The organism is Acidovorax sp. 99 (assembly GCF_003096455.1).
Lineage (GTDB): Bacteria > Pseudomonadota > Gammaproteobacteria > Burkholderiales > Burkholderiaceae_C > Acidovorax > Acidovorax delafieldii.
This window is the reverse complement of sequence record NZ_QEKU01000001.1, coordinates 3,771,060-3,855,000: the sequence shown is the minus strand read 5'-3', so window position 1 is coordinate 3,855,000 and position 83,941 is coordinate 3,771,060. Positions and strand designations below refer to the sequence as shown.

The 83,941-nt window shown below is 63.9% G+C and carries 72 protein-coding genes (1 of these 72 running past the window's edge); 16 read left to right on the top strand and 56 right to left on the bottom strand.

The genetic code is table 11. From position 1 onward, the window contains the following. From C8C95_RS17860 to surE, 23 genes are all read right to left on the bottom strand, one after another. On the bottom strand, positions 1-365 hold the 5' portion of the coding sequence (locus C8C95_RS17860; RefSeq protein WP_056062011.1) for a phosphoribosyltransferase. 160 nt of this gene lie to the left of the window's left edge; the window shows 365 of its 525 coding nt (coding positions 1-365); the start codon lies at positions 363-365; its stop codon lies off the left edge, out of view. Positions 366-423: 58 nt separating this feature from the next. Beyond that, positions 424-1,800, bottom strand: a complete 1,377-nt coding sequence (locus tag C8C95_RS17855; protein WP_116749456.1) for an adenylosuccinate synthase — start codon at positions 1,798-1,800, stop codon at positions 424-426. A 27-nt stretch (positions 1,801-1,827) separates the two neighbouring features. Continuing rightward, the gene (locus C8C95_RS17850; RefSeq protein ID WP_116749455.1) at positions 1,828-2,976 is read right to left on the bottom strand and encodes an ATP phosphoribosyltransferase regulatory subunit; all 1,149 of its coding nucleotides are present in this window, start codon (positions 2,974-2,976) and stop codon (positions 1,828-1,830) included. Between the two features lie 90 nt (positions 2,977-3,066). Further along, complete coding sequence (locus C8C95_RS17845; RefSeq protein WP_347707488.1) at positions 3,067-3,246, bottom strand: DUF2065 domain-containing protein; 180 nt, start codon at positions 3,244-3,246, stop codon at positions 3,067-3,069. A 30-nt stretch (positions 3,247-3,276) separates the two neighbouring features. Then, positions 3,277-4,185 (bottom strand): protease modulator HflC, encoded by a 909-nt coding sequence (gene hflC / locus C8C95_RS17840; protein ID WP_056061999.1) that lies wholly within the window; start codon positions 4,183-4,185, stop codon positions 3,277-3,279. A gap of 9 nt (positions 4,186-4,194) precedes the next feature. Then, positions 4,195-5,565, bottom strand: coding sequence for an FtsH protease activity modulator HflK (gene hflK / locus C8C95_RS17835; RefSeq protein WP_116749454.1), 1,371 nt, complete (start codon positions 5,563-5,565; stop codon positions 4,195-4,197). Between the two features lie 53 nt (positions 5,566-5,618). Then, positions 5,619-6,764, bottom strand: coding sequence for a GTPase HflX (gene hflX / locus C8C95_RS17830; RefSeq protein WP_207780616.1), 1,146 nt, complete (start codon positions 6,762-6,764; stop codon positions 5,619-5,621). Between the two features lie 93 nt (positions 6,765-6,857). Continuing rightward, on the bottom strand, positions 6,858-7,112 hold the full coding sequence (hfq, locus tag C8C95_RS17825; RefSeq protein WP_056743269.1) for an RNA chaperone Hfq: 255 nt from the start codon (positions 7,110-7,112) through the stop codon (positions 6,858-6,860). 105 nt (positions 7,113-7,217) lie between these two features. Beyond that, positions 7,218-8,561: a ribosome biogenesis GTPase Der gene (gene der, locus C8C95_RS17820; protein WP_056062205.1), complete on the bottom strand. Its 1,344-nt coding sequence runs from the start codon at positions 8,559-8,561 to the stop codon at positions 7,218-7,220. A 13-nt stretch (positions 8,562-8,574) separates the two neighbouring features. After that, positions 8,575-9,738 (bottom strand): outer membrane protein assembly factor BamB, encoded by a 1,164-nt coding sequence (gene bamB, locus C8C95_RS17815; protein WP_082564873.1) that lies wholly within the window; start codon positions 9,736-9,738, stop codon positions 8,575-8,577. A gap of 2 nt (positions 9,739-9,740) precedes the next feature. Next, positions 9,741-10,439, bottom strand: coding sequence for a tetratricopeptide repeat protein (locus tag C8C95_RS17810; protein ID WP_116749452.1), 699 nt, complete (start codon positions 10,437-10,439; stop codon positions 9,741-9,743). A 14-nt stretch (positions 10,440-10,453) separates the two neighbouring features. Beyond that, positions 10,454-11,716, bottom strand: a complete 1,263-nt coding sequence (hisS, locus tag C8C95_RS17805; RefSeq protein WP_243415782.1) for a histidine--tRNA ligase — start codon at positions 11,714-11,716, stop codon at positions 10,454-10,456. 154 nt (positions 11,717-11,870) lie between these two features. Continuing rightward, a complete protein-coding gene (ispG, locus tag C8C95_RS17800) occupies positions 11,871-13,151 on the bottom strand; it encodes a flavodoxin-dependent (E)-4-hydroxy-3-methylbut-2-enyl-diphosphate synthase (protein WP_116749450.1) in 1,281 nt (426 codons plus the stop codon). Further along, positions 13,151-14,110: a RodZ domain-containing protein gene (locus C8C95_RS17795; RefSeq protein ID WP_243415718.1), complete on the bottom strand. Its 960-nt coding sequence runs from the start codon at positions 14,108-14,110 to the stop codon at positions 13,151-13,153. Before C8C95_RS17795 ends, ispG begins: the two co-directional genes overlap by 1 nt. After that, on the bottom strand, positions 14,079-14,912 hold the full coding sequence (gene pilW, locus C8C95_RS17790) for a type IV pilus biogenesis/stability protein PilW (protein ID WP_056061981.1): 834 nt from the start codon (positions 14,910-14,912) through the stop codon (positions 14,079-14,081). Before pilW ends, C8C95_RS17795 begins: the two co-directional genes overlap by 32 nt. 33 nt (positions 14,913-14,945) lie before the next feature. Then, complete coding sequence (rlmN, locus tag C8C95_RS17785) at positions 14,946-16,061, bottom strand: 23S rRNA (adenine(2503)-C(2))-methyltransferase RlmN (protein ID WP_116749448.1); 1,116 nt, start codon at positions 16,059-16,061, stop codon at positions 14,946-14,948. 90 nt (positions 16,062-16,151) lie between these two features. Continuing rightward, entirely contained in the window at positions 16,152-16,577 is a 426-nt protein-coding gene (gene ndk, locus C8C95_RS17780; protein ID WP_015013410.1) for a nucleoside-diphosphate kinase, read from the bottom strand. 83 nt (positions 16,578-16,660) lie between these two features. Next, complete coding sequence (locus tag C8C95_RS17775; protein ID WP_116749447.1) at positions 16,661-18,229, bottom strand: pseudouridine synthase; 1,569 nt, start codon at positions 18,227-18,229, stop codon at positions 16,661-16,663. Beyond that, positions 18,229-18,978, bottom strand: coding sequence for an SMC-Scp complex subunit ScpB (gene scpB, locus C8C95_RS17770; protein WP_116749446.1), 750 nt, complete (start codon positions 18,976-18,978; stop codon positions 18,229-18,231). The genes C8C95_RS17775 and scpB overlap by 1 nt, the downstream gene beginning before the upstream one ends. A gap of 147 nt (positions 18,979-19,125) precedes the next feature. Next, positions 19,126-20,166, bottom strand: coding sequence for an RluA family pseudouridine synthase (locus tag C8C95_RS17765; protein ID WP_116749445.1), 1,041 nt, complete (start codon positions 20,164-20,166; stop codon positions 19,126-19,128). 5 nt (positions 20,167-20,171) lie between these two features. After that, positions 20,172-21,098 (bottom strand): peptidoglycan DD-metalloendopeptidase family protein, encoded by a 927-nt coding sequence (locus tag C8C95_RS17760; protein WP_099729834.1) that lies wholly within the window; start codon positions 21,096-21,098, stop codon positions 20,172-20,174. Positions 21,099-21,110: 12 nt separating this feature from the next. Continuing rightward, complete coding sequence (locus C8C95_RS17755; protein WP_116749444.1) at positions 21,111-21,893, bottom strand: protein-L-isoaspartate(D-aspartate) O-methyltransferase; 783 nt, start codon at positions 21,891-21,893, stop codon at positions 21,111-21,113. Further along, positions 21,893-22,681 (bottom strand): 5'/3'-nucleotidase SurE, encoded by a 789-nt coding sequence (gene surE / locus C8C95_RS17750; RefSeq protein ID WP_116749443.1) that lies wholly within the window; start codon positions 22,679-22,681, stop codon positions 21,893-21,895. Before surE ends, C8C95_RS17755 begins: the two co-directional genes overlap by 1 nt. A 186-nt stretch (positions 22,682-22,867) precedes the next feature. On the opposite strand from surE, the gene C8C95_RS17745 reads away from it, so the two are divergent. The 4 genes from C8C95_RS17745 to C8C95_RS17730 all read left to right on the top strand — a co-directional run bounded on the left by C8C95_RS17745 (position 22,868) and on the right by C8C95_RS17730 (position 29,377). Beyond that, positions 22,868-23,842: an NADPH:quinone oxidoreductase family protein gene (locus C8C95_RS17745; RefSeq protein WP_116749442.1), complete on the top strand. Its 975-nt coding sequence runs from the start codon at positions 22,868-22,870 to the stop codon at positions 23,840-23,842. 160 nt (positions 23,843-24,002) lie between these two features. Continuing rightward, complete coding sequence (locus tag C8C95_RS17740) at positions 24,003-25,538, top strand: GGDEF domain-containing protein (RefSeq protein WP_116749441.1); 1,536 nt, start codon at positions 24,003-24,005, stop codon at positions 25,536-25,538. A 133-nt stretch (positions 25,539-25,671) separates the two neighbouring features. Beyond that, entirely contained in the window at positions 25,672-27,255 is a 1,584-nt protein-coding gene (locus tag C8C95_RS17735) for an alkaline phosphatase D family protein (protein WP_116749440.1), read from the top strand. A gap of 274 nt (positions 27,256-27,529) precedes the next feature. Further along, complete coding sequence (locus tag C8C95_RS17730; RefSeq protein ID WP_116749439.1) at positions 27,530-29,377, top strand: gamma-glutamyltransferase family protein; 1,848 nt, start codon at positions 27,530-27,532, stop codon at positions 29,375-29,377. 672 nt (positions 29,378-30,049) lie between these two features. Here the strand turns inward: C8C95_RS17730 and C8C95_RS17720 are convergent. The 4 genes from C8C95_RS17720 to C8C95_RS17705 all read right to left on the bottom strand — a co-directional run bounded on the left by C8C95_RS17720 (position 30,050) and on the right by C8C95_RS17705 (position 33,023). Beyond that, positions 30,050-30,526, bottom strand: a complete 477-nt coding sequence (locus C8C95_RS17720) for an HNH endonuclease (RefSeq protein ID WP_116749437.1) — start codon at positions 30,524-30,526, stop codon at positions 30,050-30,052. Positions 30,527-30,667: 141 nt separating this feature from the next. Further along, a complete protein-coding gene (locus C8C95_RS17715) occupies positions 30,668-31,423 on the bottom strand; it encodes a sulfite exporter TauE/SafE family protein (RefSeq protein ID WP_116749436.1) in 756 nt (251 codons plus the stop codon). A 183-nt stretch (positions 31,424-31,606) separates the two neighbouring features. Then, entirely contained in the window at positions 31,607-32,236 is a 630-nt protein-coding gene (locus C8C95_RS17710) for a pyridoxamine 5'-phosphate oxidase family protein (RefSeq protein WP_116749435.1), read from the bottom strand. Between the two features lie 220 nt (positions 32,237-32,456). Then, entirely contained in the window at positions 32,457-33,023 is a 567-nt protein-coding gene (locus tag C8C95_RS17705) for a peroxidase-related enzyme (RefSeq protein WP_056640097.1), read from the bottom strand. Positions 33,024-33,154: 131 nt separating this feature from the next. Here C8C95_RS17705 and C8C95_RS17700 point away from each other — a divergent pair, with 131 nt between their 5' ends. After that, a complete protein-coding gene (locus tag C8C95_RS17700; protein WP_116749434.1) occupies positions 33,155-34,048 on the top strand; it encodes an AraC family transcriptional regulator in 894 nt (297 codons plus the stop codon). A 164-nt stretch (positions 34,049-34,212) separates the two neighbouring features. On the opposite strand, the gene C8C95_RS17695 is transcribed toward C8C95_RS17700, so the two are convergent. From C8C95_RS17695 to C8C95_RS17685, 3 genes are all read right to left on the bottom strand, one after another. Continuing rightward, entirely contained in the window at positions 34,213-35,859 is a 1,647-nt protein-coding gene (locus C8C95_RS17695; RefSeq protein WP_116749433.1) for an acyl-CoA synthetase, read from the bottom strand. A gap of 101 nt (positions 35,860-35,960) precedes the next feature. After that, complete coding sequence (locus tag C8C95_RS17690; RefSeq protein WP_243415717.1) at positions 35,961-37,628, bottom strand: GGDEF domain-containing protein; 1,668 nt, start codon at positions 37,626-37,628, stop codon at positions 35,961-35,963. 3 nt (positions 37,629-37,631) lie between these two features. Then, on the bottom strand, positions 37,632-38,735 hold the full coding sequence (locus C8C95_RS17685) for an extracellular solute-binding protein (RefSeq protein WP_347707487.1): 1,104 nt from the start codon (positions 38,733-38,735) through the stop codon (positions 37,632-37,634). Between the two features lie 58 nt (positions 38,736-38,793). Here C8C95_RS17685 and dnaG point away from each other — a divergent pair, with 58 nt between their 5' ends. The 4 genes from dnaG to C8C95_RS17665 all read left to right on the top strand — a co-directional run bounded on the left by dnaG (position 38,794) and on the right by C8C95_RS17665 (position 46,534). Beyond that, positions 38,794-40,866: a DNA primase gene (gene dnaG / locus C8C95_RS17680; RefSeq protein WP_116749432.1), complete on the top strand. Its 2,073-nt coding sequence runs from the start codon at positions 38,794-38,796 to the stop codon at positions 40,864-40,866. 267 nt (positions 40,867-41,133) lie between these two features. Then, positions 41,134-43,509 carry an RNA polymerase sigma factor RpoD gene (gene rpoD / locus C8C95_RS17675; RefSeq protein WP_116749431.1) on the top strand — a complete coding sequence of 792 codons (2,376 nt, stop codon included), beginning with the start codon at positions 41,134-41,136 and terminating at the stop codon, positions 43,507-43,509. A 335-nt stretch (positions 43,510-43,844) separates the two neighbouring features. Continuing rightward, positions 43,845-44,873 carry a tripartite tricarboxylate transporter substrate binding protein gene (locus tag C8C95_RS17670; protein WP_116749430.1) on the top strand — a complete coding sequence of 343 codons (1,029 nt, stop codon included), beginning with the start codon at positions 43,845-43,847 and terminating at the stop codon, positions 44,871-44,873. Positions 44,874-44,950: 77 nt separating this feature from the next. After that, entirely contained in the window at positions 44,951-46,534 is a 1,584-nt protein-coding gene (locus C8C95_RS17665) for a methyl-accepting chemotaxis protein (protein ID WP_116749429.1), read from the top strand. A 203-nt stretch (positions 46,535-46,737) separates the two neighbouring features. Here the strand turns inward: C8C95_RS17665 and C8C95_RS17660 are convergent, their stop codons facing one another. The 3 genes from C8C95_RS17660 to C8C95_RS17650 form a co-directional block, all read right to left on the bottom strand. Continuing rightward, positions 46,738-47,748, bottom strand: a complete 1,011-nt coding sequence (locus C8C95_RS17660) for a tripartite tricarboxylate transporter substrate binding protein (protein WP_116749428.1) — start codon at positions 47,746-47,748, stop codon at positions 46,738-46,740. A 105-nt stretch (positions 47,749-47,853) separates the two neighbouring features. Continuing rightward, positions 47,854-49,068 carry a CaiB/BaiF CoA-transferase family protein gene (locus C8C95_RS17655; protein ID WP_056743319.1) on the bottom strand — a complete coding sequence of 405 codons (1,215 nt, stop codon included), beginning with the start codon at positions 49,066-49,068 and terminating at the stop codon, positions 47,854-47,856. A 23-nt stretch (positions 49,069-49,091) separates the two neighbouring features. Continuing rightward, positions 49,092-50,069 carry a hydroxymethylglutaryl-CoA lyase gene (locus tag C8C95_RS17650; RefSeq protein ID WP_243415716.1) on the bottom strand — a complete coding sequence of 326 codons (978 nt, stop codon included), beginning with the start codon at positions 50,067-50,069 and terminating at the stop codon, positions 49,092-49,094. A 118-nt stretch (positions 50,070-50,187) separates the two neighbouring features. On the opposite strand from C8C95_RS17650, the gene C8C95_RS17645 reads away from it, so the two are divergent. The 3 genes from C8C95_RS17645 (at position 50,188) to C8C95_RS17635 (ending at position 52,119) form a co-directional block, all read left to right on the top strand. Further along, the gene (locus C8C95_RS17645) at positions 50,188-51,090 is read left to right on the top strand and encodes a LysR family transcriptional regulator (RefSeq protein ID WP_116749427.1); all 903 of its coding nucleotides are present in this window, start codon (positions 50,188-50,190) and stop codon (positions 51,088-51,090) included. A gap of 205 nt (positions 51,091-51,295) precedes the next feature. Continuing rightward, positions 51,296-51,604: a winged helix-turn-helix transcriptional regulator gene (locus C8C95_RS17640; RefSeq protein WP_015013381.1), complete on the top strand. Its 309-nt coding sequence runs from the start codon at positions 51,296-51,298 to the stop codon at positions 51,602-51,604. 155 nt (positions 51,605-51,759) lie between these two features. Continuing rightward, entirely contained in the window at positions 51,760-52,119 is a 360-nt protein-coding gene (locus tag C8C95_RS17635) for an FKBP-type peptidyl-prolyl cis-trans isomerase (RefSeq protein WP_056061897.1), read from the top strand. A 143-nt stretch (positions 52,120-52,262) separates the two neighbouring features. Here the strand turns inward: C8C95_RS17635 and C8C95_RS17630 are convergent, their stop codons facing one another. From C8C95_RS17630 to ppsA, 4 genes are all read right to left on the bottom strand, one after another. Continuing rightward, a complete protein-coding gene (locus C8C95_RS17630; protein ID WP_108499832.1) occupies positions 52,263-52,787 on the bottom strand; it encodes a hypothetical protein in 525 nt (174 codons plus the stop codon). 124 nt (positions 52,788-52,911) lie between these two features. After that, on the bottom strand, positions 52,912-55,008 hold the full coding sequence (locus C8C95_RS17625; RefSeq protein WP_116749426.1) for a VC_2705 family sodium/solute symporter: 2,097 nt from the start codon (positions 55,006-55,008) through the stop codon (positions 52,912-52,914). Continuing rightward, a complete protein-coding gene (locus tag C8C95_RS17620; RefSeq protein WP_056061890.1) occupies positions 55,001-55,345 on the bottom strand; it encodes a sodium/substrate symporter small subunit in 345 nt (114 codons plus the stop codon). Before C8C95_RS17620 ends, C8C95_RS17625 begins: the two co-directional genes overlap by 8 nt. 67 nt (positions 55,346-55,412) lie before the next feature. Further along, a complete protein-coding gene (ppsA, locus tag C8C95_RS17615; RefSeq protein WP_116749425.1) occupies positions 55,413-57,803 on the bottom strand; it encodes a phosphoenolpyruvate synthase in 2,391 nt (796 codons plus the stop codon). A 264-nt stretch (positions 57,804-58,067) separates the two neighbouring features. On the opposite strand from ppsA, the gene C8C95_RS17610 reads away from it, so the two are divergent. Then, positions 58,068-58,889, top strand: coding sequence for a pyruvate, water dikinase regulatory protein (locus tag C8C95_RS17610; protein ID WP_116749424.1), 822 nt, complete (start codon positions 58,068-58,070; stop codon positions 58,887-58,889). Positions 58,890-59,073: 184 nt separating this feature from the next. Here C8C95_RS17610 and C8C95_RS17605 read toward each other — a convergent pair whose 3' ends face one another. After that, positions 59,074-60,003, bottom strand: a complete 930-nt coding sequence (locus C8C95_RS17605; protein WP_116749423.1) for a LysR family transcriptional regulator — start codon at positions 60,001-60,003, stop codon at positions 59,074-59,076. 109 nt (positions 60,004-60,112) lie between these two features. On the opposite strand from C8C95_RS17605, the gene C8C95_RS17600 reads away from it, so the two are divergent. Then, complete coding sequence (locus tag C8C95_RS17600) at positions 60,113-61,099, top strand: 2Fe-2S iron-sulfur cluster-binding protein (RefSeq protein WP_116749422.1); 987 nt, start codon at positions 60,113-60,115, stop codon at positions 61,097-61,099. 178 nt (positions 61,100-61,277) lie between these two features. Here the strand turns inward: C8C95_RS17600 and maiA are convergent, their stop codons facing one another. The 18 genes from maiA to ahpC all read right to left on the bottom strand — a co-directional run bounded on the left by maiA (position 61,278) and on the right by ahpC (position 82,438). Continuing rightward, positions 61,278-61,916 (bottom strand): maleylacetoacetate isomerase, encoded by a 639-nt coding sequence (gene maiA / locus C8C95_RS17595; RefSeq protein ID WP_116749421.1) that lies wholly within the window; start codon positions 61,914-61,916, stop codon positions 61,278-61,280. Positions 61,917-61,930: 14 nt separating this feature from the next. Beyond that, a complete protein-coding gene (locus tag C8C95_RS17590; protein WP_116749420.1) occupies positions 61,931-62,932 on the bottom strand; it encodes a tripartite tricarboxylate transporter substrate binding protein in 1,002 nt (333 codons plus the stop codon). A 54-nt stretch (positions 62,933-62,986) separates the two neighbouring features. Next, a complete protein-coding gene (locus tag C8C95_RS17585) occupies positions 62,987-64,111 on the bottom strand; it encodes a cupin domain-containing protein (protein ID WP_116749419.1) in 1,125 nt (374 codons plus the stop codon). Between the two features lie 31 nt (positions 64,112-64,142). Continuing rightward, positions 64,143-64,859 carry a fumarylacetoacetate hydrolase family protein gene (locus C8C95_RS17580; RefSeq protein ID WP_116749418.1) on the bottom strand — a complete coding sequence of 239 codons (717 nt, stop codon included), beginning with the start codon at positions 64,857-64,859 and terminating at the stop codon, positions 64,143-64,145. Between the two features lie 89 nt (positions 64,860-64,948). Further along, positions 64,949-66,235 (bottom strand): FAD-dependent oxidoreductase, encoded by a 1,287-nt coding sequence (locus C8C95_RS17575; RefSeq protein ID WP_116749417.1) that lies wholly within the window; start codon positions 66,233-66,235, stop codon positions 64,949-64,951. Positions 66,236-66,272: 37 nt separating this feature from the next. Continuing rightward, on the bottom strand, positions 66,273-66,596 hold the full coding sequence (locus C8C95_RS17570; RefSeq protein WP_116749416.1) for a non-heme iron oxygenase ferredoxin subunit: 324 nt from the start codon (positions 66,594-66,596) through the stop codon (positions 66,273-66,275). 9 nt (positions 66,597-66,605) lie between these two features. Continuing rightward, positions 66,606-67,079, bottom strand: coding sequence for an aromatic-ring-hydroxylating dioxygenase subunit beta (locus C8C95_RS17565; RefSeq protein ID WP_055398708.1), 474 nt, complete (start codon positions 67,077-67,079; stop codon positions 66,606-66,608). Between the two features lie 2 nt (positions 67,080-67,081). Beyond that, a complete protein-coding gene (locus tag C8C95_RS17560; protein ID WP_116749415.1) occupies positions 67,082-68,407 on the bottom strand; it encodes an aromatic ring-hydroxylating dioxygenase subunit alpha in 1,326 nt (441 codons plus the stop codon). Positions 68,408-68,978: 571 nt separating this feature from the next. Next, positions 68,979-70,010: a hypothetical protein gene (locus tag C8C95_RS23565; RefSeq protein WP_133246248.1), complete on the bottom strand. Its 1,032-nt coding sequence runs from the start codon at positions 70,008-70,010 to the stop codon at positions 68,979-68,981. Positions 70,011-70,468: 458 nt separating this feature from the next. Continuing rightward, complete coding sequence (locus C8C95_RS23560; RefSeq protein ID WP_133246247.1) at positions 70,469-72,223, bottom strand: hypothetical protein; 1,755 nt, start codon at positions 72,221-72,223, stop codon at positions 70,469-70,471. A gap of 550 nt (positions 72,224-72,773) precedes the next feature. Further along, positions 72,774-73,172: a hypothetical protein gene (locus C8C95_RS17550; RefSeq protein WP_116749413.1), complete on the bottom strand. Its 399-nt coding sequence runs from the start codon at positions 73,170-73,172 to the stop codon at positions 72,774-72,776. A gap of 72 nt (positions 73,173-73,244) precedes the next feature. Further along, positions 73,245-76,364 (bottom strand): efflux RND transporter permease subunit, encoded by a 3,120-nt coding sequence (locus C8C95_RS17545; RefSeq protein ID WP_116749412.1) that lies wholly within the window; start codon positions 76,362-76,364, stop codon positions 73,245-73,247. 9 nt (positions 76,365-76,373) lie between these two features. Next, positions 76,374-77,495, bottom strand: coding sequence for an HlyD family efflux transporter periplasmic adaptor subunit (locus C8C95_RS17540; RefSeq protein WP_116749411.1), 1,122 nt, complete (start codon positions 77,493-77,495; stop codon positions 76,374-76,376). Beyond that, entirely contained in the window at positions 77,492-78,064 is a 573-nt protein-coding gene (locus C8C95_RS17535; protein WP_116750338.1) for a hypothetical protein, read from the bottom strand. Before C8C95_RS17535 ends, C8C95_RS17540 begins: the two co-directional genes overlap by 4 nt. A 35-nt stretch (positions 78,065-78,099) precedes the next feature. Next, entirely contained in the window at positions 78,100-79,377 is a 1,278-nt protein-coding gene (locus tag C8C95_RS17530; protein WP_116749410.1) for a TolC family protein, read from the bottom strand. A gap of 176 nt (positions 79,378-79,553) precedes the next feature. Then, positions 79,554-79,907: a hypothetical protein gene (locus C8C95_RS17525; RefSeq protein WP_116749409.1), complete on the bottom strand. Its 354-nt coding sequence runs from the start codon at positions 79,905-79,907 to the stop codon at positions 79,554-79,556. A 187-nt stretch (positions 79,908-80,094) separates the two neighbouring features. Further along, positions 80,095-81,708, bottom strand: coding sequence for an alkyl hydroperoxide reductase subunit F (gene ahpF / locus C8C95_RS17520; protein WP_108499379.1), 1,614 nt, complete (start codon positions 81,706-81,708; stop codon positions 80,095-80,097). A gap of 154 nt (positions 81,709-81,862) precedes the next feature. After that, positions 81,863-82,438 (bottom strand): alkyl hydroperoxide reductase subunit C, encoded by a 576-nt coding sequence (ahpC, locus tag C8C95_RS17515; RefSeq protein WP_099729801.1) that lies wholly within the window; start codon positions 82,436-82,438, stop codon positions 81,863-81,865. A 284-nt stretch (positions 82,439-82,722) separates the two neighbouring features. Between ahpC and bfr the strand changes: the two genes are divergently transcribed. Continuing rightward, complete coding sequence (bfr, locus tag C8C95_RS17510; protein ID WP_099729799.1) at positions 82,723-83,199, top strand: bacterioferritin; 477 nt, start codon at positions 82,723-82,725, stop codon at positions 83,197-83,199. Positions 83,200-83,625: 426 nt separating this feature from the next. Next, positions 83,626-83,934: a hypothetical protein gene (locus C8C95_RS17505; RefSeq protein ID WP_056061811.1), complete on the top strand. Its 309-nt coding sequence runs from the start codon at positions 83,626-83,628 to the stop codon at positions 83,932-83,934. The last annotated feature ends 7 nt before the right edge of the window (positions 83,935-83,941 follow it).

Below are 83,941 nucleotides of genomic sequence, written 5' to 3'. Positions count from 1 at the left end.
ATGGGCGCGTAGTTGGTCTTGAGCATGTTGATCACCGCGTGCAAGGTGTGCCCTGAGTCAGCCAGATCATCGACCAAGAGCACGCGCCCTGCAATTTCACCCTTGGGCGTGGTGATAAAGCGTGCAATATCAAGATGTCCTTGCACCGTTCCTGCCTCGGCACGGTAGGAGCTCGTAGACATGATGGCTAACGGCTTGTCAAAGATACGACTGAGAATGTCACCTGGGCGCAACCCACCGCGCGCGAGACAGAGAATGGTGTCGAATGCCCAACCCGACTGATGAACTTTCAGCGCCAGCTTTTCGATGAGGCTGTGGTACTCGTCATAGCTGACATAGAGGTGTTTTCCGTCTTCGGTCAACATAGTGGATGATTCCTGAATAGTTGGCGTTTACTTGATGGCAGCAAGGCAAAACTGCAGATCAGACGGCGACATAAGGATGGCGCATCATGATCGTATGGTCTCGATCAGGACTGGTTGAGATCATGTCGATCGGAACCCCCGTCACTTCTTCGATACGCTCAAGATAGCGGCGCGCACTTTCGGGCAGTTTGTTGTACTCGGTCACCCCGACGGTGGAATCACTCCAGCCGGGCAGCGTTTCATAAATTGGCGTGCACCGAGCGATGTCCTCAGCGCCCATGGGAAGCAAATCAATACGCTGACCGTCGAGCTCGTAGCCCGTGCACAGCAACAACTCGTTCAACCCGTCCAGCACATCCAGCTTGGTGATGCAAAGGCCAGTAAGACCATTGACTTGGGCGCTGCGCTTCAACAAAGCTGCATCAAACCAGCCACAGCGACGGCTACGCCCCGTTGTCACGCCCTTTTCAGCGCCCACCGTGCTCATGTGATAACCGGGCGTACCAGGCACTTCCCAATCCAACTCTGTAGGGAAAGGCCCGCCACCAACGCGGGTGCAATACGCCTTGGTGATACCGAGGATGTAATGAAGCATGCCCGGCCCCACGCCAGATCCTGCAGCAGCGTTCCCCGCCACGCAGTTACTGGAGGTGACATACGGGTATGTGCCATGGTCTACATCCAGCAGGGTCCCTTGAGCGCCCTCAAAGAGAAGATTGGCACCCGCGCGATTCGCCTCATTGAGCTCTCGCGACACATCAGCCATCATGGGCTTCAGCAACTCTGCATGGCGCATGGCTTCGGCGTACACGACATCAAATTGCACCTTGCCATCCTGGATGTATGGCTTCAGCGCATCGCCAAAAACGAACTTTGCAGAGCCCAGGTACGTGGTCAGTACATGGTTATGCAAATCCAGCAATTCGCGCAGCTTGGAAGCAAATCGCTCAGGGTACTTCAAGTCCTGTACGCGCAAGGCACGGCGGGCAATCTTGTCCTCGTAAGCTGGACCAATGCCACGGCCGGTGGTACCAATCTTCTCAGCCCCCCCCTGCTCTCGGGCCGCCTCACGCGCAACGTCAATTGCCGCGTGGAAAGGCAGGATCAGCGGGCAAGCCTCACTGATGCGCAGGCGCGAACGAACCTCGACACCGGCTTTCTCAAGCCCCTCAATTTCCTCAAACAACTTCGCTGCAGAAAGCACCACGCCATTGCCGATGTAGCACTTGACCCCAGGGCGCATGATGCCGCTCGGGATCAAATGCAGCGCCGTCTTCACGCCATTGATCACCAGCGTGTGGCCAGCGTTGTGCCCCCCTTGGAAACGCACGACCCCTTGAGCACTCTCCGTCAGCCAATCGACCAACTTGCCTTTGCCTTCGTCGCCCCACTGGGTACCGACCACCACTACGTTGCGACCTTTGGTTGCTTTCATCTCAAACCCAATTCAAATGACAATTGCTCAAACAGCCTGCACGACCCAACGGCCCGCAACCTGAACCAGTTCACGATCACAGTGGAACTCATCCACCTCACTCTCGTGCCCTGGCAAAACACACACCACTGTTTCCCCAGCGGACCGAAGCTCTCCAATCGCTGCATTCACATCCGCAGCCTCGCCCCAGGGAGCACGAATGGCAGCCTTCAGCGCACGGGGTGGCACCACGCCAACCACCTGCTTGATGTCCAAACTGAATCCCGCCGCAGGACGATTTCGGCCAAACACTGCCCCCACCTCGTCGTACCGGCCGCCGCGCACCAGGGCATCGCTGGCACCGGGCGCATAGATCGCGAAGCGCGCACCGCTGTAGTAGGCATATCCACGCAAATCAGCCAAGTCGAAAGTGACAGAGGCTCCATCAAGACGCGACGCCAACCACTTCAAATTTGATAGCACTTGAGACACACCAGAAATGCGCTTCAGCGCATTTTCAGCCTCAGCCAGAACAGCAGAGTCTCCATATAGCTGGACAAGAGCGAGAAGGCCTTGCCGAGAATCCTCAGGAAAGCCACGCGTCAAGACTGTCAACTCTCCCGCATCCTTGGCCGCCAAAGCAGAATGAATGCCGCTGAGCAGTTGCGGGCTCACGCTCACACCAGCCAACAGGCTGCGGACGATGCGCACGTCCGCAAGATCAATGGTTGTGTCGCGTACATTGGCAACTCGCAAACACTCGCGAGCTAACTGCAAAGCCTCAAGGTCGGCCTCCAGCCCGGTATGCCCATAGATTTCGGCACCAAACTGAAGAGGCTCGCGGGTGGCATGCGGGCGGTCAGGACGCGTGTGCAACACAGGACCACAGTAGCAAAGACGTGTCACACCTTTGCGATTGAGCAAATGCGCATCAATGCGAGCAACCTGCGGAGTCGTATCAGCTCGCAGCCCCATGGAACGACCAGATAGCTGATCCACCAGTTTGAAGGTTTGCAGATCCAGCGCTTCGCCAGTGCCCGTAAGGAGAGATTCCAGATGCTCCAACAGCGGGGGCATCACTAACTCATAACCATAACAACGGGCTGTATCAAGCAGCCCGCGACGCAATTCTTCGATGTGCCGCGCTTCAGACGGCAAGACATCGGCAATGTGATCCGGAAGGACCCAAGCAGACATGGAGAAAAGGGGAGGCTGTTAAAACCGTGATTCTACCGGGACCGGGCGAGACTCCCCAAGGAATCTCCTAGTCGAGGGGTGTGACAGCGTTCAGAAACAAAGCATCAGAAGACCCGCAGCCAGGGCCAACAATGCGAAAAAGCGTATTTGGCCATCCTGCAATTGAGCGATCTGCGCAACCGTACGTTTCCAGACCTGGGGGGACAAAAAAGGCAAAAAACCCTCAATTACCAGGACCAAGGCAAATGCCGTCCAAAGGCTGTCCCACATCATTCACCTCTCACAACCAGCGCCACTTGTTTACTTGCGTGGAGCAACAGGCGCCGATGCAGACGCTGAGCCGCGAAAGACCTTGAAGAAGTCAGAGGACGATGGGTCCAGCACCATCACATCGCTTTTCTTATTGAAACTGCCCTTGTACGCCTCGAGACTGCGATAAAACTGGGCAAATTGAGGATCTTTGCCAAACGCTTCGGCGTAGATGCGGGCCGCTTCCGCGTCGCCCTCACCTTTCAGCTTTTGAGCATCCCGATAGGCATTGGCGATTGTGATCTCGCGCTGACGATCTGCGTCTGCACGAATCTTTTCGCCTTCTGCAGCACCTGTAGAGCGCAACTCATTGGCCACGCGCTTTCGCTCCGCTTCCATGCGCCGGTACACAGATTCAGTGATGGCTTCCACGTAATCAACACGGGTAATACGCACATCCACCACATCAACCCCCCAGGGCTTGGAACCACGAACTGTCTCCAAGACTTCGCGCTTGACATCAGCCATCAGCGCTTCGCGTTTGAGTGAGAGCAGCTCTTTCACCGTGCGCTTGTTGATTTCCTCCTGGAAAGCATTGCGAACCACCCGATTGAGCTGCATAGCGCCCGCCGTCTCATCCAGCCCAACGTTGCGAATGTACTCAGTGGGCTCGGAAATGCGCCAGCGCACATACCAGTCGATAACGACACGCTGCTTTTCAGCAGTCAACATGGGCTCGGTGTCCGTGCTGTCCAAGGTCAGCAAACGCTTGTCTATGTAAGTGACGTTCTGAAATGGAGGAGGCAGCTTGAAATTGAGGCCAGGCTCCGTGATCACTTCTTTGATCTGACCCAGTGCATACAAGACTCCAAACTGCCGCTGGTCCACAACAAAAAGCATGGAGCTCATGAGAGCAAGCACCACCAGAAGGGTAGATGCAATAAAACCGACTCTGTTCACGAACTACTCCTAGCGGGATTCACGTTCACGGGTGCGGCTGGTGTCGCGCGCGCGAGCGTCATTCGAAAAGGTTGGTGCGGGTGTTGCTGGTGACACCGCTGGAGGCGAGCTGGTGGCCGCAGGGGCATCCAGCGCTCCGGACCCGCTTGCTACGCCTTGCATAATTTTGTCGAGCGGCAGGTACAGCAAATTGGAGCCTTGACGCGACTCCACCAGCACCTTGGTCACGTTGCCATAAATCTGCTGCATCGTGTCCAGATACATACGATCACGGGTTACCTGCGGAGCCTTCTGGTACTCCGCCAAAATAGAAGCAAACCGTTGCGAGTCACCTTGAGCCTGTGCAACGATCCTCGCCTTGTACGCAGCAGCCTCCTCGTTCAGACGAGAGGCAGAGCCCACAGCGCGTGGAATCACATCATTCGCGTAAGCCTGTGCCTCGTTTTTGGCACGCTCGCGCTCCTGTCCAGCTTTGAGGACATCATCAAAGGAGGACTGCACCTGCTCAGGCGGCCGCACACCGCCCTGCTGCAAATTGATGCCAACAACTTCGACGCCAACTTTGTAACGGTCCAATATGGTCTGCATAAGCGCGCGAACGCGAGGCGCAATCTGATCTCGCTCTTCAGCCAATGCCGTGTCCATGCGCATCTTGCCCACCACCTCGCGAACGGCGGTCTCCGCTGCTTGAACCACGGCATCTGAGGGATTCTTGCTTTCGAAAAGCCATGCCCTGGCATCGCTCAGGCGATACTGAACAGCAAACTTGATCTCCACGATGTTTTCGTCTTCGGTCAGCATCGCGGACTCTCTCAAGCCCGTGCTTTTGATGATCGTGTCCCTCCCCACATCAGCGGAGCGAATTTGTGTCACAAAAACCAGCTCATGTCGCTCAATTGGGTAAGGCAAGCGCCAGTTAAAACCTGCACCCACGGTGCTTTTGTACTTGCCGAATTGCGTAATGACGGCTTGCTGGCCTTCTTGCACTATGAAGAAACCTGTGCCCATCCAGATCACGAACGCAATGCCAGCAATCAAGCCAACACCCACACCGGCGCTTTTCATATCAGGTTGAAAGCCACCGCCAGCCCCTCCTCCCGGGCCACGGCCAGAACCATTCTTTCCCCCGAACAGACTGCCAAGCTTGCGATTAAGGTCACGCCAGAGCTCGTCGAGATCAGGCGGCTGCTGGCCATTGCTTGGCCGCTGATCCCCACCCCTCTGACCTGCGGGTGGCGCTGCAGGTCGATCCTCAGGGCGCACACTACCGTCCTCCGACTTATCATCCCCGCGACCCCAGCGTGGATCGTTCAGATTGAACATGCCCCGAATACGGTCCGGCAATGAAGCCCAGCGTAGGGTGCGAGTATGAAAATTCATGCGCAAAATCTCTGGTTCTCTGATGGCGTCATTCGATCATGCATTGTGCCCAATCAGGGCAACATATCCGGCAATTCAAGGGCGTCTGCTGGGGTCATATCCTCACGCGTAGCCATCAACCTATCGGCCAAAGCGCGGCGCAGATCATCAAGACCTTCTCCAGATCGAGCACTGACGAACAGACGGGAAAGCGACTGCCCCCCCACTTCGTATTGGTCTACCAGCAGGGAGGGGCGTCGCTCTTCGGGCAATGCGTCAAGCTTGTTGAACACCAGTATCTGCGGAATATCCGATGCACCAATTTCCAGCAACACTCGCTCCACCTGCGCCATCTGCTCCGGGAAATCCGGGTTGGAAGCATCCACCACATGAAGCAGCAGATCTGCATCGACAGCCTCTTGCAGCGTAGCCTGAAAGGCATCCACCAATCCGTGCGGGAGATCCCGGATAAAGCCCACCGTATCGGACAGAGAAACAGATCGCGCCGCATCTGCCAGATACAACTGGCGTGTTGTAGTGTCTAGCGTGGCAAAAAGCTGATCCGCTGCATACGCTCGCGCTTTCACCAAAGCATTAAAAAGCGTGGACTTACCCGCGTTGGTGTACCCAACAAGCGAAATATTGAAGGTATCGCGCCTCTCGCGCTGGCGCCGCTGCGTGGAGCGCTGACGCTTGACCTTGATCAAGCGCTCTCTGGTGCGCTTGATCGCGTCACCAATCATCCGTCGATCCAGCTCGATCTGCTTTTCACCCGGACCGCCCCGGGCACCGATACCGCCAGTTTGGCGCTCCAGGTGAGACCAGCGCCGCACCAGCCGTGTACTCACATACTGCAGCTTGGCGAGCTCAACCTGAAGCTTGCCTTCGTGGCTTCGCGCACGTTGCGCAAAGATCTCCAGAATCAACAGCGTGCGGTCATTGACTGGAAGCTCGATATGACGTTCCAGATTACGCTGCTGCGCGGGGCTGAGTGATTGGTCAAACAGCACCTCCAATGCCCCATGCATCTGGGCCAAGGTGCGAATTTCATCCGCTTTGCCAGAGCCAATAAAGAGTGCCGCGTCCGGTGCTTTCCGCTTGCACGTAATGCGAGCAACAGGCCGTAAACCCGCCGTCTGGGCGAGCAGTCCCAACTCTTCCAACTCAGCATCGAAGTGGGGGAGACCAAAATCAACGCCCACCAGCAACACCGGCGTCATAGCGGACGAGGATGCGGAAGCCGAACTCAAAGCCAACCACCCTCTCTCTGCTCTACCTCGCTCAGAAAGCGAGCCCCGCTACCAGACAACAACTCAAGAGTTGCTGTTGTCAGCATCAGGGGTTTCTGAGGTAGAGAAATTGACCGCCCGACCTGGAACGATCGTAGAAATCGCGTGTTTGTAAACCATCTGCGTCACCGTATTGCGCAGCAACACCACATACTGGTCGAAAGACTCGATTTGCCCCTGCAGCTTGATCCCGTTGACCAAATAGATGGACACTGGAACATGCTCCCGACGCAATGCGTTAAGGAAGGGGTCTTGCAAAAGCTGGCCTTTATTGCTCACGATATTCTCCGTGTTCAAGTGTTGTTGTAAACCAGCACCTTACCACAGCCAGACGCACGCTCTGGCTTTAACACACATGGCCCCTCGACTGAGGAGCCTTTGTCGTCAGGCCTCGTCTTTGTCCGCAAAAGGATTGTGCGAGGTTTTCATCTCAATGCGCAAAGGGGTCCCCACAAGATCAAACTCCTTGCGGAAGCGCCCTTCCAAGAATCGCTTGTAAGCATCAGTCACGTGCTCCAGCGAGTTACCATGGATCACGATCACGGGCGGATTCATGCCGCCTTGGTGCGCATACCGCATTTTGGGGCGGAACATCCCCGCCCTCTTGGGGCTTTGGAACTGAACGGCCTCCAGCAACAGTCGGGTGAGCACTGGCGTGGACATCTTGCAGGTGGCCGCCCGGTGGGCCTGGGCAATAGATGTCCATAGAGGGCCAAGCCCCTGACGCTTCTTCGCAGAAATGAAGTGCAACGAAGCAAACTTCAGAAACGCTAGCCGCGTCTCAATGGAGCGCTCCAAGAGCTGCCGTTGGTAATCATCCACGGCATCCCATTTGTTCACCGCCAGAACCACAGCGCGGCCACTCTCCAGAATATAGCCCGCGATATGGGCATCCTGGTCCGTTACCCCCTGGGTGGCATCGAGCAATAACAGCACCACATTTGCGGACTCGATGGCTTGGAGCGTTTTCACTACCGAGAATTTTTCGATAGCCTCAAACACCTTCCCTTTGCGGCGCAGTCCTGCAGTATCCACCAGCTCAAAGCGCTGGCCATTGCGCTCAAAAGGCACAGTGATGGCATCGCGGGTCGTGCCGGGCATGTCAAATGCCACCAGTCGCTCCTCGCCAAGCCACGTGTTGATCAGGGTGGACTTACCCACGTTGGGGCGCCCCGCCACGGCAAGCTTGATTACGCCCTTGTCCAACGCCGTATCCGAATCGTCAGGCTCAGGCAGATTGAGCGGCTCCAGCGCAATGTCAACCAAACTGCGTATGCCCTGCCCGTGCGCCGCAGACACAGGATAAACCTCGCCCAGCCCCAGCTCATAGAACTCCGCTAGTTGGACGCCCTGGAGCATGCCCTCCGCTTTGTTGGCGACGAGCACGCAAGGCTTGCCCAAGCGACGCAAGTAATTGGCAATGTCGTGGTCTTGCGCGGAGACACCTGCACGGGCATCCACCACAAAAATCACCACGTCCGCCTCTGCGACGGCCTGCTGCGTTTGTTTGGCCATCTCGCGGTAGATGCCGCTGGAAGCGTCGGGTTCGAAGCCACCGGTATCAATGACGATGTACTCGTGTTTTCCCTGCTTGCCGTTACCGTAGTGCCGGTCACGCGTAAGTCCCGCAAAGTCAGCGACGATAGCGTCACGCGACTTGGTCAGACGGTTGAAGAGCGTGGACTTGCCGACATTCGGACGCCCCACGAGGGCGATAACTGGCTTCATTGAATAAGACCGATCAATCTGGACGGAATCCGTAAATGCCGCCATTGCGGGTAACAACCACCAGGGTATCTGCAGCCACGACTGGGGCAGCAGCGATGGCAGACCCATCTGTCGCCAGCCTGTTCAGGGGCGAACCATCTGTACGAGACAGCAAATGCACCAAACCCGAGTCGTCACCGACGACTACCGAGCGCCCTAGAAGCAACGGCGCCGTGAGTTTGCGGTATTTGAGTCGATCGATACCCCACAAGCGTGAACCATCCGCGCGGCGCCACGCAACAAGAGTGCCATTGCTCTCAGAGCCAAAAATGGCCTCTGCATCGCCGTGAACGCCTTCTGCTCCGCTAGCAGGCTGCGTCCAGACGGTCGTTCCCCTCGCCGTGTTCACACAACCCACAGCAGCTTGAAAGGATCGAGCGCACACTGTTTCGCCCACACGGCTGGTGCGCCCCACCAACTCGACAAGGCGCTCCACGTCATTGGTGCCCCGTGCGCTGGCAATGGGGGTCTCCCATCGCACACTGCCATTGTCAGGATTCAATCCGACCAAACGGCCTGACAACCCCACCACCAGCGTGTCACCCACAGCGGTCAAGACACCAGCCTGGCGCAATATCAAAGGCTCCCCAGGGCGCTGCTGGGCCCAGAGACGACGACCTGTCGACAGATCAAAGGCAGACACGGATCGATCTGCCGACAACACGAAAACACGACCGCCTGCAACCAGAGGTGGTGTGAATACCTGAGCAGCGAGCGTCTCACGCCAACGCTCACGCCCCCCATCAATAACGATCAGTGCATTGTTACGGGAGACCACCGCCGCGAACTTGCCATCGCTACCCACAGCTGCCGACAGAGGCTCAGCCAGCGCTGCTCGCCAGATATCCCCCCCCGTACGCGCGTCCAGGGCTGCCACCGCTCCATCAGCTGACGCGACGGTCACCACATTGCCAGCAACATGGACCTCCAATGGCAATCCAGCCACATTGCCAAGGCGCGCAGTCCATGCTTGCCGCACGCCCAGAACGGCCACATTGGCTCCGAGGTCGGCAGGCACAGGCTTAGACTTGTCGGCGCTCCACAAAGAACAACCGGCCAACGTGGCAGCCACTAGTGCTACCACCAGACCGCGCACAAAAAATTGGTGCCCTGACCTTGCGTTGATAGGCGACGACATGGTTATTTGGACTCCGCAGGTGTTGCGGTTGAAGAGACAGCAGAAGCCACATTCACACCTTGCAGCGAGACACCCAGCGCGTTCAGCTTGATTTCCACCAGACGGCGGTACTCGACACTGTCTTCAAACCCCTTATATGCCTTGGTGTACTCAGCAATCGCGTCCTGACGCTTGTCCTGGAGCATCAGGACATCACCCTTGCGATCCGCCACGACAGCAGAAAACTCCGGAGCGAAACTGCTGGACAGTTGCTTGAGTGCTTCGTCATAGTTCTTTTGATCCATGAGCACACCAGCCAATCGCAACTTGGCCAAGGCCTTGAGGCCCTCGTCTGACGATTGTTCTGCAACCCACAGAAGCGCCTCTTTGGCGCCTTCGACATTACCAGTGCCCTGCATGGCCTTGGCGAGCGTCAAGCCTGCCTGCCCAGCCTGGACAGTCCCTGCATATCTAGACTTCAGATCGGCAAAAGCTTGTTCCATGCGGACGTTATCGGCAGACCGCGCAGCCACATCCACAGCATCAAACAACGCAGCCGCCTGCGTGGCCTGCCGGGTTTGCCAGTACTGGTAACCGTTCCAAGCAGCCGCTGCACCTGCAACGACAATGACCACGGAGCTGATCAACGTGCCCCAGGTGTTCCAAAAATGCTTGAGCTGGTCTAGCTGCTCTTGTTCTTCAAGGTCGAGATGATTTGCCATGGAATGTGATTGGGTTAGCGGGTGGATTGTAGGGTGGCCGACCATTGCGCGACCAAGCCCAGCGGGCGCTCGGTTTGCTCACCTGCGCCATCACGCAAGGCTTTGACAGTCACCATGCCACGAGACAGCTCATCATCGCCAAACACCAGCGCGTGCATTGCACCACTGGCATCAGCCTTCTTGAATTGCGATTTCATACTGCCCATGCCCTCCAGCGAAGGGGCCGCGTGCATCTGGACACGAACACCATGTTGGCGCAATTGCTCGACAGTAGCCACAGCCCGAGGTAACGCGGCCGCCGAAGGGACAATGGCATAGACGTCCGGAACCAGCAAAGGGGTGGCACTTTGCTGCTCCTTGAGCAACTCCAGTACCCTTTCGACCCCCAACGCCCAACCCACCGCCGGTGCGGCCTTGCCACCGATTTGTTCGATCAAGTAGTCGTAGCGCCCCCCACCGCAGATCGTGCCCTGCGAGCCCAACTGATCCGTCACAAACTCGAACACAGTGAGGTTGTAGTAGTCCATGCCACGCACCAGGCGAGGATTGACAGTCCAAGCTATCCCGTTGGCATCAAGAATGGCCTTGACGGCATTGAAATGCGCCAAAGACTCCTGACCCAGAAAGTCAATCAAACGAGGCGCTGCTTCCACCAGCGACTGCATCGCGGGATTCTTGGTGTCGAGGATGCGCAGAGGGTTGCTGTGCAGCCGCCGACGCGCCTCCTCGTCAAGAGCATCGACGTGCTGTTCCAGATACGCGATCAATGCAGCACGGTGAGCCTTGCGCTCGTCCGGCTGCCCCAAACTGTTGAGTTCGAGACGCACATTCTGCAGGCCAAGGTCGCGCCACAGGGCACTCGCCAGAAGAATCAACTCGGCATCGACCTCGGCACCCGGAAACCCCAGTGCCTCGGCGCCGATCTGGTGAAACTGGCGGTAGCGTCCACGCTGGGGGCGCTCATGACGAAACATGGGACCCATGTAATACAGCCGCTTGCCACCGTCGTACAACATGGAGTGCTCCGCCACGGCGCGCACCACACCGGCCGTCGCTTCGGGGCGAAGGGTGAGCTGCTCTCCATTGAGGCGGTCCTCAAACGAGTACATCTCCTTCTCCACAATATCGGTGACCTCGCCCAGTCCACGCACAAACAGGGGCGTGGGCTCGACAATCGGAGTGCGGATATTGCGGTAGGCATAGCGCGCCATCAGGTCGCGCACCTTGGCCTCCAACCATTCCCAGCGGGCGGATTCTGGCGGCAGGATGTCGTTCATGCCCTTCACCGCCACCAGCTTCTCCGGCTTGGGCGAGGGGGTGCTTTTTTCGTTGCTCACAGCGCTTCTTTTCTATGTCTTGCAGGAACTGACCAAAACTGCTCTGGCTCTGTCCCTGAATACATTCCAGGACAGGCCATGGCAGCGCCATCGTTCAAGCAGCAGCGACTCCAGCGCCAAAACGCTTTTCGATGTACTGCTCCACGATGCGATGAAACTCATTGGCAATGTCGTCGCCGCGCAGGGTCATTGCCTTTTCCCCGTCGATAAAGACCGGGGCGGCTGGCGCCTCTCCCGTGCCTGGAAGGCTGATACCGATGTCCGCGTGCTTGCTTTCACCCGGGCCGTTGACGATGCACCCCATGACCGCCACCCGCAACGTCTCCACGCCCGGATATCGCACACGCCACACAGGCATTTGTGCCCGCAGGAAATCGTCAATCTGCTTGGCAAGATCCTGAAAAGTGGTGCTGGTGGTACGGCCACATCCAGGACAAGCGGTGACGCTGGGCACAAAAACCCGCATACCCAACGCCTGCAAGATCTCGGATGCCACGACCACTTCCTGGGTACGCGCCTCGCCGGGCTGGGGTGTCAACGACACACGAATCGTGTCGCCAATGCCCTCTTGCAGCAGCACAGACAAAGCTGCCGCCGAAGCCACCGTTCCCTTGGTACCCATACCGGCTTCGGTGAGGCCCAGGTGCAAAGCGTAGTCGCAACGGCGTGCCAACTCGCGGTACACCGAAATCAGATCCTGCACTCCGCTGACTTTGCACGACAAGATGATCTGGTTGCCGTCCATCCCCATGGCCTCTGCACGACGCGCAGATTCAATGGCCGACGTGATGAGGGCCTCGTACATGACCTGACGAGCCTCCCATGGATTGCTGCGGCGGCTGTTCGTATCCATCAGCTCAGCCAGCAACTCCTGATCGAGACTGCCCCAGTTGACACCGATGCGCACAGCCTTGTTCCACCGCATGGCAGCTTCGATCATCTGCCCAAACTGCTTGTCGCGCTTGTCCCCCTTGCCCACATTGCCAGGGTTGATCCGATACTTGGACAAAGCCTGGGCGCAGTCCGGAAACTCGGTGAGCAGGCGGTGTCCGTTGTAGTGAAAATCGCCCACCAAGGGAACGCTCTCACCCATGCGATCCAGTTGCTCTCGGATGTACGGTACCGCTGCAGCAGCTTCTGGCGTATTCACGGTGATGCGGACAAACTCCGACCCCGCCTGAGCGAGCTCCTTGACCTGAATCGCGGTCCCAATGGCATCGACGGTGTCGGTGTTGGTCATGGACTGCACGCGCACGGGAGCATCCCCCCCCACGGTCACCACACGCGAACCCCAGACAACTTTCGCTTGGCGCGAACGTCTAGGTAAGGGCGAAGCAATCGCCACCGGTCCAAAATCAATCGGGGAGTTTTCCACTATTTCACCTCGAAACGCGCCACGTTTTCACGGGCGACTGCCGTCAGATCAAACGGCTTTCCTCGAACAATCACTTCCGTCGCGTCAGCGCGACCGACAATCACTGCCAGGGGCGTGGGTGCCGACACCGATACCGACTCTCCCGCCGCCAGATTGCGTTGCAACGCCAGTGCACCATTGGCATCGCGAACTTGCACCCATGACGCACCGCGCGCGCGCAGCACCAGGGGACCGGGGGGAGCATCTGCCGCGCCATCAGCGGCCGAAACAGCGCCCGCAGACACGCCACTGCCAGCGGCAGCAGGCGCTGGAGGTGCAGCGGCAGGTGGCGCAGCAGACACAGGCACCGAAGCCGCCGAAGCAGCGGCGGGCGATGCAGAAATAGATGCATCGGCGGGGCGCTCCACCGTTGGTGGCACCACTGCAGGTGCAGGCTCGGAGGCATTGGCCGGCAAAGCATCTGGCACCGCAACGGGCACTGGATCGGAAGAATCCCCTGGCGTGGAATGCCGAGGGACAAAGAACAAAACCACAGCTCCCACCAACAGTGCAAGAACGACCAACACCACCGAACGCGAGCCGGAACCTGAACCCGCGAATGACGCCGAAGAGGACGACGAAGATTTGCCGGCACTACCCTTCACAGGTGCATTGATACCCGCGCTGTCCACAGACAGACGAGGACTTTGACTTTGGGGAAGCAAAGACAAAATGGGCGCTGGGTCAATTTTGAGGGTACGGCAAACACTCGAAGCCAGCGCGCGCACAAATACGGTGTCAGGCAGCACTGTGTAGTTATCTGCCTCCAGGGCTTCCAGCTTGCTGACGGGTACTTTCAACGCAACCGCTAGGGCTGCGATGTGCATGCCCGCCGCCTGCCGGGCCTCCTTGAGCAAGCCGCCCGCCGTCACTCCGCTCTCCACCACCTCACTCATTGAAAGCCCCACGTTCGTATGCACCCAGCTCCCTGGAATCCGGGAAGCGCTTGCGCAACTGAGCAGCCAGTTGCCTCATTGCCACGGTGTCGCCCAAAGCCCGCTCCACCTTGATGCCCAGCCACAACGATTCAGAGTTGGCGAAATCGCTGTTGTTGAGCCGTCGAATGTAAAACTGCGCACGCGACAACTCGTTGCGCCGCAGCAAGAGCGCTGCGAGGTGATAACCGACCACCGGATTCGCAGCATCGAATTCATAGGCCTTCAAGAAAGACTGTTCCGCTTCGGGAAACTGTCCCGCCCCTGACTGGCACAGGCCACGGGCCATCCACGTTTTGCCACGCGCTGTATAGGCGGGGTTGGCAATGGCTCGGACAAAATATTGGTCGGCCTCCACGTACTTTTGCTGCTGGCACATCAGCCAGCCATAGTTGTGCAGTACGTTGGAGTCATTTGCCCTTAGCGACAAGGCACGGCGGAAACTGTCTTCGGCCTGTGCATAGTCACTCAGGCGCATGTAAATCAGGCCACGAAGATTGAAAGCATCGGCATAAGAAGGATCTGCAGCCAGCGACTGCTTGACTTCATCCAGTGCGACCGCCGTTTGCCCCAATTCAAAATAGTTGGAGGCCAACTCCAGCCGGATGCGAGCGCGGCGCCGCGACTCAGGCTCATCGGACGGAGTCACCAAGCCTGCATCGGCGTCACTGACTGCAGACGATGCGTTTGTTGCACACCCCTGGAGCGCCCATATGCAAACCACCGCACTGCATGCCGTGAGTGTCCAGCGGCCAATATGCTGCCAGCGTCCAACCATTCCCGCCATGTAGAGCCTCCTTGAAGTTTGCCAACTGCCTGATCAAGTCACCGGTTTGAGCACGATTGTGCGCTGCTTTGCCATGCGTTCTGCGGCCCGGGTACGATCTTTGACATCCCCAGCCAATTGACCGCACGCCGCGTCAATGTCATCACCGCGCGTCTTGCGCACCGTGGTGATAATGCCCGCGTCACTGAGTATCTTGGCAAAGGCCTGCACCTGATTTTGCGGGGACCGCAACAGCCCTGATGCGGGAAACGGATTAAAAGGAATCAGATTGAACTTGCAGCGAATACCACTGCGCTTGACCAACTCGATCAGTTGGCGCGCATGCTCCGTCTGGTCATTAACACCATCAAGCATGCAGTATTCGAACGTGATGAAGTCACGGGGTGCATGCGCCAAATAGCGGTTGCAAGCGTCCAGCAACTCCTCGATCGGATACTTGCGATTGAGCGGAACCAGGTTGTCGCGCAGTGGGTCATTGGGTGCATGCAGCGACACCGCCAATGCCACGGGACAGTCTTGCGCAAGGCGGTCCATCATGGGCACGACGCCCGATGTAGACACCGTCACGCGGCGGCGCGACAGGCCATACCCGTGATCGTCCAGCATTACTTTGAGCGCAGGGACTAATGCCGAATAGTTTTGCAGCGGCTCCCCCATGCCCATCATGACCACATTCGAGATCACACGGTCTTCAGTCTGCAAGCGCTTGCGCAGGGAGTGCTCTGCAAACCACAGCTGGGCGACGATCTCACCCGTCGTCAGATTGCGACTGAAACCCTGATGGCCTGTAGAACAGAAGCGGCAACCGACAGCGCAGCCCGCCTGCGATGACACACAGAGGGTTCCGCGATCATCCTCCGGGATGAACACGGCTTCCACCGCGTTGCCATCACCCACATCAAACAGCCACTTCACAGTGCCGTCCGAGGACACATGCTCTGAAATAACGGGCAGTGCCTCGACCTGCGCGCAGCCCTTGAGCTTGTCGCGCAAGGCCTTGGCCAAGTCGCTCATGGCGTCGAAATCGCTGGCACCGCGCTGATGAATCCAACGAAACAGCTGGGTGGCGCGGAAGCGCTTTTCCCCCAGCCGCTCGCAAAACGCCGCCAGACCGTCGAGGTCGAATTCCAGCAGATTCGTCGTGCTCATGGTGCCAAACCCACTGGAGACCAAGCATAGCTAACCCCATGACACGGGACTCCCACCAGGGTGGGTGCGGGCATGGGGAGCATCACCATCTCAGCGCGAGTAGATATTCAGGCCGGGGAAGAAGAATGCCACTTCGGCTTGTGCGGTTTCAGCGGCGTCGGAGCCGTGCACTGCGTTGGCATCGATGCTGTCTGCGAAGTCTGCACGGATGGTGCCGGCTTCAGCCTTCTTGGGGTCCGTTGCGCCCATGAGTTCCCGGTTCTTCAGGATGGCGTTCTCGCCTTCCAGGGCCTGGATCATCACGGGGCCGGAGATCATGAAGTCCACCAGGTCCTTGAAGAAAGGACGCTCTTTGTGCACTGCGTAGAACTGTTCGGCTTCCAGGCGCGACAGGTGGGCCATGCGGGCCGCCACGATCTTGAGGCCAGCGGCTTCAAAACGGGCGTAGATCTGGCCGATGACGTTCTTGGCGACTGCGTCAGGCTTGATGATGGAGAGGGTGCGTTCGATTGCCATGTTGATTTCCTTTGTTGCTGTGATTCGTTTGTCCACCGGACAAAGCCCTCGATTCTAACCGGGGAGTGTGACGAGAGTGACGCTCAGCGCCCGCCTCCGCCACGCCGAGGGCCACCACCGCCCGGGCGGCGTTTGTCCTGGCGGTGCCGTGAAAGGCTGTCCATACCGATGTAACCCACTGAGGTCTTCATCGGATCGGGCTGGGCTGCGCCTCCCCGCTGGCGATCTCCGCCTGCCGCATTGTTGCCACGGGCCGGACCTGGACCACCATCACGGCGCGGCTTCTGACCACGGGGGCCGCCGGGGGCCGCCGATTGGGGAATGTCGCGGCGCGAACCATCACCCCGTGGGCCGCCACGACCACGGTTGCGCGACCTGCCATTGCGCGCACCACCAGCCGCACCTTCCGGACGCCCCTCCACCGACTCGGGGCGGCCAGCGCCCGCGGCCTGCACCAAGGCGCGGATATCACTCTCGTCGAGCTCCAGCCAGGCGCCGCGCTTGAGACCGCGCGGAAGCACCATGGCGCCGTAGCGAATGCGGATCAGGCGGCTGACCGCATGACCCACCGATTCCAGCATGCGACGCACTTCTCGGTTGCGGCCTTCGGAGATGGTGACTCGGTACCAGCAGTTGGAACCCTCTCCACCACCGTCCTCGATGGAGCCAAACGATGCCATGCCGTCATCCAGGCGCACGCCGTCCAGCAGTTTTTGTTTTTCCTCGTTGCTCAGAGCACCCAGCACCCGAACGGCGTACTCGCGCTCCAACCCAAAGCGTGGATGCATCAGTTTGTTCGCCAGCTCGCCCGAGCTGGTGAACAGCAAGAGACCCTCCGTGTTCAGGTCCAGGCGTCCTACCGACTGCCACTTGCCCTGCATGAGCCGGGGCAGCTTGCGAAAGACGGTGGGTCGATTCTGGGGATCGTCATGGGTCACGACCTCGCCCACGGGTTTGTGATATGCGATTACGCGCGCCGGAGGGGGGTCGATGCGATAGCGGATCGGCTTGCCGTTGACCTTGACCTGATCGCCAAACTGAATGCGCTGTCCGATGTGAGCAGGTTCGTTGTTGACCGAGATCCGCCCCTCCAGGATCAATTGCTCCATCTCCAGCCGCGATCCCAGCCCTGCCTGGGCCAGCACCTTGTGCAGTTTAGGTGTCTCGACCTGCGGCAGCAGCACCCGCTTCTGCGGCACCGCGTCTGCGGAGGCATCTTCTTCGTCGAAACGACCGGAGACTACATCCTCAAACTGATAGCCCTCCACGACAGGGGCAGCTCTGCGCTTGTCGCGCCCTGCCCCATCAGGACGCTGAGGCCGTTCACGAGATTCGCCACGAGGGGGCCTCCCTGCCTGCCGAGTATTGCCCTCGCCGTAGGCTGCCGATACGACCGCCTCAGGAGATATCGAGTCCATGGCGACCGCCTGCACCTGGGCCACAGGCACCTCTGGCGCTGCAGCTTCCAACACAGACACAGAAGTACCGACCTGCATCGCCACCACGGCTTCAGGCACCGCTTCGTCGGCAAGGACAGCTTCCGCCTTTTTGCGAGGAGCCCGCTTGGCAGCCGGCTTTTTGGTAGCAGGTACCGTATCAGCGGCATTCAACCCAGGCACTTCGGCCGGATTTTCGGAGGTCGAGTCGTTCATCAAGTATTTCCCTGGATACCACCCGGGGTATCAACATGGTCGTCGCGGAGATCAGTCTCCACATTCTGAAAAAAATCATCCACGGGCCGCTTACCACCCGTATCAGTCACAGCCTCCACAGACTCCGCTGGCTCTTGCCCACCGACTTCGGGCGGCAAAACCGCCAGCAGATCAGGCTCACCCTCAATGACTCCCTGGGCGGCGGCTGCCATGGCTTCCAGCACATTCGCATTGCCTGTAGGGTCATCGAGCACCGGCAGTTGGTCCAGAGACTGCAGACCCATATCGTCCAGAAACTGGCGGGTCGTGGCGAACAACGCCGGGCGCCCCACCGTTTCGCGGTGGCCAATGACCTCCACCCAACCCCGGTCTTCCAACTGTTTGATAATCAGGCTGTTGACCGTCACACCCCGAATGTCCTCGATATCCCCGCGCGTGACCGGTTGCCGGTAGGCAATGATGGCCAGGGTTTCCATGGTGGCCCGGGTGTAGCGTGGCGGTTTTTCGGGATGCAGACGGTCCAGGTATTCACGCATTTCAGGACGGCTCTGGAAGCGCCATCCCGTCGCCACCTGTACCAGCTCCACCCCACGCTGCGCCCAATCAAGCTGCAGTTCCTGCAACAGCACCTTGAGGGTGTCGGACCCCAGCGCATCATTGAACAGCACCCGCAGCTCGCGCACAGGCACGGGTTGCTGCGCGCAGATCAGCGCAGTTTCGAGGACCCTCTTGGCATCCACCGTGTTCATGGTTCAGCGATTCCTGGAAAAGTGCCACGCGTTGCAACGGGTGTCACATCAACAGCAGGGGCAATCATTGGTGCACCGCGCAATGGCGCCGGTGCGTTGGTAGAGCCCGGCGGGATTCCGGCGGCGGGCTGGGGCCGTCACGGCCATTCACGGCGCATTGTAGCCGAGACCCCATTCTGACAGCGCCTGGCGCATATCGTCAGGGACGGAGGCACGGAACTCCAGAGGTTCCCCTGTCACAGGATGCGCGAAAGCCAAACGGTAGGCGTGCAGGGCCTGGCGTTGCAAGGCTCCGACGGGCGCACCGCCATACAGGGCATCGCCCACCAATGGATGACGCAAAGACGCCATGTGCACACGGATCTGGTGCGTGCGCCCGGTGTGCAAGGTGCATTGCACCCAGCACCCTCGTTCACCGCCTTCAAGACACAGGAAATCCGTCCGAGCGGTTTTGCCCGGGTGCACCGCCAAGTCCACCACCGCCATGCGCAGACGATTGCGAGGGTCTCGCCCGATGGGTGCGTCTACCGAGCGGGTTGGGGCTCCCGTCCAGGCTCCATGTGCCATGGCCACGTACTGGCGTTTGACCTTGCGCTCGGCAATCAACGCCACCAGGGCGTCCATGCACGCGCGATCCCGGGCCACCACCATGAGGCCGCTGGTGTCCTTGTCCAGACGGTGCACGATGCCCGCACGGGGGACCCGCAAGGCTTTGTCGTCCCGGGCCAGCAGTCCATTGAGCAGGGTGCCACTCCAGTTGCCAGGCGCAGGGTGCACGACCAAACCTGCGGGCTTGTTCACCACCAGCAGGCGCTCGTCTTCGTACACCACATCAATCGCCATGGGCTCGGGCCGGAAGGCCTGGCTCTGGAGCGTGGGCCGCATTTCCAGCACCACTTGGTCGCCGGCCTTGACCCGCGCGGCCGCTTTGAGAGCGGGCCTGCCATTCAGGCTGACCAGCCCCTGGGCCAGCAATTGCTGCAGATAGCTGCGGGAGAACTCGGGAACCAGCTCCACCAGCGCGCGGTCCAGCCGCTCTGCGTGCTGGCCGGGCCCCATCTGCAAGGCACGCAGCTCACTGTCCGCGTCAGCCAGGGCTTCCGATTCATCGACCAGCAGGAGGGAGTCGCCCTCCTGCCCAGTCGTCTCGGGAGCGTCCGGACCACCGCCCGGCGACTGATCCGCCATCGGGCTCAACGGGAGGGCAGATAGCGCGTGGGATCGACCGGCTTGCCCTGCCGGCGGATTTCAAAGTGCAGCTTGACGCGGTCGGCGTCGGTGTTGCCCATCTCAGCGATCTTCTGGCCCTTGCGCACCGCCTGGTCTTCCTTGACCAGCAGTGTTTGGTTGTGCGCGTAGGCGGTCAGGAAGGTGTTGTTGTGCTTCAGGATGACCAGGTTGCCATAGCCGCGCAGACCGGCACCGGCATAGACCACACGGCCATCCGCTGCCGCCAGTACCGGGTCACCCGCCTTGCCGGCAATGTCGAAGCCCTTGTTGCGTGCCTCGTCAAACCCGGCAATCAGCGAACCCGATGCAGGCCAGATGAACGCCAGCTCATCCTCGCCCGCTGGCGCTGCCGCAGGTGCCGGCGTGGCTGGCGCCACCGCCACCACCGTGCCCGACGCAGCAGAGGCAGCAGGCTTGGCGCCGCTGGCGGCCGATGCAGGAGCCGCAGCGGGCGTGCTGGCTGGAGCGACGGAGGATGATGTGACCGGGCGTGTCACCACCCCGCTCTCAGAGGCCACCGCCGCCGGGGCAGCGGACGGAGGAAGTACGCGCAGCACCTGACCGACTTCGATCAGATTGGCGTTTTCCAGATTGTTCCAGCGGGCGATGTCTTTCCAGCTTTGCCCAGACTCCAGGCCGATGCGAATCAGGGTATCCCCAGGCTTGACCGTGTAGTAACCCGGCTTGCCGGCGTTTTCTGCACCAGGCAGAGGCTTGATGGGGGTACCCACCACCACGCCCGGCTGTGCTGCGGGCGCTGGGGCAGAAGACGACGAAGAGGTGCCCCGATCTTCCACAGGAGCCTTGTTCATGCGGGTGCCACAGCCGGAGAGCACCAGACCCGCCATTGCCACGGTAAAACCCACCACAAGACCACGCGATACGAACATAAGCAATTCCCTTTACGCAATCCCCGATTTTAGGGGGACAAAATGCACGGGCTCGAGCACGTTTTGTTTCAATCCGTGCGGGGTTTTGTCGATCACCAGCAACATCTGCTGCCCGCCCGACAGCGCCATGGGCGCTACCAGACGCCCCCCCACGGCCAGCTGGTCGCACCACGCCAGGGGCACGGCATCGCCGCCGGCCGCCGCGATGATGGCCGCGTACGGAGCACCTTTGGCATAGCCAAGCATGCCGTCGCCAAACAGCAGGTGCACGTTGGCCAGGCGGAACGGCCGCAGGTTGTCGCGCGCCTTGTCGTGCAGGCCGCGCAGGCGCTCCAGCGTGTACACCTCGCGGGCCAGCAGGCTCAGCACGGCCGCCTGGTAGCCGCAGCCCGTGCCAATCTCCAGCACACGGCCCAGCCCGCCATGGCGCGCACTCTCGGCACCCAGCAACAGCTCGCACATGCGCGCCACCACGCTGGGCTTGGAGATGGTCTGGCCCAAGCCTATCGGCAGGCTGGTGTCTTCATAGGCCTGGTTGACCAGTGCACTGTCCACAAACCGGTGACGCTCTACGGCGCCCATGGCCTGCAACACGGGGGGCAATGTGATGCCGCCCGCCGCCAGTTTTTGCACCATGCGGGCACGGACAGCCGACGAGTCCAGCCCCACCCCGGCGGGCGCCGGGGCGACGGCCGGCTTGCGCAGAGCAACAGACGGAGGCGCCGTCACCGGCTTGCCCGCGGCGGCGTTGCCCGACACCGGCAGCTTGGCCGGGAACCCTGGGCGGCGCTGCATCACGCCCCAGGGGCGGCAGCCGCCCCTGTCGTCAACCGGGCGGCGGTCTGCGCCCAGTAGCCGAGGTTGTCGTGATCGGTCAGGTCCACCTTGAGGGGCGTGATGGACACATGGCCCTGCGCCGTGGCGTGAAAGTCTGTGCCTTCGGCATCGTCCTTGGCGGCACCGGCACCGCCGATCCAGTACATGGCTTCGCCCCGAGGGCTTTCCTGCACGATGACCCGTTCTGCCGCATGGCGGCGCCCCAGGCGGCACAGCTTGGCAGGGCGCAAGGCCTCCAGCGGCATGTTGGGGATGTTCACGTTGAGCAACCAGGGGGTTTCGTTGACCAGTTGCTGCGCACGCATCTGCGCCACCAGCTCACGCGCCTTGGCCGCAGCGGCCTCCAGCTCAGCCCAGCCCTTGTCCACTTGGGAGAACGCAATGGCCGGAATGCCGAAGAGATACCCCTCCATGGCCGCCCCCACCGTGCCGGAATAGATGGTGTCGTCGCCCATGTTGGCGCCGTTGTTGATGCCCGACACCACCAGATCGGGCCGGTAGCCCAGCAGGCCGGTCAGCGCAATGTGCACGCAATCTGCCGGGGTGCCGTTCACATAGCGAAAGCCATTGGCCGCCTTGTGCACGTACAGCGGCGAATGCAGCGTCAGTGCGTTGGATTTGGCACTGTTGTTGTGTTCTGGCGCAACGACCTCCACCTCGACCCCGTCGAGGGTTTTGAGCGCATCATGCAGCGCCACGATGCCGGGGGCCTGGAAGCCGTCGTCATTGGATATCAGGATCTTCATGGTCTGGGTAGCGGTTGCAACGGATTGTAGGTGGCCGGACTGCTGCATCGCCGACCGACGCCCGTTGACCACATTGCGCCGACGGCCCCCCCCTGGCGCCCGTCGCTCGTGGGACATCCAGCACACCGGCGCCCCACCTATCATGCGGGCCATCATTGACAAGACCGACCGACAGGAGACTTCCCCATGCATGCCTGGCTTTGCACCAACCCCACCGGCGTCGAAGCGCTCACCTGGACGGAGCTGCCCACCCCCACCCCCAAGGCGGGCGAGGTGCTCATCGAGATCAAGGCCGCCAGCCTGAACTTCCCCGACCTGCTCATCGTGCAGAACAAGTACCAGATGAAGCCGCCGCTGCCCTTTGTGCCCGGCTCGGAATACGCGGGCGTGGTGGCCGCTGTGGGCGAAGGCGTCACGCACCTCAAGGTCGGCCAGAACGTGGCCTGCCTGTCGGGCACGGGTGGCTTTGGCACCCACACCATTGCACCCGCAGCCCTGTGCATGCCGTTGCCAGACGGCTTTTCGCATGTCGATGCAGCCGCTTTCATCATGATCTACGCCACGTCGCACCATGCGCTGGTGGACCGTGCACAGCTCAAGGCGGGCGAGACCGTGCTGGTGCTGGGCGCTGCCGGGGGCGTGGGCACGGCCGCCATTCAGATCGCCAAGGCCATGGGCGCACGTGTGATCGCTGCCGCATCCAGCGACGAAAAGTGCGCGCTGTGCACCTCCATCGGGGCCGACGCGGCCATCAACTACAGCAAGGACAACCTGCGCGAGGCCATCAAGACCCTCACGGACGGCAAGGGCCCCGACGTGATCTATGACCCCGTGGGTGGCGACTTTGCCGAGCCCGCTTTCCGCTCCATCGCCTGGCGCGGCCGCTATCTGGTGGTCGGGTTTGCGTCCGGCCCCATCCCGGCCCTGCCGTTCAATCTGGCGCTGCTCAAGGGTGCGTCCATCGTCGGCGTGTTCTGGGGCGACTTTGCCAAGCGCGAACCCAAGGCCAACGCCGCCATGATGGGCGAGCTGGCCCAATGGTACGCCCAGGGCAAGATCAAGCCCGTGATCGACCGCACCATGCCCATGGCCGAACTGCCCGCTGCCTACGCCCACATGGGCTCGCGCGGCGTGATGGGCAAGCTGGTCATGGTGAACTGAGGACTGGCCGCGGCCACCGCGGAACGTACGGCCGCCCTCGCCGCAAGGCCGCCACCACGTTCCGGCTGGCATACCCGTGTGGCACGGTATGCCAGCCCCTTCCAGGCCTTGCCTGTGTCACACTTGCGCATTCCAGCCCCTCTGACACTGGTGCCCCTCCATGGCCGACCGACCACCTTCCGAGATCGCGCGCGAGACGCTCAAACAACTGGCCGCACGCCGACTGGCCCCCACGCCAGACAACTACCTCGCGATCTACGATGAAATAGCGGGCATCCGCAGCCCGCAGCCTTTCCCCGAGGGGCCGCTGAGCAGCATCCAGCGTGTGCTGCCCGGCCAGACACCTGCGCAAAAACGCCTGCTGGGCCAGTTCGAACGCGCCATCATCACCAAGGACTGGACATCGCTGCAAAGCGTGATGGTGGGTTACGCCAACCTGGGGCTGCACCCGGCCACTGCCTCCAAACCCATCGAGGTGGCCGATGCGCCCACCGCACTGGGAGAACTGCCCGCCGAGTTTGCCGAAGCCCTGGCCCGCCTCATCGACAACACCCTGCCCGCCCTGGGTGACGACGATCCCCGCGTCATCGACATGGCGCAGCAGCTCATCACCTTTCTGCGCGAACCCACGCCCCTGGTGACCACCGCGCAACTCATGCTGGGCAACTTCAGCTACCGCCTGTCGTTCGCCACCGAAGAACAAGCCTCCATCCGCGCGAGCCTGCTCGAGCTGCTGCACATGATCTTCGAGAACATCGCCGTGCTCAGCGTGGACGACCGCTGGCTGCAGGGCCAGGCCGAGGCACTGATGAGTGCCTCGACCCCGCCGCTGACGCTGCGGCGGCTGGACGATGTGCAGCGCCGGCTCAAGGACGTGATCTTCAAGCAGACCGAAGCCAAGGCCCGGTCGCTGGAGGCGCAAGAGCAGATGAAGGATATGCTGGCCACCTTCATCGAGCGGCTGGCGCGCATCACCGCATCCAGCACCAGCTACCAGGGCACCATGGAGCGTTGCGCCGACCTGATCGGCAAGGCCAGCACCCTGCAGGAGATCGCCCCGGTGCTGCAGGAAGTGATGAGCGCCACCCGCGCCATGGCGCTGGACAGCCGCGTGACGCACGACGAACTGCAAGACCTGCGCGAGCGCACCGAGGCCAAGCGCGCCGAGGTCGCCAAACTGCAGGAAGAGCTGGACCGCGCCAGCGCGCAGGCGCGCCACGACCCGCTGACCGGCAGCCTCAACCGCAAGGGCCTGGACGAGGCGGTGGAACGCGAGATCGCCCGCGCCCGCCGCCTGGGCTCGTCGCTGTGCCTGGCACTGCTGGACGTGGACAACTTCAAGACCATCAACGACCGGCTGGGCCATGCCGGGGGCGACGCAGCCCTGGTGCACTTGGCACAGGTCACGCGCGAAGTCATGCGGCCGCAGGACCTGTTGGCCCGCTATGGCGGCGAAGAGTTCGTGATCGTGCTGCCCGACACCGCGGTCGAAGCCGGCGTTGCGGCCATGACCCGCCTGCAGCGCGAGCTGACCACGCGCTTCTTCTTGCAAGGCACCGAGAAGGTGCTCATCACCTTCAGCGCGGGCGTGGCCCAGTTGAGTGACAGCGAGAGCGCCACCGACGCCATCGTGCGGGCCGACCAGGCGATGTATCTCGCCAAGCGCTCGGGCAAGAACCGGGTGATGGCGGCTTGAGCAGGAACACCCCCCTGAGGCGCTGCGGGGAGGGGGACGCCGCCAGCGCGGCGGGGCGGCCCTTGCGCGGCGGCTACTGGTCTGGGCTGCGTCAGTTGCTGAGCACGGCTGCCCGACGCAAAGGGCAGCTGATTTGACATCCGAGCAAAGACGGCAGTTCCTGCGCAACGCAGCGCTGGCTGCCTCCGTCGCTGCCCTCCCCCGCTGGGCCTGGAGCACCCCGCCCGCGCTGCAAACCAACCCTTTTGCCCTGGGCATCGCCAGCGGCGACCCGACACCCGATGGCGTGGTGCTGTGGACGCGGCTCGCACTGACCGATCCGGCGCAGATGTTGGTCACACACACCGTGCGGTGGGAGGTGGCACACGACGCAGGCTTTGCCCAGATCGTGCAAAAGGGCGAAGCCCCCGCGCTGCCCGCGCTGGGCCACAGCGTGCATGTGGAGCTGCAAGGCCTGCTACCCGCGCGCTGGTACCACTACCGCTTCATGCTGGGCGACGCAGTGAGCCCTACGGGCCGCACGCGCACCGCGCCTGCGGCGGGCGACCTGCCCGGGGCGCTGCGGGTGGCGTTCGCCTCGTGCCAGCGCTGGGAGCATGGGCACTATGCGGCCTGGCGCCATCTGGCCGCTGACCAGCCGGACCTGGTGCTGTTCCTGGGTGACTACATCTACGAATACGCCACACCCAAAACCACCACCGATCTGGCGCGCACCCACAGCCTGCGCCACGCCACCACGCTGGCCGACTACCGCGACCGGTACGCCCTGCACAAGAGCGACCCGGCCCTGCAGCTGTCCCACGCCACCTGCCCGTGGGCCGTGACCTGGGACGACCACGAGGTGCAAAACGACTATGCCGCCGAGGCAAGCCGTGGCGAGAGCCCGGGCAGCGCCGCCTTTCTGGCCCTGCGCAGCGCGGCCTGGCAGGCGTTTTACGAGAACATGCCGCTGCGCACGACCAGCCTCCGGGGCCCCGCGTCCGCCACCGGCTGGGACACGCTGCAGATCTACCGCCGCCTGCGCTGGGGCCGACTGGCGCACATCCACCTGCTCGACAGCCGCCAGTACCGCAGCTGGCAGGCCTGCCGCACGCCTGAGGCCAGCAGCGCACCCGCCGTGCGCCCCGCCGACTGCGCCGAGCTGGCCCAGCCACAGCGCAGCCTGCTGGGCAGCGCGCAAGAGCGCTGGCTGGACGCGGGCCTGGCCGCCGACACAGCCAGCGCACAGGCCACGCGCTGGAGCGTGATCGCACAGCAGACGCTGTTCTCGCCGCGCCACTACCCCTCTGGCACTGTGCCCACAGACGCCTGGGACGGCTACCCCGCTGCACGCCAGCGCCTGCTGCAATCCGTAGCCCGGCACACGCCGCGCAACACGGTGCTGCTGGGCGGAGACATCCACCAGAACTACGTCTGCCGCGTGCATGCCGATGCCGCTCGCGCCGACTCGGCCGTGGTGGCCAGCGAGTTCTGTGGCACGTCCATCAGTTCGCGGTCGGGCACCACGCAGGCCAAGGTGGACGCCATCGTCCGCCACAACCCGCATGTGCTGCTGGCACGCTGCGACCAGCGCGGCTACGGCCTGGCCGACATCACCCCCACGCGCTGGTCCACCACGCTGCGTGTGGTGGACGACCCGCTGCGCGCTGACAGCGGCGCCTCCACGCTCGCCCGGTTTGTGGTGGAAGACGGCCGCGCAGGGCCCCAGGCGGCCTGAGGCGACCTGGGAAGGCGTGACCCGACCCGCCGGGCAGGCAAGCTCCTGGTCGTTGCGCCCTGCCAGGGCCCCGGGATGGCCTGTGAACCGCCGCTGACGGTCGGTAACAACTATCTTTTTGATAGCTGCTCAGGCATATTGCACTAGCGCTACCGCCGCAAAACACCTTCAATCGGTGCACAAACCCCAGGGGCAGCCTCCTGCGCGCCCTCGCAGGCTGCAGCAAGGCCCCTTACCATGGCCGCTTCGCTGCTTGCACCCACAGGAGACCCGCATGACACCCACTGCCCTGCCTGCCACGTCGCACCTGCGCCGCCCGTTCAGTCGCAACCTGCTGGCCCCTGCGGCCCTCGCCACCCTGATGGCCCTAGCAGGCTGCGCCGGTGCGCCATCCCAGTTCGCCTACATCGTGCCCGCCCAGCCCGAGGGTTCGTCCGGCTACACCGAAAAACCGGGCTGGGCCACGGAGAAGTTTGCCGTGGCCGCTGCCAACCCGCTGGCCACCGATGCGGGTTACCAGATCCTCAAGGCCGGCGGCTCGGCCGTCGATGCGGCCATTGCCGTGCAGATGGTGCTGACGCTGGTGGAGCCCCAGTCCAGCGGCATCGGCGGCGGCGCCTTCCTGCTGCACAGCAACGGCAAGCTGGTGGAGGCCTACGATGGCCGCGAAACCGCGCCCGCTGCCGCCGATGAAAAACTCTTCCTGGGTGCCGACGGCAAGCCCGTGCCGTTCTACGACGGTGTGGTGGGCGGCCGCTCGGTGGGTGTGCCCGGCACCGTTCGCATGCTGGAGATGGCGCACAAGCAGCACGGCAAGCTGCCCTGGGCCACGCTGTTCCAGCCCGCCATCACGCTGGCCGAGGGCGGCTTCAAGGTCAGCGCGCGGCTCAACACCCTGGTCAAGGCCGACGCCCACCTCAAGAAGGACCCCGTGGCCGCCACCTACTTCTACAAGGCCGATGGCGACGCGCGCGATGTGGGCGTGAACCTGCGCAACCCCGAGCTGGCCGCTGTGCTGCGCAAGATTGCCGCTGATGGCAGCAAGGCCCTGCACGAAGGCGAGGTCGCCCAGGCCATCGTGGACAAGGTGCAAAGGCACCCCACCAACCCAGGCAAGCTCAGCCTGGCCGACCTGGCGGGCTACCAGCCCAAAAAGCGCGAGGCGCTGTGCCACGACTACCAGGTGGCCAGCAAGGACTACCGCGTGTGCGGCTTTCCACCGCCCAGCTCCGGGGCCATCGCCATCGGGCAGATCCTGGGCATCCTGAAAAACACCGACGCCGCCGCCAAGCCCCTGCAAGACGGCATCCCATCGGCCGACTGGCTGCACCTGTACACCGAAGCCGCTCGCCTGGCCTTTGCCGACCGCGCGCTGTATGTGGCCGACCCCGACTTTGTGCAGCCGCCCGGCGACAGCTGGGACCGCATGCTGGCCCCCGCCTACCTGGCCGAACGCGCCAAGCTCATCAGCACGCAGAGCATGAAGATCGCAGCGCCCGGAAACCCGGCCGTCATCCGCATTAACCACGGAGCCATGCCCGACCAGCCTGAATACGGCACCAGCCACATCAGCATCGTCGATGCCTTCGGCAACGCGGTCGCCATGACCACCACCATCGAAGACCAGTTCGGTGCGCGGCAGATGGTGAAAGGCTTCCTGCTCAACAACGAACTCACCGACTTCAGCTTCGCCCCCACCGACGCGCAAGGCCAGCCCATTGCCAACCGCGTGCAGCCCGGCAAGCGACCGCGCTCGTCCATGTCGCCCACCCTCGTTTTCGACAAGGCCACTGGCGAGCTGCTGATGAGCGGCGGCAGCCCCGGCGGCGCGGCCATCATCCACTACACCGCCAAGACGCTCTACGGCGTCTTCAACTGGGGCCTGATGCCGCAGCAGGCCATCAACCTGCCCAACTTCGGCTCGATGAACGGACCGACGCTGCTGGAAGAAAAACGCTTCCCACCCGCCACCGTCGAGGCCCTGCGCGCCCGCGGTGCCGAGGTGCGCGAGATGAACATGACGAGCGGCCTGCAAGCCATCACGCGCGGCCAGGCGCATGGCAAGAAGCTGTGGATGGGCGGGGCCGATCCGCGACGTGAAGGGGTGGTGATGGGAGATTGAGGTGGGACAATCCGTTAAATCGCGCTGCCCCTACAACTGATTTAGCCGCGCTCTGGCGCGGCTCAAAGCCTAGGATCAACGACGCCAGCGTGAAAGGGAAGCGCAAAGTCTCGCAGAGCGCGCTGTATTTCTGTAGGCACCCAATTACAAGGAAGAGTACGGAAAGTCCTGATATATCAAAAAACTGCGCGCTTCAGAAAGACCTATCCCTAGCCAAGAACCTGAAATATGAATCGCTAGGAACCGTAAGACACGTCTATTTCCGACAGTTCCTGCACCGTCTGTGAGCTACTTCACGGCACGGCTTTTGGGAGAGATCGGTGAAGTTGCGCCGCATTCTTCCATCCGCTGGGCCCTGTATTTCAGGTAGCGTGCTCGAAGGCCCGCATCATCAAAGTGCTTGGACGTTAGTCCCATCGCCATGTAACGATCCATCTCCTGCTCAGGCGTAGGCCAATCGCCCACATAGCTTTCGTCAGGCCCCGGTCCTACGCCCTGGGTCGGATCGTTCTCCCACCGCCCATTTTCGAACGCCAACCACGCGAGGAGCACCCTAGGAGCTATCCCATTGGCCCGGGCGACGTCGAAAAAATTCAGGTCCATCTGGACAAGGATCGACGCATGTCTACGTCGTATTGCCGAAGTAGGCGCATTTTTTAGAGGTGGGTACATTCACTTCGCTCCCGTGCGTGTGGCGTGCGCTTTTTTCGCGGCGGCTGAGCGCTTTGCTGCAAGGCTAGTAGCCTTCCTCGTCGCCGCAGCCTTCTTCCCTGCATCTTTAACGCGAAGTGCCCAATTCTCGCTGCGGTGCACATCTCTCAGGGATCGAACAACGTCTGTTGGAAGAAGACCTATATCGTGCATTTTGTGGCAATTGGGGCACAGCAACGCCAGATTCTCAAGAGCATCGTTCTTTCGATTCTGGTCGAGATGCGCAACCTCTAGGACCGCTGCGACGCCAAAACCACAGACCACGCATAGATGCATAACACCACCATCTGCTGGTCGCCCATACCGCTCAAACGCCAGCCTCCGATACGAACCTTTTGCCAGGCCGGACTTTTTGATTTCCAGATCATCACCAGAAGAAGCGGTCGTGTCGATGTGGTGTTTGATGGCAGGGACTTCTCCAATTTTCGCCTTCTTCATTGCTTTTTCTCTCTTCGGTTTATTGTTAGATGCTGGCTTCTACATGCGGGGTTTCACCTCAAAGATGACGACCTCTCACAGTCCAGAAATTTCATAAATTACCTGGCGGAATAGCGCATTTATCCCGCGACCGCTGCGATCTCACCCCACCCGCGCCAGCACCTTGGGCAGGCTGGCCACCAGCATCGCCACGCCCGACAGGGTCAACATGCCCAGCACGATCTGCCGGAACCGCGCGTCGCTGATACCGTGGTACAGCCGCGCTCCCAGCAGCACGGGCACCAGCATGGCGGGCACCACGATGGCCAGCAGCGGCAGCGCCTCGCGGGTGACCAGACCGGTGGCCAGGTAGGTGATGAAGGTCACCAGCAGCATGGCCAGGTTGAAGTTCTGGATGATGGCGCGCTGCACGTCTTTGTCCAGACCGCGCAAGGTGCACCACAGGGTGGGCAGCACGCCGGTGAAGCCGCCCAGGCCGCCCATCACGCCGCCGGCCATGCCCACCAGCGCGTCGGCCACGCGCCCGCCGCGCGTGATGCGGGGCAACTGCTTGGCCATCAGCATCGCCGGGCACCACAGCACCAGCAGCGTGCCCAGGATGACCTTGAACGCGTCCATGTCCAGACGGGGCAACACAGCCACGCCGATGGGGATGCCCACCAGACCACCCAGCACAAAGGGCAGCAGGCGCACCCGGTCAAACCCCCGGCGCACCGTGGCCGCCGCCACCAGCTGGCCGGTGAGCGCGCCGCACACCGCCAGCAGCGCGGCCAGGCGGGGCTCCAGCGTCCAGGCCCAGAACGACATGGCGACCATGCCAAAACCAAAACCCGACAGCCCCTGCACAAACCCGGCGGCCACTGCGCCCAGGGCCACGATCAACAGCACGGAATCCATGTCTCCCCCTCACTTGGTGTGAACGCGCGCGTGAGTGGGCTTCACGCCCCACGGAGCTCCACGCTCCTCACGCATCTGCGCGTTCAGCCGGTGAGCCCATGAAGCGCAAGCCCTGCGCACCCAGCCGCCATTGTGTGCGCTGGCGGCAGGGGCAACGCTGTGGCGACGGATCGCGGTGCCGGTTCAATACAGCGTGGCCTGCTGGCGCGCAGGCAGTTCGCGGTCGTAGGCAGCGCCGTCAAATGCGCCCTGTGTGATGGACGCGAGGATGGCGCCCGGGGTGGGCACGGGGCGCGGGGTGCCGGGCGGCACGGCATGCCACAGGCGCGAGCGCTGGATGGCGCGCGCGCACTGGAAGTACACCGCCTGCACATCCACCACGATCACGCACTTTGGCGGCTGGCCGTTGACCACGAAACGCGCCAGCAGGTCGGGCGCCACGCTGATGCGCGCGTGGCCGTTGACGCGCAGGGTTTCGCCCACGCCGGGGATGAGAAACAGCAGCGCCACGCGCGGGTCTGCCACGATGTTGCGCAGGCTGTCGGCGCGGTTGTTGCCACGGCGCTCGGGCAGGAGCAGGGTCTTATCGTCCTGCAGCTGCACAAAGCCTGCCGGGTCACCACGCGGCGAGGCGTCCAGCCCGCCAGGGCCGGTGGTGGCCAGCACGGCAAAGGGCGACGCCGCGATCATGGCGCGGTAGGCGGGGTGCACATACGGCAGCTCTTTGTGGACGGAGGCATCGCTCAGCGTGCCCAGCAGGGCCTCCAGGCGTGGCAGGGTGTCGATGGCGTGCTCGTCGCGGGCGGGTGTCATGGGGGCGGCTTCCTTCGGGTGGGTGGGCAAGGGAGTGGCCATGGTGCAGCAGGCCTGCCGCGCTGACAAACGACTTTGCCGCCGGTGATGCGTGCGGAAAACGCACGCATCGTCGTCGCGCATAACTGACTGCGATTGCTCCGCCGCAGGACCGAGCGAGCAGCGGCACTAGAAGCGGCGCGCATCCGGCCTGCGGGCCAGACACGCGCCGCTACGCCCTTTAACGCGCCGGGCGCAGCTTGACGCCGGGGAAATCCACCGGCACGGCCAGCGCCACGTTCACATAGTTGGTGAACAGGTTGAGCGCCACATGCGCCACGATCTCTACGATCTGCTCGTCGTTCACGCCCTGGTCGCGCAGGGCCTGCACATCGGCCGCATCGACCTGGCCGCGTTCGTTGACCAGTTGCAGCACGAAGCGCAGCACGGCGGCCGTGCGCGGGTCGGCCGATTCGCCCGCTTGCGCAGCGGCCAGGGCCTCGCCACTCACGCCCGCCTTGCGGCCCAGTGCGGTGTGGGCGGCCAGGCAGTAGTCGCAGGCATTGCGGTTGGCCACGGCCACGGCGATCTGCTCGCCCAAAGCTGCGCCGATCACGCCGCCGCCCAACGCGCCAAAAGCGCCCCACATGCTTTGCAGCGCAGCGGGCGAGTTGGCCACGGCGCGGAACATGTTGGGCGTGGCGCCAAAGGCTCCGTGGACCTGGTCGAGCACGGCGCGCACAGTGCCGGTGGCGGCAGTGCGGTCAACGAGGGGGACGCGGGCGACGGAAGAAGAAGTAGCGGACATGGTGTGTTCCTTGAAGGTCATGAAGGGTGGGTGAGAACTTGTGCCTGTTCTCGGCACCCCTGCAGTGTCCGGCGCCAGCGCGTACCATTCGGCACATAAAATCCACAATTCATACCCAATCATCCAAAACCATGCCACCAAGCGTTCCTACACCCGCGCAGGCCTCCACCCCCCTCGACCGGTTGTCGCCGCTGCTGGAGCGGTTTCGGGTGCGGGCGCACCTGTTCCACAACGGGCCGCTGTGTGGCGTGACGCACTTTGCGGCGGCGCCGGGCCGGGGCTTTTTGCATGTGCTGCGCCAGGGCGAGATGGTGGTCACGCACCAGCCCCAAGCCGGCCCGCCCGAGCGGCTTCAGGTGTGCGAGCCCAGCCTGCTGTTCTATGCCCGACCGCTGGAGCACTTCTTTCACAACGCGCCCACCGAGGGCTCGGACTTCACCTGCGCCGCGCTGGACTTTGACGGCGGCGCCAGCCACCCGCTGGCCCGCGCCCTGCCGCCGCTGGTGGTGCTGCCGCTGGGCGCGGTGGACGGGCTGCAGCAGTCGCTGGACCTGCTGTTTGCCGAAACCGACCGCCTGCGCTGCGGCCACCGCGTGCTGGCCGACCGCCTGTTTGAAGTGGTGCTGCTGCAGTTGCTGCGCTGGCTGCTGGACCACCCGCAGCAGGCGCAGATGCCCCCCGGCCTGCTGACGGGCCTGGTCGACCCGCAACTGTCGCGCACGCTCACGGCCCTGCACGAGGCACCCGGCGAGCCGTGGAGCCTGGCGCAGATGGCGCAGCAGGCGGGCATGTCGCGCAGCGCGTTCGCCGCCCGCTTCAAGGCCGTGGTGGGGGACACGCCAGCCGACTACCTGGCGCACTGGCGGCTGACGCTGGCGCAGGCGCATTTGCGTGCGGGCCGGTCGCTCAAGTCCATCGCCCATGAACTGGGCTACGCCAACCCCTCGGCGCTGTCGCGCGTGTTTGCGCAAAAGCTGGGGATGTCGGCAAGGGACTGGCGCGAAGCGGGGGGCGAAGGGCGCTGACACCCAGCCCAGGCAGCGCCGCAGGGGCACCCAGGAGCCCCTGGCCCCGGTTTTCAAGCCAAAAGCGGCGGATGCGCTAGTGGAATATGCGCAAGCAGCTATTAATTACATAGCAAATAGCCACCCACCGCGCGCGCCCCCTCCACGAGGCGGGTCACGCCTTCTCAGACGTTGATGGCCGCTGCCGACCCGGCCTGCTTGCGCAGCTCGAACTTCTGGATCTTGCCGGTGCTGGTCTTGGGCAGCTCGCCAAACACCACGGCGCGCGGCACCTTGAAGCCCGCCAAGTGCTTCTTGCAGTGCGCCACGATGTCTTCGGGCGTGGTCTGCGCACCGGCCTTCAGTTCGACAAAGGCGCAAGGCGTCTCGCCCCACTTGGGGTCGGGCTTGGCCACCACGGCGGCGGCCAGCACATCGGGGTGGCGGTAGAGCACGTCTTCCACCTCGATGGACGAGATGTTTTCGCCGCCCGAGATGATGATGTCCTTGCTGCGGTCCTTGATCTTGATGTAGCCGTCGGGGTACTGCACGGCCAGGTCGCCGCTGTGGAACCAGCCGCCCGCAAAGGCTTCGTCGGTGGCCTTGGGGTTCTTGAGGTAGCCCTTCATGGCGATGTTGCCCTTGAACATGATCTCGCCCATGGTTTCGCCGTCCTGCGGCACGGGCAACATGGTCTCCGGGTCGAGCACGCGCACGTCGCGCTCCAGGTGGTAGCGCACGCCCTGGCGGGCGTTGAGGCGGGCGCGCTCGCCAATGTCCAGGGCATCCCAGGCCTCGTGTTTGGCGCACACGGTGGCCGGGCCGTACACCTCGGTCAGGCCGTACACATGGGTCAGATCAAATCCCATTTTTTCCATGCCTTCGATCATCGACGCTGGTGGCGCTGCGCCCGCCACCATGGCCTTGACGCCGGATGGCACACCCGCCTTCATCGCCTCGGGCGCGTTGACCAGCAGCCCGTGCACGATGGGTGCGCCGCAGTAGTGCGTGACGCCGTGCGTGCGAATGGCGTCGAAGATGGCCTGCGCGTCCACCCGGCGCAGGCACACGTTGACACCCGCACGCGCCGCAACGGTCCAGGGAAAGCACCAGCCGTTGCAGTGGAACATGGGCAGCGTCCACAGGTACACCGCGTGTTTGGGCATGTCCCACTCCAGCACGTTGCTGATGGCGTTGGTGGCGGCGCCCCGGTGGTGGTAGACCACGCCCTTGGGGTTGCCGGTGGTGCCACTGGTGTAGTTGAGCGCAATCGCATCCCACTCGTCGGCAGGCAGGCTCCAGGCAAAGGTGGCGTCGCCACTGGCCACAAAGGCCTCGTACTCGGTGCCACCCAGGCCTTGCACGGCGGGGCCGTAGAGCGCGTCCTGCACCTCGATCACGCGGATGGGCGTGGTGCCCGTGCGCAGGGCCAGCGCCTTGGCCATGGTGCCAGTGAATTCCGGGTCCACGATCACGGCCTTGGCCTCGCCGTGATCGAGCATGAAGGCGATGGCCTCCGGGTCCAGCCGGGTGTTGAGGGTGTTGAGCACGGCGCCCGCCATGGGCACGCCAAAGTGCGCCTCCACCATCGGGGGCGTGTTGGGCAGCATCACCGCCACGGTGTCGTTCTTGCCGATGCCCGCCTGGGTCAGTGCGCTGGCCAACTGGCGGCAGCGCGCATAGGTCTGGGCCCAGGTCTGGCGCAGCTCGCCGTGCACGATGGCCAGGCGGTCGGGGTAGACCTCGGCCGTGCGTTCGATGAACGTCAGGGGCGACAGGGCGGCAAAGTTGGCTTCGTTGCGGGGCAGGTGCTGGTCAAAGATGGAGGTCATGGGTCAGTGCAAGAAGGTGAACTACATACAGCCTAGCGCCGCAGGCTGACACGAAAGCAACACGGGCCGGCGCAAGCGCGGGTGGACTGCGGTGCGCAGCCTCACAACCTTCGCTTGTGGCTCTGCTTGATGCGGTACATGGCCGCGTCGGCGCTGGCCATGAGTGTGCGCGCATCCTGCGCGTCGCGGGGGAACAGGCTCAGGCCGATGCTGGCGCGCACGGCCAGCGGCTCGCCGTCAATGTCCAGCGGCGGCTCGAACGCGTGCTGCAGCTTGGTCACGATCTGCAGCGCGGCCTCTCCGGAATCCACGTTTTCGCACAGCACCGTGAACTCGTCCCCGGCGAGCCGGGCCACGGTGTCCACCTGCCGCACGGCGCCGACGATGGTGCGAGCCACCGCCTGCAGCACCAGGTCGCCCACAGCATGCCCGCGCGTGTCGTTGATGGCTTTGAACTCATCCAGGTCCACGAACAACAGGGCACAGCTGCGGCCGCTGCGGCGCGACAGCTCCAGCACCTGGGCCAGGCGCTGCTCGAACATGCGGCGGTTGGGCAGGCCGGTGAGTGCGTCGTGGTGCGCTAGGTGGGCCATGGCGTCACGGCTCAGGTTCAGCTCGGCCAGCTGGCGGCTGATCTGCTGCTCCATGTCCTGGAAGCTGCGGGCCAGCTCGCCCACCTCGTCGCCCCGGTGCACCGGCAGCGCGCCGTGGGCCTCCCCACGCGAAAACGCCTGCGCCGCCTTCACCATGGCCTGCAGCGGCTGGGTCACCAGGCGCGACACCCCGGCCGCCAGGGCCACACCCACCACGCTGAGCACCAGCAGGATCTTGAGGATGCTGCGCCCCAGGTCCAGCACCTCGCCCTGCACCACGGCCAGCGGCTGCGAGAGCCCCACGACCATGAAACGCCCCTCGTCCGCGTTGCCAAAGGGCATGCGCACAAAGGCAAAAACACGCGCCTCCTCGTCGTCGGTGCCGGACTGGCTGAGTACCGCCTCTTCGGCACGGCCATCGACCAGCGCGGCCACCTGCGGGAACGACTCCTGGATCAGGATGCGCTGGCCCCGGTCAAAGCCGAAGGTCTGCGCGGCGTCCGGGTGCACCAGAAAGTCACCCCAGCGGTTGCTCAGATAAAAACCGTAAGGGGTCGGCAGCGCTGCGTTGAAGTTGTGCAGGAACGGCGCGGCCGCCACACGCACCACCACCACGCCCCGCAGCTGCCCCCCCTGCACCACGGGCGACGCCATGTTGAACACGGGCACGGCCGCCTCCTGCGCGGCGTCTTCATGGTTGATGCCGAACTCGGACACATACCCCCCCCCATCGGGCAGGCTGAGGGCCTCGAACACAAACGGAAAGTGCGACTTCTCCTGAAGCTGGTCATCGGGCACGCGCACCAGCTTGTCGCCCTGGCGGTCGATGCGCACCAGCTCCAGCCCGTAGTCGCTGGCGCTGATGAAGCGGATCTGCAAATAGGCGGGATGGGCCTGCAGGTTGGCCTTGAACAGGTCGGCCAGCCGTCCCTGGTCTTGTTCGACGGCAGCGGCGTCGGCCAGAAAGGCCGTGTCGCGCGCCACCGTGCCAAAGCCCGCCTGCATGTGGCGCGCCAGCACCTGCGTGGTGGCCAGCAGCGAGCGCTCGGCCCGCCCCTGCAGGCGTTCGCGGCTCGAGTCAAAGGTGTAGTAGCCCGCCAGAATGGCCGCGAACACGCTGAACGAGGCCAGCAGGGCCCCCAGCCTCAGCGCGATGCTCCATTTCACGCGTGCCATCGGTCAGAACCGGTTGGGTCGGTCGCCCGACACGATGCGTTGCCACAGGCGTGCGCGCAGGGCTTCGTCTTCCACCGGCTCCAGCCACACAATGGGGCCCATGATCCCCCCGGGCACATCGCCCGCCAGCGCTGGTGGCTCGTCCAGGGTGTTGGCCAAACCCTGGCGCCGCGTGAACTCGCGGCTCACGGCCGGGTCGAGCATGTAGTTGATCCACTCGGCAGCCAGCGCCACCTGGGTGGAGCGGCGGGTGATGGCCCAGCAGTCCAGCCAGGCGAGCGCGCCCTCCTTGGGCACCACGTAGCCCACATCCAGCCCCGCATCGCGCAGCTGCTTGAGCTGCTGCTGGCCGTAGTTGGCGTGCATTACCGCCACCTTGTGCTTGCGAAACAGCTCCACCGACTCCTCCGGCAGGCTGTAGAACGACCGCACGTTGCGCCGCAGTGCGACCAGGTCCTTGGCCAGGGGGCTGAAGCGGTCGGGCTCGATGCGAAACGGCGGCAGGCCCCGGCGCATGGCCGCGAGCGAAAAACCGTGGCTGCTGCCGTCAAACGCCAGCACCTTGCCCTGCCAGCGCGGGTCCCACAGCACGGCGATCGACTGCGGGGGCGTGCTGAACTGCTGGCGGTCGTACACCAGCCCCATCTCGGAGTAGGTGAAGGGCATGGCGTAAACCTCGCCCCGCCAGCCAATGCCCGAGATGGTGTGCAGCTGGCGAAACCGGGGCAGCTGCCCCGCAGTGTTGCGGATGTTGCCCAGCGGCAACGGTGCCAGCTTGTCATGCAAGATCAGCCGCGCAATTTCGGCCGTGTTAGCGGCTACGAGGTCAAACCCCGGCCCGTCGGTGCTGTCCATCTTGGCGCGCAAGACGTCGTCCGATGCCACGATGGTGATCTCCACCTTGACCCCATGGCGCTTCTCGAACACTGCGACAAAGTCCGGGTCGGCATAACCCGGCCAGGCCAGCACCCTGAGGACCGTCGCGGCCTGCGAGGCCCCCGGCAGCCATGTGAGCCCCGCCAGCGCGAACAGCAGCACGGGCAGGCTGGCGCGCCACCCGTGCAGCGCCCTACCCGCCAACGCCCGCCCCCGTGCCGCGAACCCCATGCCAAAAGCCTTTCCAGCAATAACTGGTTACAAAGAGTTTACGCGGACAATAGGGCGCGTGACGATCCCTCAGTCTTTCATTCAGGAACTGCTCACCCGTGTGGACGTGGTGGACATCGTGGGGCGCTACGTCCAGCTGAAAAAAGGCGGCGCCAACTTCATGGGACTGTGCCCGTTTCACGGGGAAAAGTCGCCGTCTTTCAGCGTCAGCCCCGCCAAGCAGTTCTATCACTGCTTTGGCTGCGGCAAAAACGGCAACGCCATCAGCTTTCTGATGGATCACGCGGGCATGGGGTTTGTCGAGGCGGTGCAGGACTTGGCCCAGAGCGTGGGCCTGCAGGTACCCGACGACGACATCTCCCCGCAAGAAAAGGAACGTGCCGCCGCCGCGCGCCAGAAGCAGGCCACGCTGAACGAGGTGCTGGAGAAAGCCGCCGACGCCTACCGCCGCCACCTGCGCGAGTCGCAGCGTGCCATTGGCTACTTCAAGGGCCGGGGCGTCTCGGGCGCGGTGGCCAAGCGCTATGGCCTGGGCTACGCACCCGAGGGCTGGCGCAGCCTGGCGAGCGTGTTCCCGAGCTACGACGACCCGCTGCTGGAGGAAAGCGGCCTGGTCATCGTCAACGACGAAGACGGCGGCAAGCGCTATGACCGGTTTCGCGACCGGGTGATGTTTCCCATCCGCAACGTCAAGGGCGAGTACATCGGCTTTGGTGGCCGGGTGCTGGGGGACGACAAGCCCAAGTACCTCAACTCCCCCGAAACCCCGGTATTTCACAAGGGGCGCGAGCTGTACGGGCTGTTCGAGGCCCGCACGCCCATCCGGGAGGCGGGCTACGCGCTGGTCACCGAGGGCTATATGGACGTGGTGGCCCTGGCGCAGCTGGGTTTTCCGAACGCGGTGGCCACACTGGGCACGGCGTGCACGCCAGAGCATGTGCAAAAGCTGCTGCGGTTTACCGACGCGGTGGTGTTCAGCTTTGACGGCGACAACGCCGGGCGGCGCGCCGCGCGCAAGGCCCTGGATGGCGCCCTGCCCCACGCTACCGACACGCGCAGCATCAAGTTTCTGTTCCTGCCCGTAGAGCACGACCCGGACAGCTTCATCCGCGACCATGGCACCGACGCCTTTGCGCGCCATGTGAGCGACGCCATGCCGCTGAGCCGCTTCCTGGTCGAATCGGCCAGCGAGGGCTGCGACCTGGCCACCGCCGAAGGACGTGCCCACATGGCCAGCAATGCACGCCCGCTGTGGACGGCGCTGCCCGACGGCGTGCTCAAGCGCCAGTTGCTGGGCGAGCTGGCCGAGCTGACCCAGCTCAATGCCCGCGACCTGTCCGACCTGTGGGGCCAGGCCGCCTCCCGCGACGGCGTGCGCGCCGCGCACCACTCGCCCCCGCAGCGCCAACAGCCCCGCCCCACGGCCGATGACGCCTCCAGCTGGGACGCCCCGCCCGACGCCGATGGCTGGCAGCCCCACACGGAATCGGCGGGCCAGGCCTATGACCCCGGATACGGCAGCTACAGCAACCTGGGCGGTTACGGGGGCCAAAACGGTCACAGTAGCCAAAGCGGCTATGGCGGCGGCAAGCCCCCATTTCGCAAAGGGGGCGACTGGAAAAGCGGCGGAGGCTGGAAAAAGCGCGACAAGGACGCCCTCTGGGCGCCCCAGCCCCGCCTGCCCCGCACGCCAGCCATGAGCCGCGCCGACCACGCCGCGCGGCTGCTGCTGTCGCACATGGCGTTTCTGGAAGAGCTGACGCACGACGACCACACCACACTGGCGGCCCAGCCTGCGCCCCATGGGCCACTGTTTGCGTGGCTGGAGGCGCAGTTCCACGAACATGGCCCCCTGGCCTGGGCCGTGCTGCGCGAAAGCCTGCGCGATCACGAGTGCGAAGAGCTGGCCGTCAAGGTGATGACCGGCTCGCATGCGCAGACCGAGGGCGAACTGCACGAATTGCGGCTGGAGCTGCGCGACCTGCTCACCCGCATGCAGATCGAAGACATCAAGGAGCAGCAAAAAGTGCTGGTGCTGCAGGTGGCACAAGACCCCTCGGCCCTGGAGCGTTACCGGGCGCTGTCCGAAAAGCGCAAGGAACTGGAGCAAATAGCGCCAAAAACCACTTGAATAGGGTCTGGGCGGTATAATATAAGGTTAGTTATTGGCAAGAGCGACAGCAGCACCTCCGAGCCGGGCCACCGTGACAAACGCGCACCTATGCGCTGATGGGCCCACTTATCGCAAGGACTGCACACCAAATGATCGCCCAGACATCTTGCCGCTGAGGGTGTCCCCTCCAGGCGCAAAGCCCTCGTTGCTTTGCGTTGCCACCCGCGCCGGGATCTGAGGCGCTTGCGTTTTCTTTGTGTCCGTTTTTGATTCTGAGGTTGCTCCATGCCCGCTCAAAAGTCCGCGAAGTCGCCCAAGTCTGCCTCAGGCACCGCCGCAAAGGCTGTCTCCAAAACCGCGGCCAAAGCGCCGGCCAAGGCGGCCCCCAAAAAGGCCGCTGCCGCCGCGCCCGCCCCGGTCGCCAAGAAAGTGAAAACTGTGCCCGTGAAAAGTACCGCCGAGCTGATCAAAGCCGCCGATGAGTTGCTGAAGAAGAAACCTGCCCGCGCCAAGGCCGTCGCCGCCGCCGACGACGAAGAAGCGCCCAAGAAAAAGCCTGGCCGCCCCGCCAAGGCTGCTGGTGCCGCCGAAGCCAAAGCCCCCGCCAAGCGCGGCCGCAAGCCCAAGGCAGCCGCCGGCGGCGATGAGAGCGTGGACGATACCGACCTGTCGGACATCGAGGCCGACCTCGAAGGCGAGATCGAAGAGACCCCAGAGGCAGCCGCCACGGTCGAGAAGGTCAAGCCCCTGCGCATGAAAATCAGCAAGGCCAAGGAACGCGCCTTGATGAAGGAATTCGGCCTGGACGAAACCGTCCTGTCCGAAGAGGACATGCAAAAGCGCCGCCAGCGCCTGAAGGCCCTGATCAAGCTGGGCAAGACCCGCGGCTACCTCACGCACGTTGAAATCAACGACCACTTGCCCGACAAGCTGGTCGACGCCGAAACCCTCGAAGCCGTCATCACCACCCTGAACGACCTGGGCGTGGCGGTGTACGAGCAGACGCCCGATGCCGAAGCGCTGATCATCACGGACAACGCTCCCGCTGGCGCCACCGAGGAAGAAGCCGAAGAAGCCGCCGAAGCCGCGCTGTCCACCGTGGACTCGGAATTCGGCCGTACCACCGACCCCGTGCGCATGTACATGCGCGAAATGGGCACCGTGGAGCTGCTGACCCGCGAAGGCGAAATCGAAATCGCCAAGCGCATCGAAGGCGGCCTGATGGCCATGATGGAGGCGATCAGCGCATCGCCCGCCACCATCGCCGAGATCCTCAACATGGGCGAGGAGATCCGCGAAGGCAAGGTCGTCATCTCGACCATCGTGGACGGCTTCTCCAACCCCAACGAGGCCGACGACTATGTGGCCGAAGAAGACTTCGACGAGTTCGACGAGGCCGATGACGACGACGGCAAGGGCGGCTCCAAGGCGCTGACCAAGAAGCTGGAAGAACTCAAGAAGCAGGCGCTGGAGCGCTTCGACAAGCTGCGCGAGCTGTTCGAAAAAGTGCACAAGGTCTACGACAAGGAAGGCTACGGCACGCCCGCTTATGTCAAAGCACAAGCCGCTTTGTCGGCCGAGCTGATGACCATCCGCTTCACCGCCAAGACCATCGAGAAGCTGTGCGACATGGTGCGCGGCCAGGTGGACGACGTGCGCAAGAAGGAACGCGAGCTGCGCCGCATCATCGTGGACAAGTGCGGCATGCCCCAGGAGACCTTCATCAAGGACTTCCCGCCCAATCTGCTGAACCTGCAGTGGGTCGAGAAGCAGGCCACCGCCGGCAAGCCCTGGTCGGCAGTAATTGCGCGCAACATCCCGCCCATCCAGGACCTGCAGCAAAAGCTGATCGACCTGCAGTCGCGCGTGGTCGTGCCGTTGGCCGAGCTCAAAGGCATCAACAAGCGCATGAACGAAGGTGAAGCCACCTCGCGCGATGCCAAGAAGGAAATGATCGAGGCCAACCTGCGCCTTGTGATCTCGATCGCCAAGAAGTACACCAACCGTGGCCTCCAATTCCTCGATTTGATCCAGGAAGGCAACATCGGCCTGATGAAGGCGGTGGACAAGTTCGAATACCGCCGGGGCTACAAGTTCTCGACCTATGCCACCTGGTGGATTCGCCAGGCCATCACCCGCTCGATCGCCGACCAGGCGCGCACCATCCGCATCCCGGTGCACATGATCGAGACGATCAACAAGATGAACCGCATCAGCCGCCAGCACTTGCAAGAGTTTGGTTTTGAGCCCGATGCGTCCATCCTGGCGGCCAAGATGGAGATCCCCGAGGACAAGATTCGCAAGATCATGAAGATCGCCAAGGAGCCGATCTCCATGGAAACGCCGATCGGCGACGACGACGACAGCCACCTGGGCGATTTCATCGAGGACGGTGCCAACACCGCGCCTATCGAAGCCGCCATGCAGGCCGGCCTGCGCGACGTGGTCAAGGACATCCTGGACGGCCTCACGCCGCGCGAAGCCAAGGTGCTGCGCATGCGCTTCGGCATCGAGATGACCAGCGACCACACGCTGGAAGAAGTGGGCAAGCAGTTCGACGTGACCCGCGAGCGCATTCGCCAAATAGAAGCCAAGGCGCTGCGCAAGCTCAAGCACCCCAGCCGCTCTGACAAGCTGCGCAGCTTCATCGACTCGCTGTAAGCCTCGCGACCTAGCCTTTACTGGCTCCAACGCCCTGCTCCGCACCTGCGGCGCAGGGCGTTTTTCATGGTGCGCTGATAGGCGCACCGCTCTGCACGGAGCCATAAACCCCGCGTTTACCCTGATGCCAGCGACAGCAGACTGACAGCTTGGCTGGCGACCATTGCGCGCAGCCCAGGTGGTGCGCAGGTCCCTTCCCTGTGCATGCCGCCACAGGCTGACTGCGTTGCTTCGGCGTGGCAACGCGCAAGCAACCCAGTCAGGGCGCTCCCGCAGCGGCCTGAGATCTGGTTCCCGACGCCCTTCCTGCCTTACCTCTTGTCAAAGGACTTTCCATGTCTGCAGCCATCGACCGCCGCCGTGCCCTTGCCCAATCCGTTGTGACCGCCCTGGCCTGGACTGCGCTCGGCCGCTCCGCCTGGGCGCAGAGCGCTGCGACAGCAGCCCGTCCTGCCCCTGCAGCCGCCAAGCCTGCCAAGCTGGCGGGCACCGTGCGCATCGTGATCCCTGCCAATGCCGGTGGCGGCTGGGACCAGACAGGCCGAGCCCTCGGAGCAGCCATGGTCGCAGCCGGCGCTGCGGACCAGGTGGAATACGAAAACATCGGTGGCAAGGGCGGCACCATCGGCCTGGCCAAATACGCCGAAAAGTACAGCAACGACCCCAACACGCTGCTGATGGGTGGCATGGTGATGGTGGGCGCAGTTGCGCTGCAAAAGCCTGCAGTGGACATGACACAGATCCAGCCCCTGGCGCGGCTCACCAGCGACTATCTGGTGGCGGCCGTGGCGGCCAACTCGCCCATCAAGACCACCAAGGACCTCGCCGATGCGCTGCGTGCCGACCTCAAGGCCGTGCCGATTGCCGGCGGTTCGGCCGGTGGTGTGGACCACATCTACGCAGGCGTGCTGGCCCGCGCCGCCAAGGCCAACCCGGAGGGGCTGGTCTACAAGCCCTTCCCTGGCGGTGCCGAGGTGGTCGAGGCCGTGCTGTCGGGCAACGCAGCCCTGGGTTTGTCGGGCTACAGCGAGTTCAACGATGCCATTGCCAGCGGCAAGCTGCGCGCCGTGGGCGTGTCGTCGCGCCGCAGCGTCTTTGGCCTGCCGTCGTTCCGCGAACAAGGGCTGGATGCCGTGATGGCGAACTGGCGCGGTGTGTTCACCGGCAAGGGCGTGCCCACCGCGCGCGCGGCGGAGATGCTGGCCGCCGTCGAGGCCGCCACCCGCCACGAATCCTGGCTGCGCACGCTCAAGCAGAACCGGTGGGAACCCTCTTGGCTCACCGGCAAGGATTTGGCAGAGTTCATGGAACTGGACCTCACGACCGCCCGCGTGATGGTGTACCTGCTCAAGCTGAAGGCCTGAGAAGGTCTGAACACCCCCGCCGCAAGCGCCTCTGAGCACCAGCCGACCGGCCTGCTGCAGAACCTTTGGAGCCTCTGATGAAAATGTCCAACTACTCCATCGGCGCACGCATGGCCACGGCCCTGGGCCTGGTGCTGGCCCTGTTGCTGGGGGCCGCGCTGTTCGGCATTGCCGCCCTGTACCGAACGCTGGGCACCTACGACACCACGGTGCAACAGCGCGTGGCGCAGGAGCGCGCCGTGAGCCGCATGGAAAGCGAGTTCAAGACCCAGGTGCTGGAGTGGAAGAACACCCTGCTGCGTGGCGAGGACTCGCGCAAGCGCGAGCTGCACTGGAACGCCTTCCAGGCCAGTGAAAAACGGGTGGCCGATGCGGCCAAGGCGCTGGAGCCCCAGCTGACCGACGCGCAGGAAAAGGCGGCGCTGCAAAAGTTCACCCAGGCCCATGCCCAGATGGCGCAGGGCTACCGCAAGGGCTTTGAGGTGTTCCAGTCGCTGGGCTTTGTGCCCTCGGCGGGTGATGCGGACGTGGCCGACATCGACCAGGGCCCGGCCAAGCTGCTCACCGAGCTGAGCCAGCAGGTGGCAGCCAGCAGCGCGGCCATTGCCCAGGAGGCCGCGCAGGACGCCCGGCGCGCACTGTTCAGCAGCCTGGTCGCCCTTGCACTGGTCACGGCGCTGGGCGCCTGCGCGGGCTGGCTGCTCACCCGCTCGGTGGTGCGCCCCCTGGGGGTGGCGGTGTCGGTGGCGCACAAGGTGGCGGCGGGCGATCTCACCACCCGCATCGAGGTGGAGGGCAAGGATGAACCCGCGCGCCTGCTGGAGGCGTTGCGCGCCATGCAGGACAACCTGGAAAACGTGGTCTCTGGCGTGCGCAGCAATGCCGAGGGCGTGGCCAGCGCCAGCGCCGAAATTGCGCAGGGCAATGCCGACCTGAGCATGCGCACCGAAGAGCAGGCATCGTCGCTGGACGAAACCACCTCGTCGATGCAGCAGCTGCAATCCACGGTGCAGCAGAACGCCTCCAACGCCCAGCGCGCGAACGAGCTGGCGCGCAACGGCGCCACTGTGGCGCAGCGGGGGGGTGACGTGGTCACGCAGATGGTGGAGGTGGTGCAGGGCATCCAGGACAGCTCGCGCCGCATTGCCGACATCATTGGCGTCATCGACGGCATCGCATTCCAGACCAACATCCTCGCGCTCAATGCCGCCGTCGAGGCCGCGCGCGCCGGGGAACAGGGCCGGGGCTTTGCCGTGGTGGCCAGCGAGGTGCGCAACCTCGCCACCCGCAGCGCCAGCGCCGCACGCGAGATCAAGCAGCTCATCCAGACCAGCGTGGAGCGCGTGCAGGCCGGCTCGGACCTGGCGCGCAATGCAGGCACCACCATGGCCGAGGTGGTGTCGTCCATCCGGGGTGTGAGCGCGCTGATGGAAGAGATCAGCCAGGCCAGCGCCGCGCAGACCAGCGACATGCTGCGCGTGACGCAGGCCATCGTGCGCATGGACGAGGCGACACAGCAGAACGCCGCCCTGGTCGAAGAAAGCGCCGCTGCTGCAGGCAGCCTGAGCGGGCAAGCGCAGCAACTGGTGGAGGCCGTGGAGGTGTTCCGCCTGCGCCACGCCCATCCCGCCCACCCCGCGCTCCCCGCGCCGCGCGCCTGACGGGGGTTGCCGCAAGGCAGTTGCGCATCACACCGCGCCCGCGATGGCACCACAGCCCTGCGGGGGCAGGGCCACGGCGGCCATGCAAATGCTATCAATACAATAGCTACTCAGGCATATTGCACTAGCGCAAGCGCCCGAAAACCCTCAAAACCTGCCTGCTGCTGCGCAAAAACACGCTGCAGGCAGCCCCCTGCGCTGCGTCAGTCGATCTTCACGTTCGCGTTCTTCACCACCTGCGCCATGCGCGCTGCTTCGCTGCGGAAGAAGGCGGCGGCCGGCTCGGGCGGCGTGAGCTTGATCTCGTAGCCCTGCGCAATCAGCGCGTCACGCGCCTCGGGCATCTCCATGGCGGCCTTGAAGCCGTTGTACAGCCGCGCCAGCTCGGCCTTGGGCAGGCCCGCAGGCGCCACGGGGGCGATCCACCCGTCCAGCTCGTAGCCTGGCAGGCCTTGTTCGGCCACGGTGGGCACGCCCGGCAGTGCAGCCACGCGGGTGGCCGTGGTCACCCCCAGGGCCCGCAAGGCGCCTGCCTTGATGTGCGCCGCCGCCGGTGCCACTGCCACCACCCCCAACTGCACCTGCCCGCCCAGGATGTCGTTCATCAGCGGGCCCATACCCCGGTAGGGGATGTGCTTGATGTCGATCTTGGCCTGGTCCACGAACATGGCCGCACCCAGGTGCAGGATGGTGCCGTTGCCCGACGAGCCATAGTTGAGCACGCCGGGTTTGGACTTGGCCAGCGCGATCAGCTCCTGCACCGTCTTGGCGGGCACCGCAGGGTGCGCGACCAGCACAAACGGCGTGGCACCCAGGATGGTGATGGGGGTGATGTCGGCCAGCGAGTCGAACGGAATGTTCTTGTACACGCTGGGGTTGACCACGTGGTTGTTGGACACCACGCCGATCACCGAGCCGTCCTTGGGTGCGCGCACAATTTGCGTGGTGCCGGTGATGCCGCCCGCGCCCGGCAGGTTCTCGATGACGACGGGCTGGCCCAGCGCCTTGGCCAGGCTGGTGCTGATGGCGCGGATGGCGCCGTCTGCCCCTGAGCCGGCCGACAGCGGCAGGATCACGCGCAGCGGCTTGCCGTCGCCCTGGGCACGCGCCATGCGGGGCAGGCCCCAGGCGGCGGCGCCCAGCGCGGCCGCGCCGGTGGCCAGCGCCTGGCGGCGCGTGAGCACGCCATGGCGGGCGGGCGCGATGCGGTGCATGTCAAAAGCAGGGGTGGGCTGGGGCACGGTTGTCTCCGGTAGTGGGGTTGGAATCCAGGGCCTGCGGTCTGCGCCGCGTGGGCTGCCCCGGTCGTCAAGGAAAAATCAGGCAATGGCCCCGGTGGCCTGCAGCGCGGTCACTTCATCGGCCGTGTAGCCCAGGCCCTGCAGCAGCTCGGCCGTGTGCTGGCCCAGGCGCGGCGGGTCGCAGCGCACATCCAGGCGCTGGCCGTCCATGCGCAGCGGCATCAGCGTGATCTGCGCGGTCTGCCCGGCACGTTCGCCATCGGGCAGCGTGATGTCGGCGAGGCCCCCCGTGGCTTGCAGGTGCGGGTCGTCAAACAGTTCTTCGGGCCGGCGGATGGGGGCAAACGGCAGGCCGTGGCGCTCGAAGATCGCAGCCAGTTCGTCGGCCGTGTGCTGCGCCAGCCGCTCGCGCAGCACCGGCATCAGCGTGGGACGGGCGCGCACGCGGTCGTTGTTGGTGGCCAGGCCGGTGTCGGCCTTCAGGTCGGCATAGCCCATGGCGTCGCAGAAGGTCTGCCACTGCGCATCGCTCACGGCGGCCAAAAAGATCTGCCCGCCGTCCTTCACGCTGAACACGTCGTACACGGCCCAGGACGAGATGCGGTCGGGCATGGGCGCCGCCGGTTTTCCGGTGACGGCGTACTGCATCATGTGCTGGCCGACCAGGAACACGTTGTTCTCGAACAGGGCCGAGTCCACCTCCTGCCCGCGCCCGGTGATGCCGCGCTGCATCAGCGCCGCCATGGCACCGATGGCACCGAACATGCCGCCCATGATGTCGTTCACGCTGCTGCCCGCGCGCAGCGGGTCGCCAGGGCGTCCGGTCATGTAGGCCAGTCCGCCCATCATCTGCACCACTTCGTCCAGCGCCGTGCGGTGCTCGTACGGGCCGGGCAAAAAGCCGGTGTGGTTGACGTAGATGAGGCGCGGGTTGACCTGGCTCAGCGCGGCATAGTCCAGGCCGTATTTGGTCATCACGCCGGGCTTGAAGTTTTGCGCCACCACGTCGGCCGATGCGGCCAGCTTGCGCGCCACCGCCAGGCCCTCGGGGCTGCGCAGGTCGAGCGCAATGCTCTTCTTGTTGCGGTTGAACATGGGGAAGAAGCCCGCGCCCGCGCCCAGCAGGTGGCGGGTGCGGTCGCCGTCCACGGGCTCGACCTTGATGACCTCGGCCCCCAGGTCGGCCAGCACCATGCCGCAGGTGGGGCCCATGACCATGTGGGTGAACTCCACCACGCGCAGGCCTTCGAGCGGCAGGCGGGGGGACGAGAGAGGGGCGGATGTGTCGTGCATGTTCAGAGCGTTCAGAAAGGGGTTCAGGCCGTTGATGCTTCGCGCAGCACGGCGGGTGCGGCATTCTGCGGCAGCCCGGCCTGCCAGAGGGTGCCATGCAGGGTCTCGCCCGCCAGCCAGCCCGCCACGCGCTGGCGCAGCGCGAGCAGCGCGGTCACATCGATGCCAGTGGCGATGCCCATGCGCTCCAGCATGAACACGAGGTCTTCGGTGGTGACATTGCCGCTGGCGCCCGGCGCGTGCGGGCAGCCGCCGATGCCCGCCAGGCAGGCATCAAAGCGCGTGATGCCTGCCTGCCAGGCGGCATAGACGTTGGCCAGGCCCATGCCGCGCGTGTCGTGGAAGTGCGCGCAGGCCAGGCGGTCGCCCACCAGCGCCCGCGCTTTGCCAAACAGGCGGGCGACCGCAGCCGGGTCGGCATAGCCCACGGTGTCGGCCAGGCTCACGCGGTCGGCGCCAGCATCCAGCAGCGCCTGCATCAGGCGCAGCACTTCCCTCTCAGCCACCTCGCCCTGCAGGGTGCAGCCAAAGGCCGTGCCCACGCCGCCCTCGATCAGGGTGCGGCTGCCGCTCGCGTCGCGCAGTGATCGGATACGCGCGACCTCGGCCACCACCTCGTCGGGGGTCTTGCGCAAGTTGGCCAGGCTGTGGGCGTGGCTGGCGGACAGGGGCACGATCATCAGGTCGGCACCCTGCTCCAGCGCGCGCTCGGCGCCTTTGATGTTGGGCACCAGCACCGAGGCCACCAGGCCGGGCAACGTTTTGGCGTGGGCCAGGACCTCGGCCGTGTCGGCCAGCTGGGGCAGCAGCCGGGCGGGCACAAAGGAGCCCACCTCGATCTCGCGCTGGCCGGCTGCGTAGGCAGCGTTGATCCATTCGATCTTGTGCGCGGTGGACACCACCGTGGCGATACTTTGCAGGCCGTCGCGCAGGCCGACTTCGCGGACGATGGCGCGGGCCACCGGGGGCTGCAGGTCGGATGGGATCGGTGAGGTGTGCACGGGATGTCTCTTTCGGGTGGGTCTGGGCAAGATTCTAAAAATTCCCGAATGAATCAGAAAATACATCTCGGAAGCCATAACATTCCCAAAAGGAACATCACAACCCTGGAGGTTTGCCATGCGCGACCTGGACTTGCAGACCCTGCGCCTCTTTGCCGCCGTGTGCGAGCAGCGCAGCATCGCGCGTGTGGCCGAGCAGGAGTCCATCGTGGGCTCGGCCATCAGCAAGCGGCTGGCGCAGCTGGAAGACACGGTGGGCACACCGCTGCTGCTGCGCAAGCGCCGGGGCGTGGTGCCAACGCCTGCCGGCGAGACCCTGCTGGAGCATGCCCGCACCATGCTGGCCAGCGTAGGGCAGATCGAGCGCGACATGGCGGCCTACGCCACCGGCACCCGGGGCCATGTGCGCATGCTGGTCACGGCCTCGGTCATGGCCGAGTCGCTGGCCGACGATGTGGCGGCCTTTCTGCAAGACCCGGCACACCGCAACATCCAGATCAGCCTGGAGGAACGCGTGAGCCCGGACGTGGTGCAAGGCGTGCGCGACGGCAGCGCGTCCATCGGCATCTGCTGGGACGCAGCCGACCTGTCGGGCCTGGAAACCAGCGCCTACCGCAGCGACCACCTGGCTGTGGTGGCACACGAGTCACACCCCGTGGCCCAGCTGCAGAGCGTGCGGTTTGCCGACGTGCTGGAGCACGAATTCGTCAGCATGCCCGCGCTCAGTGCAGTGCAGGTGCTGCTGGCGCGTGCCGCTGCGGTGGAGGGAAAAATGCTGGCCCACCGCGTGCTGGTGTCCAACTTTGACGCCGCGCTGCGGGTGGTGCGCGCCAACCTGGCCATCAGCGTGGTGCCGCGCGAAGTGGCCCAGCCGTTTGCCCAGTTGGCACCGGTGCGCGTCGTCCCGCTGAGCGACCCCTGGGCCCAGCGGCGCTTTGCCATCTGCTACCGCAGCGCCCAGTGGCTGCCCCCTGCGGCCCAGTTGCTGGTCGCGCATCTGGCGGGGCTGGGGCGCAGCTGACAGGGGCCGAAAACCGTGGCCCTGTCGCAACAGTTTGATACGCAACATTGTATTTTTCGCCACTAGCGCATGTGTGCTGTGCGTTCTGAGCTACTAAACTTGTAGCAAAATGGGTTCCGCGCTATAGTCTCAGCGCATCAGCGGGCCCGGTTGACGGCCACCCGCACTGAATCCAGATCCAACACTTGCGCGAGGAGAAGCGTCCATGAGCTCCAAAGAAAATGCTTCCATCAACCAGCTTTTCGAGAAACTTGAATGCCGCTATGCGCTGCGCGTGCTGTGGGCCCTGAAGGACGGCCACCCCCAGACGTTCCGCCTGCTGCAGGACAGCGTGGGTGGCATCACCCCCAACACGCTCAACACCCGCATCAAAGAGCTGCGCGAAGCCGGTTTTGTGGACCATGGCAGCGACGGCTACACCGTCACCCCCTCGGGCGCTGACCTGCTCAAGCGCCTGTCGGACGTGCAGGCCTTTGCCACACGCTGGGTCGCAGGCCGCGCCAAGAAGGCCTGAGCCCTCTTCCCTCCCCCTGCGCGCCCTGCCCCGCAGGGAAAAGCCCCGCCGGACCTCCGCGCGGGGCTTTCGTTAAAATAGGGGTCAAAATAGCTTCAAGCGCAATCAAAACATGCGCCTGAAGCTATATTTTTAATAGCAAACAAGGAACTCCCATGGCACTGACCACCACTGCATCCGGCCTGCAATACGAAGACACCACCGTGGGCGAAGGCGCCGAAGCCACCAAGGGCCAGAACGTGTCGGTGCACTACACCGGCTGGCTGTACAACAACGGTGAGCAAGGTGCCAAGTTCGACTCCAGCCGCGACCGCAACGACCCTTTTGAATTTGCACTGGGCGCCGGCATGGTCATCAAGGGCTGGGACGAAGGCGTACAGGGCATGAAGATCGGCGGCCAGCGCACGCTGATCATCCCCGCCGCCTTGGGCTATGGCGCACGCGGTGCGGGCGGCGTGATCCCCCCGAACGCCACGCTCAAGTTCGACGTGGAACTGCTCAAGGTGGGCCGCTGATCTCAGCCCCCTTCCGGTCTACATCGGCAAAACAAAAGCGGCCCTCGGGCCGCTTTTTTCATGCCCGCGCATCTTGCAAACGGGCTTTGGCTGGGGAGCCCTCAGACTCCTATCCATCAAGACCAGTCCGGAACCCCGGGGCCTCAATCAAACAGCGCCTTGTCCAGCCGCTCGAACTTGGCATCACCCACCGCCTCCCGGATTTTGGGGGCCAGTGCCGCCAGGTCTTCAAAACTGCCTGCGCCCTCCACCGCGAGGTTCAAGCGAAACCCGCGCAAGCCCAGCGCCGCCGTCAGCTCCGTGGCGATGGGATACGCCGCCTGGTAGCGCTCCATGGGCGAACGCCCCGAGCCTTCGACGGGCGACGCCACCGTGCCCAGATCGGTGGCGGGAGCCTCTGCCAGCGTGGCGGAGGCAAGGGGTGCACCGGCAGCAACGGAGCCCACGACTGCGGCAGCCATCTGCCCCCCCACCGGCGCCAACAGCCCCTGGGCGATCATGGCCTGCACATCGTCCTGCGTGATGCCCATGGCCGCCGTGGCCGCCAAAATCTCCCCCGTGGTGCGCTTGCCGTCAAAAAGAATGAAGGCCGAGCGCTGACGCGAGCTCAAGCTGCCGTGACGGTCCTTGAGTGCTTCCTGGCCTGCAGGGGTTTTGACGAGAACCATGAGTCTCCTATTAGTGAGCAGTCGCGGGGGACGCCGCAAGGCTATCACCTGCGAACCAGAATCCCATGTTTTGGCACCTCTGCAAATCGGGGTTTACACATAATCCCCGCGCGGCGCCAACCGCTCACATCTCCGAGCGAATGCGCGGCAGCGGCGGTGCAGGCCGGGTGATCCAGCTGACCACCAAGGTCACAAGCAGGCCACAAGGCACACCAAACACCCCGGCCGAAATGGGCTGGATGCCGAACCACAACCCATCGGCCAGCAGCCAGCGCGGCAGCGCCTGCATGGCGGGCACATGCGACAGCATGTAGTACACCGTGATGGCCAGCCCGCCCAACATGCCGGCCACCGCGCCTTGCCGCGTGGTGCCCCGCCAGAAGATGCCCAGCACCATCACCGGCACAAACGCCGACGCCGCCAGCGAGAAGGACGCCGACACCATGGGCAGGATTTCGGATGGCTTGAGCGCCGCCACAAACGCAGCCGACAAGGCCACGGCGAGCAGCGTGAACTTGGTCAGGATCACCCGCTGCTCGGGCGACGCCTGGCGGCGAGTGTCCTGGAAATACAGGTCGCGCACGAGCGCATTGCTGATGGTGAGCAGCAAGCCGTCGGCCGTGGACAGCGCCGCTGCCAGGCCCCCTGCCGCCACCAGGCCCGACACCACGTACGGCAGCCCACCCAGTTCGGGCGTGGCCAGCATGATGAGGTCAGCCCCCAGCCGGATCTCGCCAAACTGGATCAGGCCATCGCCGTTCACGTCTTCCACCGACAGCAGCGAGCTGTCCACCCGCGCCCACTGCGCCATCCAGGTGGGCAGGGCCTCAAAACTGCTGCCCACCAGGTTCTGCATGACCTCGAACTTCACCAGCACCGCCAGCGCGGGCGCACTGAGGTACAGCAGCGCAATGAAAAACAGCGACCAGCCCACCGACGCACGGGCCGCAGATACCGTGGGCGATGTGTAGTAGCGGGTCAGCAGGTGAGGCAGCCCGGCGGTGCCCACCATCAGGCAGAACATCAGCGCCAGAAAATTACGGCGCGTGAGCTCGTAGTCGCGTTGCTCCTCGGGGGTGCCGTGGGGGTCGCCGGCATAGGCCTGGCTGTGGGGCGGCAGCCCGCCCAAAGGACGCGCGCGCTCGTAGTTCTCGCGCATTTCGCGGGTCCAGCGCTCGCGGGCCGAAGCCGCATCGCGCGGCAGCGCGGCCAGCTCGCGGCTGGCGGAGACGATCAGGCCCACATCCGCGTTCTGAGCACGCAGCGCCCGGATGCGCTCACGCCCCTTTTCGCGCTCGCGCTCCAGGGCCGCATCCACATCCTGCAGGCGTGCCTCGAAGTCCTTGGCGCGCTGCAGGTAGGCCTGTACCACCTGGTGCTCGGCCGGAGAGTCGAGCAGCTGCGCCTCCAGGTCGGCAATCTTGCTGATCTGCGCGCCATACACCAGCGGCGCCAGCGGGTTGCCCAGTTGCTTGTATGCCAGCCACGACACCGGGATCATGAACGCCAGCAGCAGCACGACGTACTGCGCCACCTGCGTCCAGGTGATGGCCCGCATGCCGCCCAGGAACGAGCACAACAGCACCCCGCCCAGGCCCAGCATGATGCCGATCTCGAACTGCACGCCGGTGAGGCGCGAAGCGATCAGCCCTACGCCGTAGATCTGCGCCACCACATAGGTGAACGAGCAGAGCACCGCCGCCAGCGCAGCAATCACACGCGGCCAGCGGCCACCAAAACGCACGTGGAAGAAATCGGGCACGGTGTACAGGCCCATGGCCCGCAGGTGCGGCGCAATCAGCATAGCGACTAGGCAGAAGCCACCTGTCCACCCCAGCAGGTAAGCCAGGCCACCGGCCTGCCCGGGCGTGCCCGAAAAACCCTGCAGGTACAGCGCGCCCGACAGGCTGATGAAGGACGCCGCACTCATCCAGTCGGCCGCCGTGGCCATGCCGTTGTACATGGGCGGAATGCGCCGCCCCGCCACGTAGTAGTCCTCGGGGTCTGTGGTGCGGCCGTACACGCCGATGCCGGCATACACCATGACGGTGAGGAACAGAAAAATCGGGCCGATCCAGTGGCGCGACAGCCCCTGGTGTTCAGCCCAGGTCATCAGTGCCAGAAAGCCCAGCACCCCCGCCACGTACAGCGCCAGGATGCGGTGCAGCCGCCACAAATAGGCGCGGTCCGCCTCGGCGCTGCCTGGCTTGCGCTCAGCCATGGGCGCGGTCTTCTGCGGGAGGGGCGGAAAGCTCCAACGCCTCGCGTTGCTGCTGGTCCTGCCGCTCAAAGTGGTTCATGGCCCAGCCGTAGGCGACCACGATGGCGATGAACACCAGCACAGCGCCCTGCGCCGCAATCCAGTAGCCCAGAGGCCAGCCCCCCACCACCAGTACCTGCAGGTCGCGGGCGAAGTAGGTGGCCCCAAAAGACACCAGGGCCCATAGCAGGAGCAAACCTGCTTTGAGCCACAGGTGGCGCACGTCGTGCAAGTCGGGGGGAAACGGCCCCGCCATCTCGGCGTCGGCGGGGCGGGTAGCGGGCTGCTGCAACGGCATCACTGGCGCGGCATCACGGACACGATGGCGGGTGGTGCAGTTGGCACATGGCAGCCCGGTCGGTGCGTCAGCCTGCCAGTTGCTGCCAGGTAGCAATCACGCTGTCGGGGTTGAGCGAAATCGACGAGATGCCCTCCTTGGCCAGCCACTGCGCAAAGTCCGGGTGGTCGCTGGGGCCCTGACCGCAGATGCCGATGTACTTGCCCTGGGCCAGGCAGGCCTTGATGGCCTGATGAATCAGTGCCTCGACAGCAGGGTCGCGTTCGTCAAAGTCCTGCGCCAGCAGCTCCAGGCCCGAGTCGCGGTCCAGGCCCAAGGTGAGCTGGGTCAGGTCGTTGGAGCCGACGGAGAAGCCGTCGAAGAACTCCAGGAAACGCTCGGCCAGGATGGCGTTGCTGGGCACCTCGCACATCATGATGACCTTGAGGTCGTCCTTGCCACGCTGCAGGCCATGGCTGGCCAGCAGCTTGGTCACGCGCTCGGCCTGGCCCAGCGTGCGCACAAAGGGCACCATCACCTGCACGTTGGTCAGGCCCATGTCGTTGCGCACGCGCTTCAAGGCTTCACATTCCATCGCAAAGGCTTCGCCGAAGTCTTCGCTGATATAGCGGGCGGCGCCACGGAAGCCGAGCATCGGGTTTTCTTCCTCGGGCTCGTAGCGGCTGCCGCCGATGAGCTTGCGGTACTCGTTGGACTTGAAGTCAGACAGGCGCACGATGACGGGCTTGGGCCAGAAGGCGGCAGCGATGGTGGCCACGCCTTCAGCGACCTTGTCCACGTAGAACGCGCGGGGCGATGCATGGCCACGGGCCACGGATTCCACGGCCTTCTTCAGGTCGGCATCGATCTGGGGGTAGTCCAGGATCGCCTTGGGGTGCACACCAATGTTGTTATTGATGATGAACTCGAGCCGCGCCAGGCCAACGCCTTCGTTGGGCAGCTGGGCAAAATCAAACGCCAGCTGGGGGTTGCCCACGTTCATCATGATCTTGGTCTTGATGGGGGGCATCGCGCCGCGCTGCACTTCGGTGACTTCGGTTTCGAGCAGGCCGTCGTAGATCTTGCCCGTGTCGCCCTCGGAGCAGCTCACCGTGACCAGCGTGCCATCCTTCAGACGCTCGGTCGCGTCGCCACAGCCCACGACGGCCGGAATGCCCAGCTCGCGCGCAATGATGGCGGCGTGGCACGTGCGGCCACCCCGGTTGGTGACGATGGCGCTGGCGCGCTTCATCACGGGCTCCCAGTTGGGGTCCGTCATGTCGGTGACCAGCACATCGCCCGGCTGGACCTTGTCCATCTCGGAAATGTTGTGCACCAGGCGCACGGGGCCGGTGCCAATCTTCTGGCCGATGGCGCGGCCCTCGGCCAGCACGGTGCCCTGGCCCTTAAGCTTGTAGCGCAGCTCGGCCTGGCCCTTGGCCTGGCTCTTCACGGTTTCAGGCCGTGCCTGCAGGATGTAGAGCTGGCCGTCGGTGCCGTCCTTGCCCCACTCGATGTCCATGGGGCGGCCGTAGTGCTGCTCGATCACCAGCGCGTAGCGGGCCAGTTGCTCCACATCGGCGTCGGTCAGCGAGTAGCGGTTGCGCTGCTCGGTGGGCACATCAATGGTCTTGACCAGCTTGCCGCTGGCTGCCTTTTCTTCAGGCGTGGAGAACACCATCTGGATCAGCTTGCTACCCAGGTTGCGGCGGATCAGCGCCTTCTTGCCTGCCCGGAGCATGGGCTTGTGCACGTAGAACTCGTCGGGGTTCACGGCGCCCTGCACCACCGTCTCGCCCAGGCCGTAGCTGCTGGTGATGAAGACAACGTCCTCAAAGCCGGATTCGGTGTCGATGGTGAACATCACGCCGGCGGCGCCCAGGTCGGAGCGCACCATGCGCTGCACACCGGCCGACAGGGCCACCACATCGTGCTCGAAGCCCTTGTGCACACGGTAGGAAATGGCGCGGTCGTTGTACAGCGACGCAAACACTTCCTTCATCTTGTGCATGACTTCGTCGATGCCCACCACGTTCAGGAATGTTTCCTGCTGGCCGGCAAACGATGCGTCGGGCAAGTCCTCGGCCGTGGCGGACGAGCGCACGGCAAATGAGGCGGCGGGGTTACCAGCGCTCAGCTTGGCAAATTCGTCGGCAATGGCCTTTTGCAGGTCGGCTGGGAAGGGCTGGGCCTCAACCATGGCGCGAATCTCGGCACCGACCTGTGCGAGGGCGCGCACGTCCTCGGTATCCAGGCTTTTGAGCTTGGCGCTGATGCGGTCGGCCAGGCCGTCGTAGGCCAGGAACTCGCGGAACGCGTGGGCGGTGGTGGCAAAGCCCGTGGGCACGCGCACGCCCTGCGGCAGCTGGGAGATCATTTCGCCGAGGCTGGCGTTTTTACCGCCAACTGCCTCGACATCGGTCATTCTCAGGTTTTCAAACGGTACGACCAGGGCGGTCGGGCTGAAAAGTGCAGACATGGGAAAGCTCCAGAAGTTGAAACCGGGTCTGCGCGCCTGCCCCCTGAGAGCGATGGGCGAGCGGCCATGCACAGGCTGCAGCTTTGTCGTTGTGGTTGTAGGCCGACGGTGTGCATGGTGAGAATTGGATAATTGTGACAATTGTAGGCCCGAGCATCTGGCAACGGGCTGACGCTTTCACGCGACTGACGCAAAACGGGGAATTGCCACTTCTTTGTGGTGTCCACCCGGCTGGCGCAAGCCGCATCCAAAAAAAGGGGCTCCATGCACTCGCGCACCGTATTTTTTGTCTCTGACGGCACCGGCATCACCGCCGAAACCTTCGGCAACGCCATCCTGGCCCAGTTCGAGATGAAGCCGCGCCATGTGCGCCTGCCCTTCATTGACACCGTGGACAAGGCGCACCAGGCGGTGCGGCAGATCAACCACACCGCAGAGATCGAGGGCAAGAAGCCCATCGTTTTCACCACGCTGGTCAACATGGACGTGCTCAAGGTCATCCAGGAGGGCTGCAAGGGCATGCTGCTGGACATGTTCGGCACCTTTGTGCACCCGCTGGAGGAAGAGCTGGGCATCAAGTCGCACCACCGCGTGGGGCGCTTCAGCGACGTGAGCCGCAGCAAGGAGTACACGGACCGCATTGAAGCCATCAACTTCAGCCTGGCCCATGACGACGGCCAGAGCAACCGCGACCTGGCGGGGGCCGATGTGATCCTGGTGGGCGTGAGCCGCAGCGGCAAAACGCCCACCAGCCTGTACTTGGCCATGCAATGTGGCCTGAAAGCCGCCAACTACCCCCTGATCCCCGAGGATTTCGAGCGCCGCCAGCTGCCCCCGGCCCTGGTGCCGTTTCGCAGCAAGATCTTTGGCCTGACCATCAGCCCCGACCGCCTGGCCGAGATCCGCGCCGAGCGTCGCCCCAACTCCAAATACGCCAGCATCGAAAACTGCCGCGCCGAAGTGGCCGAGGCCGAAGCCATGATGCGCCGCGCGGGCATCCGGTGGCTGTCCACCACTACCAAATCGATTGAAGAGATTGCGACGACCATCCTGCAGGAGGTGCGGCCGGAGCGGCTGGTGTATTGAACAGCGTAGGGTGACAACGCTGCCACCAACCGACAACCACCAACCCTCGGAGGGGCGATCAGAATGTTGAATAAAAACCGGGCCTACCGCTTTACTTACAAGAAAAGCAAGCTACAGATAACATAGCAATTTCTAAGAGAGCCAACGGCGCAACCTGGCGTGCGCCGCTGGCTCGCCCCACAGATCACGGTAACCCACCGCCAACGGTACCGTCGCCCCCAAACAGCTCAAACACCATCCCGCGCAGCCACTGATTGACGGGTTCGCGGTGCACCTTGGCGTGCCAAAACACGCTGATGGGAGCGTCAGGCAGTTTGACGGGGTGCGTGCGCAGCACCAGGCCAAAGGGCTCGACCAGCTTGAGCGCCAGCCGCTCGGGCACCGTCGCCACCAGCGCCGTGCTTTGGAGGATGTGGCCCACGCTCACAAAGTGCGGCACGCTCAGCAGCACCAGGCGGTCGATGCCGGCCTTCTGGATCAATTCATCCACCTTGCCGTGCCCCGTACCTGCGGACACGATCACCAGGTGCTCAGCCGCTTTGTAGTCCGACAGCAGCAGCCTGGGCCGGTCCAGCGCATGGCCCTTGCGGAACAGACACACATAACGCTGGCGGAACAGCCGCCGCTGGAAAAACCCAGCTTTCAGCTGCGGCAGCAGGCCGATGGCCAGGTCCACCTTGCCAGCCTCCATGTCTTCGCGCAGATGGGCGGCGTTGTTGCGCACGGTGTTCAGCGTGACGCCCGGCGCCTCCCGCCCCAGGCGCTCCAGCAGCGCGGGCAGGAAAACGATCTCGCCAATGTCTGTCATGCCGATGGTGATGGTGCGCTTGAGCGTTGCGGGCGTGAACTGTGTGCGCTGGTTCAGGCCGCTGTGGATCATGCCCAGCGCATAGCCCACGGATTCGCCCAATTGCTCGGCAAAAGGCGTGGGCACCATTCCGCCCGAGGTGCGCAAGAACAACTCGTCGCCAAAAATGCGCCGCAGCTTGGCCAGCGCGTTGCTGACGGCAGGCTGCGTCAACCCCAGGTTGTCGGCCACCTTCGACACGCGCCGCTCGACCATGAGTTGCTGAAACAGCACCAGCAGGTTCAGGTCGATATCCGATAGCTCCATCGCCACTCCATCAGCTCGGGTGATATGAAGTGGCGATGGTATTGCAGCCAGTGATTCGCAGGCGCTTTCGTGGGCACAATGGGCTGGATGAAATCGACCGTAGCCCGCCATGGACATCCTCGTTCAGCCGCTTAACCGCGTGATCCGCGCCCAGCCCGGCGTGAACCTGCTTGACGCCCTGCGCGCGGCGCAGGTTCCGATGTCGTATTCGTGCCTTTCTGGCCGCTGCGGCATCTGCCGCTGCCGGGTGCTGTCTGGTGAGGTGCTCGATGGCGGGCGCGAGCAGCAGCGCCCGCTGGACGGCGTGGACGGTGCCGTGCTGGCTTGCCAGACCTATGTGACCGAGCCCTGCACCATCGAAGTGCCCGCCCCCGAAGAGGCCGTGGTGCACCGTGCGCGCGTGGCCAAGGCCACCGTGGTGGCCATCGAGCCACTGGCGGCAGACATCCAGCGTCTGCTGCTCAGGGTGGCTAAACCCATTGCGTTTTCACCGGGGCAGTACATACAGCTGGGGTTCACGCCAACGCATGTGCGCCCCTACTCCATGGCAAACCTGCCGGGCGAACCGCTGCTGGAGTTTCATGTGCAACTCATGCCCCAGGGCCGGGTCAGCGGCTACATCGCCGGGCAGCTGAAGGTGGGAGACAAGGTCAAGGTCAGTGGGCCGCTGGGTGCGGCGTATCTGCGCCAACAGCACACGGGGCCCATGCTGTGCGTGGCTGGGGGCACCGGGCTGGCGTCGGTGCTGTCGGTGGTGCGCGGCGCGGTGGCTGCGGGCATGCGCAACCCCATTCACCTGTACTTCGGCTTGCGCTCGCCGCGCGAGCTGTATGGCCTGGCGTGGCTGGACCATTTGCGCAGCGTGCACCCTGCCCTGCAGGTGCATGTGGTGGTGGCCTCGGGCGCCGACCCTGCCACGCAGCGGCGCGGGCTGGTGACCCAGGCCATCGAGCAGGACCATGCGAGCCTGCAAGGCTGGCAGGCGTATCTGTGCGGATCGCCGCCGATGGTGGAGACCACCACACTGCTGGCGCTGGGCAAAGGCCTGGAGGCGGCTCACCTCCATGCCGAGGCTTTTTACATGCAGGGCGACTGATTCCGTCTCCCAATCATCCGTATCGTTGTTGCTTCGCCTTGCCGTGCTGCAGCACTGTCTGCGGCTTCGCGCCTAGACACGGATGATTTGGAAACGGAATGAGGTCTTTGGAGTCTTCTGAATCCACTTGAACCGCTCACTCAGCGCGGTCGAAGCGCCGCGAGGGGCTTCGACAGGCTCAGCCCGCATCCGGCTGCGCGCTGGGCGCCGCCTTGCGGAACGCTTCCAGCTGCGCGCAGGCAGCGTCAACTGCCTGGATTAGCGGCCAGCGCGACAAGTCCACCTTGAAGCGGCGCGCGCTCTCCACCTGCGGAACCAGGTACACATCGGCCAGCGTGGGGGTGCTACCAAAGCAGAAATCACCGCGCTGCGGGTCCTTCGACAGCAGCGCCTCAATGGCATCAAAGCCCGCGCTGATCCAGGTGCCGCACCAGTCGTTCACGGCCGCCTCGTCGGTACCAAAGCGATGGCGCAGCGCCTCCAGAATGCGGCGGTTGTTGATGGGATGGATGTCGCAGCCCACGATGGCCGCCAGGGCGCGCACCTGGGCGCGATCGCCTGCATCGCCGGGCAGCAGCGGTGGGGTGGGATAGCGCTCTTCGAGCCACTCGATGATGGCGGGCGACTGAATCATCAGGCGCTCGTCGGCCTCCAGCACGGGCACCAACTGCTGCGGGTTGATGGCCTTGAAGGCATCTCCCAGATGTTCCTCACGCCGCAAGTCGACCGCAATCTGCTCGTAGGCCAGCCCCTTGAGATTGAGCGCAATGCGCAAGCGGTGGGATGTTCCGCTGCGGAAGAAGGAATAGAGTTTCATGCTCAGTCTCTGTGTCAGTCCAGGGCAATCTTGGCGCGCTTGACGACTTCACCAAACGTGCGCGAATCGCGTTCGATGGCCTTGGTGAGTTCGGCGGGCGGGCCAATGTAGGGCTCAAACCCGAAGGTCGCCAGGCGCTCCTTGACCTCTGAAGTGGCCAGCACCTTGCCCACGTCGGCATTGATCTTCTCGATGGCGGCCTTCGGCGTGCCAGCAGGCGCGAACAGGCCCACCCAGGTCTTCACTTCAAAACCGGCCGGGCCGCCCGCTTCGCCCATGGTCGGAATGTCGGTGAAGCCCGCCAGACGCTGGGGCGCAGCCAGGGCCAGAAACTTCACCTTCTTGGCCTGGAACATCGGCCCTGCCGTCGCTGCCGTACCGAATGCCCATTTGATGTCGCCCGTGGCCACGGATGTGTAGACACTGCCCATGTCCTTGTACGGCACATGCATCATCTTTGTGCCCGTTGCTGCCTCCAGACTCGCCGCGCCCACATGGGCCACGCTGCCGATGCCCCAGGAGCCGTAGGTGATGTCGCCCGGCGCCGCCTTGGCCGCCTTGATCAGATCGCCCACATCCTTCCAGGGCGAGTTGGCCGCCACCACCACAAAGAAGTTCGTGAAATACACCGGAGCGACGGGCTCGAAATCTTTGGTCGGGTCATAGGGCAGTTGCTTGAACACGTGCGGCTGCAGGGCCATGTGCGTGTTGTCCACCTGCAGCAGGGTGTAGCCGTCGGGTGCAGCGCGCTTGGCATCGCCGATGGCGATGAAACCGTTGGCCCCTGGTTTGTTGTCAATGACGAGTTGCTGCCCCCAGTTGCGCGACAAGCGCTCGCTAAGGATGCGCATCACCGCATCGGGGCCGCTGCCGGGCGAATACGGCGCGACGGAGCGAACGGGTTTGGCGGGGAAGGTCTGCGCCACGGCATGGGGCACGCTCGCGGCGGCCACAAGGGCCAGCGCGCAGAGCGCCAGGGCAGGTCTCAAAATCTGTGAACGAATGGCGGTCAGCATGGGGGGTGTCTCCTTGGTTTTATGAAAGCCGAATCCGGCTTGGTGAGTGATGGATCAAACAGTGACTTGCGCACGGTGGCTGTGCAGCGCCTCAAAAATCGGCGCATCGCTGAAACGGAACAGGTCTAGCGCGCCAGCGGCCGATGCCTGGGCCGAGAACGGTTGCCACGACGGCACCACAAACAAGTCGCCCCGCGCCACCTGCCAGGTGCGCTCACCCACCGTGACGGTGCCGCTGCCGTCAAACACCTGGAACACGGACGAACCCACCTCGCGGTGCACCCGCGTGGCGCCGCCCGCGCGCACGCGGTGCATTTCGGTCCGCATCGTGGGCAACACATCCGCGCCGGTCGTGGGGTTGGTAAAGCGCACCGCCGCGTGCCCGGGGCTCAGCGTGCCCGGCTGGCCTTCGTCTTCCAGCGCGAGCTGATCGGCTAGCGCGCGGTCGGTATCCACCCAGCGGTAGGCCAGCAAGGGCGTGGCGGGCTGCGCCTGCACCATCGATACCGGGCGCAGGCCCGGGTGGCTCCACAGCCTTTCGGAATAAGAACGCTCGGCGGTGGTGCGCTCGGCGGGTGGGAGCTTCTCGCGCCCCACTTCGAAGAACTGGCTCTCGGTGTAGTACGAGAACGGAATGTCCAGGCCGTCGATCCAGGCCATGGGCTCGGTGGCAGCGTTGTGGTGGGCATGCCAGTTCCAGCCCGCCTGGGGCAGAAAGTCGCCCCGCGACATGCGCACGGCATCGCCATTCACCACGGTCCACACGCCCTCGCCTTCCACCACAAAACGAAACGCGTGCTGCGTGTGCCGGTGCTCGGGGGCGTCTTCGCCAGGCATCAGGTACTGAATGGCGGCCCACAGCGTGGGCGTGGCAAACGGGCGCCCACCCAGCGCAGGGTTGGCCAGCGCAATCGCACGGCGCTCGCCGCCACGGCCCACGGGCACGATGGCGCCCGCCTGTGCGGCCAGGGCCTTCAAGCGGTCCCAGCGCCACAAGTGCGGCACGGCCTTGGATTGGGGCTGGCGGGGCATCAGGTCGCCAATCTGCGTCCAGAGCGGTACCAGCAGCTCTTGCTCAAAGCCCCGGTACAGCTGCTCCAGCTCGGGCGTCGGATCGGGCTGGCCCTTGCCCGCAACGGCATGCAGCCGCACGGGGGAAGGCGTGAGGTCGGTGGTCATGGTGGGGTTGCCTCCTGGATGTGGTTTTTTCTTATTCCACCGGGCCAACGTGGAGCACGATGCTGCCCACGCCTTCAATGTGGCCTTCAATGCGGTCGCCTGCCAGCACGGGGCCTACGCCCTCGGGCGTGCCGGTGAAGATCAGGTCACCCGGCTGCAGGTGGTAGAACTTGGACAGGTCGGCAATCAGCTCGGGGATGTTCCAGATCAGCTTGGACAGGTCGGACTTCTGGCGCACCGTGCCATTGACTGAAAGCTCCAGGTTGCCCTGGCCCAGCACCACCTGCGGCATGGGCACGATCTCGGAGACCACGGAAGACTGCTCCACATCCTTGCCCAGGTCCCAAGGCCGGCCCTTGTCGCGCGCTACCAGCTGCAGGTCGCGGCGCGTCATGTCCAGGCCGCAGGCATAGCCATAGACAAGGCGGGGCGCATCCGCCTCGCTCACACGAAAACCGGGCGCACCAATGGCCAGCACCAGTTCCATTTCGTGGTGGTAGTTCTGGGTGCCGGGTGGGTAGGCCACGGTCGCGCCAGACTCGACCAGCGTGGACGGTGCCTTGGTGAAATAGAACGGCACCTCCACCGCCTTGTCCACCGGGCGCCCCATCTCAACCGCATGCGCGTGGTAGTTGCGGCCCACAAAGAACAGCCGGTGGATGGGGAGGCGCTCGCTGCGGCCACGCACAGGCAGCGAATAGACGGGGGGCGGGGTCCAGAGGTAAGTGGTTGACGTGGTTGCGGTCATCGGTGGTTTCCTTAGCGGGTTGTCGTGTTCGGTTCTGGTGGGCTTGGGTGCGGGTGCGGGCTTCTTTGCTGCGCGGCATCCATGCGGGTTCACAGCTTTGCCATCGGCGTGTTCAGGTCGGCCAGCTGCTCGGCATTCACCGACTTGCGCTGCTCGATCAGCCTGCGGGCAAAGCGCAGGTCACGCGCTGCGTTGGCACCTACGGCGGCCTGCACCACGTCACCCGCCAGGTAAAACAACACAAAGCTGCCGCTGGCCGGGTCGCCGCGCTGCACCACGCGGTGCGCAGGCGTGGGCATGCCGTAGATCTGCAGGTTCATGCCGTACTGGTCGGACCAGAACCATGGCAACGGCTGGTAGTCCACGGCCTGGCCCAGGGCCGAGCGCGCAGCGGCCATGCCCTGCTCCTGCGCGTTCTGCCACGATTCAAGCCGCAGGCTGCGGCCCGCCCAAGGGTTGGGTGCCACGGCCACATCGCCTGCGGCCAGGATGTGGGGGTCGGACGTGCGGCATTGGGCATCGACCAGCACGCCACCTTCGCAAGCCAGGCCCGCCTCGCGGGCCAGCTCGTCGTTGGGCACCAGGCCAACGCCCAGCACGATGGTGTCGCACGCCAGCGCGCTGCCATCGGCCAGCAAGACCTCCGAGCGAATATCTGCGCCATCTGCAGCGCGGGCAAAGCCCCGCACCCCCGCGCCCAGCAACACGCGCACGCCCTGGGCGCGGTGCAGCGCCAGCAGGTACGCCGACACCTCGGCGGGCACGGTGCGCTCGCACAAGCGGCTTTGCGTCTCCACCACCACCACTTCCGCGCCCTGCTGGCGTGCGGTGGCCGCCACCTCCAGGCCGATCCAGCCACCGCCCACCACCACCACGCTGCGGCCAGGCCGAAGGGCCGGGGCCAGCGCCTGCGCATCTTCAATGGTGCGCAGCGTGTGCAGCGGCACCTGGTCTGCCCCCGGCAAGGCAAGCCGCCGGGCGCGCCCGCCGGTGCACAGGATGAGCTTGTCGTAGGGCTGCGCGGTGCCATCCGACAGCAGCACCTGCTTGGCCGCGCGGTCAATGCGGTGCACCTGCACACCGGGCCGCCATTGCACCGCCAGGGCGTCAAAGGCCTCGGGTTTCATGAGGCGCGTGCTCTCCGGCGCGGCTGCGCCCGATAGCACCGCCTTCGACAGCGGTGGCCGCTCGTGCGGCGGGTGGGCTTCGTCACCGATCAGCACCACACGGCCCGCAAAGCCTTCGCTGCGCAGCGCCTGCGCCGCCCAGCCGCCCGCCTGGCCCGCACCGACGATCACGATGGTGTGGGCCGAGTGGGCGTTAGCGCCTTCATGCGGCAATGCAGCGGCCTCGACCTCAGGTCGTTCGGCAGTCATGGGGATCTCCTTGAGAAAGGTTGCTGCGCTCAGCTTCTCAGTCCAGGGCCAGCCACACGCGGCCGCCCTCGATCTTCACGGGGTAGCTGCGCAGCGGCTCGGTTACAGGCGCGCAGGTGGGTTTGCCGTTGCGCACATCAAACTTGCCCTGGTGCAAAGGGCATTCGATCTCGTGCCCTTCCAGAAACCCATCGCACAGGCGCGCATGGCCGTGGGTGCAGATGTTGTCGGTGGCAAACACCTCGCCGCCCACGCCATACAGCGCAATGTCGCGCCCGGCCACGGCCAGGCCGATCACGTCACCCTCGGGCACATCGCTGTGCGCGGCGGCGTCAATCCAGTTTGTCGTCATCGTCGTCATGGCGGCTCCTCAGATGGGGTAGATCAGCGAGTTGGGGATCATCTCGCTGTCGTAAACGACGAGGCGCGACGCGAACTTCAGGCCCTCGGGCGTGGGCACCACTTCATCGAGCGTGCGCCCCACGTTGAACACCGTCGATTCCTTCGACAGGCGTGTGCGCAGCACCGCATAGTTGGCCTCGCAGTGGATACGGCCATCGGCATCCACCTTGTGCACCAGCGGCGCACCCACCACATGGCGCTGGTAGTAGGGGTCGTGGAACAGCGTCTCGCGGATGCCGTAGACGCGGTCTTTCAACATGCCCTTGCTGTCAAACGCCAGCGTGGCCAGCGGAAACCCGCGCTCGTGGTTCTCGCGCGGCTGCAGCTTGTACACGCAGTTCTCGATGAAAAATTCAGGCCACGCCTCCCAGTCCGCCGCGTCGAGTGCGCGGGCGTAGCGGGCGTAGAGCTGGTTCAGTTCGAAGTAGGTCTGGAAGTCCATGGTCAAGCCTCCGCCTCCATCACCTTGCGCCAGTACTCGTACATGCCCCGGATCAGCGTCTCGGTCACCATGTGGTCCGTGTCGCCCACATCGCGCCCCCCCAACTCGGCCAGCGTGCGGTGCGCGGGCTTGGTCTCAAAGCCTTCTTGCGACCACTCAATCACCTCTCCATCGTCGGCCGACACAAAGCCCGCCGGGCCGAACAGATTGGCCTGGCGCAGGCGGCGCTGCGTCATCTCCTCGCTGTCGTCTTCAAAGCCAAAGTGCGTCCACACAAAATCAAAAGCCCCCTTGCCATCGGGCTGGATGTGGCGTGTGGACACGCTGTTGACCTGCTGCTGAAAGATCACGCTGGGGAACACGGTCATCATTACCGCCGTGGGCACCGGTGCCGCCGCGCTCGGCGCCGCGGCGCCCTCCCCGCTGGCCGCCGGGGCCGGCCCCGCCCACCAGTCCTCCTGCGCAATGTCCAAAAAGCGCGGGTCATTCAGCGACATGCTGGCCTTGAAGCTGGACACCTGCGTCACATCCGCCGCCTTGCCCGCCGCGCCACGGGTCGAGACCATGGCCGCGTGGCGGTGCTGCGCGTCCATCAGCAGTTGCGACTTGTTGTCTGCACGCCAGAGCCCAAAGGTCACGAACCAGGTGTGCAGCAGGCCGGGGTGGTACGGGTCCTTGATGTTCTCTTGCATCAGCTTCCAGTTGCCCGGAATGCGCTGGCGGTTGTAGCCCAGGATGGTGAGCTTGCGGCCATTGAACAGCCGGTCAAAGTAACCCAGGATGGTGGGGCCCAAGAATTCCTCCAGCGGCTCCACGCTGTGGTCAAACGACGCAAACACCACGCCGCCACGGGTGGCCACCTTGAGCTTGGTCAGCCCATGCTCCGCCGGGTTGAAGTCCGCTGGCATGCCGCCATTGACCTTGCCATCCTGCTTCACGCCACGCCGAAACGGCACACCCTGCAAGTCGCCCGACAGGGTGTAGTTCCACTGGTGGTACGGGCAGGTCAGGCTCTCGCGGTTGCCATGCCGCTCACGGCAAAACGCCATGCCCCGGTGGGCGCAGACGTTTTCCACCACATGGATCGAAGCGTCCTTGTCACGCACCAGCAACACCGAACGCTCGCCGATCACCGTGCGCTTGAAATCCCCCGCGTTGGGAATCTCAGCCTCCAAGCCGACATAGCACCAGTGCCCGTTGTAGAACAAACGGTCCAGCTCCTTGCGGTACAGCGCCTCATCGGTATAGGCCTGAAAGGGAATGCGGCTGGTGCCGTCCGTCTCCCAGCGAATCTGCTGCGGGAACACGGTCACGGGGCATTCATGCATGGGCGTCTCCTATGTTTTTTGTCATCGCCAATCAGTCGATCCATCAGTCTTTCGGGGCTGGTGCAGATGCATCCAGCGCCTGGGGACCGATCATTCGCGCTGCAGCAATATCAGTCAATGGAACGCTGGTGATGTTTCATATCACTAGCGTGAATATGACTTTGACGGCGGCGCGGGAGATTGAAGGGCCATGTGGCGGTGCAAGGCGCGCTGCATGCGGGTGGCATGAGCGAGTCAAACGGGAGTGGGTACTAGGAGCGGTCGGCCGAAAATTTCTACCGATGGGGCTGAGCCGGGCGGACAGCCTGCGTGGCGAGGATGTCGCTGGGGACGATGCTCAGCCGATGGGTGGCAGGGCCATGCGAAGGCATTTCAGATCAGTTCAGATCCGCATGGGCTGCTTTGCAGCGGTTGCAGTCGGTCGCTATTCGCAGTCAAAGGCACTATCGGCCAGGAGCAGTCGGTGCAATTAGAAAATGCAGACGCTCAGCGTTGGAAGTAGTCGGCGACCGACCGCCAACGAAGCGGGCTGTTGAATGTCCGGTTGACTGAGGTACCAAGCCTGGCTGTACTAAATGAGTGCTGTATGACTCTGATCTCCAAGCGAAGCAAAACTGCCTAGTATGGGATCGGGCATTAGACTGAACAATTCGTGCGCAGAATTCGCATATCGTTGACAGTTCTCTAGCGTTGCCCCGTGCAGTTCGGCTGCATGCATTAATTTGTTCCTTCTGGCGAGCATTGAGGACAAGTCTTCCTTTATATTTTTCTTGTATCGCTCCTTGGCATCTGGATCCAAAAGTGCTGGGAAAAGGTGAGAGACAAGCTGGTTGATATTTGTTTCTTCAATCAACCGAGAGACTTGATCGGACGTGCCCGTTGGTAACGAAGCTATTACGCGGCTACGCAGGAATACCTCACATGCAACGCTAAGGTCTACCAAAGCTCGTCGATAGTCTCCCTCATCAAGACAGTCCAGGGCGTCGCCATAGAGGATTGAATAGATGGGAGGTGATTCTCCGACGAGTGCTAGCTGGCTGACTTTCTCCCAAACGGCCTCAGTGACGGTGCGACAGCTTCCTAAAACAATGGTCTGACTGAGGGTCCAGACTTCCTTTTTGGTGTTTGAATCCAGCAAATATGTGGACCATCCTGATTCGTTACCCACTCTCACGTGCCTGCATATCTCATGTGCCCCCGATACCCATCGAAGTAGTGAAACCCAGTACTCAAAGGCTGCCCGAGACTGAGTCGCGCATCCCTCGGCGATGGAATTCAGGATTCTCTGCTCTTCATCACTAATGAGGTCGTAAGCGTTTGGGTTTCGCTCAAGAACCCCACTGGGAACCGCCACTTCTGCCGAGACTTCGACGCACACATCGACCGATCGGACGAAGAAGTAGATGGATTCTCCTGTGTTGCTATTCCATGCGCCACGGAGGGCCCTAGCATCTTCATCGTGCGCGTTGCCGACCTTCTCTACAGGCGGAAGCTTGATCGTGACTTGTGAGCCATTGCGCTCGAAGGATAGTGTGCGACCCATGAGCGATGGGGGGACGGCGAATGCGCGAGTAATGAAGCGGTCCCAAGAATAAAGTCTCATTCGAGTAGTCAATCTGGAGAAATTTTGGGCCTAATGCAATGGGGTCTCGGCCTAGCCGTAGGCCTTAACTAGCGATTTTGGTCAAAACTGGATTGCAAGATTGTTACAGTCTGCGCGGGCGGGCACGGTATTGAGGTTAATATTATTAACCCGAGGTTTTGGATAAATATTATGCAGAGAAATGTGATCTTTAGTAGGCGCAGCATGAATGCCGCATATCGCGCAAAGAATGGACATCTGGATTTAAAGGCCTGACGTCGTAGCAGATGGCCTGCCGGAACAGTAGGAACGATTTCCTTTGAGCAAAATAACCACGGGTACTGGGCAGGCGTACGGGCAATGTCAAAGGTGGGCTTTGTGACTTTGACCCGAATGGCTGGTCTGGACCTACAGCGGTCGGCCAACAGCTCTGTTGCAGGCAGGCAGCTTCCTAACTTTCGCACACCATCGCGCGGCTGTCAGTCCAGCGTAGCACTATCGTCTATATGGCTATTTTCGACCTGACGCATCACCATTTTTCCGGTTTCTGGATCGAGTTCCTCCATCTCGACCGAACGAAGGTAGCCAACATCTTGAGCACGAACCAGAACACGGGCGGCATCGAAAATCTCTCGCTCTTCCCCTGTCCTCGAATCGTTAGCCGGGAATATCGGATGTGCAATGGCATATTTCATCAACGCTGCGCCCCAAGTTTCACCCTTAGTCACACCGTCCCTGATGTCTGAAGGCAGTAACCGCATAAATTCTTTGGCGGACTTTGCTTCCGAAACTATTGGTAGCTCTTCGATTAGGCGCTTGTTCACTTCTTCGTTGTCAAAATTGCATGACAGCGCTGTTGCGATTGCGATGCGCAATAACTCTTCAATATTGAAATTTGCCAGCTCGAAATCTGGGGAACTTAAATAGAAGCGGCCATGTATGCGTTTTTCTGACGCTGCCCTCTTCACCGCACGAACGACATCTTCCCTATCTCTATCTACAACTATCACACTGATAACCCGGTCGCGGACGTCTTCCGCCAAAGAGTCGGCGAACGCCATACCTCTGCCGCCACGCTGTACGACATTGCCTTTTAGATTTACAACTGAACACAAACCGTCAACGCCGATGGCATACCTAAAGGCCCCGAATTCCGTCTCTCCCTCAACATAGCAACGTACCTTTACACCAAAGTCAAGACCTAATATTCCCAAAAAGTCTCGAAGGTCTTTGCGCGGCGCATCGAACACGCGCTCATGTCCATACAGCATCTTGCGCGCGCCATGCATCCACTGTCCCGGTCCTATCTCGTCCTCCTCCGCAAGCTCGATGTTGAGCAACCGTTCGCTCGCTCTTCTAATTGACTCCGCCATATCTAGAAACTTCATTGCAGCGCCCAAAGAGCCTTTGATGCGTTCGCGTTCCGACAGCCTCATCAGACGAAGTAGTGTGTGGATATTCCTGTTTTCATCGCTTGTATGTGCGGCCCATGCAAGATCTTGTCGCCATTGCCTAATCGTGATCAGTCCGGAATGCTTCAAGTAGTTTCTGACCATGTCCGCATAGGATGGCAGCCGATTGAAGGCGTGTGCTCGAACTTCATGATCTTCTGGCGGAAGCCACAATACAACGGAACATAATGCAGCTACTTCAGCGAGCTGATTCCAATAGTCAAAACGGTTGGAAAATGCGGGGCTGCTTGTCCACCTGTCAAGATTTTTAAGCTCAAAGCGCGCAAGCTTAGCTAAGCCCGGTCTGTAAATTAAATATTGACAGGGGCTAGTTTTCGAAGCGAGCGTCCTGACCACGTGGTACAAAACATAGATCCGCGTCGGATGAAAACTCACATTGGGTAGCGAATCGTCGACAGAATTTCTGACTTTCGACTTTTTCGACATTGAACTCCCGTACCCCTTTTGCTTCGTGACTATGGCGCGCAAATCAAGATGTCGTGAATCAAAATTCAAAGAATTCAATCCGTCAATTTGCGGGGATTTTTCGCACTCAACGCAATCAGCGCGGAGTAGCCCGATACGCCACAGGCCAAGTATGTCGTCCTTTGAAAATTGCCCTATACCAAGGTCGCTGGCAATTTGCCCCAACTTTTGAGGCGACACAAGCTCGCTATCCCATTCCGATTTGAGCGATAGGTATGCTCGAAGCTGAGCTATTCCATACCCCGGGCCTTCAATGGGATTGAAGGAAAGCGCACCGAAGTTGTTACTTAAGTTCATAGTGATCCATTTGACTCGTCGCCTGTTTGACCGAGTACCAACCATGCTAGCCGGGAATATCTGAGCAGCGCCTCGAAGGCGAAATTTTCTTTGAATTCGGGCAATTGAAGTCGGATAGCCTAATTTGCTGATTTGGATCACCCTTGGTGTGGAGGTCGATCGTGCTCTCTGGCAGCAGATATTCGCATATGACCGCAACTGGCCGATAGTACTCATTCGCGGACGCTTTCCCTACGTCCGCAACCAGCCTAAACAGCCAGACACTCCGCCCCAAAAATCTGTCTATTCCCGCCCACGCAAGCTCAGCTCCCTGCGCCCAGCATCAACCACCTCACTACCAATTTGATAGCTACAAGCGCTTGATAGACAGGCGGTAGAGCCCAATTTTCTTCAAATTTCAGCACACAGCACCACTGAAGCCACGCACGCACCTATCTCGCCCGTGCTCAAGGCGCACTGCCACTGAGACAGACAGCACACCGCCGCACCAGCAAAAGCCAGCGCGGCGGCACGTCGAGCACAACGCTTTCTTTCTCTCTCCGGCAGCGGCTTACTTCACCGCAAACCGCACATTCGCCGCCTTCTTGCCCGGCAGCGTCACCAGCGCAACCACCTTGGTGCCTGCTGCGACCTTGAAGATGCCTTTGGTTTCGAGCCTGCCCTCGCCTGCCGGTACAAGCACAGCCTCGGATTTTTCGGTGCCGTTGAGCAGGGTGAGCTTGGCGCTCACGCCCTCGGTCTTGGCGGGTTTGCCGTGGTCGCGCAAGTGCAAGGTGATGGTGTCGGGCTTGGCGACAAGTTCGTAGTCCATGTCGTTGGCTTCGGCCACGATGCCGCCGTGTTGGGGCTTGTGGTCGTGGCCTGCGCCGTGGTCGCCAGCGGCGTAAGCGGCGGTGGTGGCCAAGGCTGCGAGGGCCAGGGCGGCGAAAAGTTGGCGGGTGGTTTTCATGAGAGTCCTTTCAAAGGGTGAATGAAAAAGCAAACGAACAAATAAAGAGAACAAGTACAAAACAAGAAAGGCTCAGAACGCCTCGGCGTTCTTGTCGTCCAGCAGGCGTTCGGCGTCTTGGCGGCCAAACAGCCAGAACAGGGCGGGGGTGAGGAAGGTGTCGAGCAGCGTGGAGCTGATGAGGCCGCTGAAGATGACCACGGCCACCGGGTGCAGGATTTCGGTGCCGGGGCGCTCGGCCTCCAGCAGCAGCGGGGCCAAGGCAAAGGCGGTGACCAGGGCGGTCATCAGCACGGGGCTCAGGCGCTCTAGCGAGCCACGCACGATCATCGCGGTGTCAAAGCGTTCGCCCTCGACGCGCATGAGGTTGAGGTAGTGGCTCACTTTCAAAATGCCGTTGCGCACCGAGATGCCCGCCAGTGTGATGAAGCCAATCAGCGCCGCCACCGACAGCGGCTGGCCCGACACCCACAACCCCAGCACCGCACCCACCAGCGCCAGCGGGATATTGGCCATGATGAGTGCCGACAGCGTGGCCGAGCGGTAGCGCGTGTATAGCACCACAAACATCAGCACCAGCGAGACGATGGCCAGCAGGCCCACCAGGCGGCTGGCTTCTTCCTGCGCCTGGAACTGGCCGCCCAGGGTGATGAAGTAGCCCTCGGGCAGGCGCGTGTCGCCCACAGCCTGGCGGATGTCGGCCACCACATCGGACAGCGCCCTGCCCTGCGCGTTGGCCGAGAGCACGATGCGGCGCTTGCCATCGTCGCGGCTGATCTGGTTGGGGCCGTCGCCTTCTTCGATGGTGGCCAGGCGCGACAGGGGCACGGGGCCGCGTGGCGTGTCGATCAGCACACGCGCCAGGCCGTCGATGGAGCGCGCGCTGTCGGGCAGGCGCACCACCAGCGCAAAGCGGCGGCTGCCCTCCACCACCTGGGCCACTTTCTCGCCCTCCACCAGCGTCTGCAGCGCGGCCAGCACCTGGGGCGCGGGCACGCCCATTTGCGCAGCGGCGGCGTAGTCCACGCGCACGGTGATCTGCGGCGCCAGCACCTGCTTTTCCACCTCCAGGTCGGCCAGGCCGGGGATGCCCGCCAGCCCCGCGCGCAGGGCCTCGGCCTGGCCGCGCAAGGTGTCCAGGTCGTCGCCAAAGAGCTTGATGGCGATCTGCGAGCGCACGCCCGAGAGCATGTGGTCGATGCGGTGCGAGATGGGCTGGCCGATGGCAATGGCGGCGGGCAAATGCGCCAGGCGGCTGCGGATGTCGGCCTGCACCTCGGCCATGCTGCGCTTGAGCTCCGCCGCAGGCAGCAGGCCCACGTCCAGCTCGCTCACGTGCACGCCTTCGGCATGTTCATCGAGCTCGGCGCGGCCACTGCGCCGGCCCACGTGCGTGACCTCGGGCACCTGGCGCACCAGCACCTCGGCCTGGCGGGCCAGCGCGCTCGATTCGGCCAGCGTGACACCGGGGTTGAGCCGCATGCCGATGAGCAGCGTGCCTTCATTGAACGGAGGCAAGAACGTGGTGGGGAAAAACGGCACCGCCGCTGCCGACAGCGCCACCGCCATCGCACTCACGGCCAGGGCTGTGCGCGGGCGCGCCAGCACAGCCGAGAGCCCGTTGCGGTAGCGCGCTTTGAGCCAGGCCACCACGCGCGTGTCGCCGTGGTCCAGGTTCTTCATGCGCGGCAGCAAGTAGAACGCCAGCACCGGCGTGACGGTGACCGACACCAGCAGCGAGGCCAGCGTGGACACGATGAACGCAATGCCCAGCGGCACAAACAGCCGCCCCTCGATGCCCGGCAGCGCAAACAGCGGCAAGAACACCAGCACGATGATGGCCGTGGCGTACAGGATGCCGGAGCGCACTTCCATGGACGCGAGCTTGACCACCTCGATGGGGTGCAGCCGGTGGTGGGGGTGTTTGGCGCGGTCCATCTTCAGACGGCGCAGCACGTTTTCTACATCGACCACCGCGTCGTCCACCAGGCCGCCAATGGCAATGGCCAGGCCGCCCAGCGTCATGGTGTTGATCGACAGGCCGAAATACTTGAACACCAGCGCCGTGATGAAGATGGACACCGGGATGGCCGTGAGCGCAATCACCGTGGGCCGGAGCGTGCCGAGGAACACGAACAAAATCACCGCCACAAACACCGAGGCGCCCATGAGCTTGCCCTGCAGCGTGGTGACCGACGCCTCGATGAAGCTCGCCTGGCGGAAGGTGACGCGCGGCGCCTCCATGCCGGTGGGCAGCGAGTTCTTCAGGTCCACCAGCGCGGCCTCGATGCTGCGCGTGAGGCCGATGGTGTCGGCCGTGGGTTGCTTCTGGATGCCGAGGATGACGGCGCCCTGCCCTTCGAAGCCTGCGTCGCCACGTTTGGTGGCGGCGGCAAAAGTGGCATCGGCCACCTGGCGCAGCAGCACGCTCTGGCCGTTTTTGGCGGTGAGGGCCAGGTTCTGCAGGTCTTCGAGCCGCGAGGTGCGGCCCAGGTGGCGGATGAGGTATTCGCGCCCGCCCAGCTCCAGAAACCCGCCCGAGGTGTTGGCCGCAAAGCCCGTGAGCGCGCCCGTGAGCTGGTCGTGCGTGATGCCCAGCGCCGCCATGCGCGCCGTGTCGGGCAGCACCTGGAACTGGCGCACCTCGCCACCGATGGGGATCACCTGCGCCACGCCAGGGATGGCCATGAGGCGCGGGCGCAGCACCCAGTCGGCGTACTCGCGCACGGCCATGGGCGTGGTCTTGCCCGCGTCGATGGGGATGGCCACCTGCATGATCTCGCCCATGATGGAGCTGATGGGCCCCATGCGCGGCGTGATGCCGCTGGGCAGGCCTTCCTCCATGGACGACAGGCGCTCCGACACCATCTGGCGCGCGCGGTAGATGTCGGTGCTCCAGTCGAAGGTGACGTAGATGAACGACAGGCCCGCGCTGGAGGTGGAGCGCACGCTCTCCACGCCGGGCAGGCCGTTCATCGTGGTCTCCAGCGGGAAGGTGATGAGCTGCTCCACCTCTTCTGCGGCCATGCCACCCGCCTCGGTCATGAGGGTGACGGTGGGTTTGTTGAGGTCGGGGAACACGTCCACCGGCGTGCGCGAGAGCGTGAAGGCGCCGTAGGCCATGAGCACGGCTGCTGCGATGAGCACCAGCAGCCGGTTGACCAGGCTGTTTTCGAGAAGCCACTTGAACATAGCGACTCCTTAGCGGACCTGGTTGATGAGCGTGGCGCCCTGCGTGGCCACGCGGTCGCCGGGCTGGAGGCCCGAAGTCACGGCCACCGAGGTGCCATCCAGCGGCACCGAGGTGACGACCCGGGGCACAAAGCGCTCGGGCGACTCCTTGACCCACACGATGGTCTGGTTGGCCGGGTTGCGCAGCAGCGCGGCAGCGGGCACTTGCACGCCATCGACCTTGTCGGTGGACTGCACGAACACGCGCACGGGCTGGCCCAAGGCCAAGGTGCCCAGCGCGGCCGAGTCGCCCGCAAACTGCAGCGGCTGCGCCTGGTCGCGCAGGCTGCGCGCCGCGCCCAGAAAGCGCAGCGGCACGCGCTGCCCACCCACGGCCAGCGTGGCACCGGCCACGCTGTGCGCCTGGGCGGTGTCGTAGGCCAGGGCCTCGATGCGCAGGCGCGATGGGTCTACCACCTCAAACACCAGTTCGCGCGCATCCACCACCTGCCCCGCCACGGCATTGGCCGAAGCGATCACGCCCGACACAGGCGCCACCAGCGCATCGCGTGTGGCCAGGCCCGCGCCCACGGCGCCCAGGCGCTGGGTGAGGCTGTGCAGCTCGCTCTCGGCAGCTTCGATGTCCTTGCGCGGCACGGTGTCGGCCAGCTCCGTCAGGCGCGCCACGCGCCGTGCGGCCAGGTCGCGTGCAGCGCGCAGCTCAGCCTGCTGGGCCACTTGGTTGGATCGCTCGATGGCGCCCGCCGTGGGCACCACATAGGCCAGCACCTCGCCCTTGCGCACCGCCTGGCCCACGCCGGGCAGGCCCTTGGGCCCGGCCTCCAGACGGCCTGCCAGTACGGCCTGCACCTTGCCACCCGCGTTGGGGTCCATCACCACGGTGCCCGCCAGTTCAAAGGCCTTGGCGTGCTGCCCGGTGGCTGCCACCAGAGTGCGCACGCCCAGTTGGCGCTGCGCGGGTTTGGGCAGGAAGACGCTGCCATCGGGCTGGCGGCTGGGGCCGTTGCCGGTGGGCGCGGGCGGCGCGTCGCCATGGTCGTGGCCGGGGCCTGCCAGGGCTGGCAGGGGTGCGCAGAGCGCGGCAGCCATGAGCAGGGCCAGCAAAGAGGGCATGGGGTGCAAGCGCTTCATGCTGCACCTCCCACGCGCTGGGTATTGCCAATACGGGCAGTACGGCCCCGGCGCAGTCCCCAAACGGCAAACAGCGCCAGCAGCACGGCGGCCACAGCGCCTGCAATCAGCACAGTGCGGCGGGCCAGCCCTTCCGGTGCGGCATCGGGGTGGGCGGCGGGGTGCAGGTCGATCTCGCCTGCGAGCAGGTCGGTGTCATTGCCTGCGGCCACGGTGGCGGTGACGGGGCTCACACCCTCGGCCAGCGGCGCGGCCAGGGTGGCCTGGAACTTGCCCTCGGCCACGCGGGTGACGGGCACGCTGGTGCCCGCAATGTCCAGCTCCAGCCGGGCGTCCTTCACGGGGCTGTTGTCACCCGCGTGGTCCAGATAGAGCGCGATTTTTTGCCCGTCGAGCACGCCCACGAGTTCAAACAGGTCCGAGGTAGCAGCAAAGCGCGGCAGGGCTGTGCCCGCAGCGGCGGCGGGGGCTTCGCCATGGTCATGGCCTGCGCCAGCCAGCGCGGTCGGCGGTAGCAAGCCCAGCAGCAGGGCCAGGCCCAGTGTGGAGAAAGTGGAAGAGAGTTTCATGGTGTTCAGCAAAAGTGGTGAGGGCCTCAAGGGCGTCATTGCGGCAGCAGGCCCAGGGCCTGGCGCAAGTGGGAGATGGCGGCCGCTGTGTCGATGCGGGCGCGGGCCAACTGGCGTTCGGCCTGGGCGGCCTCCAGCTCCACACGCAGGCGCGTGGGGCCGTCGGCTTCGCCCAGGCGGAAGGCCTTGTCGATAAAGCCGCGTGTGCCCTGCGCCAGCGCCGCGTGCCGTGCCAGCGCATCGCGCTGGGCCTGCGCGGCCTTCACGCGGGCCATGGCGGCGGCGATGTCGGCGGCCAGGCGCCTTTGCTCCACGGCAGCACGCGCCTCGGCATCGATGGCATCGGCGCGTGCTGTAGCCTGCTTCGCCTGCGCACGGTCGCCCCCGCCCAGGGGTATGCGCAGGCCCACGGTGAATGTCTGCTGGTAGCGGTCGCCCGCCTGCTCGCGACCCCGCGTGGCGGCCACGGTCAGCTCGGGGTTGGCACGGGTCTGCACGGCGGCCAGGTCGGCAGCGCGGCGCGCCACCTCGGCCTGGTCCTGCCAGTCGGCCGCCGTTGGGTGCTGGGCAGCGGCGGTCGTGGCATCGGGCACGGGGGGCTCGGGCTCTGCCCCGTCCGCCAGCGCCAGGGTGGGCGCGGCCTGCACGCCCCAGGCAGCCAGTGCGGCCTGCGCTGAGTCCCACGCGCCCTGGGCCTCGGCCATGGCGGCGTCGGCCTGGGCCACGGCGCCGTCGGCCTGCGCCTGGTCGGCACGCGACAGGTCGCCCGCGCGCACGCGGCGCGCCACGTCGGCGGCCAGGCGCTGCGCGTTCAGCAGCCGGTCTTGCGCCAGGGCCCAGTCGGCCTGCGCGCGCTGCGCGGCCCACCACGCTTCGCGCACGATGGCGGCGAGTTGCAGCTGCGCGGCGCGCTGGCGGCTGCCAAGCGCCTGCGCTTCCGCATCGGCCAGCGCGGCCTTGCGGGCGCGCTCGCCGGGCAGCCACAGCGGCAGGGCCAGGCCCACTTCGGCTTCGCGGCTGCCCTGGTTGCTGCCGGGGCGGTCGGTTTTGGTGGACAGCTCCAGCGCCACGGGCTCGGCCGTCCAGGCTGCCGCCGCGCTGCGTGTGGCCTGCGCGGCCTCGCGCCGCAAGGCGACAGACTGCGCTTCGGGCTGGCGTTGCCAGGCCTGGTCAAACAGGGCCTGGAGTGTGAGCAGCGCCGTGCCGGGGTTGGGGGTCTGGGCCTGTGCGGCAGTGCCCAGAAGTGCCAAGCCCAGCGCCATAGCCGCTACGGCGGCGGCGGGCGCATGGTGTCGTTGTTTCGTTGATTGCATCCGATTCCTCTGCAGTGGCCAGGGGCCACAGGTTGAAATCGGCGAGGCGCGATGGGAGGAAGAGCCGATCAGCAGCACACGCAGGCGTCAGCGCGCGCGTCGCGACTGCCCCGCAAGGCAGGTCTCGATCCACATCCAAATGAAAACGGGACAGCCCAGAGCCCCCGCCTCGCCGCTCAGGCGAGGACGGGCCAATTGGGGCGTTCGGGGCGTGAAAGGGGGGCTGGAGGCCAGGCTGGTGCCGCCTGGGCCAGCGGGCGTGCTGCAGTCACCACGATGGCATGGTCACCGGGACTGTGCGCGAGACCGCTGCCCGCACCATGGCAGGCGTGACAGTCCATGTCCGCCGGGGTGGCACTGGATGTCTTGGCTGGATGGGCAGGGGATTCATCGGCCACATGATCGTGCACATGGTGGCCAAAGTGCGAGGCTTGCGGCGCCGTTTCATGCCCGCAATAGGGCGAAGCAGCCGTCCAGATGGACTGGAGCGGCATGAACACCAACAGGAAGATCAACAGCAAGCGGCGCATGGGCAGCCGGATTCTAGGGAGGTTTGTAGAACCCCTAAAAAAACAGCGGATCGCCCAGACCGGGTTGAAGGACTTTGCGTGGTTGAGTGGCAAAACGCCCAGGCCTGAATCCGCAGCTGGATTCACGCTCCGGGCCGCCCTGCCTGCAGGGACGAGGGCAGCATCCGCCCCCATCCCCTGCACGACATCAAGCAGCAACGGCCTCGGGCTGCGCTGCCTGCGCCTTGGCCCCTTCGGCCACCACGGGCATGCGGATCAGGTGGTCAAAGGCGCTCAGCGCTGCCTTGGAGCCATCGCCCGCTGCAATCACGATCTGCTTGAAAGGCACGGTGGTGCAATCGCCCGCCGCAAACACGCCGGGGATGTTGGTGCGGCCGTGCGAGTCGACGATGATTTCGCCGAAGCGCGACAGCTCCACCGTACCTTTGAGCCATTCGGTATTGGGCACCAGGCCAATCTGCACGAACACGCCCTCCAGCGCTACTGTGTGCTCCACGTTGGTTGCGCGGTCCTTGTACTTGAGGCCATTGACCTTGCCATCGGCACCGGTGATTTCGGTGGTCTGCGCGTTGGTGTGAATGGTCACGTTGGGCAGGCTCTTGAGCTTGTTGACCAGCACGGCGTCGGCCTTGAGCTGGTCGGCAAATTCGATGAGCGTGACGTGGGCCACCACGCCAGCGAGGTCGATAGCCGCTTCCACACCGCTGTTACCGCCGCCGATCACCGACACGCGCTTGCCCTTGAACAGCGGGCCATCGCAGTGCGGGCAGTAGGCCACTCCCTTGTTCTTGTACTCGGCTTCGCCGGGCACATTCACGTTGCGCCAGCGGGCGCCAGTGGACAGGATCACCGTCTTGGCCTTGAGCGAGCCGCCGTTGGCCAGCTGCACTTCGATCAAACCACCGGGCTGCGCGGCGGGGATGAGCTTGTCGGCGCGCTGCAGGTTCATGATGTCCACGCCATAGGCGCGGGTGTGGGCTTCGAGCGCGGCGGCGAACTTGGGGCCATCGGTTTCGAGTACCGAGATGTAGTTCTCGATGGCCAGCGTGTCATTCACCTGGCCGCCAAAACGCTCGGCCGCCACGCCGGTGCGGATGCCCTTGCGGGCGGCATACACGGCGGCAGCCGCGCCAGCGGGGCCACCGCCGACGATGAGAACGTCGTACGGATCCTTGGCGCTGAGCTTGGCGGCTTCGCGGGCGGCAGAGCCGGTGTCGAGCTTGGCGACGATCTCTTCGATGGTCATCCGGCCCGAGCCGAACACCTGGCCGTTCAGGAACACCATGGGCACGGCCATGATTTCGCGGTCGTTCACTTCCTGCTGGAAGGCGCCGCCTTCGATCACGGTCGTCTTGATCTTCGGGTTGACGATGGCCATCAGCGACAGCGCCTGCACCACGTCCGGGCAGTTGTGGCAGGTCAGGCTCATGTAGACCTCGAAGTTGAAGTCTCCATCCAGCGCCTTGATGGAGTCGATCACATCCTGCTCGACCTTGGGTGGGTGGCCGCCCGTCCACAACAGGGCCAGCACCAGCGAGGTGAATTCATGGCCCAAGGGCAGGCCGGCAAAGCGCAGGCTGTTGGCGGCGCCCAGGCGCTGCAGGCTGAAAGATGGCTTGCGTGCATCGTTGCCGTCGGTGCGCAGGGTGATCTTGTCGCTGCGCAGGGATTGGATGGTCGTCAGCAGCTCGCGCATGTCGCGCGCCGTCTCGCTGTCGTCCAGGGAAGCCACCAGCTCAAACGGCTGCTGCACGCGCTCCAGGTAGGCGGCGAGTTGGGTCTTGAGTTGTTCGTCGAGCATGGTGGTGTCCTTTGAAATTCGAGTTGTGGTGTCTGGGAGGGTGACGCCAAAAAGGCTGCAGTTCAAGCCTGCTTGTCAACGTCCGGGCGTAAAAAAGCCGGACGGCATGGCGCGATGGCGCCATGACGCTGTCCGGCTTTGGAGGAGCCGTGGATTAAATCTTGCCAACCAGGTCCAGCGAAGGCGTCAGCGTCTTGGCGCCTTCCTTCCACTTGGCGGGGCAGACTTGGCCAGGGTTGGCGGCGGTGAACTGGGCAGCCTTGAGCTTGCGCAGGGTTTCCGACACGTCACGGGCGATTTCGTTGGAGTGAATTTCCATGGTCTTGATCAGGCCATCGGGGTTGATCACGAACGTGCCACGCAGTGCCAGACCTTCTTCAGGAATGTGCACGCCGAAAGCGTTGGTCAGCTGGTGCGTTGGGTCGCCGACCAGCGGGAACTTGGCCTTGCCCACGGCGTCGGAGGTTTCATGCCACACCTTGTGCGAGAAGTGGGTGTCGGTGGTCACGATGTAAACCTCGGCACCGGCCTTTTGGAATTCAGCGTAGTTGTCGGCAGCGTCTTCGATTTCGGTGGGGCAGTTGAAGGTGAAGGCTGCAGGCATGAAGATCAGCACGGACCACTTGCCCTTGAGGGACTGCTCGGTCACTTCGATGAATTCACCCTTGCCGCCACGGTTGACAAAAGCGGTGGTCTTGAAGGGCTGAACTTGCGTATTGATCAGGGACATTGCTGTTTCCTTTGTGGTTGGTTGACTGAACAGGACTGAAGTTTAGGCATTTCCAAGTCATCAATCCAATTAATTGATTACATCGAATCAATTGTCAATTACTATACAACGCCCTGTGCGACCTCCCGGTGACAACCCTGGTGCGCCGCGGGGCACACAGGATGTGAACGCGAACGCCTCTCAGCATCACACGCAGCCCGCGCGCCACAGCAGGGGCTTGCCTTGCGCTGCTGGATGCGGGTCACGACAATCAGCGCCGAATCCACACATTACAAGGAGTCCCCATGAAAGGTGACGCACAGGTCATTGGCCATCTGCAGGCCCAGCTCAAGAACGAACTCACCGCCATCAACCAGTACTTCCTGCACTACCGCATGCTCAAGCACTGGGGCTTCGACAAGCTGGCGAAGAAGGAGTATTCGGAATCCATCGGCGAGATGAAGCATGCCGACTGGCTCATGGACCGCATCTTCACGCTGGACGGCCTGCCCAACCTGCAGGACCTGGCCAAGATCCAGGTCGGCGAAGACGTGCCAGAGATCCTGGCCTGCGACCTGCGCGCCGAACAAGGCGCCCAAGCCACCATCAAGGATGGGATCGCCCACTGCGAAAGCGTGCGTGACTATGTATCGCGCGACCTGCTGCAAAAGATCCTGGACGACACCGAGGAGCACATCGACTTCCTCGAAACCCAGATCGACCTGATCGGCAAGGTGGGCCTGCAGAACTACCTGCAGTCGCAGATGGGCGATGTGGAGTAAGGCCACGGATCGCCAGATCGGTCCACGAAAGCGGGCAGAAAAATCAAAACGGGCTTCGGCCCGTTTTTTTGTGCCTGCGCGCTGCAGCTTTGAGAATATTTCTCCCGGATAGCAATGCCCCCTGCGATCACGGGTTGTTGCAAGTGCACATCAACGGAAGAAAATTCCCGCAACACAAATGCGAATGCTTCTCAACAAAAGTAGAATATCAGCCTACCACCAGCGGCCGGGTTCAGTGACACTCTGATTCCCGAGCCCGCCAGCAAGCCAGTCAGCCCGGCTCAAGCCGCCCGTTGCAGCCAGCGTTTGTGCGTTTTGTACCCACACACCTGTCTGGAGCTCTTTGCTGATGCCGCACCGTACGACACGCCCCTGCCTTGCGGGGCCCTTGCCCACATACACCCCCGGATCTCCCCGGGCCCTGCCATGAAGGCCACCCGCGTCAATGGACGCTACCGGCTGGCCATCACCTCCCGCGCCGTGGCGGCGATAGGGGGCGGCTACGCGCTGGCGGCAGGCTTCTCGGCGGCGCTGTCGCTCCTGCTTGCGCAATGCATGCCCCGCGTGGAGGCTGTGCTCACGGCCACCATGCTCTCGTGGGTGGTGTATGCCACCGCTGCTGGCTGGGCTTTTTACACACGCACCGCCTGGGGCGCCTGGGGTGGCACGCTGCTGCCCGCACTGGTGCTGGGCGCCTGCGCCACGGCACCGCATTGGATGAAGGCCGCCGCATGACCAGCCG

Bases quoted from the DNA above. Each gene is read 5' to 3' on its own strand.
- rpoD (WP_116749431.1), top strand. From the start codon at position 41,134: ATGCCCGCTCAAAAGTCCGCGAAGTCGCCCAAGTCTGCCTCAGGCACC.
- C8C95_RS17685 (WP_347707487.1), bottom strand. From the start codon at position 38,735: ATGGGGTTCGCGGCACGGGGGCGGGCGTTGGCGGGTAGGGCGCTGCAC.
- maiA (WP_116749421.1), bottom strand. From the start codon at position 61,916: ATGAAACTCTATTCCTTCTTCCGCAGCGGAACATCCCACCGCTTGCGC.
- C8C95_RS17525 (WP_116749409.1), bottom strand. From the start codon at position 79,907: ATGCGCCGCTTGCTGTTGATCTTCCTGTTGGTGTTCATGCCGCTCCAG.
- C8C95_RS17575 (WP_116749417.1), bottom strand. From the start codon at position 66,235: ATGACTGCCGAACGACCTGAGGTCGAGGCCGCTGCATTGCCGCATGAA.
- C8C95_RS17635 (WP_056061897.1), top strand. From the start codon at position 51,760: ATGGCACTGACCACCACTGCATCCGGCCTGCAATACGAAGACACCACC.
- C8C95_RS17605 (WP_116749423.1), bottom strand. From the start codon at position 60,003: ATGGAGCTATCGGATATCGACCTGAACCTGCTGGTGCTGTTTCAGCAA.
- C8C95_RS17620 (WP_056061890.1), bottom strand. From the start codon at position 55,345: ATGCCGTTGCAGCAGCCCGCTACCCGCCCCGCCGACGCCGAGATGGCG.
- C8C95_RS17580 (WP_116749418.1), bottom strand. From the start codon at position 64,859: ATGACCGCAACCACGTCAACCACTTACCTCTGGACCCCGCCCCCCGTC.
- C8C95_RS17745 (WP_116749442.1), top strand. From the start codon at position 22,868: ATGCATGCCTGGCTTTGCACCAACCCCACCGGCGTCGAAGCGCTCACC.
- C8C95_RS17775 (WP_116749447.1), bottom strand. From the start codon at position 18,229: ATGAACGACTCGACCTCCGAAAATCCGGCCGAAGTGCCTGGGTTGAAT.
- C8C95_RS17850 (WP_116749455.1), bottom strand. From the start codon at position 2,976: ATGTCTGCTTGGGTCCTTCCGGATCACATTGCCGATGTCTTGCCGTCT.
- C8C95_RS17655 (WP_056743319.1), bottom strand. From the start codon at position 49,068: ATGCACGACACATCCGCCCCTCTCTCGTCCCCCCGCCTGCCGCTCGAA.
- C8C95_RS17660 (WP_116749428.1), bottom strand. From the start codon at position 47,748: ATGCACCGCATCGCGCCCGCCCGCCATGGCGTGCTCACGCGCCGCCAG.
- surE (WP_116749443.1), bottom strand. From the start codon at position 22,681: ATGAAGATCCTGATATCCAATGACGACGGCTTCCAGGCCCCCGGCATC.
- C8C95_RS17760 (WP_099729834.1), bottom strand. From the start codon at position 21,098: ATGTTCGTATCGCGTGGTCTTGTGGTGGGTTTTACCGTGGCAATGGCG.
- ahpF (WP_108499379.1), bottom strand. From the start codon at position 81,708: ATGCTCGACGAACAACTCAAGACCCAACTCGCCGCCTACCTGGAGCGC.
- C8C95_RS17645 (WP_116749427.1), top strand. From the start codon at position 50,188: ATGCGCGACCTGGACTTGCAGACCCTGCGCCTCTTTGCCGCCGTGTGC.
- C8C95_RS17740 (WP_116749441.1), top strand. From the start codon at position 24,003: ATGGCCGACCGACCACCTTCCGAGATCGCGCGCGAGACGCTCAAACAA.
- C8C95_RS17715 (WP_116749436.1), bottom strand. From the start codon at position 31,423: ATGGATTCCGTGCTGTTGATCGTGGCCCTGGGCGCAGTGGCCGCCGGG.
- C8C95_RS17695 (WP_116749433.1), bottom strand. From the start codon at position 35,859: ATGACCTCCATCTTTGACCAGCACCTGCCCCGCAACGAAGCCAACTTT.
- ahpC (WP_099729801.1), bottom strand. From the start codon at position 82,438: ATGTCCCTGATCAATACGCAAGTTCAGCCCTTCAAGACCACCGCTTTT.
- C8C95_RS17640 (WP_015013381.1), top strand. From the start codon at position 51,296: ATGAGCTCCAAAGAAAATGCTTCCATCAACCAGCTTTTCGAGAAACTT.
- C8C95_RS17670 (WP_116749430.1), top strand. From the start codon at position 43,845: ATGTCTGCAGCCATCGACCGCCGCCGTGCCCTTGCCCAATCCGTTGTG.
- C8C95_RS17585 (WP_116749419.1), bottom strand. From the start codon at position 64,111: ATGACCACCGACCTCACGCCTTCCCCCGTGCGGCTGCATGCCGTTGCG.
- C8C95_RS17625 (WP_116749426.1), bottom strand. From the start codon at position 55,008: ATGGCTGAGCGCAAGCCAGGCAGCGCCGAGGCGGACCGCGCCTATTTG.
- hflX (WP_207780616.1), bottom strand. From the start codon at position 6,764: ATGACGCCGGTGTTGCTGGTGGGCGTTGATTTTGGTCTCCCCCACTTC.
- bamB (WP_082564873.1), bottom strand. From the start codon at position 9,738: ATGTCGTCGCCTATCAACGCAAGGTCAGGGCACCAATTTTTTGTGCGC.
- C8C95_RS17540 (WP_116749411.1), bottom strand. From the start codon at position 77,495: ATGAAGCGCTTGCACCCCATGCCCTCTTTGCTGGCCCTGCTCATGGCT.
- C8C95_RS17720 (WP_116749437.1), bottom strand. From the start codon at position 30,526: ATGAAGAAGGCGAAAATTGGAGAAGTCCCTGCCATCAAACACCACATC.
- C8C95_RS17710 (WP_116749435.1), bottom strand. From the start codon at position 32,236: ATGACACCCGCCCGCGACGAGCACGCCATCGACACCCTGCCACGCCTG.
- C8C95_RS17730 (WP_116749439.1), top strand. From the start codon at position 27,530: ATGACACCCACTGCCCTGCCTGCCACGTCGCACCTGCGCCGCCCGTTC.
- C8C95_RS17600 (WP_116749422.1), top strand. From the start codon at position 60,113: ATGGACATCCTCGTTCAGCCGCTTAACCGCGTGATCCGCGCCCAGCCC.
- hflK (WP_116749454.1), bottom strand. From the start codon at position 5,565: ATGAATTTTCATACTCGCACCCTACGCTGGGCTTCATTGCCGGACCGT.
- C8C95_RS17630 (WP_108499832.1), bottom strand. From the start codon at position 52,787: ATGGTTCTCGTCAAAACCCCTGCAGGCCAGGAAGCACTCAAGGACCGT.
- C8C95_RS17705 (WP_056640097.1), bottom strand. From the start codon at position 33,023: ATGTCCGCTACTTCTTCTTCCGTCGCCCGCGTCCCCCTCGTTGACCGC.
- C8C95_RS17565 (WP_055398708.1), bottom strand. From the start codon at position 67,079: ATGGACTTCCAGACCTACTTCGAACTGAACCAGCTCTACGCCCGCTAC.
- C8C95_RS17505 (WP_056061811.1), top strand. From the start codon at position 83,626: ATGAAGGCCACCCGCGTCAATGGACGCTACCGGCTGGCCATCACCTCC.
- pilW (WP_056061981.1), bottom strand. From the start codon at position 14,912: ATGGCGGGAATGGTTGGACGCTGGCAGCATATTGGCCGCTGGACACTC.
- C8C95_RS17755 (WP_116749444.1), bottom strand. From the start codon at position 21,893: ATGCAGCGCCGCCCAGGGTTCCCGGCCAAGCTGCCGGTGTCGGGCAAC.
- C8C95_RS17665 (WP_116749429.1), top strand. From the start codon at position 44,951: ATGAAAATGTCCAACTACTCCATCGGCGCACGCATGGCCACGGCCCTG.
- rlmN (WP_116749448.1), bottom strand. From the start codon at position 16,061: ATGAGCACGACGAATCTGCTGGAATTCGACCTCGACGGTCTGGCGGCG.
- C8C95_RS17690 (WP_243415717.1), bottom strand. From the start codon at position 37,628: ATGGCACGCGTGAAATGGAGCATCGCGCTGAGGCTGGGGGCCCTGCTG.
- C8C95_RS17550 (WP_116749413.1), bottom strand. From the start codon at position 73,172: ATGAAAACCACCCGCCAACTTTTCGCCGCCCTGGCCCTCGCAGCCTTG.
- C8C95_RS17530 (WP_116749410.1), bottom strand. From the start codon at position 79,377: ATGCAATCAACGAAACAACGACACCATGCGCCCGCCGCCGCCGTAGCG.
- C8C95_RS17610 (WP_116749424.1), top strand. From the start codon at position 58,068: ATGCACTCGCGCACCGTATTTTTTGTCTCTGACGGCACCGGCATCACC.
- C8C95_RS17570 (WP_116749416.1), bottom strand. From the start codon at position 66,596: ATGACGACGATGACGACAAACTGGATTGACGCCGCCGCGCACAGCGAT.
- C8C95_RS17855 (WP_116749456.1), bottom strand. From the start codon at position 1,800: ATGAAAGCAACCAAAGGTCGCAACGTAGTGGTGGTCGGTACCCAGTGG.
- scpB (WP_116749446.1), bottom strand. From the start codon at position 18,978: ATGAACACGGTGGATGCCAAGAGGGTCCTCGAAACTGCGCTGATCTGC.
- C8C95_RS17545 (WP_116749412.1), bottom strand. From the start codon at position 76,364: ATGTTCAAGTGGCTTCTCGAAAACAGCCTGGTCAACCGGCTGCTGGTG.
- C8C95_RS23565 (WP_133246248.1), bottom strand. From the start codon at position 70,010: ATGAGACTTTATTCTTGGGACCGCTTCATTACTCGCGCATTCGCCGTC.
- C8C95_RS17765 (WP_116749445.1), bottom strand. From the start codon at position 20,166: ATGGCGGATCAGTCGCCGGGCGGTGGTCCGGACGCTCCCGAGACGACT.
- ppsA (WP_116749425.1), bottom strand. From the start codon at position 57,803: ATGTCTGCACTTTTCAGCCCGACCGCCCTGGTCGTACCGTTTGAAAAC.
- der (WP_056062205.1), bottom strand. From the start codon at position 8,561: ATGAAGCCAGTTATCGCCCTCGTGGGGCGTCCGAATGTCGGCAAGTCC.
- bfr (WP_099729799.1), top strand. From the start codon at position 82,723: ATGAAAGGTGACGCACAGGTCATTGGCCATCTGCAGGCCCAGCTCAAG.
- hisS (WP_243415782.1), bottom strand. From the start codon at position 11,716: ATGAACGACATCCTGCCGCCAGAATCCGCCCGCTGGGAATGGTTGGAG.
- C8C95_RS17590 (WP_116749420.1), bottom strand. From the start codon at position 62,932: ATGCTGACCGCCATTCGTTCACAGATTTTGAGACCTGCCCTGGCGCTC.
- C8C95_RS17810 (WP_116749452.1), bottom strand. From the start codon at position 10,439: ATGGCAAATCATCTCGACCTTGAAGAACAAGAGCAGCTAGACCAGCTC.
- ndk (WP_015013410.1), bottom strand. From the start codon at position 16,577: ATGGCAATCGAACGCACCCTCTCCATCATCAAGCCTGACGCAGTCGCC.
- C8C95_RS17700 (WP_116749434.1), top strand. From the start codon at position 33,155: ATGCCACCAAGCGTTCCTACACCCGCGCAGGCCTCCACCCCCCTCGAC.
- C8C95_RS17845 (WP_347707488.1), bottom strand. From the start codon at position 3,246: ATGTGGGACAGCCTTTGGACGGCATTTGCCTTGGTCCTGGTAATTGAG.
- C8C95_RS17560 (WP_116749415.1), bottom strand. From the start codon at position 68,407: ATGCATGAATGCCCCGTGACCGTGTTCCCGCAGCAGATTCGCTGGGAG.
- C8C95_RS17535 (WP_116750338.1), bottom strand. From the start codon at position 78,064: ATGAAACTCTCTTCCACTTTCTCCACACTGGGCCTGGCCCTGCTGCTG.
- C8C95_RS23560 (WP_133246247.1), bottom strand. From the start codon at position 72,223: ATGAACTTAAGTAACAACTTCGGTGCGCTTTCCTTCAATCCCATTGAA.